At 51.3% G+C, this 115,343-nt stretch carries 94 protein-coding genes, 6 tRNA genes and 3 pseudogenes (1 of these 103 running past the window's edge); 64 read left to right on the top strand and 39 right to left on the bottom strand.

The window, feature by feature from the left end; genetic code table 11:
• Nucleotides 1-209, top strand: partial view of a multidrug ABC transporter permease gene (locus NXS99_RS07235; RefSeq protein WP_259287994.1) — the end only. 556 nt of this gene lie to the left of the window's left edge; only the last 209 of its 765 coding nucleotides appear in the window; the start codon falls outside the window, past its left edge; it ends in the stop codon at nt 207-209.
• 327 nt (nt 210-536) lie between these two features.
• Here the strand turns inward: NXS99_RS07235 and cls are convergent, their stop codons facing one another.
• From cls to NXS99_RS07215, 4 genes are read right to left on the bottom strand one after another with little or no spacing between them, the layout of a single operon-like run.
• Complete coding sequence (cls, locus tag NXS99_RS07230) at nt 537-2,003, bottom strand: cardiolipin synthase (protein WP_259287993.1); 1,467 nt, start codon at nt 2,001-2,003, stop codon at nt 537-539.
• Nucleotides 1,994-2,758: an exodeoxyribonuclease III gene (locus tag NXS99_RS07225; RefSeq protein WP_259287992.1), complete on the bottom strand. Its 765-nt coding sequence runs from the start codon at nt 2,756-2,758 to the stop codon at nt 1,994-1,996. The genes cls and NXS99_RS07225 overlap by 10 nt, the downstream gene beginning before the upstream one ends.
• Nucleotides 2,759-2,763: 5 nt before the next feature.
• Nucleotides 2,764-3,714 carry an N-acetyltransferase gene (locus NXS99_RS07220; RefSeq protein WP_259287991.1) on the bottom strand — a complete coding sequence of 317 codons (951 nt, stop codon included), beginning with the start codon at nt 3,712-3,714 and terminating at the stop codon, nt 2,764-2,766.
• A gap of 3 nt (nt 3,715-3,717) precedes the next feature.
• Nucleotides 3,718-4,308: a peptide deformylase gene (locus NXS99_RS07215; RefSeq protein WP_259287990.1), complete on the bottom strand. Its 591-nt coding sequence runs from the start codon at nt 4,306-4,308 to the stop codon at nt 3,718-3,720.
• A gap of 16 nt (nt 4,309-4,324) precedes the next feature.
• Here NXS99_RS07215 and NXS99_RS07210 point away from each other — a divergent pair, with 16 nt between their 5' ends.
• From NXS99_RS07210 to NXS99_RS07195, 4 genes are read left to right on the top strand one after another with little or no spacing between them, the layout of a single operon-like run.
• A complete protein-coding gene (locus NXS99_RS07210) occupies nt 4,325-4,573 on the top strand; it encodes a DUF3263 domain-containing protein (protein ID WP_259287989.1) in 249 nt (82 codons plus the stop codon).
• A 10-nt stretch (nt 4,574-4,583) separates the two neighbouring features.
• Nucleotides 4,584-5,201: a LytR C-terminal domain-containing protein gene (locus tag NXS99_RS07205; RefSeq protein ID WP_259287988.1), complete on the top strand. Its 618-nt coding sequence runs from the start codon at nt 4,584-4,586 to the stop codon at nt 5,199-5,201.
• A 26-nt stretch (nt 5,202-5,227) separates the two neighbouring features.
• Complete coding sequence (locus tag NXS99_RS07200) at nt 5,228-6,349, top strand: glutamate--cysteine ligase (RefSeq protein WP_259287987.1); 1,122 nt, start codon at nt 5,228-5,230, stop codon at nt 6,347-6,349.
• Entirely contained in the window at nt 6,349-6,738 is a 390-nt protein-coding gene (locus tag NXS99_RS07195; protein ID WP_259287986.1) for a hypothetical protein, read from the top strand. Before NXS99_RS07200 ends, NXS99_RS07195 begins: the two co-directional genes overlap by 1 nt.
• A gap of 201 nt (nt 6,739-6,939) precedes the next feature.
• Here the strand turns inward: NXS99_RS07195 and NXS99_RS07190 are convergent, their stop codons facing one another.
• A complete protein-coding gene (locus NXS99_RS07190; protein ID WP_259287985.1) occupies nt 6,940-8,307 on the bottom strand; it encodes a dipeptidase in 1,368 nt (455 codons plus the stop codon).
• A 301-nt stretch (nt 8,308-8,608) separates the two neighbouring features.
• Between NXS99_RS07190 and groL the strand changes: the two genes are divergently transcribed.
• The 4 genes from groL to ppk2 all read left to right on the top strand — a co-directional run bounded on the left by groL (nt 8,609) and on the right by ppk2 (nt 12,661).
• On the top strand, nt 8,609-10,252 hold the full coding sequence (gene groL, locus NXS99_RS07185; protein WP_259287984.1) for a chaperonin GroEL: 1,644 nt from the start codon (nt 8,609-8,611) through the stop codon (nt 10,250-10,252).
• A 494-nt stretch (nt 10,253-10,746) separates the two neighbouring features.
• Complete coding sequence (locus NXS99_RS07180) at nt 10,747-10,974, top strand: hypothetical protein (protein ID WP_259287983.1); 228 nt, start codon at nt 10,747-10,749, stop codon at nt 10,972-10,974.
• 86 nt (nt 10,975-11,060) lie between these two features.
• Nucleotides 11,061-11,198 (top strand): hypothetical protein, encoded by a 138-nt coding sequence (locus NXS99_RS07175; protein WP_259287982.1) that lies wholly within the window; start codon nt 11,061-11,063, stop codon nt 11,196-11,198.
• A 566-nt stretch (nt 11,199-11,764) separates the two neighbouring features.
• Nucleotides 11,765-12,661 (top strand): polyphosphate kinase 2, encoded by an 897-nt coding sequence (ppk2, locus tag NXS99_RS07170; protein ID WP_259287981.1) that lies wholly within the window; start codon nt 11,765-11,767, stop codon nt 12,659-12,661.
• 99 nt (nt 12,662-12,760) lie between these two features.
• Here the strand turns inward: ppk2 and NXS99_RS07165 are convergent, their stop codons facing one another.
• The 5 genes from NXS99_RS07165 to NXS99_RS07145 all read right to left on the bottom strand — a co-directional run bounded on the left by NXS99_RS07165 (nt 12,761) and on the right by NXS99_RS07145 (nt 21,096).
• A complete protein-coding gene (locus NXS99_RS07165) occupies nt 12,761-16,603 on the bottom strand; it encodes a Pls/PosA family non-ribosomal peptide synthetase (protein ID WP_259287980.1) in 3,843 nt (1,280 codons plus the stop codon).
• 96 nt (nt 16,604-16,699) lie between these two features.
• Nucleotides 16,700-17,164 carry a MarR family winged helix-turn-helix transcriptional regulator gene (locus NXS99_RS07160; protein ID WP_259287979.1) on the bottom strand — a complete coding sequence of 155 codons (465 nt, stop codon included), beginning with the start codon at nt 17,162-17,164 and terminating at the stop codon, nt 16,700-16,702.
• Nucleotides 17,165-17,322: 158 nt separating this feature from the next.
• Nucleotides 17,323-17,463 carry a hypothetical protein gene (locus tag NXS99_RS07155; RefSeq protein WP_259287978.1) on the bottom strand — a complete coding sequence of 47 codons (141 nt, stop codon included), beginning with the start codon at nt 17,461-17,463 and terminating at the stop codon, nt 17,323-17,325.
• A 1,488-nt stretch (nt 17,464-18,951) separates the two neighbouring features.
• Nucleotides 18,952-19,815 (bottom strand): M48 family metallopeptidase, encoded by an 864-nt coding sequence (locus tag NXS99_RS07150; RefSeq protein WP_259287977.1) that lies wholly within the window; start codon nt 19,813-19,815, stop codon nt 18,952-18,954.
• 759 nt (nt 19,816-20,574) lie between these two features.
• Nucleotides 20,575-21,096 (bottom strand): hypothetical protein, encoded by a 522-nt coding sequence (locus NXS99_RS07145; protein ID WP_259287976.1) that lies wholly within the window; start codon nt 21,094-21,096, stop codon nt 20,575-20,577.
• Nucleotides 21,097-21,771: 675 nt separating this feature from the next.
• Here NXS99_RS07145 and NXS99_RS07140 point away from each other — a divergent pair.
• The 3 genes and pseudogenes from NXS99_RS07140 (at nt 21,772) to NXS99_RS07130 (ending at nt 25,799) form a co-directional block, all read left to right on the top strand.
• Nucleotides 21,772-22,041: a hypothetical protein gene (locus NXS99_RS07140; RefSeq protein WP_259287975.1), complete on the top strand. Its 270-nt coding sequence runs from the start codon at nt 21,772-21,774 to the stop codon at nt 22,039-22,041.
• Nucleotides 22,042-24,333: 2,292 nt separating this feature from the next.
• Nucleotides 24,334-24,393: pseudogene (locus tag NXS99_RS09195) on the top strand (hypothetical protein); the annotation flags it as partial.
• 989 nt (nt 24,394-25,382) lie between these two features.
• Nucleotides 25,383-25,799 carry a hypothetical protein gene (locus NXS99_RS07130; protein ID WP_259287973.1) on the top strand — a complete coding sequence of 139 codons (417 nt, stop codon included), beginning with the start codon at nt 25,383-25,385 and terminating at the stop codon, nt 25,797-25,799.
• An 800-nt stretch (nt 25,800-26,599) separates the two neighbouring features.
• On the opposite strand, the gene NXS99_RS07125 is transcribed toward NXS99_RS07130, so the two are convergent.
• From NXS99_RS07125 to NXS99_RS07115, 3 genes are all read right to left on the bottom strand, one after another.
• Complete coding sequence (locus NXS99_RS07125; protein ID WP_259287972.1) at nt 26,600-28,618, bottom strand: HtaA domain-containing protein; 2,019 nt, start codon at nt 28,616-28,618, stop codon at nt 26,600-26,602.
• A gap of 602 nt (nt 28,619-29,220) precedes the next feature.
• Entirely contained in the window at nt 29,221-29,508 is a 288-nt protein-coding gene (locus tag NXS99_RS07120; protein ID WP_259287971.1) for a rhodanese-like domain-containing protein, read from the bottom strand.
• 97 nt (nt 29,509-29,605) lie between these two features.
• Entirely contained in the window at nt 29,606-30,082 is a 477-nt protein-coding gene (locus tag NXS99_RS07115) for an inorganic diphosphatase (protein ID WP_259287970.1), read from the bottom strand.
• A 243-nt stretch (nt 30,083-30,325) separates the two neighbouring features.
• Here NXS99_RS07115 and dacB point away from each other — a divergent pair, with 243 nt between their 5' ends.
• Entirely contained in the window at nt 30,326-31,573 is a 1,248-nt protein-coding gene (dacB, locus tag NXS99_RS07110; RefSeq protein WP_259287969.1) for a D-alanyl-D-alanine carboxypeptidase/D-alanyl-D-alanine-endopeptidase, read from the top strand.
• Nucleotides 31,574-31,733: 160 nt separating this feature from the next.
• Here dacB and NXS99_RS07105 read toward each other — a convergent pair whose 3' ends face one another.
• Nucleotides 31,734-32,660 carry a pirin family protein gene (locus NXS99_RS07105; RefSeq protein WP_259287968.1) on the bottom strand — a complete coding sequence of 309 codons (927 nt, stop codon included), beginning with the start codon at nt 32,658-32,660 and terminating at the stop codon, nt 31,734-31,736.
• 318 nt (nt 32,661-32,978) lie between these two features.
• Here NXS99_RS07105 and tilS point away from each other — a divergent pair, with 318 nt between their 5' ends.
• From tilS to NXS99_RS07040, 13 genes are all read left to right on the top strand, one after another.
• On the top strand, nt 32,979-33,875 hold the full coding sequence (tilS, locus tag NXS99_RS07100; protein ID WP_259288011.1) for a tRNA lysidine(34) synthetase TilS: 897 nt from the start codon (nt 32,979-32,981) through the stop codon (nt 33,873-33,875).
• Between the two features lie 118 nt (nt 33,876-33,993).
• Nucleotides 33,994-34,584 carry a hypoxanthine phosphoribosyltransferase gene (hpt, locus tag NXS99_RS07095; RefSeq protein WP_259287967.1) on the top strand — a complete coding sequence of 197 codons (591 nt, stop codon included), beginning with the start codon at nt 33,994-33,996 and terminating at the stop codon, nt 34,582-34,584.
• A 157-nt stretch (nt 34,585-34,741) separates the two neighbouring features.
• Nucleotides 34,742-37,387, top strand: coding sequence for an ATP-dependent zinc metalloprotease FtsH (gene ftsH / locus NXS99_RS07090; RefSeq protein WP_259287966.1), 2,646 nt, complete (start codon nt 34,742-34,744; stop codon nt 37,385-37,387).
• The gene (gene folE, locus NXS99_RS07085) at nt 37,384-37,968 is read left to right on the top strand and encodes a GTP cyclohydrolase I FolE (RefSeq protein WP_259287965.1); all 585 of its coding nucleotides are present in this window, start codon (nt 37,384-37,386) and stop codon (nt 37,966-37,968) included. The genes ftsH and folE overlap by 4 nt, the downstream gene beginning before the upstream one ends.
• 5 nt (nt 37,969-37,973) lie before the next feature.
• Complete coding sequence (gene folP, locus NXS99_RS07080; protein ID WP_259287964.1) at nt 37,974-38,804, top strand: dihydropteroate synthase; 831 nt, start codon at nt 37,974-37,976, stop codon at nt 38,802-38,804.
• Nucleotides 38,805-38,811: 7 nt separating this feature from the next.
• Nucleotides 38,812-39,183 carry a dihydroneopterin aldolase gene (folB, locus tag NXS99_RS07075; RefSeq protein ID WP_259288010.1) on the top strand — a complete coding sequence of 124 codons (372 nt, stop codon included), beginning with the start codon at nt 38,812-38,814 and terminating at the stop codon, nt 39,181-39,183.
• Nucleotides 39,180-39,677: a 2-amino-4-hydroxy-6-hydroxymethyldihydropteridine diphosphokinase gene (folK, locus tag NXS99_RS07070; protein WP_259287963.1), complete on the top strand. Its 498-nt coding sequence runs from the start codon at nt 39,180-39,182 to the stop codon at nt 39,675-39,677. Before folB ends, folK begins: the two co-directional genes overlap by 4 nt.
• The gene (locus NXS99_RS07065) at nt 39,674-40,138 is read left to right on the top strand and encodes a DUF3180 domain-containing protein (protein WP_259287962.1); all 465 of its coding nucleotides are present in this window, start codon (nt 39,674-39,676) and stop codon (nt 40,136-40,138) included. The genes folK and NXS99_RS07065 overlap by 4 nt, the downstream gene beginning before the upstream one ends.
• 33 nt (nt 40,139-40,171) lie before the next feature.
• Nucleotides 40,172-41,386, top strand: coding sequence for a DUF6779 domain-containing protein (locus NXS99_RS07060; RefSeq protein ID WP_259287961.1), 1,215 nt, complete (start codon nt 40,172-40,174; stop codon nt 41,384-41,386).
• Nucleotides 41,387-41,944 carry a hypothetical protein gene (locus tag NXS99_RS07055; RefSeq protein WP_259287960.1) on the top strand — a complete coding sequence of 186 codons (558 nt, stop codon included), beginning with the start codon at nt 41,387-41,389 and terminating at the stop codon, nt 41,942-41,944.
• Nucleotides 41,945-41,947: 3 nt separating this feature from the next.
• Nucleotides 41,948-42,769, top strand: a complete 822-nt coding sequence (locus tag NXS99_RS07050) for a pantoate--beta-alanine ligase (RefSeq protein ID WP_259287959.1) — start codon at nt 41,948-41,950, stop codon at nt 42,767-42,769.
• A 134-nt stretch (nt 42,770-42,903) separates the two neighbouring features.
• Nucleotides 42,904-44,472 (top strand): lysine--tRNA ligase, encoded by a 1,569-nt coding sequence (lysS, locus tag NXS99_RS07045; protein ID WP_259287958.1) that lies wholly within the window; start codon nt 42,904-42,906, stop codon nt 44,470-44,472.
• Nucleotides 44,469-44,933 carry a DIP1984 family protein gene (locus NXS99_RS07040; protein WP_259287957.1) on the top strand — a complete coding sequence of 155 codons (465 nt, stop codon included), beginning with the start codon at nt 44,469-44,471 and terminating at the stop codon, nt 44,931-44,933. Before lysS ends, NXS99_RS07040 begins: the two co-directional genes overlap by 4 nt.
• A gap of 392 nt (nt 44,934-45,325) precedes the next feature.
• Here NXS99_RS07040 and NXS99_RS07035 read toward each other — a convergent pair whose 3' ends face one another.
• Complete coding sequence (locus NXS99_RS07035; protein WP_259287956.1) at nt 45,326-47,299, bottom strand: hypothetical protein; 1,974 nt, start codon at nt 47,297-47,299, stop codon at nt 45,326-45,328.
• Between the two features lie 405 nt (nt 47,300-47,704).
• On the opposite strand from NXS99_RS07035, the pseudogene NXS99_RS07030 reads away from it, so the two are divergent.
• Nucleotides 47,705-50,272, top strand: a pseudogene (locus NXS99_RS07030) (ATP-dependent Clp protease ATP-binding subunit); the annotation flags it as partial.
• A 254-nt stretch (nt 50,273-50,526) separates the two neighbouring features.
• On the opposite strand, the gene NXS99_RS07025 reads toward NXS99_RS07030, so the two are convergent.
• Complete coding sequence (locus NXS99_RS07025) at nt 50,527-52,116, bottom strand: lipase family protein (RefSeq protein WP_259287954.1); 1,590 nt, start codon at nt 52,114-52,116, stop codon at nt 50,527-50,529.
• Between the two features lie 94 nt (nt 52,117-52,210).
• Nucleotides 52,211-53,119: an A/G-specific adenine glycosylase gene (locus NXS99_RS07020; protein WP_259287953.1), complete on the bottom strand. Its 909-nt coding sequence runs from the start codon at nt 53,117-53,119 to the stop codon at nt 52,211-52,213.
• A 65-nt stretch (nt 53,120-53,184) separates the two neighbouring features.
• Here NXS99_RS07020 and NXS99_RS07015 point away from each other — a divergent pair, with 65 nt between their 5' ends.
• On the top strand, nt 53,185-53,802 hold the full coding sequence (locus NXS99_RS07015; RefSeq protein WP_259287952.1) for a carbonic anhydrase: 618 nt from the start codon (nt 53,185-53,187) through the stop codon (nt 53,800-53,802).
• A gap of 110 nt (nt 53,803-53,912) precedes the next feature.
• On the top strand, nt 53,913-54,674 hold the full coding sequence (locus NXS99_RS07010; protein ID WP_259287951.1) for a hypothetical protein: 762 nt from the start codon (nt 53,913-53,915) through the stop codon (nt 54,672-54,674).
• Nucleotides 54,675-54,845: 171 nt separating this feature from the next.
• Here the strand turns inward: NXS99_RS07010 and radA are convergent, their stop codons facing one another.
• Together radA and NXS99_RS07000 are read right to left on the bottom strand one after the other, a co-directional pair.
• Complete coding sequence (gene radA, locus NXS99_RS07005; RefSeq protein WP_259287950.1) at nt 54,846-56,237, bottom strand: DNA repair protein RadA; 1,392 nt, start codon at nt 56,235-56,237, stop codon at nt 54,846-54,848.
• Nucleotides 56,238-56,628: 391 nt separating this feature from the next.
• Nucleotides 56,629-57,198 (bottom strand): hypothetical protein, encoded by a 570-nt coding sequence (locus NXS99_RS07000; RefSeq protein ID WP_259287949.1) that lies wholly within the window; start codon nt 57,196-57,198, stop codon nt 56,629-56,631.
• Nucleotides 57,199-57,503: 305 nt separating this feature from the next.
• Between NXS99_RS07000 and NXS99_RS06995 the strand changes: the two genes are divergently transcribed.
• From NXS99_RS06995 to NXS99_RS06950, 9 genes and pseudogenes are all read left to right on the top strand, one after another.
• Nucleotides 57,504-58,088, top strand: a complete 585-nt coding sequence (locus tag NXS99_RS06995; protein WP_259287948.1) for a CarD family transcriptional regulator — start codon at nt 57,504-57,506, stop codon at nt 58,086-58,088.
• Nucleotides 58,089-58,124: 36 nt separating this feature from the next.
• On the top strand, nt 58,125-58,883 hold the full coding sequence (gene ispD, locus NXS99_RS06990) for a 2-C-methyl-D-erythritol 4-phosphate cytidylyltransferase (protein ID WP_259287947.1): 759 nt from the start codon (nt 58,125-58,127) through the stop codon (nt 58,881-58,883).
• A complete protein-coding gene (ispF, locus tag NXS99_RS06985) occupies nt 58,876-59,355 on the top strand; it encodes a 2-C-methyl-D-erythritol 2,4-cyclodiphosphate synthase (RefSeq protein WP_259287946.1) in 480 nt (159 codons plus the stop codon). The genes ispD and ispF overlap by 8 nt, the downstream gene beginning before the upstream one ends.
• Before the next feature lie 284 nt (nt 59,356-59,639).
• A complete protein-coding gene (locus tag NXS99_RS06980; RefSeq protein ID WP_259287945.1) occupies nt 59,640-60,524 on the top strand; it encodes a PRD domain-containing protein in 885 nt (294 codons plus the stop codon).
• Nucleotides 60,517-62,594: pseudogene (gene nagE / locus NXS99_RS06975) on the top strand (N-acetylglucosamine-specific PTS transporter subunit IIBC). Before NXS99_RS06980 ends, nagE begins: the two are co-directional and overlap by 8 nt.
• An 89-nt stretch (nt 62,595-62,683) precedes the next feature.
• Nucleotides 62,684-64,072, top strand: coding sequence for a cysteine--tRNA ligase (gene cysS / locus NXS99_RS06965; RefSeq protein WP_259287942.1), 1,389 nt, complete (start codon nt 62,684-62,686; stop codon nt 64,070-64,072).
• Between the two features lie 19 nt (nt 64,073-64,091).
• On the top strand, nt 64,092-65,036 hold the full coding sequence (gene rlmB, locus NXS99_RS06960) for a 23S rRNA (guanosine(2251)-2'-O)-methyltransferase RlmB (protein ID WP_259287941.1): 945 nt from the start codon (nt 64,092-64,094) through the stop codon (nt 65,034-65,036).
• A gap of 144 nt (nt 65,037-65,180) precedes the next feature.
• The gene (locus NXS99_RS06955) at nt 65,181-66,350 is read left to right on the top strand and encodes an HNH endonuclease (protein WP_259287940.1); all 1,170 of its coding nucleotides are present in this window, start codon (nt 65,181-65,183) and stop codon (nt 66,348-66,350) included.
• A 693-nt stretch (nt 66,351-67,043) separates the two neighbouring features.
• Nucleotides 67,044-68,141 (top strand): substrate-binding domain-containing protein, encoded by a 1,098-nt coding sequence (locus NXS99_RS06950; protein WP_259287939.1) that lies wholly within the window; start codon nt 67,044-67,046, stop codon nt 68,139-68,141.
• Here NXS99_RS06950 and otsB read toward each other — a convergent pair.
• The 5 genes from otsB to NXS99_RS06925 form a co-directional block, all read right to left on the bottom strand.
• Entirely contained in the window at nt 68,128-68,871 is a 744-nt protein-coding gene (gene otsB, locus NXS99_RS06945; RefSeq protein WP_259287938.1) for a trehalose-phosphatase, read from the bottom strand. The genes NXS99_RS06950 and otsB overlap by 14 nt on opposite strands.
• Nucleotides 68,868-69,440, bottom strand: a complete 573-nt coding sequence (locus NXS99_RS06940; RefSeq protein ID WP_259287937.1) for a hypothetical protein — start codon at nt 69,438-69,440, stop codon at nt 68,868-68,870. The genes otsB and NXS99_RS06940 overlap by 4 nt, the downstream gene beginning before the upstream one ends.
• Entirely contained in the window at nt 69,437-70,891 is a 1,455-nt protein-coding gene (locus tag NXS99_RS06935; protein WP_259287936.1) for a trehalose-6-phosphate synthase, read from the bottom strand. The genes NXS99_RS06940 and NXS99_RS06935 overlap by 4 nt, the downstream gene beginning before the upstream one ends.
• Nucleotides 70,892-70,952: 61 nt before the next feature.
• Entirely contained in the window at nt 70,953-71,300 is a 348-nt protein-coding gene (locus tag NXS99_RS06930) for a hypothetical protein (RefSeq protein ID WP_259287935.1), read from the bottom strand.
• A 64-nt stretch (nt 71,301-71,364) separates the two neighbouring features.
• On the bottom strand, nt 71,365-72,831 hold the full coding sequence (locus tag NXS99_RS06925; protein ID WP_259287934.1) for a threonine/serine exporter ThrE: 1,467 nt from the start codon (nt 72,829-72,831) through the stop codon (nt 71,365-71,367).
• 181 nt (nt 72,832-73,012) lie between these two features.
• On the opposite strand from NXS99_RS06925, the gene NXS99_RS06920 reads away from it, so the two are divergent.
• Nucleotides 73,013-73,085: transfer RNA gene (locus NXS99_RS06920), tRNA-Thr, on the top strand.
• Between the two features lie 104 nt (nt 73,086-73,189).
• Here the strand turns inward: NXS99_RS06920 and NXS99_RS06915 are convergent.
• The 3 genes from NXS99_RS06915 to NXS99_RS06905 form a co-directional block, all read right to left on the bottom strand.
• Nucleotides 73,190-74,617 (bottom strand): threonine/serine exporter ThrE, encoded by a 1,428-nt coding sequence (locus tag NXS99_RS06915; RefSeq protein ID WP_259287933.1) that lies wholly within the window; start codon nt 74,615-74,617, stop codon nt 73,190-73,192.
• Nucleotides 74,618-74,624: 7 nt separating this feature from the next.
• Nucleotides 74,625-75,965 carry an MFS transporter gene (locus tag NXS99_RS06910; protein ID WP_396124832.1) on the bottom strand — a complete coding sequence of 447 codons (1,341 nt, stop codon included), beginning with the start codon at nt 75,963-75,965 and terminating at the stop codon, nt 74,625-74,627.
• A 111-nt stretch (nt 75,966-76,076) separates the two neighbouring features.
• Nucleotides 76,077-77,549 (bottom strand): MFS transporter, encoded by a 1,473-nt coding sequence (locus NXS99_RS06905; protein WP_259287932.1) that lies wholly within the window; start codon nt 77,547-77,549, stop codon nt 76,077-76,079.
• Nucleotides 77,550-77,837: 288 nt separating this feature from the next.
• Here NXS99_RS06905 and NXS99_RS06900 point away from each other — a divergent pair, with 288 nt between their 5' ends.
• Together NXS99_RS06900 and NXS99_RS06895 are read left to right on the top strand one after the other, a co-directional pair.
• On the top strand, nt 77,838-78,542 hold the full coding sequence (locus NXS99_RS06900) for a response regulator transcription factor (RefSeq protein WP_259287931.1): 705 nt from the start codon (nt 77,838-77,840) through the stop codon (nt 78,540-78,542).
• A gap of 120 nt (nt 78,543-78,662) precedes the next feature.
• Complete coding sequence (locus tag NXS99_RS06895; protein ID WP_259287930.1) at nt 78,663-80,081, top strand: HAMP domain-containing histidine kinase; 1,419 nt, start codon at nt 78,663-78,665, stop codon at nt 80,079-80,081.
• 406 nt (nt 80,082-80,487) lie between these two features.
• On the opposite strand, the gene NXS99_RS06890 is transcribed toward NXS99_RS06895, so the two are convergent.
• The gene (locus NXS99_RS06890) at nt 80,488-80,892 is read right to left on the bottom strand and encodes an HIT family protein (protein ID WP_259287929.1); all 405 of its coding nucleotides are present in this window, start codon (nt 80,890-80,892) and stop codon (nt 80,488-80,490) included.
• Nucleotides 80,893-80,942: 50 nt separating this feature from the next.
• On the opposite strand from NXS99_RS06890, the gene purD reads away from it, so the two are divergent.
• Nucleotides 80,943-82,211 carry a phosphoribosylamine--glycine ligase gene (gene purD, locus NXS99_RS06885; RefSeq protein WP_259287928.1) on the top strand — a complete coding sequence of 423 codons (1,269 nt, stop codon included), beginning with the start codon at nt 80,943-80,945 and terminating at the stop codon, nt 82,209-82,211.
• Nucleotides 82,212-82,309: 98 nt separating this feature from the next.
• On the opposite strand, the gene NXS99_RS06880 is transcribed toward purD, so the two are convergent.
• Nucleotides 82,310-82,996, bottom strand: coding sequence for a hypothetical protein (locus tag NXS99_RS06880; protein ID WP_259287927.1), 687 nt, complete (start codon nt 82,994-82,996; stop codon nt 82,310-82,312).
• Nucleotides 82,997-83,378: 382 nt separating this feature from the next.
• On the opposite strand from NXS99_RS06880, the gene purB reads away from it, so the two are divergent.
• Both purB and NXS99_RS06870 read left to right on the top strand, forming a co-directional pair.
• A complete protein-coding gene (gene purB, locus NXS99_RS06875; RefSeq protein WP_259287926.1) occupies nt 83,379-84,809 on the top strand; it encodes an adenylosuccinate lyase in 1,431 nt (476 codons plus the stop codon).
• A gap of 268 nt (nt 84,810-85,077) precedes the next feature.
• On the top strand, nt 85,078-85,971 hold the full coding sequence (locus NXS99_RS06870) for a phosphoribosylaminoimidazolesuccinocarboxamide synthase (protein ID WP_259287925.1): 894 nt from the start codon (nt 85,078-85,080) through the stop codon (nt 85,969-85,971).
• Nucleotides 85,972-86,201: 230 nt separating this feature from the next.
• Here the strand turns inward: NXS99_RS06870 and NXS99_RS06865 are convergent, their stop codons facing one another.
• Complete coding sequence (locus NXS99_RS06865) at nt 86,202-86,948, bottom strand: DedA family protein (protein ID WP_259287924.1); 747 nt, start codon at nt 86,946-86,948, stop codon at nt 86,202-86,204.
• Nucleotides 86,949-87,292: 344 nt separating this feature from the next.
• Here NXS99_RS06865 and NXS99_RS06860 point away from each other — a divergent pair, with 344 nt between their 5' ends.
• The 5 genes from NXS99_RS06860 to NXS99_RS06840 all read left to right on the top strand — a co-directional run bounded on the left by NXS99_RS06860 (nt 87,293) and on the right by NXS99_RS06840 (nt 94,157).
• The gene (locus NXS99_RS06860; protein ID WP_259287923.1) at nt 87,293-89,407 is read left to right on the top strand and encodes a S9 family peptidase; all 2,115 of its coding nucleotides are present in this window, start codon (nt 87,293-87,295) and stop codon (nt 89,405-89,407) included.
• Nucleotides 89,408-89,859: 452 nt separating this feature from the next.
• Complete coding sequence (gene purS, locus NXS99_RS06855) at nt 89,860-90,102, top strand: phosphoribosylformylglycinamidine synthase subunit PurS (protein ID WP_259287922.1); 243 nt, start codon at nt 89,860-89,862, stop codon at nt 90,100-90,102.
• Entirely contained in the window at nt 90,102-90,773 is a 672-nt protein-coding gene (gene purQ / locus NXS99_RS06850; protein ID WP_259287921.1) for a phosphoribosylformylglycinamidine synthase subunit PurQ, read from the top strand. The genes purS and purQ overlap by 1 nt, the downstream gene beginning before the upstream one ends.
• A 26-nt stretch (nt 90,774-90,799) precedes the next feature.
• The gene (gene purL / locus NXS99_RS06845; protein ID WP_259287920.1) at nt 90,800-93,091 is read left to right on the top strand and encodes a phosphoribosylformylglycinamidine synthase subunit PurL; all 2,292 of its coding nucleotides are present in this window, start codon (nt 90,800-90,802) and stop codon (nt 93,089-93,091) included.
• Between the two features lie 391 nt (nt 93,092-93,482).
• Nucleotides 93,483-94,157, top strand: a complete 675-nt coding sequence (locus tag NXS99_RS06840; protein ID WP_259287919.1) for a hemolysin III family protein — start codon at nt 93,483-93,485, stop codon at nt 94,155-94,157.
• A gap of 94 nt (nt 94,158-94,251) precedes the next feature.
• Here the strand turns inward: NXS99_RS06840 and NXS99_RS06835 are convergent, their stop codons facing one another.
• Nucleotides 94,252-95,238 carry an acyl-CoA thioesterase gene (locus NXS99_RS06835; protein ID WP_259287918.1) on the bottom strand — a complete coding sequence of 329 codons (987 nt, stop codon included), beginning with the start codon at nt 95,236-95,238 and terminating at the stop codon, nt 94,252-94,254.
• 37 nt (nt 95,239-95,275) lie between these two features.
• On the opposite strand from NXS99_RS06835, the gene NXS99_RS06830 reads away from it, so the two are divergent.
• Genes NXS99_RS06830 through purM form a run of 3 tightly spaced genes read left to right on the top strand, consistent with a single transcriptional unit; the run spans nt 95,276 to nt 98,294 of the window.
• On the top strand, nt 95,276-95,650 hold the full coding sequence (locus NXS99_RS06830) for a sterol carrier family protein (RefSeq protein WP_259287917.1): 375 nt from the start codon (nt 95,276-95,278) through the stop codon (nt 95,648-95,650).
• A 28-nt stretch (nt 95,651-95,678) separates the two neighbouring features.
• Nucleotides 95,679-97,190: an amidophosphoribosyltransferase gene (gene purF / locus NXS99_RS06825; RefSeq protein ID WP_259287916.1), complete on the top strand. Its 1,512-nt coding sequence runs from the start codon at nt 95,679-95,681 to the stop codon at nt 97,188-97,190.
• A gap of 42 nt (nt 97,191-97,232) precedes the next feature.
• On the top strand, nt 97,233-98,294 hold the full coding sequence (purM, locus tag NXS99_RS06820) for a phosphoribosylformylglycinamidine cyclo-ligase (protein WP_259287915.1): 1,062 nt from the start codon (nt 97,233-97,235) through the stop codon (nt 98,292-98,294).
• Nucleotides 98,295-98,547: 253 nt separating this feature from the next.
• Here purM and NXS99_RS06815 read toward each other — a convergent pair whose 3' ends face one another.
• Both NXS99_RS06815 and NXS99_RS06810 read right to left on the bottom strand, forming a co-directional pair.
• Complete coding sequence (locus NXS99_RS06815) at nt 98,548-98,730, bottom strand: DUF3073 domain-containing protein (RefSeq protein WP_259287914.1); 183 nt, start codon at nt 98,728-98,730, stop codon at nt 98,548-98,550.
• Between the two features lie 185 nt (nt 98,731-98,915).
• A complete protein-coding gene (locus NXS99_RS06810; RefSeq protein ID WP_259287913.1) occupies nt 98,916-99,926 on the bottom strand; it encodes a folate-binding protein YgfZ in 1,011 nt (336 codons plus the stop codon).
• A gap of 32 nt (nt 99,927-99,958) precedes the next feature.
• On the opposite strand from NXS99_RS06810, the gene NXS99_RS06805 reads away from it, so the two are divergent.
• Nucleotides 99,959-100,855 (top strand): aminodeoxychorismate lyase, encoded by an 897-nt coding sequence (locus tag NXS99_RS06805; RefSeq protein WP_259287912.1) that lies wholly within the window; start codon nt 99,959-99,961, stop codon nt 100,853-100,855.
• A gap of 314 nt (nt 100,856-101,169) precedes the next feature.
• Here NXS99_RS06805 and NXS99_RS06800 read toward each other — a convergent pair whose 3' ends face one another.
• A complete protein-coding gene (locus NXS99_RS06800; RefSeq protein ID WP_259287911.1) occupies nt 101,170-101,802 on the bottom strand; it encodes an FABP family protein in 633 nt (210 codons plus the stop codon).
• Between the two features lie 75 nt (nt 101,803-101,877).
• On the opposite strand from NXS99_RS06800, the gene NXS99_RS06795 reads away from it, so the two are divergent.
• Nucleotides 101,878-102,915, top strand: coding sequence for a diacylglycerol kinase family protein (locus NXS99_RS06795; RefSeq protein WP_259287910.1), 1,038 nt, complete (start codon nt 101,878-101,880; stop codon nt 102,913-102,915).
• A 91-nt stretch (nt 102,916-103,006) separates the two neighbouring features.
• Here NXS99_RS06795 and NXS99_RS06790 read toward each other — a convergent pair whose 3' ends face one another.
• Complete coding sequence (locus NXS99_RS06790; RefSeq protein WP_259287909.1) at nt 103,007-103,750, bottom strand: DUF2993 domain-containing protein; 744 nt, start codon at nt 103,748-103,750, stop codon at nt 103,007-103,009.
• A gap of 64 nt (nt 103,751-103,814) precedes the next feature.
• Here NXS99_RS06790 and mshD point away from each other — a divergent pair, with 64 nt between their 5' ends.
• Nucleotides 103,815-104,654: a mycothiol synthase gene (mshD, locus tag NXS99_RS06785; RefSeq protein ID WP_259287908.1), complete on the top strand. Its 840-nt coding sequence runs from the start codon at nt 103,815-103,817 to the stop codon at nt 104,652-104,654.
• A gap of 145 nt (nt 104,655-104,799) precedes the next feature.
• Here mshD and dusB read toward each other — a convergent pair whose 3' ends face one another.
• A complete protein-coding gene (dusB, locus tag NXS99_RS06780; RefSeq protein ID WP_259287907.1) occupies nt 104,800-105,945 on the bottom strand; it encodes a tRNA dihydrouridine synthase DusB in 1,146 nt (381 codons plus the stop codon).
• A gap of 162 nt (nt 105,946-106,107) precedes the next feature.
• On the opposite strand from dusB, the gene NXS99_RS06775 reads away from it, so the two are divergent.
• From NXS99_RS06775 to NXS99_RS06760, 4 genes are all read left to right on the top strand, one after another.
• The gene (locus tag NXS99_RS06775; RefSeq protein WP_259287906.1) at nt 106,108-107,625 is read left to right on the top strand and encodes an acetyl-CoA hydrolase/transferase family protein; all 1,518 of its coding nucleotides are present in this window, start codon (nt 106,108-106,110) and stop codon (nt 107,623-107,625) included.
• 149 nt (nt 107,626-107,774) lie between these two features.
• Nucleotides 107,775-107,847, top strand: a tRNA-Lys gene (locus NXS99_RS06770).
• A 481-nt stretch (nt 107,848-108,328) separates the two neighbouring features.
• Nucleotides 108,329-108,404, top strand: a tRNA-Glu gene (locus NXS99_RS06765).
• A 23-nt stretch (nt 108,405-108,427) separates the two neighbouring features.
• Nucleotides 108,428-108,501: transfer RNA gene (locus NXS99_RS06760), tRNA-Asp, on the top strand.
• 427 nt (nt 108,502-108,928) lie between these two features.
• Here NXS99_RS06760 and NXS99_RS06755 read toward each other — a convergent pair.
• Nucleotides 108,929-109,321: a hypothetical protein gene (locus NXS99_RS06755; protein ID WP_259287905.1), complete on the bottom strand. Its 393-nt coding sequence runs from the start codon at nt 109,319-109,321 to the stop codon at nt 108,929-108,931.
• Nucleotides 109,322-109,391: 70 nt separating this feature from the next.
• Here NXS99_RS06755 and NXS99_RS06750 point away from each other — a divergent pair.
• The 3 genes from NXS99_RS06750 (at nt 109,392) to NXS99_RS06740 (ending at nt 109,912) form a co-directional block, all read left to right on the top strand.
• Nucleotides 109,392-109,465, top strand: a tRNA-Asp gene (locus tag NXS99_RS06750).
• Nucleotides 109,466-109,487: 22 nt separating this feature from the next.
• A tRNA-Phe gene (locus NXS99_RS06745) sits at nt 109,488-109,563 on the top strand.
• A gap of 61 nt (nt 109,564-109,624) precedes the next feature.
• Nucleotides 109,625-109,912, top strand: coding sequence for a GNAT family N-acetyltransferase (locus NXS99_RS06740; protein WP_259287904.1), 288 nt, complete (start codon nt 109,625-109,627; stop codon nt 109,910-109,912).
• Nucleotides 109,913-110,163: 251 nt separating this feature from the next.
• On the opposite strand, the gene epsC is transcribed toward NXS99_RS06740, so the two are convergent.
• A complete protein-coding gene (gene epsC / locus NXS99_RS06735) occupies nt 110,164-110,751 on the bottom strand; it encodes a serine O-acetyltransferase EpsC (RefSeq protein WP_259287903.1) in 588 nt (195 codons plus the stop codon).
• Between the two features lie 132 nt (nt 110,752-110,883).
• Nucleotides 110,884-111,819 carry a cysteine synthase A gene (gene cysK, locus NXS99_RS06730; protein ID WP_259287902.1) on the bottom strand — a complete coding sequence of 312 codons (936 nt, stop codon included), beginning with the start codon at nt 111,817-111,819 and terminating at the stop codon, nt 110,884-110,886.
• 818 nt (nt 111,820-112,637) lie between these two features.
• Here cysK and ramA point away from each other — a divergent pair.
• Nucleotides 112,638-113,483, top strand: coding sequence for an acetate metabolism transcriptional regulator RamA (ramA, locus tag NXS99_RS06725; RefSeq protein WP_259288008.1), 846 nt, complete (start codon nt 112,638-112,640; stop codon nt 113,481-113,483).
• Between the two features lie 298 nt (nt 113,484-113,781).
• Nucleotides 113,782-115,038, top strand: coding sequence for a UDP-N-acetylglucosamine 1-carboxyvinyltransferase (murA, locus tag NXS99_RS06720; protein ID WP_259287901.1), 1,257 nt, complete (start codon nt 113,782-113,784; stop codon nt 115,036-115,038).
• Nucleotides 115,039-115,343 lie beyond the last annotated feature (305 nt).

The raw sequence follows: 115,343 nt of genomic DNA, 5'->3' as shown, positions 1-115,343 counted from the left end.
TGATGCTGGAGAACATTCTTGGCCTGCTGCCAAAGGTGGGCGAGAAAATTGTGCAGTTCGGCCCATTCTCGAACCTGGTGAAGTTTGAAAATCAGATCACGATGGAAGCCTTCCCATATGGCGGCCAGGGCTCTGGTTGGTATTTCGCCGGCTGGGCGTTCGCGATGCTGGGCATCGGCATTGTCGTGATGATGAAAAAAGACGCATAAGTTCGTAGCGTTACACTTGGTCGAAGGTCTCTTGCCTGTTGGTGAGAGACCTTTCCTATTAAGGAAATTTTGCAATTCCGAAGCGCGTATCGCATGATCGTGCGGTGGGGCATAGTTGCAACAGCACTGCTGCTCTCACGCTTGCTTGACGACGCCGCCCAAGGTCTGCCGCACGCAAGGTTTGCTCGCGCCTCGCGGCCTACGCTGCGCCGCCGCGCCTCGCGGCCCCGCATCCCACGGCCCCGCGCCTCACCGCCCGTTCACGCCACTGCACCCCGCACCCGAGGCGGCCTGTGACACACCTAGCGCCCCGCGACACACCCCTTACTACTGCAAACTAGAGGTCAAGCGCATCACATTGTCAATATAGCGGCGTACCAGCGATCGCTGGTTCCAAACCTCAAGGGTCAACTCGTGTGAGGCATCGAGATATTCGTTGGCAAGCTCAAACAGTTGGCTCACAATATCGCCTTTGGCGGCTAAGAGGGAAATTTCGTAGTTCAAGCCGAAGCTCCGCATATCCATATTGGAAGATCCCAAAACGCCCATTGCTGTTGGGTGCTCTGGATCGGCCAAGAGGAACTTCGAGTGCAACACTGCTGGCGCTGGATATTGGTGAATATGCACACCGGCTTCCAACAAAGCTTGATAATACGACGATTGTGCATGTCCAACCATGAACTGATCAGACTTTTCGTTGACCAGCAGGTCTACTTTCACTCCGCGATAGCAGGCAGAGGTGACAGCTTCGAGCAACGACTCATCTGGCACAAAATATGGGGAACATAAAACCAAGTGGTGTTGGGCATGGTGAATGATCGAGTTGAACATTCGCAAATTCGGTTCGGTGGTATAGCCCGGGCCAGATGGCACTAGTTGCATGATATTTGAAGATTCCGCGTTGGCGTCGTGCGGTTTCTCGTTGTCAATCTTGAGTACTTCGTCTGATTCCAGATACCAGTCAACCGCAAACACGCGCCCCATGGAACTGACAACCGGACCCGAAAGCTCGATCATGATATCCACCCAGCGACGCTTAGTGGCCGCATCGCCTTTTGTCTGGTAGCTCGAGTCGATCATGTTCAACGAACCAATGAACCCCAACACACCGTCGATAATCACCATTTTGCGGTGATTGCGCAGGTCTGGGCGGCGGAAGCGCCATTTCCACGGTTGCAGCGGCAACATCATGTGCCAATCGACGCCAATGGCGTCAAGCCGCTTGCCAAGGCTGAAGTACCCTGCGTATTTCCACGACCCCACATGGTCAAAAAGCAATCGAACTTTCACCCCGCGTGCAACAGCACGTTCCAACGCACGGAAGAACACATCGGTCGTATCGTCCCACACCATGATGTAGATTTCGACGTGCACAAACTCTTGCGCTTCATCAATCGCCGCAGCCATGCGCGCAATAGTTGCCTCATACTCCGAATGCAACCCATGATTCGTGCCAGTCAGTGCTGGCATGCTGGTCAAATGCCGATTCAGGGTAAAAATTGTTTGCAATTCTGGCGTCAAACACTCTTTGGGATAATCAGCAATATTTACTTGACCATTGGTAGTATGCACGCTCGCAGCCTGCTGCACTTTGTGGCGACGGGCATTAATATATGGCGAGCCCATGAGTAGGAACAGCGGCAATCCCACATATGGCAACAGCAAAATCGCTAATAGCCACGCCGTTGAGGAGGATGGCCGCCGACCTTCAGGCACGAAACCAATTGCAATTACCTTAATAACGTAGTCCGCGATCAGGCCGAGGGTAAGAGCATGGTTCCAATCTAAGTACATGGGGTGTACTCCACAATCACCGGTGCGTGATCCGAAGGCTGAACATTATGTCGCTCTTCAACATCAATAAAACTATGCACAACCGATAAATCGCGGGCAAGCTGGAAATCAATCAGCATGCCTTCATTGCGTTCAATGCGATACCCCTTATAGTCCCAATAGGAATAGCCGTCTTGTGGCGAAGCTACCGTCAAACCTGCGTCCAGGAGATGCTCAAAAGCCTGCCGCTCAGGCTCACTGACATGCGTTAATCCAGTAAACGCCGCACGGTCCCACACGTGGGTGTCCTCTGGGGCAATATTGAAATCGCCACCAATGACCATTGGCCCTTCGGTATGCTGCACATGCTGCGATAACGCCCGTAACCAGCGCAATTTATAGTCGTAATGCGGATCGGCAATCGCGCGCCCATTCGGCACATACACACTCCACACACGCACCCCGCCGCAGGTTGCGCCCACTGCCCGGGCTTCTACAGTTTGCGGTTGGGTTGGATCTTTATGAAAGCCTGGTTGTTGCGGAAATTGCTTGTCGACGTCATCAAGGCCAACGCGTGAGAGAATCGCAACACCATTCCACTGGCTGTAGCCAACGTGAGCAATTTCATAATCCGGAAATGCGTCATAGGGGAATTGTGCGTCTTTGCATTTGGTTTCTTGCACCAATAACACATCGATATTTTGGCGTTCTAAAAACTGCACCATGTGAGTCACACGTGTGCGAACCGAGTTTACGTTCCAATTGGCAATGCGCATAGTTATCACTCTACTGAATCATGAAACTTGGCATAGCCGAATCGATGATGTTCGATAAATCCCGATGCTTGCCAAAACGCCACACCGGTGCTGTTTTCGGCACTGATATTCACGATCGCCTCGGTGGCACCATGCTCAATGCCCCAATTGGAAAGTGCCTGCAGCAGTTTGGTTGCTAGCCCACGGCGTCGATAAGCAGGTAAAACTTCAAGGTGGGCAATCCCGAGGTAATGTTCGTGCACGCGCGCGATCGCTGCTGCAAGGATAGTCTGGTTGTCGGTGATGCTGGCACAAATTTGGTTTGGTGCAGGTAGCAGCGCGGCAAGATGCGGCGGCAGGAAATGCGGCGCGGTCGGCCAAGCGTGATCAAGGGTGACGTTGGTAGTTGGGTGAGATTCCAGGGAGGCAGTGAGCATGAGGTAATCGTGGCTGCGCAGCCCAATCCACTGATCAGCAATTTTGCCAATGCGCTCAGGAATCAGCAGCAAGGCAGGGGTGTGATGTGCCGCAAAAAACTCAGTGATTTCGTGAATTGGGACCTCTGCAAACGCGGCACTTGGGCCAAGTGGGGCAGCAGTATTCGACCACGGCCATGGTCCCCCAGCGCGCATAAGCCAATGCCCCTGGCTCGTCCACTGCTCGTGGGTGGAGGAGAACAGCTGCGCGTGGGCTAATTCGAGCTTGCGAATATCAGAATTACGAATTGTGCGCGGCGAAAGTTTCTTAATAATGTGAATTTCGTTCTCGCGCAAGGTAATGCTGTCATGCGAAGAAGGGTATCCGCCGGTTAATTGCGGGCGAATCGAAAGTGAAACCCCAGGCTCAATCGCTGTGATGTGGCCGATAATGTCAGAATGCGCAGCACCAACATCGCGGTGGGCAGTTCCTGGCACTATGCGGCGAACCACCACGCGATCGCCAACTGCTGGGGCATCACTTCGGAAAATATAGGACACGTGTTAGTCTTCGATCTGATCGTGCCCGAATGGGTCTTCGTCCACGCCTGGCATCCAGGTCAAACCAGAAACAGTCCAGCCTTCGCGCTTAATAGCCTTCTTCGCCGCGCGCTTCCAGCGCCCCACCAACATATCGGCATACACATAGCCATCAAGGTGGCCGACCTCATGCTGGAAACACCGCGCTAAAAATCCGGTAGCTTCAGCACTGACTTCTTCACCTTTTTCATTCAAGCCAGTGACCTTTGCCCAAGTCGCGCGACCAGTTGGGAAGCCCAAACCTGGCAAGGAGAGGCAGCCTTCTTCGTCGCTACCGTCAGTTGCTGGCATACCTAATGGCAGCTCAGAGGTCTCGAGCACTGGGTTAATAAAGCAGCCACGGTGGTAGTTGCCTTCATCATCTGGGCAGTCATAGACGAAAATGCGCTTATTCACGCCAATTTGGTTCGCTGCTAAGCCCACGCCACGTGCGACTTCCATGGTTTCAAACATATCTGCAATGAGTTCTTGCAGGTCTTCGATTGGTTCGGTAACAAGCTCGGTCGGCTTGTGCAGCACTTCGGTGCCATAAATAACGATTGGACGTACAGTCATGATCTACAGTGTAAACATGGGAATCAATACAGACCATTCGGCACTACTGGACTTTGAAGAAAAAGCCCCCAAAAGTATGAGTGCCAAACAAGAAGCAATTCGTCAGCAGTTAGGATTAACTCCTATTACCTATTATCAGTGCCTGAATATGGCGCTTGATGATCCTGCCATGTTAGAAAAATATCCGCAGCTCGTTGCCCGTCTTCGTCGAATTCGGGAGTCAAACGATCTGTCTAGTTCTTCAACACCAATCGATACTTATTAGGATAAAACCCGTGACTGAACAAAATTCTCTCCCACTGCGTGGCGTCGCAATGATTTTAATGGCGGTAGCTGCTTTGCTCGTCAGCTGGGGATTATATTCCAGCACCCGTGAAGGTGTGGAAACCCCAGAAGCTGCAGGAATTGCGCCGACTACGTCAGCAGGAGCGATGAATGCAGGCTCACAGCAACAGCCTCCAGCCGATCCAAGCAAAGCCGGCGATCAGCCACCAGCGCCAGCAAGTGATGCGCAACCTGGTCAAGGTGGAGCACAGCCACCAGCGAGCGATCCAGCAACCCCTGCAGCTCCTGCAACACCACCTGCTGATCCAGCGGCACCGGCAGCACCTGCACCAGTGCGCGTGAATGTGCTGAATAACTCCACGATCCAAGGATTAGCAGCACGAGTACAAGATCGTCTTGGCCATGATGGTTATGCTATTCACCACGTTGGCAATCTGCAGGCTTTCAACGTGCCAGAAAATACTGTGTTCTTCACCGATAATGAAGCAGAAGCGCGTCGATTAGCAGAGTCGATTGGAGCAATTGCTGTTCCTCGCCCAGAAGGATTACCTGGAGAGTTTGCTGAACCTGGCATGCTCACGGTGGTACTTGCAGGCGAAACTCAATAACAACCCACTGGATGGAACCTACTGGTATGCAAGAATTTCACGCATCAGCCAAGCCGACGCTCGGCGTTGAATGGGAGCTCGCACTGATCGACCCGATCACGCGCGATTTAACCTCACGTGCCGCAGATGTTATTGCGCTGGCAACGTCTGCACAGCCAGATATTCACTTAGAGCGTGAATTTCTTGCCAACACCGTCGAAATTGTCACCCCAGTATGTGACACCGTGCCGCAAGCAGTGGCAGAACTGCGCAAAGCATTAACGGCGGTGCAACAAGCAGCAGGTTCATTGAATCTGAAATTATGGGGTTCGGGGTCGCACCCATTTTCTGATGTGCGCACCCAACCAACCAGCGCAAAAGGGCATTACGACGAAATCATTGCGCGCACTCGCTATTGGGGAAATCAGATGCTCATTTGGGGCATTCATACCCACGTTGGTATCTCTGATAAACATCGCGTCTGGCCAATTATTAATGCCCTGCTCACCAACTATCCGCATCTGTTAGCCTTAACCGCTTCCAGCCCTGGCTGGGATGGCATTGATACTGGCTATGCGTCCAACCGCACGATGCTGTATCAACAATTACCGACCGCCGGTTTACCATATCAATTTCAAAGCTGGGAAGAATGGGAATCCTTTATGGATGACCAGCAAAAATCGGGCGTGATTAACCACACCGGTTCCATGCACTTTGATATTCGACCAGCTGGCAAGTGGGGCACGATCGAAGTACGCGTGTGCGATTCCACCGCCAATATTCAAGAATTAGCCGCCGCCGTGGCCTTAACCCATTGCCTGGTTGTCTATTACGACCGTCTGCTTGCTGCCGGTCAAGAACTGCCGAGCTTGCAGCCGTGGCACGTTTCGGAAAACAAGTGGCGCGCAGCCCGCTATGGCATGGACGCGATCATTATTGTTGATCGCGAAACCAACGAGCGACTCGTCACCGATGATTTGTTGCTGTGGGTGGAAACATTGCTGCCGATTGCGCAGGAATTAGAATGCACAACCGAGCTGAACTATATTAAGGAAATTATTGCAACTGGCGCTGGATATCAGCGACAGCGCGCACTATTTGAACAGCACGGTTCGTGGTACCCAGCAGTGGACGCCACAATCGCAGAACTTGAACAAGGATGGCAATAATGACCTCTCAACTCGTGGCGATCCCACATATGGGCGAATTCCCCGACGTGTTTGTCGATCTCGTCCAAGAGTTCCGAGGCATGAAAATCTTTCCCGCCAAAGGCACACTCACACAACAAGCCGCAGCCTTCGAGCAGTGGTTAGATAAGCACGAGTTGCGTTCCAATATTGTCATCATTGGCCGCGGCACGGGCGGTTTTATTGGCCAAATTGTGGCCAAGCGCCAGCCACAGCGCATTCAGCACATTCTCGCTGTCTACTATCCCGACGAAGCACTGGAATTACCAGAGGCCATTTTCCCGGAAAAGTCCCTGATCCCGACCGATATTCCAGTCACTCGCATCGATGATGAGGCAGCGCTTGCGCACGAGCTGCTGCAATATCTTTAAGGGCACCTCGCGCACCTCGCTTTGCGACGCAGCCCAGCACCGCACCCCACAAGTTCGCAATGCCGCGCCGGGTCCGCAGCCCACAGACAGCGCCGCGCCGGGTTCGTGTTCCGCAAGCAGCACCCCACAGCGCCTTACCAAAAAGATGAGGTTGGAAGAACACTCTTCCAACCTCATCGTTCTTACACGAACAACGCGTAATTATGCACCGGTGTAGCTGAGCAAGAACGTTGCTTCAGCAATTGCAATATCGCGAATCTCACGTGGATCAACCGACTCATTTGGCGAATGAATGGTGCACTGTGGCTCCTCTACGCCGAATAGGGTCAGCTCGGCATGTGGCGAAATCTCCATCAATTCAGTGCACAGTGGAATCGATCCGCCAGCGCCAACGACCGTCAGCGGCTTATTCTCATATGCCGCACGCAAGCATTGTGAAAACTCCTTTACTGCAGGACCTTCCAAGGAACCTGCGAATGGCTGATTCACATCGTGAATCTCAGCAACAACTTTCACACCCCAAGGTGCATGCGCATGCGCATGTGCGACAACTGCATCTGCAACCTCTTGAGCATCCATTCCCGGTGGCACACGCAAGTTCAAACGCGCTGCAGCAGTCGCCGGAACAGCATTCACAGCATGCGCGACAGGGGTAGAAGTAAAACCTGTTACCGAAAGCGCTGCACGCGCCCACACCATATCGGCTGGATCGTCATCGTCGGTACCCATAATTTGGGTACCTTCTAACATGCCGGCATCTTTTCGGAAGGCCTCGCGATCATAGCTGGCACCTTCCCACTTCACGGTGTTATCAATGCCATCAATAACGGTGCGGCCAAACTCATCGCGGTAAGAATCAATCAGACGAATCAAAGCAGCAGCGGCATCTGGTGCTGCACCACCGAAGGAACCTGAATGTACAGGTGTAGCGAGCGTATCGACGCGCAGATCAATCTGCGCTCCACCACGTAATGTGGTGGTCAGCGTTGGTTCGCCAACAGCGGCATTACCAGTATCTGCAATGAGGATCACGTCGGCGTCGAAAAGCTCAGGTTGCTCTGCTAAGAGGGCAGAAAGTTCGGCACCACCTTGTTCTTCAGAACCTTCAACTAAAACTTTCAACCCTAAATCGGTGCCGCCAAGTTCATTGATGGCGCGCAAGGCAGCAAGGTGCATGACAACATTGCCCTTGCAATCGGCAGCGCCGCGAGCGTACCAGCGGCCGTCACGCTCGGTGAGTGTGGTTGGGTCAGACAGCCACAAAGCTGGATCGCCTGCTGGCACCACATCATAGTGGCAGTAGAGCAACACAGTTTTTGCATCGCCAACTGGTGCCTTCACACCGAGGAACGCAGGAGAGCCGGTTTCTTCCTTGTATGCAGTGACTGTTAAGCCAACCGATTCCAGTGAAGCGCGGATCCACGCTGCTGCACCGGCGTGATCATCGCGCAGCTCAGGGGCGCTATGCACCGAATGGAAGGAGGTAAGTTCTTGTAAATCTTGAAAGATTTGCTTATGTTGCGCCTCAATCAGTGGGCGCACTTTTGCGGTAATTTCGGCAATAGTCATAGGTATCAGCATAAGCGAATGAGAATTACAGCAAAACCCTTGAAGTATCACTTGGTATAACCTGCAGATCTTTGTATTCGGACGATATTTGATGCCTGGCTGCGTCGAAAAGCGATGCTGGCGGGTTTTGAACGCTCACAGCGAATATTTTTGCTAGGAGTCAAGAATTCCTGATAGAACAAAGGTACGTGGGAAACCTTGGGGCTTCATGAGTGCCAAACCCACGAATGATGAAAGAAGTGTGTACATTTTATGGTGCACCAGTCGATGATCGAAGACACGATTTAAAAGGAGAACACTCATGGCAAAGATTATTGCTTTTGATGAGGAAGCACGCCGCGGTCTTGAGCGTGGCCTTAACACTTTGGCAGATGCTGTAAAGGTGACGTTGGGGCCAAAGGGTCGTAACGTTGTTTTAGAGAAGAGCTGGGGTGCGCCTACCATTACTAACGATGGTGTCTCCATTGCTCGTGAGATTGAGCTGGAAGATCCTTATGAGAAGATCGGCGCTGAGCTCGTCAAGGAAGTCGCGAAGAAGACTGACGACGTTGCTGGCGACGGTACTACCACGGCAACTGTGCTGGCACAGGCACTGGTTCGCGAAGGTTTGCGCAATGTTGCTGCAGGCTCGAACCCAATGGGTATCAAGCGCGGTATCGAGCAGGCTGTGGCAGCAGTAACCGCCAAGTTGCTTGAAACTGCCAAGGAAGTTGAAACCGAAGAAGAAATTGCTGCAACCGCTGGTATTTCTGCAGCTGATCCTGCAATCGGTGCACAGATCGCAAAGGCTATGTACGCAGTTGGTGGCGGCAAGCTGAATAAGGAATCTGTTATTACCGTTGAAGAGTCCAACACCTTCGGTGTGGAGCTGGAAGTTACCGAAGGTATGCGCTTTGATAAGGGCTACATTTCGGGTTACTTCGCAACCGATATGGAACGTCTTGAGGCAGTGCTTGAAGACCCATATATTTTGCTGGTTTCCGGCAAGATTTCCAATATTAAAGACGTTCTCCCATTGCTGGAGAAGGTCATGCAGACCGGCAAGCCACTGCTGATCATTGCAGAAGACGTAGAAGGCGAAGCACTGTCCACCCTGGTTGTGAACAAGATTCGCGGTACCTTCAAGTCCGTAGCTGTCAAGGCTCCAGGTTTCGGCGATCGTCGTAAAGCAAATCTGCAGGATATGGCTATCTTGACCGGTGGCCAGGTTATCGCTGAAGAAGTTGGCCTGCGTCTGGAGACCGCTGATCTGCCATTGCTGGGTCGAGCACGCAAGGTAGTTGTGACCAAGGATGACACCACCATCGTGGAAGGCCTCGGCTCTGCAGACCAGATTCAGGGTCGCGTGAACCAGATCCGCACCGAAATGGAAAACTCCGATTCCGAGTACGACCGTGAGAAGCTGCAAGAGCGTCTGGCAAAGCTTGCCGGCGGCGTGGCAGTGATCAAGGTTGGCGCAGCGACCGAGGTTGAGCTCAAGGAGCGCAAGCACCGCATTGAAGACGCTGTGCGTAACGCAAAGGCTGCTGTTGAAGAAGGCATTGTTGCCGGCGGCGGTGTTGCGTTGCTCCAGGCAGCTCACGTGCTTGATGCTGATCTCGACCTGGTTGGCGATGAGGCAACCGGCGTGAAGATCGTTCGCGAGGCATTGTCTGCACCACTGAAGCAAATCGCCTACAACGCAGGCATGGAGCCAGGTGTGGTTGCTGATAAGGTTTCTCACCTGCCAGCTGGCCAGGGCTTAAATGCTGCAACCGGCGAGTACGTTGATTTGATGGCTGCAGGCATTAACGACCCTGTGAAGGTAACCCGCTCTGCACTGCAGAATGCGGCTTCTATTGCGGCTCTGTTCTTGACCACTGAGGCAGTTGTGGCTGATAAGCCAGAACCAGCTGCGCCAGCGGCAATGCCAGGTGCTGACGAGATGGGCGGCATGGGCTTCTAACCCCTTTTCACTCCAAGGCCTTAAGGATGCGTTGCTTTGCGACGCGCCCCTTAAGGCCTTTTTCTTTTGCAAAACTTATGGCGTGTCGCTTGAAAAACTGTGTGAAACTGATGTGAAAAAATTGAAGCATTTGAGACTGCTGTGTCGAAAATTACCCCCGAAATTGGTTAATTTTTCAGAAGTGTTGATATTTTTTTATGCTGCAGAATGAGAAAAATGTCATATCGGATCTGGGAAAAAGTTCGTTACAAAATGGTAGAAATTATTCTCTATTGTCCTGACGTGCGAAAACAAAAGTGCAGGTAAATTGTAGTTTCGAATTTTTCTCGAATTTGGTACGAGTTGCAGTGATGCGTGAAGAATGGCTAGACAAACTGACTTGACGGATCGCGAAGCTGTGGCAGAATAGGTAACCAGAGACGCCCAGAGTTTTGGGGGTCGGCACATATCAATTGTGCCAGCAAACGCTGGCAACCTCTTTCAAGGAGTACACAATGGATCTTTCCGTATTGGTAGAGCAGCTGGACAAGGCTCAAAAGATTTTCAAGGCAGTTCTCGCTATCTTCGGCGACACCCCAAAGCTGTTCGTGAACATTTCTAAGTTCGTAACTGAAGCTCCAGAGAACTGGAAGGCTACCGCTGCTCTGTTCAAGGCTGCAGAGGATGCTAAGCCAGCTGCAGACGCTGCTAAGCAAGCTGCAGACGCTGCAGGCACCAAGTAATTTCTTTTAACTGAAGTACAACTTTAGTTTTGTAATTTTTTTACACAATCTTGTTGATTGTGTGCTCTATTTATAAGGAGAAAATAATGGATAAGTTCAGCAAGGGTTTGGAGACCTGGGACGCACTTTCTTCCAAGGGTCTTTTCGGTGCACTGTTCACCAGCCTGAAGAAGGTCTTCGACTTGGTTAAGCATTTCGTTGAGCTCTACAAGGCAGTTAAGTAATCAACTGTTTTGATTGAAGTTTTATAAAAGCGGCTTCTTCGGAAGCCGCTTTTTCTATGCACAGAAGCCGTTGGTCAATCAAAATAGAAACACTAGGTTTTATCTGCAGTGCATTTCAGATCGTTGCTCACCTAATCGCAAGCAGCGCGATCATTTGAAATATTGATGCCAGTATTGATTTCTAGCACGAAGAACAATCAGCATTCTGCTGCTTTCTTGCTGAGGGTTCATTACCACCCGGCAAGTGAATACGAAACTTTTGCAGTAAGTGAGTCCTACTGTTCGACATCCGGTTTCGTACCATCTCTGGTGAACATGATTCGTCGTCGTATGCTGCAATAAAAGAGCTCTCCGTGGTCTGTTTAAACATGGGATGTGAATAGAATTCGGACAACAATCGACAGTAGAAAGCTGTGTTAGAAATACCACAGTAATGTGGGTTTTCCGTGGTCGTAGCTGAGAGAATCGTTGCGACGTGCGAGTTGGGGGATAATCCTAGGGGGGAAATGGTAAAAATGTCTGGTTCTTCTTCAGCGGAACTTTCACTCGAGGAGTAAGCTAGATATATGGCTGATTCAGACAATGACTTGCCCGTCATCGACCTCGCCGCAACCGAGGGTTATATCGTCGACGATACTGATGAAGATGATCCAGTGTTGCTGGCTCCTGATGGAACGCCGATCAATACGTGGCGTGAAAACTACCCGTATGATGAGCGTTTAACTCGTGATGAATATGAGCATACTAAGCGTGCCCTCCAAATCGAGCTGCTGAAGTGGCAAAACTGGACAAAGGATACCGGCCAACGGCACATCATCTTGTTTGAAGGTCGCGATGCCGCCGGTAAAGGTGGCACCATCAAACGCTTTAATGAGCACCTGAATCCGCGTGGTGCGCGCACTGTAGCCTTGGAAAAGCCTTCCCCAAGAGAATCTACCTCCTGGTATTTCCAGCGTTATATCGAGCATTTTCCAGCCGCCGGCGAGATCGTCTTCTTCGACCGCTCTTGGTACAACCGCTCTGGCGTCGAACGCGTGATGGGTTTCTGCACCGAATCGCAACATGCTGAGTTCCTCCGCGAAGTCCCAATGCTCGAAAACATGATTCTCGGCTCTGGCATTTCGTTAACCAAGTTCTGGTTCTCAGTTAGCCAAAAAGAGCAACGCACCCGTTTCGCCATCCGCCAAGTCGATCCCGTGCGTCAGTGGAAACTTTCCCCAATGGATCTCGCCTCTCTTGATCGTTGGGACGATTACACCCGCGCAAAGGAAGAACAGTTCCGGTATACAGATACGGATGAGTCGCCGTGGATCACAATTCGCTCGAATGACAAAAAGCGTGCTCGTTTGAACGCTATACGTTATATTTTGAGCAAATTCGAATACACCAACAAAGACCATGATGTTGTTGGCGTACCAGATCCATTAATTGTGATGCGCGGTCGCGACCAAATCGGCGACTAGTCAAACACCTCGGCATCTGCGACCATCACGCCGCATGCTACAGAACCACCCAAACCACCCTATGCACCAAGGTTGATGCGCATAGGGTGGTTTGATTAGCTAGCTGACAATCTCAATAGGATTGCCTTGCCACCTCGAGCCAGCCGGCACAGTATCACCACGCATCACAAGTGAACCAGGCTCAATCACACTGCCTGCACCCAGCCGGGCTGCTGGCAAGAGTACTGAATGTGCGCCTAAGGTGGCACCGTCGTCAAGCCAAACATGATCCAAACTCATAATTCGGTCGTGGAATAGATGCGTTTGTACCACCGTGCCAGGCCCGACGCTGGCGCCTGCGCCAATATGGCACAGATCGGTTTCCGGCAGCCAATACGATTCAATCCACGCGCCTTTGCCAATTTCGGCGCCGAGTAGCCGTAAGACGAAGTTGATGCTGCCGGTGCCAAGCGCGTGCTGGAACAACCAGGGTGCAGCGAGGACTTCAATGAAGGTATCTTGTAATTCATTCAGCCATACGAACCAGCTCCACAGCGGGTGTTCAGCGCCGCGATGACGTTGCACGCACAGCCATTTCACCGCGACCGTGATACCTGCAGCAATCCATCCAGCCAGCAGCAACAGCACACCGCTCAGCAGTGCTGTTAGCAAAATACCTACAGTGTGAACAAGAACCGACATGGCAATACACACAACGGTAAGCAACAGTGCTGCGGTCATCGGCGCGAAAAGTCTCAGGCTTTCTATCAACGCGCGGGCAAGTTTGCGCTGCAGAGGTGGCTCATAACGCAATGATGTTGTTGTATCTTCGGCGTGCACAATTCGGCGCATGCGTTCTGGCGGCGATCCCCACCAGTTGCTATGTGGCTTGGTTTTCTTTGGTGTAGCAGACAACACTGCTATTAAGGAATGTTTGGCGAGTTTCCTGGCAGATCCCAATATGCTGGAGTTGCCTAAGAAACTTCGCTTGCCGACGACGCTGTGCTCCACCCGGATCCAACCACCGCCGAGTTCATAGCCGCCAATGAGGGTGTCGTCGGCAAGGAAGGCGCCTTCCTTAATAGTGGTGAGGCATGGAATGAGTAGTGCGGTGGAAATTTCCACGTTGCGCCCAATGGTGGCCCCGAGACTGCGCAGCCACAGTGGGGTAAGCGTTGCGGCATACAGTGGGAATAACCAGGTACGCGCTTCGTCCATTAGGCGGGTGGTACACCAGATTTGCCAGCCGGCGCGACTGCGTACCGGGAAAACACCTGGGCGAAGTTTGAAGCTGCAGATGCGAACCCCACACCAGATTGCAAGCAGCATTACGGCATAGCCAATGAGCGCTCCTAGCGGGCTGAGCCAGACAAGGGCCATTGTATCTGTGCGAAACGCGTATTGTTGGATGGCGATTATGGCACTGCCTCCTGCTGTTATGGCAATCAGTGGCAGAGCGGCGAGCAGCATGGCACTGAGGCCAAAAATTGGCACCCATATTTTTCCATGCGGTGCATGTTCGGATGGGAAGCGATGATGCGCGCGCCCTGTTTTATGGGCAGGAGATCCGGAAAAACGTTTATACGCGGGAACGGTTGTGCCGGCACGAAGGGCAGAACCTGCTTCAATATGGGCTAATTCACCAATTGTGCAGTCTGGACCAATGATGCTGCGCGTCCCAATTCGCGCATCGGCACCAATGCTGATGCTGCCAATAACCAGTTCATCGCCATCGAGCCAGTGCCCACTGAGATCAACTTCAGGTTCAATGGCGGCAAAATCCCCAATATTAAGCAGTCCCGTGACCGGCGGCAAGGTGTGTAAGTGCACATGTTGGCCAATCTGGACACCTAAGATGCGGGCATAATAATTCACCCATACCGATCCGGTTAATCCTCGTACACCTGAAAGATCCGAGAGCCGTTCGGCAGCCCAGAGGCGAAGATGCACACTGCCACCGCGCGGATACCGGCCAGGTGAAATCTTCCACATAATTGTGCGCACGAGCACGCCGCCAAACCATAAGCGCCCTGGTGGAGTTAAGAAGAGCAAACTTAAGATTCCGAGCGTGTACCAGGATGTATGCCATGCGAAATTGACGCCAGCCAGGTTTGCGAGGTTGAGCCCAAGTAAAAGCCATGTCAACCAGATTGTGCCGCGTAGAGCCATGAACACTGGTTGGAGCAGAAATTGGAGGATGCGAGTTCGCAGCGGTACGGGTGCAACCACGCGCGTGTTGGTAGCTGGCGCAGGTTCCGTGGCTTCAAGATGTGCTGCAAGAGTGGCAAGGCGTGGATGATCGTAGAGTTCGCGCACACTCAGATGTGGATAGCGCTGGCGAATATCGCCAACAACCAGTGCTGCAGCTAATGAGGTTCCGCCTAAGGCAAAGAAATCATCATCGGAATTGTTTGGTGGTACACCGAGGTGTTGTGCCCAAATTGTTGCCAGCCAGGCTTCGGTGCTTGTCAAACGTGAGGTATCAAGTTCGTGTGTGGGAAGTGGCCAAGGCAGTGCTCGTTTATTTACTTTGCCAGCGGTGGTCACAGGGAGTGAGTCCATGACATGCAGCTGTGGTATTAAGGCCGCAGGAAGTTGTGTACGAAGCTGTGCCACAATGCTGTGATGATCAAAGATTGCTGATGCTTGCAGCGTAAGATATGCCACGAGGGTAGGGTTGGCGTGCTGATTTTGCACCACCACAGTTGCGGTGGCAATTCCATCGAGTTGCTGTAAATAGCTTTCGACTTCGCCTAACTCAATGCGGCGACCACCGATTTTGACTTGATCGTCGAGTCGGCCTTGAAAATACAAACCATCTGGCTCTAGGCGAACGTGATCGCCGGTGCGGTAGGCGCGCTGCCACCCTAAAGCAGGTAAAGCAGCGTAGCGTTGCTGATCTTTTATTGGATCTAAATATCGCGCTAAGCCTACGCCGCCAATAATGAGCTCACCTGCCTGCCCGTATGCAACAGGTTGGCCGGATGCATCAACGACTGCTAAATCCCATCCGGCAAGTGGTAATCCAATTGAAACTTCTTGGTTTGGGTATAACCGTGCAGCACAGGCGACGACGGTTGCCTCAGTTGGCCCATAGGTGTTCCATACTTCTCGATCCTTGGTTGCAAGTTTGGTAACTAGCTCTGGTGGGCAGGCTTCTCCGCCGAAGATGAGGAGTCGAACCTGATCGAGGGCTTCTGCTGGCCACAAACCAGCCAGCGTTGGGACTGTCGAAATTACAGTAATTGCGCGTCGAATCAGCCACGGGCCAAGATCCATGCCACTGCGTACTAATGCGCGTGGTGCAGGCACTAAACAGCCGCCATGCGCCCAGGCTAGCCACATTTCTTCACAGCTTGCGTCGAATGCAACGGATAATCCTGCTAATACGCGATCATCGGGGCCCAGGGGTTGGGATTGGCAAAATAATTGTGCTTCAGCGGCAACAAACGCCGCTGCGCTGCGATGAGTAACCGCAACACCTTTCGGAAGACCAGTTGAACCAGACGTAAAAATAATCCATGCATCGTCATCAGGTGTAGGTAGCGCGGTATCCCCATCAACTGTTGTGTGTACGAGCGTGATGCCACTGTTGGTAATAATGGCATTCACATCTGCCTGTTCGAATACTATCGTGGCGCGTTCTTCAGGATCATCGGCATCCACAGGCACATACGCTGCACCGGCGTACAAGATTCCTAAGATGGCGGTATACAACTCATTCGAACCAGAGGCAAGGCGGACCCCAATCCGATCGCCCCGGCGAATGCCTAAGGCGTGCAAGTTGGCGGCATAGTCTTGCATGGCCGTCCAGAGCTCTTGATAAGTGATGATGGTGCCATCGTCGAGGGCGGCGGCATCAGGGTAGGCATGCACGGTTGCCTGAAAACACTCTATTAAGGAACTTGGTGGACTGGCTTCGTCGCTACGCAAATATTGCGGGAAAATTGTGGGGATACTCATAGCTTTCGACACACGCGTTGTGAACAGGTAATGAACTTGAGTGTAGCGAAGGTTTGAATATTCCTTGGACGTGAATCACGTGCTGCGCCGAAAGTATTAGGCTTCGGATTCGCGTTGGGCGTCGAGTTCTGCGTCGAAAATTGCGTCTGCTAATTTACGTAGGTGTTTGAGCTGTTTGTGCGTGGATTCGTAGAGCGCGGAATGCTCGGCTTCACTGACTAAGCTGGCAAGCTCAGCCTGAGCCTTGTGGCCTTTTTTCGTGGCGCGCACAATTTGACGACGCCGATCTTTTGGATCTCGTTCGCGTTTGACCCAGTTTTTCTTTTCCAAGGAATCGATGAGTCGGACCATATCAGAGGCATCGACGGCAAGCAGTTCGCATAATGCGGTCTGGCTGGTGGCGTCGGTATTCATCAGGCAAGACAGTACCCAGTATTCACGGAGCGACACTTTTTTCTGGCTCAGCTGTGCTTCAACTGCATCACGGGTGCGTCGGCGCAGTCGTTCGAGCTGGAACGACGGTGACTCCAGCAAAGCCGTCGGGATTTCAAAAAGTGCCATAGTGCCTATCTTAGTGGGGTATGCCCAATGATGGGAAACTATTGTCAAATGAGCCATTGGCCACGGTAGGTGTCACAATTGGCGGAAGTCGGGAGAAAATGGGGAAAAAGAAAACCCTCGCATCAGGTGTCTGATGGAGGGCTACTACGGTGCAGCTATTAGAACATGGTCTGGATAGATGCAGCAGAGGATGCGAATGCAACCTGTGCGTGGTTGTTGGTCTCGTGATCTTCGGAGTCAGTTACGACGAAAGGAAGACCTGCAACCAAGGAAGCGAAGAAGCCGTTGCGGTTGATCATGATCTGTAACTCTTTCTGTTTAATACATTCTGTTCTGTCCGCAGGTTCTTAAAAACATTTTTGAACTTGATCCTGCGGGGCGCTGGTGTGCGCTATGAATACAATGGTGCGCCTGTTCCAACAGAAAAGCAAACCACAATCGGAAGACATCGGACATCAGTTGTGTACACTTGAACCTAGTTTGAATACTATGCTTGATATCGGTTGTGTTTTTAATATATTGCCAGTTCACTTGCATAAAATGTGTATGATATTCCATCGATATGTAGTAAAAAGTGAAGTAGCTATCAAAAAATAGGCACTGTGATACTCGCTGCACCGTATAAAAAGTACAAAAATAACAAACAGAATCGGACATTTTGAAGTGCAATGTGGGTTTATGTGAGTTATTGTGCGGGTTGTTGATGCGAAGGCGTTGCTCTGGTGATTGGAACAGGTGTAGTGCATGAATTGCGACAGTATTTTGATGTTTTCTTTAGCTGTACCGTGCGTCAGGTTTTCGGTGCACGGTGTGATAAAAGGAAAACGCACAAGAAGTTTGATTGGGCGATGTCGTGACGCTCTGACTTGCGAAGTGAATACAGATTGATGCAAGTCGTGGCTGCGAAAGCCTATGCGGTGTTTGCTCGTTAGGAACTATTGTCTGTGCATGACATGAGGCAGCTAGGATCGAGGTGTTTATCGTGTTGACCAGCCATTGTGCCAGCATTACCGACGATTTATTCTCTTTCATTGTTTGTAGGTATGGGAAACCCCAGTTCCCGCGACAGGGATACTGGGGTTAAACTCTGAAGGTTTAGGTAGTTTGTGCTGGCCGAACATTATCTGGAATAAAAACAACGTCGTCGTCATACTCTCCGCACAACGTCGTCTTGTAGGGCAACACTTTCAAGGCCTCAAATATTCTGGCCTGTAGATCATCTTTTCCGGGTATAACGATAAAAGTTTCGTATTCATCCTCACGAAACTTCAAATCGTAAAAAGCTGAATCAAGTCGTCCTCTGCTGTAAGCAAAGACATCTGGGTATGAGATATTTCAAAAACTCGATCCTTTATGAAAGGTTGTACACGTAAGACATCAGCCACTTCAGCAATCCCAGCATCGGTCTCAACGAATCTGTCAACGCTCAACCTAATCCCACCTGTCAACATAAGCAGGTACTTCTTATTTCTACTATGACCGCCATACCGCGCTTGAATGTCCTTCCACTCCCGTTCAGGGGGGGGGCGTTGCGACTGCCGAAGATAGGCATATAGTCGGCATTCATGTACCCCTGACAATCCAAAACTGCTCTCCACTATTCGGTATCTGATTTCTCAGTCCAATGAATGGAGAGCAGTTTATGGTACTAGGGGTAATTTTTAGGAATGGTGCACTTGCATTCGTGATGAGCTCATTTTACAAGCAGTAATCTATCAACGATATATAACGTTAATTCGAGCGAACGATGAGAGCGCTAAGAACGTCATTCCAATTCTCACCAATGCTTAGAGCATTTTACCGTGGATGTCCCACGTTTTTTCATCGATGCAGCGCTTCAGGGTTTGCATGCGACGCCAGCCGACTGCGTGATCGGCAAGGAAGTTGGCTACAACGATCCACCAGCTGTCTTTATGGTTTTCGATTGATGCAAAGTACTCATCGATGTCGACACGGTGCGACATGTTTTTACCAGCATAAAGTCCAATCATTCCCATCGCCTTATGTGGTTCCACATAGTAGCTTGCGCAACGGTCTGCAGTGTATTCGGTGGCGCGGGTCATTGTAGCTTGAAGACGCACCAAGGTCATTACAGGATTGACTGCCAAACGCCAGAGATTGACATGGCCGCACTTCACATGGCCGAGTTCGTGAGCGAACACGAATTCAAGGATGTCGAAGTCGCCGTGTGCGTAGGCTAGATCCATCAAGTCAGATGTGATGACCACATATTTATCCGAAAAATTACACTTCGCAGCGAAAGCGTTCATGCCGCCCATGCCATTTTCGAGGTATAGACGAGGAACAGGTGGGTTACCTTCTCCACCGAAGCCCATGCGAGTGGCTACGTCAAGGTAGATTTTATAAGCTTCAGGAAATTGATGCTCGTTCATCTCTACGCTGTTCGTGATCTTGGTCCAATACATGTGGCGCACTAAAACGACACCAGCGAAAATAGGGATGAGCAATGCCGTCATGATCAGCGCGGCATCTTCGTCAAGCTCAGCACCAACGCTCAAGAGAATGAAAACACTGGCTACGGCAATTGCGGTCAGTATGATTCCAAGCCAAATAAATGGCATCTCGGCCCAGTGACGGAGTTCTTTGATACTTGGTCCTGCTGTAGGAGTTTGTTGTGGAAGATTTGTCATGATAATCTCTTTCAGTAATTGTATGGTGACGATAATAAAACGGCATACGCTCATCAAAGGAGCGATTTAAGAATCGAAAACCATAGCTCCGAAAAATGATTGTCTACAGTCGTGATACACGAGAAGGCGGAGAATGCATTTAAGAGCACATGATGCTGCAATAACTTATTTTGTCGTGTTGATTGTCGTCTAAATGTTAAACGGGTAATCTACGAGTGCTTCTTGATTTTTATCCTTACTGCATTAAAAGTACTATTTTATAAATACTTTATCATGGGAAACATGATTCTTGCAACGTTGGATGGATATGTTTAAGGCAAAACTTCTAGCCGTTTTGTTGCAATCCGGTGCGATCTAGCTGGTCATTGAGTGCTTCTGAGGTATGCCCACCGGGAGAAAGCGTCGATAAGCAAAGTCAATAGGGCCTGTAGTCTCTATAATGGCGGCGGATCATCGTGGGTGTTCTGTGTTTTCACAGTGCAGGTTGAACGCTGACCGCGAGGACGATGTGTGTACCGTAGCAATCAGTCAAGAGCGAAATTTGTTCGAGGAGACAGGTGATTTGCCTGGTTATGACTTGGTTCTCGAAGTTACCTTGTATTTGCTGTGAATGCGTTGTTACCGGGTAGATGGTCACACGTAAGATTGCGTGAAGGGACTTCAAACTAGGCAAGGGTAATCAATGGGTTTCAAACAGGTTAGTTTTGAGTTTTTAAGGTTGAGTTGTTTATGCAAGAGTGAAGGTGGCACGCACACAATTTAGGCACGTTCACTCAAAGGTTGTTTCTGAGTCTGAGACTGTTGATACCAGGTGGCCAGCAGTAATATGCAGAACAAAATTAGGTTGAGGACTCGTGAAACTGAAGACGCGGTGATGAAAGAAGTGGCGATGACAAAGACTATTGTCGGAACAGCGTACAGCAAAGTGATGCGGAAATTTTTTAACACGACCAAATAGATAATTCCGATCAGACCGACGGTTAAAGAGCTGAGCCATATAAATAGGTTTTCAACTGCTAGATAGTCTCCTTGTTGCCTGTACGTCGACAACAAGGTGCATCCGCTGTGGATTGCTAAGTAAGATAGCGTTGCTAGAAATGCTTGCTTTTTTGAGACTGTTTGCATGATAGCTCCTGCCTGAAACAGTGTGTATCTGGAGATTGAGCAGTAGTTGGCGCAGAAAAGGAGGGTGATCTCACCGAGTGCCAGTCGCTGATGCTTGATTTGCGGGACCGCCCATGCCTGTGTCAATGGTGTGATATTTCGTGCTGTAAGTGACATGAGACATGCTTTCAAGAGGTTGTCCGTGAAACATAACAAGGATGGTTGGGCGTGCCGAGGGCTTGGAGCGAGATTGGTTGATCTGCGCAATCGGAGTAATGCAATTGCGGCTAATGAGTTTAGATTGTGGTGTTGGTGTGTCGGTGGCTGCTGCATTGTTGCCGAAATGATGGCAGACACAAGCGTGATTGTCGTTGGTATTGGACATCGGCCTACGGCGTACCGCTTTTAGTACATTGCAGGTTCGTGGTTTCATTTTAGGTTAGAGGATGACGTCGTCAAGCAATGTGCGGTTGTCGTGACGGTGGCTGATTTTATAATTGTGCCTCGCTCAAAAGTGCAAAACTTTTCTAAGGTTTTATCTGTTCGTCACGCGGGCTCTCGTTCTAACTCTGATTGAGGTATCAATACTAGGAACATAACGAACTGTAAAAATACCCGAAAGTGCCTAATGTTGTGGTAGGAAATTTTATAAAAATAGCTGTATGGAAATATTTTTGTCTTTACTGCATTTTGGTAACTGCATGCCTACTATTATGAATGACACAAGGAGTGTTTGTTCAGCTCATGCGGCAAAAGCTCATTACTCAACTATTGTGAGTTACTTTGGTGGTAACAGTATCCGCAACGAATGCTTCGGCTAATCCCGCTGTGCCTACTGAGAATGTGAGAGAAATGATGGAGAAGATACTTATCCGAAGCGGCGGATTCCTATTATTTATTGCGGCTGTATCATTCGGGTTTGCTGGAGAGCTCCTTAATGCCTCAGTGTGTGCACTGGCAGCAACGCTTTTCCTCTGGTTCTGGAAGTATGATGATCCTGCGCCGAAGACGCAGGCGGACAGTGCTGCAGATAATCCCACTCCGCAGGAAGTTCGGCAGTATCGTCTGGATAATCCGAGAACTACCATTTACGAAGCTGTGCAGAATCTCAAAGAACAGTGATACTAGCGATGACGTAATGGAAATCAAGGTACGCGCTTAGGAACGAAACCGAGGATGTTTTAGTTTTGCGTGATCTGTCTGCGTGTATATACACGTCGAAACTGCCCGTCGTGTTCTTTTTGAAACGTGCTCCTGCTCACGTACAACGAAAAGAAGATCGTTTCTCATCCCTCACGTCGTGCGCTTCTCGTTACGGCAGGCATTGCAACGGGCTCTGCAATTGGTGCTTCATGAACCCGACAGGCCCGTCACAACAACGCTAAGCAGATAGTTTTCACCGAGCCTCGGGAAATTTTTCGCGAACTTCTCAAGGTTGATAGCAGCAGATCCGCAAGCATCTTCGAGCGTATATGGTGTGACGTTTGTACGCGGATTGGCAACCGTCTATGCAACATAACGGGTTATGGGATTTGCAAAAGCAAAAGGGAAAGAGAAGTTTCGGAAATGAGCAATTAATGAATTATTGCTTCGCCCGGAGATGTATCTTCACGGTACTGCTCTTTTCAAGAGCGCATAGAGAAGTAAGGAAGTAAAGGTTTCCATCGCACTTGAAAAGATGGCTAAAGATACCATTGCTTCGTTATACGTATGCATAGCGAATAAATTTATTTAATAAAGTATGAGCGAAACTAATGCTCATGAAAACATGGCTCCTTACAGTCCTTTGTTTGCTCTATCATTTTCTCCGCTTCTCATTGCAATCTGTGTTCTAAAGTTTGGGTACTGGCTGTCAGTAAAACACCAGAAAGTTCCTGCAGCTACTCTTCATAACATGCTATACGTCATCAGCCTTTGAAGCGCTGCTTGTAGTACCTAGCCGTTTGTTGTGGTATTCCTAGTTCCTCCGCGTTCTTGTTCCAACTGGATCTCAGAACAAGAAACCATGATGAGTATCTGGTCGCGTGTATCCGTTCCTGATGTTTGCCTACGATTGTTGGTCGCTGTAAACGTGACTTCGGTTTGTTATGTGTAGTCCATGTTGGGAGTACCAGTGTTGAATATTGGATACTTTCGGAGCTCTGCGCCCATAGTGGTTTATGTCCACTCGCTGCTGCTGGCTTTTCTGCTTGTATTGGCTGGCGATGTTCGTGTAAATATGCCACTCATTTTATTCAATGTTTATTGACTGATGTCATGAAATGCGGTTCATGAAAGACGTTTTTGTGTCTTACAGAAAGGCGTAACGTTACGGTGATCGGAATGGATGATCTTGAAGTGAAAGTTTTCTACGCGAAATAGTGAATGGTTATATATCTTTGAATATTGTAAATATTTTCAAATAAAATATAGATTGATCTGAGAGGAAGGTAATGTTAATATTATATTTTGTCCTGTATATTTATTTCTATCCTTGAAAGATTTACTTATGGCTCAACAAAATCAAAACCCTACAGATTTTGAGCTGGTTCCAGGCGAACAAAATGTATATCGTGAGAATTTTCAAACTTCTCTGTTGATTCCGTATGCGCCAACTCAGCTTATGTGCTCATCAACGCGATTTTTGTATAGCACAACGGATACTGTCTTGAGGGTTGTTCCAACCAGTCCAAATCAAGCTGGTATGCCAATTCGTAGTATCGTTGGAGTGAATACCACGAATAAGTTGGAACTCGTGAATGCAGTGCTCGGATTTATTGCCCTTATAATTGCAATGAATCTGGATAGCATTGGGCTTGGAGATTCCATCGTAGTGCCACTTTTCTTCTTCCTGATTGCGGTAGCACTTTTTGCAGCCGGCTACTCATCTGTTCTTTTAGTTCAGAATTCGGAAGGTACAGCACTAGAAATTGCTGTATCAGTGTCTGATCAGAAGAAATTGAAGGATTTTGCTCGCGAACTTCAAAATCGAGTTTTTGATGATCGACCTCAATCGATGCATGGACAGCAGGCGATGCATACACAAACGCCATTGCAGCAGCAAGTGCCAGCAAATCAGCCAGGTGTGCCAAACCAAGGTTTTGCTCAGCCAGGTTTTGCTCAGCCGGGTTTTGCGCAGCCGGGTGTGCCAAACCAGGGCTTCGCGAATCCAGGTCAGGGCTTTGTGAATCCAGGTGTACCTAACCAAGGTTTTGCTCAGCCAGGTTTTGCTCAGCCGGGTGTGCCAAACCAAGGTTTCGCGAATCCAGGTCAGGGCTTTGTGAATCCAGGTGTACCTAACCAAGGTTTTGCTCAGCCAGGTTTTGCGCAGCCGGGTGTGCCTGAACAGAGTTTTGCTCAGCCAGGTTTTGCAGAGCCAGTCGTGCCGGAACAGAGTTTTACTCAGCCAGATTTCGCTCAGCCAGATTTCGCTCAGCCAGATTTCGCTCAGCCAGATTTCGCTCAGCCAGATTTCGCAGAGCCAGTCGTGTCTGAGCCAGGTTTTGTAAGCACAGAGTTTGCAGACTACAAACCGGTAGACCAAGATCCAAATCAAGAACAACAGAATACCGAGAGCTAAGAATATTTAGTTGTTCAAAGTGCTTCTGATATATGTGCAGCATATATCAGAAGCACTTTTTCATATCATCTCTCGATATGAAGGTCTTTGTATCGCCGCAAGGTTACGAACGCAAGAGGTGTAGTCCCGCGAACTTTTGGAGTGCTAGTGATTTCTCACTACCGGCTCAACTTTGGTACAGACCTTTTCAGAATATGATCTCCGCTGATTTCGCGTACTACACGGATCGTGTACCAAGCTTTCGTCCGAGGAGCTGCCACATCTCTACGATGTGGTGAGGTGCAAGTGGTTGTTTGCTCAACACCCTGTGCACTCCAGTTATGGATGTGGAAATTTCTTGTTCCTAACACTGGAGTGTTCCTGAAGGAGATAATCATTCCGAATCCCGATTCACCTCTGTCTAGCTTGAAAGAAAAGCTTTCCAGCAAAGAATATTTGTCTTCGTGGAGAGATGTTTTGTGTATCGAGCTGATAGCAAGCCGTGGCATTTCTTGGTAAGTCAGTAGCCTTTAGTAGGGTTAGACGTGTGAGAGTGCTTTAACGTTGTGCGCAGAAAAGAGCAAACGGTATACGGAGGCCATTTCAGAGAGTACGACGAGGTTCGTGGGGAGCGTGTTGTAAACGGACACGTAGCGTAGTCGTACAAACTCCCTATCATTTCTCTGCTTGCACCGCGCATCAAAAACCTGTCACACAGTGCGAACCGAGGAAACAAGCTTGCTTGAGTATGGGTATGCTACCAGCCGTCGTAGGTTTCTTGAGGCCTGGATAGATCTGATGATGGCGATACAAGCCGAATTATTGAACATGCAGGTAAAAGGATGGGAAAACTCTCGTTTTTCAACATGTCACAGTCGCGCTAAGTGCTATTTTTCCTCTATCTGCAGTATCCACCGTAAGTGCTGTGGAAATTCCTGCTCGGGCAGTAATAAATGCTTTGGCGTTGCAGTCTCATTGCGATGGTTATACGGGATTGTCTGCTGAAGAAGATCAAAAGCATGCTGATGACCTAGAAACTCTTTTTGCAAAGTACATTCAGCTGAATGATGCTGATTTGTTTGAAGCGAATGAAACAAAACTCATTGCTGATGAGTCTCAAGAAACTATAAAAGGTATTCACCTGCGTGCTCATAATTTGAATGAAATCTTGCTTCAATCACAATACACAGCGCATGGTGTCGAAAAAGCATCTGTCTTCATGACACGAGATTCCGGCGAGTTTGTATTATGTGGTGTCATCAATGGACTAGGTGTTCCAACGGCAGACACATCTTCTGGACTTGTGACTGCAATTAAAGAGTGGATTCGTGCTTGGAACTGAGGATTGATTACACAAACAGTCGCTCATTTTTTAGGGTCTAGCATTGTTAAAACCCTCGGTAGCCCGGTTGTCACTGGTGTTGCTTTAGGTTGAACTGCATCCCTTCGCATGGAGTAGTGACGAGCGTACATCAACAATAAACTCAGCGCTCCGGCATTTTTAGATTTGCGGTAACTTTTCCACTACCTCGCGTATTGCCAGATTCGTGATTGACTCAACACTATATGGCGTATCCATCCGTCATGAATCATGGGTCTCTCTTGAGTCGTGAGTAGTACCTGCTGGATTTGCTCTGATTAGTTGTTATACATACTGGTACCAGCACAACTTGCACATCAATACAGGAACAAAAGGTTAGTCGTTGTCTTTGTAACGTTCCTTCGAAAGGTACATACTTCTCCCGGGTATTGTTGCAACTCTAGAGGGCAGTAACTGCGACAGAGTACTAACCACGATGCATCTCGAAACTTCTGATTGAACCATGAACTGCTGCGAGTAAGGGGCGATGACAAAGTTCTGGTGCATCGACATGATGGCAGCAAAAATCCTCTCAACCAGTTACATCAGACAACCGGTTGCATTCACCAACCAGACAACCAAATACAACCAGATTGTTGGGAATAACTTTAGGCGCTCAACCACAATCCACCCGGATGCCACCTATATACCAACGGTTTCCTTAATAGGAAAAGCTGAGATCGCGAGTAAGTTCACGATCTCAGCTTTCACGTGCTCATAAGCCTTAATCACAGGAACACAACAGTGTGAGAGAAATCCTTAAGACTGTTTGTGTCCCAAGATTACAGCCGTGGGAATAATTTCAAAAACGCGCCAGCCTGCTTCCACAGTGGTGCCAAACTTTGAGCGAGGACTCCTAGGATAAACAACACAGCAGAGATGACTGCACTGATAGAGATTGCCTGTGTAGCACGCTGCGAGAGTCCCTCAGGTGCTGGCGGCTCAGCAGTCGTTTCTTCCACAACCGGTGCTGTTGGCAAGTGTACTGGCGTCAGCGTTGCTGGCTCCGAGTACACAGAATCCACTGGATTTCGCACAGCGGCACGGTACTGTACTGGCTCGTCCGTTGCAATGACTTCCAAGGTCGTGTCCTTCGCGTTTGGAATATTGACCCATTCGCCATCTTCCATGCGCTGCCACTGAATTACAGGTTCTGGATTACCCGCAGCAGACACACTGAATTGTGCCTTCGCACCGGCAACAGCACTGGTCGATGCTGGCTGTTCACTGATTGTCGGAGCCGTCTTGGTAGCAGGCTTTTCGACGTCATTCAGTGGCATATCGCCAGTAGCAGGCAAATCACGCAGGATGCTACCGAAGAAATCAAAGTGGCTACGATCGGCAACGCTGTTATGTGAAGCCTTGATCTTTTCAAAGTATCCGCGCGAAACATGGTCAGAGAAACCAGAGAAATCGGAGATGTAGTTATACGAAAGATCAACTTCGCGCAGACCCCGAATCTTTGTCAATGGTGCGATATCAGAAAGCGCGTTGTGGCTCATATCTACTTCTTTGAGGTAGAGATATTTGCTGATATTGCTAATATCTTCGAGCTCGTTGTTGCTGACATTCAGCTCAGTCAAGTTTTCGGTTTCGCGTGGCAAGCCGCGTAAATGGAATAACTTATTGTGGCTTAGGTTCAAAGTTTCCAAGGTGTCAAGAGTTGCCAACTTATCAATATTGACCAAGTTGTTATGCTCTGCATTCAGGTTCAGCAACTTTGGCTGGAAACCAAGGCTGGAAATTTCGTTGAGCCCATTATAAGAAATATCAATTTCGGTAATATTCTTCAGCTCTGCCAGTGGGCTAAGATCTTCGACACGTTGATTTGAAATACGCACACGGCTGAGACGATCAGCATATTCCAAACCTGCCAAGGAACGCAGACGAGGAGCATCTTCTGCATCGCCGCCGCGGCAGAACAACGAAGTCAGGCGGCTCATATGCTTGGTCGTAATAGGCGTGTTTGGATCATCAATATCAAGTTCCCAGCGCACACAACCTGCCAATACTGGATCAATATCAAGTACACGCTCAACGAGGTTTGGATCATCTGGCACGATATTGCGTGGACGCAGGTGATCATATTTTTCAGGGAACAACTTCCACAAAATCGGTGCAGGTGCTTCACCTTCCGTGCCAGCTACCTTAATGGTGGCCACAAAAGGCTGACGAATCTCGCCTTCATAGAAGCCAACAAGATCGGTGGAAAAGTCCGTGATACGTGGCAAGAAGCTGGTGATCAGTAAATAGCCGTCTTTATATTCTGCCTTCAGGTCAGTCAATTCCAACAGCGCTGTTTGGGTCTTGTCTACCGCAACACCTGGACGTGCCATTGTGCCTTTGGTCGAACCGTCGACAAGCAAACGCTTTTTGACGAAGTCGATGGTTGGATTCTTTAAGGTAACATCCAGCTCACCATCGTATTTGCTCCAGTGCACCGCACCTTCGAACTGCAAGGTTTGAAGATTGTTGAGATCAACAGTTTGTCCAGCTTTGAGTGGCCAAATCAAGGAGTTGTTGTATTCATCAACGGTGAGATTCTCGCTGCGCTGCTCATTGGTGAAGCCCACGTAGTCGCGGAATGAGCGCACCCAGTCCCAGTTTGCCGTACCGTTTTCGAAGCTGACGGTGGTGTTTTCAAAATGGTCATCTGCACCTGCGGCAACCATGCCGGTTGCTGCAGTGGAACTGGTCGAACCAGGGAGTTCTTGAGCGGCTAGTGGGATCTGCACTGTGCCAACTGCCAACATGAGTGCTGCGCACGTGCTCACGAGCACTCGACGGGAATGAAGTTTCATAAAGTTTCCTTTTGTATGCAAGGTTTTTCAACGGTGACAACAAAGGTGATACTTAGAACTGCGTCCGAAAAGCATCATGACACACTTTAATCTAAGGCTTGGCTTAGTAGGAGGCGGTAAATTATGAAAACAGCTTTGATGACATACGTTTTCAGATGACATCATTGCGATTTATAGTTCAATGGGCATGAAGTTATATGTGCGAAATAGGCTTTTAGCAGGGGAAGTTTTTATCCAGATATTGTGGTTTCTAGCGGATATAGAATGTAAGGCAATGTGTTTAATTAGTTATTACTATCGGTTGTCTCAATCAAAATGTGGCATATTTAATACAGCTTTGGGTTAGGATTGTCCTCTTGCGCCACTTTTATCGCCCGTGAACGAGCTCATTGTCTCGTTAATGCGGCTCGCCACGGACATACACTGCTGCCTGTCCCGAACACCTTCAACACCTCCCTCGTTGCCACCAGTATCGCTGCCGTGCCTTATCTCCATCGCCGCAGCACCACCTCAACACCACAACCAGCACTTTCCAGAGACAAAAAGCTCTCATTCCACGCTATTACAGCGTCAAATGAGAGCCATCTACTTTCAAAAAACAGTTATGCCATTGGCAAACCAGCAGCATGCCATGCGGTAGTGCCACCAGCAACGTTGATTACTGGGAGCCCTTGCTGGGCTAAGAACATGCCTACTTGAAATGAACGCCCACCGGAATGGCAGATTAGGTAAATATCTGTATCGGCACGTAATTCCTGGATGCGGGCTGAAATCTCGCCCATTGGAATATTGATTGCGGTAGCTGCATGTCCTGCAGCATATTCATCCGGCTCACGAACGTCGATAAGCTGAGCATCGGTTGGGACGTCTTGTACTAATACTTCGCGCATAGTTTCCTAAGTGTAGTCAAAAATAAACGGCATCGCGGTTGATTCCGGATGCCGTTTCATTGCAGTGTGGCGAACGCCTGATCACTGCGCGATGCTATTAGCCCTTGTAACGCTCGATGGCCTCAGCGAAAATCTTTTCTGCCTCAGCCTTGTCGCCCCAGCCAGAGCCGGTTACTTCCTTGTTTGGCTCAAGATCCTTGTAGTGCACGAAGAAGTGCTCGATCTCGTCTTTGAGGAAGGAGCTCACATCGCTGATGTCTTGCAGGTGCTCCCAACGAGGATCGTCGAGTACGCACAGCAGCTTGTCGTCGCCGCCAGCCTCGTCGGTCATCTTGAACACGCCAAGTGGGCGAGCCTTCACAATCACACCTGGGAATACTGGTTCTGGCAGGATTACCAATGCGTCGAGTGGATCGCCGTCTTCACCGAGGGTGTGGTCGATGAAACCGTAGTCAAGTGGGTATGCCATTGGGGTGAACAGGTAACGGTCGAGGTAAACCTTGCCGGACTCATGATCAACTTCGTACTTATTACGAGAGCCTTTTGGAATCTCAATGGTAACTTCGATGCTCATAACAGATCTACTCCTTAATAAAAGCGATGCACTTTCAGCGTCTCAGACAAAAAGCGCGAACATATTTCCCAACCTACTTTAGCCTACCGTTGCCAACTGCGAACATATTGGACCAATTCCAAGCCTGCCACCGCCAAAAACGCCGTAAAGCCACAGATCTACGATGCACAACACAACACACACATTCGTGCATACAGTGCTAAGATTCCAGCACGAACGGGTTGTAGGTTAGGGTAGAAGGCAATGAAATATTTGAACTGGGTTGGTGCCATCGTATGCACCAGTATCGCTGTTGCAGGCACAATAACTGGCCTTTTGTATTACACCTCGCTACCAGGCTTGATTATCGACCCACCACAGCCTGCTGCAGCTGTCACAGTTGGCATTGAGCCAGCAACAGCTGCACAACCCAGCGATTTAACCATGCTCGAATCGCTTATCGACGCCCGCTTTGGTACACCTTCGATTACCATCCGCGATATTTCCACTGGTGTGACAGTGTTTGACTATCAAGGTGAGCGTGGTTTGGTTGCAGCATCCACCGCAAAAGTTTTCACTGCTGCTGCAGCATTACTTCGCCTTGATCCCGATAGCGTGCTGACAACCACCGTGGTTGCCGATGGTCCAACAACAGCAGTGGTGAAAGCATCCGGTGATGTTTCTCTCAACAATACTGCAATTGCAGATCTTGCTGCCCAAATCCGAAAAAATCTTCCGGAAGTCTCAACCGTGCTTGTCGATACAACCGCATGGGAAGCACCGCAATTTCTAGAGTCTTGGGATCGACGCGATATTGATGGTGGCTTTATCACCCCAATGCAACCGATCATGCTCAATGGTGGTCGCATTGGAGGAGAAACTGGCAACCTTGCCAGAAGTCACCAGCCGGCTCGCGACGTCGCAAAAGCCTTAGCCGATGAGCTTGGTGTCCAAACATTTGGCGAAACCTCGGCGCCAGCTGCAAAAGACGCAAAGGTTATTGCAAGCATTACTTCTCCAACACTGTACGAGCGTTTAGAAGTTATGCTGCAAGATTCCGATAATGTGCTGGCAGAAGCTATTGGTAGGGAAGTCAATGCGCAAGATCCTGCTGCAACCACGCTGAGCACTCTTGAGCCGATTTTAGATGGCAACCAGGTGCTTCTATTCGACAATTCAGGATTATCCCTGGAGAACCGGATTAGTGCCAAAGCGTTAGATGCAATTATTTATCACGCTGCTACCGATACTCCAGAACTTCGTCCGCTGCTGCAATTACTGCCGGTTGCCGGCGGATCAGGCACGTTGGAATCGCGTTATGGTGATGCGACATCGCGTGGTTGGGTTCGCGCGAAAACCGGCACACTCGATGCGGTTGCAAGTTTGGCAGGCACAATCCAGGCTCGATCGGGCAGAGTGTATTCGTTTGCCATGATTTGCAACGATACAGATGTGGTCTCTGCCCGCGCCGGGATGGATGAGCTTGCAACTGTTGTGTATGAAAACGGTTAAATAAGCTGCTTGGCTGGTCGCTGAGACAACTTGGCTGCTTGGCTGGGTGCTTAGTTGGCTACTGGGCTGCCCGCTGGTGCTGCTTGGTTGCAAACGTCTAAACGCAGCACTGCCACGCCCAACGCTGCTGCGGCCTTGGTGAGCCTTTGTGGAATCGCGTTTACGAAAGCGGACGCATCCGTGGCGTATTGCCACGCGGCTTTAATTCCACAGGCGGTAATTGCGGTGCTGGAATCCGAGCTTTCCCCACAGGATTGCGTGCAATATAACCACGGGTGGTGCCAAAACGCTCCGAGCCGGCCTCCCACTCAGCACGATATTGCTTGATCTCATCGGAAGAACGCCCAATGAAGTTCCACCACATCACAATTTCTTCTTCAAATGGTGTTCCGCCAATAACAATCAGCCGAGCCGTGTGATCACCACTATTAGTAATTCGCAGCTGGGTTTCCCCAACTGGAGAAAATAACAATTCAGTGCGCGCAACACTTTGTCCATTGATGGTGATCAGGCCGTCGTCGACAAGCACGCCATGTTCAAAGCTAGGATTAAGCGTGAGCGTGACCGTCTGGTGGGCAAATACGCGCAGCTCAGCGCCAAGCAGTGGGCTAAACGTTGGTACAGGTGAGGTTGCCCCAGCAAGAGCGCCGAGAAACACCAATAATTCGCCGCCTGCAATTGGGGTGACCGGTGGTGCGAAGTGGTCAAAACGCCGCGTGGTATGACGAGCTGCATCAGGAAGTGCGGTCCATAATTGCACGCCATGCAAGATTGTGGTGTCGGTGGTGGAAGTTTCCGAATGGCAAATCCCAGCGCCGGCGGTCATGAGATTGACTTCGCCTGGAGCCACCACAACGTGATTATCGGCAGAATCATGATGCATAATTGTGCCCTTAAACAGCCATGATACGGTTTGCAAACCAGTATGTGGGTGCGGCGCAACATCCATGGCTGTTTCTTCAGGCCCATAATGATCCACAAAACACCATGCCCCAATCATGGTTCGTTCGCGATGCGGCAACGTGCGATACACCTTCATCGCGCGCAAACTCCCCAGCGGAACTTCGCGAGCAGTAATAATTTCCATGATTGCATCCTTATTTTCTGACGTCAGCCACTATTGCATCCGTCATGACTGCAACGTTATTGGCTTTAGCCTACCAGCTACAGGTGATGTATCAACAAAATTCCCCACTCTTGTGCGTATGCTTTTCGACGCGCCCAAGGTCCCACCCGTATAGTTTGAACATTGCTGCAGGCCACAAGCCTTGATGCAGCAGTGCACTCCACGCTAGAGCTGCTACTGCGCTGCCTTTTACACGCAATACCTCTGGCAGCAGGTACGCGCTGGAACCACCAAAGAGGTTGCGATGAGTTTTGATTGTGTTCTAGGGTAACCTGCGTGATGACATCACCATTTTGGCCCGACCACAGCCCACATTTTTTGCGATGCCGGCAGGCAGTGCGCCCATTTCGTCACCAAAAAATTGTGATTGGTTATTCTGGCGGGGCCGATAGTCTCGCATTAGTTGCAGCCGCACGCGCCGAAGGTATCGACGCTCATGCCGTGTGTATTGATCATGGCTTGCAAACTGGTTCGACGACACAAGCGCATACGGCCATTGGGCTGGCGGAAAACCTTGGCGTTCCAGCAACGGTTATTCCGGTGGTCGTCGCGCCGGGTAATGTCGAAGCTCAAGCGAGGCAGGCGCGCTACGAGGCGTTATATGCATATGCGACCAAGCATGATCGACGCCTCTGGGTTGCGCACACTGCCAATGACCAGCTCGAAACGCTAGTCCTAACGCTGCTGCGCGGCCATCTGGCCCCAATGGCTCAAGAAGGGCAGATCACCCGGCCATTTTTGCACGTGCAACGCCGCGATACCGAAGGTGCATGCCGCGAGCTTGGGCTTGCATACTGGGAAGATCCAATGAATCAAGATCAGCAGTATCTGCGCGTGAAAATTCGCAGCCATGTTATTCCACTCTTGCAAGATTTAGCGGGCCAAGATGTGATTGCAACAGCCGCACAAGCAGGGCAGTTGCTTGCCGACGAACAACAGGCATTAGCTGCATTGGTAGTACCCACCACTGATATTGCTCAACTGCAAGCAATGCCAAAAGCATTGCGCACCTTAAGTATTCGTCAACAGTTGCTTGCATATAATGCCACGATTAATGCCACCATCTTGCAGGCGATTGAGCAGCAGATTAGCAACTGGCATGGGCAAGGAGAAGTGAATGCTGGCACGGTTGGTGTGCGCAGGAAGGGCGCAAAATTATTGTTTCGACCACTCTAGGTGGCAACTTGGCGATAAACGTGGAAAACTAAACTATTGGTCATGCATGCGTGTAGATCAGTGAAGATTCACTGCTAGACGCGGCACTTCATCTCTCGACGTACAGGAAAAGTCGTTCATGCAAAACACCAAGGATTTCAACGTCCCACCGAATCGTTACGGCAATGATGTTGAAGCAATTCTCATTAATGAAGAACAACTCCAAACTCGAATCAAAGAACTTGCCGAAAATGTTTCGCAAAAATACCGCGATGCAGAAGAAGACGTCATCTTGGTATGCGTCCTGAAAGGAGCAGTGTTCTTTATCACCGACTTCGCGCGAGCACTGACCATTCCATCACAAGTGGAGTTCATGGCTGTCTCGTCCTACGGCAATTCGACTACGTCGTCAGGCGTCGTGCGAATTCTGAAAGACCTTGACCGTGAGATTAAAGGCCGCGACGTTATTATCGTTGAAGACATCATTGATTCTGGTCTAACCCTAAAGTGGCTGATCCGGAACCTGGCGAACCGCCAGCCGAAGTCCTTGGAGATCGTCAGCTTGCTGCGTAAGCCAGAAGCCGTCAAGGTGGATATTGAAATTTTCGATGTTGGTTTTGATATTCCAAATGAGTTCGTGATCGGTTATGGCCTGGATTACGCGGAACGTTATCGCGACCTCCCATATGTTGGAACGTTGCATCCAACGGTTTATAGCGATAATTCTTAACCGTTTCTACCTTCCTCAACGCCCCCTGTGGAACTTACAGTGGGGCGTTGTACGTTAGTATAGAGAGACTAAAGAACAAGTTTCCCCGGAGATGATCGTAAAAGAAAGGGACTAGCCGAAGGTTTCGAAGCTTTGAAACCCACACGCTGGTGTGCGTATGAAGAACAAGAAAATCATTCAGATTGGTGCAATCATTGCGGTTTCATTAATCTCTCTGTACTTGTTGACCCTGCTCGGTAGTACGAGTCGTGGCTATCAAAAGGTCGAAACCTCGGTGGCACTGGTGCAACTTTCGGAAAATAATGCTTCTGAAGTCATCATTGACGATCGTGAACAGCGACTTCGCATTAAGCTGGTAAAGCCAATTACCTATGAAGGTCGCAAAGACGTCAAGCAGATTATGGCGCAATATCCTGCGCGCACCACTCCGGAAATCTTAAAGGTGGTCACACTCAGCGAGCCAAAGAAGTTTACGACAAACGTCAGTAAAGATTCTTTACTCGTCGAGCTGATTAGCTACATGCTGCCAATGCTGATCGTCTTTGGCTTGATCATGTTCATGTTCAGCCGTATGCAAGGCGGCGGCGGTGGCATCTTCGGCTTCGGTGGCAGCCGCGCGAAGCAGTGGAATAAAGACATGCCAACCAATACCTTCGCTGATGTCGCTGGTGCCGAAGAAGCCGTGGATGAGCTCCACGAAATCAAAGACTTCTTAGAGGATCCGGCACAATACGAGGCTCTCGGCGCGAAGATTCCACGTGGTGTGCTGCTGTATGGCCCACCAGGTACCGGTAAAACCTTATTGGCGCGAGCTGTCGCTGGTGAAGCAGGCGTTCCGTTTTATTCGATCTCGGGTTCTGACTTCGTGGAAATGTTCGTTGGCGTGGGTGCCTCACGTGTGCGTGACCTGTTTAAGCAAGCGCGCGAGAACTCCCCATGTATTATCTTCGTCGACGAAATTGATGCGGTTGGTCGCCAACGTGGCTCCGGCATGGGCGGTGGCCATGACGAGCGCGAACAAACCTTGAACCAGCTGTTGGTCGAGATGGATGGCTTTGGTGATCGCGAAGGCGTGATCTTAATGGCTGCCACAAACCGCCCAGATATTCTTGACCCAGCATTGCTGCGTCCTGGACGTTTTGACCGCCAGATCCCAGTGACAAACCCAGACTTAAAAGGCCGCGAGCAGATTCTTGCCGTACACGCTAAAGGTAAGCCATTAGCCAAAGATGCAGATTTGCAGGCATTAGCGCGTCGTACAGCAGGTATGTCAGGTGCCGACTTAGCCAATGTGCTCAATGAAGCCGCATTGCTCACCGCTCGTATTGGCGGCAACGTGATTACCGCCGATGCGCTGGAAGAAGCAACGGATCGTGTGATTGGAGGTCCGCGTCGCTCCACTCGCGTGATTTCTGAAAAAGAAAAGAAGATCACGGCGTACCACGAAGGTGGTCACACCTTGGCAGCCTGGGCTTTGGAGAACTTAGATCGCGTGTACAAGGTAACCATCTTGGCGCGCGGTAATACCGGTGGTCATGCGATGATCGCGCAAGAAGACGACCGCGGCACCGAAAACCGTGATGAACTGTATGCACGTCTGGTCTTTGCAATGGGCGGTCGCGCCGCAGAAGAACTTGTCTTTGGTGAGCCAACCACCGGCGCAAGTGCTGATATTGAAATGGCCACCAAAATTGCAAAAGCCATGATTGTTGAATTCGGCATGAGCCCACGTTTAGGCACCATTAAATATGGCGCTGAACAGGGTGATCCGTTCTCTGGCCGAGGTGGACATGGAACTTTAGAGTATTCGCCAAAGACAGCCGCGCTTATCGACGAAGAAATGCAGTATTTGTTAGATAAGGCTCACGCCGAAGCCTATGCAATTCTTGCTGAGCACCGCGACTACCTTGATGTGTTGGCTGAGAAACTGCTTGAAAAAGAAACGCTGCGCCGCCCAGATCTCGAAGCATTATTCGATGGTTTAACAGCGCGCCCAGTTGGGGAAGTATTCCCGAACCAAGATGCACGTTTCCCACGTCAAGCAGATCGTGAACCGGTGAAAACTCCGACCGAACGCGCGTTGGAGCGTGGTGAAGAACCACCAAAGCCGTTTAGTATTTTGGAAGCGTCGAAGGCCGTTCGAGAAAAGCGTCGCCAAGAACGCGCAGCGAAACAAGCACTCTTAGGTAATGCGTCTGCTCCAAGTGCTGGTAGCAAGCACGCTGAGAATAATGGAGCTGATAGTTCGGCGCAGCTGCAGGCACGTATTACCGGCAACCGGTATGAAGGTACGCCGCCACCTGCAGATTGGCAGGTGCCAGGTGTAAACCCTGGATCACAGATGCAGCAACCTACACCGAATGGACACGCAGTGAACTCGCAGTGGCCAACGAATGAGGTTCATGCAGGTGTGACACCTCCGCTTGTACCTGCAGCGCCTGTGGAAGAAATCGGATTCCGACTCCCAGAGCGAGAGCGTCCAGATCATCCTTGGAATGACACAACCAGTGCGAATACTGCAGCAGGTGTTGCTCAGCATGCTGGTGAGCAACAGATCGGACAACCGGCTGCAGCTCCTGATGCGCAACCTGCTACCGGCGGATACCCTGCTGCCGGCCAACCTGTTATTGGACAGCCTGCCGGCCAACACGCTGCAGCGCCTATCGTGGATCCTACGGTGGAACCTGCTGCTGAGCCTGCAGCAGCACAACCTACGGTGGAACCTGCTGCTGAGCCTGCAGTGCAGGATCAAGCCCAGGATGCCAATACCTCCCACCACGAAGATGGAGAGCACACTCGATGAGTACCGAATCACCACGTATTGATCGCCAAGCAGCAGAGAAAGCCGTGTACGACTTGCTGGTTGCCCTTGGTGAAAATCCAGAACGAGAAGGGTTGAAAGAAACACCAGCTCGAGTGGTACGTGCCTATGAAGAAATCTTCGCGGGCCTGTATACAGCTGATCCGGCCGAAGTACTGGCAAAGACGTTCAGCGAAGATCACCGCGAATTAGTGCTGGTCAAAGACATCCCAATTTATTCCACCTGCGAGCACCACCTGGTGCCGTTCTATGGAAAAGCCCACATCGGCTATATCCCAGGTGAATCAGGAAAAGTCACCGGATTAAGCAAACTTGCTCGCTTGGTTGATATGTTTGCCAAGCGCCCGCAGGTGCAAGAACGATTGACCTCCCAAGTTGCAGATGCGCTCGTCGAACGCCTCGAAGCACATTCTGTCATTGTGGTTATTGAGTGCGAACACCTGTGCATGTCCATGCGTGGTGTGCGTAAACCAGGATCGAAAACCACAACCTCAGCAGTTCGTGGTGGCTTTAAGCGCGATGCCGCATCGCGCGCCGAAGCACTGTCCTTAATCCGAGGATAGCCACAATGATTTATGACGTTCCAGGTACGCAGATTATGGGAATCTTAAATATCACCGAAGATTCCTTCTCTGATGGTGGGCAATACCTCCAGGTAGAAGCCGCATTAGCGCACGCAGAACTGCTGCTTTCCCAAGGGGCTAATATTATCGACGTTGGCGGCGAATCCACCCGACCTGGAGCAACTCGTGTCGCTGAGCAAGTAGAGCTGCAGCGCGTGATCCCAGTGGTGACTGAACTTCATGCCAGAGGTGTGACGGTCTCGGTTGATACCATGCGTTCCAATGTTGCTGCTGCAGCAGTGGCAGCAGGCGCAGACCTCATCAACGACGTTTCTGGTGGCCTCGCGGATCCAAACATGCTCACCGTTGTCGCAGAAACCGGCGTGCCGGTGTGTCTGATGCACTGGGAAACCGAAAAGTTTGGCAATGCTGCCGGTGCTGCGCACACGCGCGAAAGTGTGGTTGCTGATGTCGTCGCAAAGCTACAAAAGCTTGTCGACGCCGCAGTGCATGCCGGTATTGCTCCCGAAGCGATCAGTTTGGATCCAGGTTTAGGATTTGCCAAGACTGCCGAGGATAACTGGGAATTGCTCCGAGCACTCGACACGTTGCAATCATTAGGATTTCCGCTGCTTATTGGGGCATCGCGAAAGCGATTCTTGCAAGCATTAGGCGGCGATGTAGATGCGGCGACAGCGACGTTGAGCGCGTATCTGGCCGATGCTGATACCTGGTGTGTGCGAGTGCATAATGTGGCAGCCACTGCGGCAAGTTTGCAAGTCGCGCGTCAGCTGCACAGGATTCCAAATCGTGACACCTATCGTTGGAAGAAGTGAGGGCAATATGGCGGATCGAATCCTGCTGACGGGACTGCGCGCGAAAGGTTTTCACGGCGTATTCGCTGAGGAACAGCGCCTTGGTCAAGATTTCATTGTGGATATCGCCTGCTGGCTCGATCTAGCACCAGCGGCAATCAGCGATGATCTGGCCGATACCATTAACTATGCTGAACTGGCAGAGATCGCCCATGCAGTTATCACTGGCCCGCCAATGCAATTGATTGAAGCTGTTGCCGGTCGAATTGCCGATACCGTCATGCAAACCTACCCGCAGTTGTACGCGGTAGAAGTCACTGTGCACAAACCACATGCGCCAATTCCGCGCGATTTCGCTGACGTGGCGGTTGTCGCGCGTCGATCCCGAGGACGCGCATGAACGATCAACGCCGAATTGCAGTGCTGTCTCTTGGCTCAAACCTCGATGATCGACGAAGCTATCTAGAACTCGCCTTGGCAGAGTTTCGTGAGGAAATAGTTGCGCAATCCCAGGTATATAGCACCCCAGCCTGGGGGATTACCGAACAACCTGATTTTTATAATGTCACGATCATCATCAGCACCACTTCTCAGCCGTATGAGCTCTTAGCGCGAGCACAGCAAGTAGAACAACTCGCGAATCGACGTCGTGACATTAAATGGGGACCGCGCACCTTGGATGTAGATATTATCGCTATCTATGAAAACGGTTGCGAGTACACTTCCGATGATCCTGTCCTGACATTGCCGCACCCGTTTGCACATCAACGTGCTTTTGTGTTGCTGCCGTGGGCAGAAATTGATCCTGATGCGACAATAGCTGGTCAGCCAATTACGCAGCTTATTGCCGCTTTACCAGAATCAGAGCGAGATGGGATCAAGCAACAAAAATGAAACCGAGTTCGATTCTGTCGCTAGTGGTCACGACGCTGACTTGTGCGGCGGCAACGGTTATTGTGTTGTCGCAGTTTTATGGATTGCTTCCGCCAGTGCCAAGTACACCGGTGCTCATTATGCTTACCTTAGCGGGGATCAATAGCGCTGCAGCTTGGTATATCAAACAGCAAATTTCCAATAATCGTATAGGTTTTGATCGAATTCAATTAGAACCGACCCTGGTGGCGAATTTCTTATTAATCGGGAAAGCATCCACCTGGACAGGGGCGATCTTCGGTGGCGTTTACTTAGGGTTTTGCGCGTATATACTTCCGAAAACAGCCGAGCTTATGGCAGCAAGTCAAGATTTTCCGTATGTCGTTGCTGCAGCTATTAGCGGTGGTCTTCTGACAGCTGCGGGCTTATGGCTAGAGCGCAGTTGTCAGACACCTCCCCCTCAGGAAGGTGAAGCCGCATAACAATGCTAACCACAATGAGGTAGATTTATGAGCATGACTGATGATGCCCAACTTGAGCCAATTCCAACATCTGATCGCGGCCAACTCGTATTACTTGGTCTGATCGCAGTAGCGTTGATTGCGAGCGTAATTATGCTGGTCACTGGCAGCATAGGCGTGCTCAAGCTCGCAATGGTTGTGGCACTCTGGGCGGCAGTGCTGAGTATTTTCCTAGCATCAAAATACCGCGCTGAATTAGTACGTGAACGCGCAGAATTTGCAGAAGAACTTGCCTTTGAACGTCAAGCAAGCCAACAAGCACTTGCACAGCGCGAGGCAGAGGCTGTTGCATTGCAACAATCAGTGCATTCGGAGGCATCAACCGATTCTGCAACTGCTGCGGCGACGGATACGGCAACTGCTGCCGCACTTGCAGAAATTACCGAACAGCTGGCTCAAGTACGTGCGCAATTAGAAAGCCTCACCGGTGCTATTTTCGCTGAACCAAATATGGTGCTGCAAGCAGAGGCGATTCGTATTCAGGCATTAGAAAAAACTGCAACGCGCCAACAACGCGAAGAACTTACGGCGGGGCAAACGCAGCACACTCAGTCAGCTGCCGACGCGGTGCCTGCCGCTGGCGTATCGACGCCGAGTGCGCAACCAGATTCATCTGCAAAGCAGCACCTTGCACAAGAGAGTGCTGCTGATGATGCATCTGCTTCGTCCGCACAACGCGACATTCATGACGCTGAAGTCGAAACCACAGCTGAGGCTACGGCGTCAGAGTCAGTTGCGCGACCAGCGCGACCTGCTGAACCTGCGCGACCTTCGCAACCAGCACAACCAGTGCGACCTGCACAATCAGCGCAACCTGCTGAACCTTTGCGACCAGCGCGACCTATTGACGGCGCGGAAGCTGAAGCTGCCACCGAAACAGAAACAGAAGCCGAAGCTGATGTAACTGTTGTATCAAACCCAGTCTTTGATGCGCAGGCTGTACCTACGCACAAGTGGACGATTCCTGCCACCACTGGTGAAGATGCTGCAGCAACGAATAAGACTTCGCGTGATGCATCTACGTCGCAAGCAAAAGTGGCGCCACAGGAGGCAACCACATCACATACGGCTCCTGCAACGCATGCAACTGACACCAAGCAGCAGTCGCTAGAAGATGCTGCTGCAGCTGCAAAACGACATGGGCGTCGGCGTCGCGAAGAAACTGGAGGCTTGTCGGTAGCAGAATTGCTCAAGAAGCAGGGACGTTAAATGCCGACTCCACCACGCATGCGTGTGGTAACTCTTTCCTCCAGTAGTATCAGTCACGCGCTTGCTGCTGCAGGGCATACGATTATTGGTCACAATTTCGCGGATCTGGCGCACGCAGATCTTGTCGTACTTTCACCAACCGATACTCTTGCCGAGATCCTTCCGAAACTTGGTGCGCAAACAGTCGTGTTGCTCCAAGGCTACGATGTGCAGCTGCCAGCAGCATGCACCCAACACGTGATTGTCACAAGCCCGCTTCCAGCAGGGGAAACCCTTGTTGCGAGCAATACTGAAATCGGGGCAGTAATCGCAGAATTGCTCTTTCAAGAATGTCGTCTCGGGTTCGTGGCATGTTCGCAATCTGAATTTCCGCGTCGTGCAGCACTTGGCATGTGGCAGATTGTCTGTGATGCATTTGCCCAATGTCAGCCAGTTGATGACGCAGAGATCCTTGCAATTATCAGCTCTGTCCAAGCACAGCAAGCAGTTGCGCAATTTGTGCCGCTTCCATATTCTGATCTGTACCGCGACATGGTTTCAGCACTTTTGAAGGGATAATTTGTGGCTTTCGCATTTGGCACTGCGCAGCAATTCGCATCAATCGAGCAGCTTCGCATGGTAAGTTCGGCTTTCAAAAAACAAGGCAAACCTGTCGTACTCATCCCGCTCGGCAGCGACATTCATGCAGGTCATCGCAGCTTATTGCGTGCCGCGAAGCGGATCCCGGGAGCTGTGACACTCGTCGTGGCAACCAGTAGTGCTCTTACTCCAGTCTTGCAGGAAGAAAGCATTGACGCCTTCGCCGTGCTTGACGACGCCACGTTGTTCCCTCATGGGCTTCGCACACAACTGGTGGTTCCTGATCGCGGTATGGAATCACCTGCAACACTTGCTAAAGATCTGACTCGCGTCTTGAGCTTGTGCACAAGTTTAAGCCCAACTGACCTCATTCTTGGCGAAAAAGATTATGAGCTATTAATTCTGGCCCAACATATGATTGTTGATCTGCATCTGCCCGTGAAAATTCATGCAGTTCAAACTGTGCGTCTTGCCGACGGACTGGCACTATCATTGCGCAACGCAAACCTTGATGAAACCGCGCGTGAACGTGCCTATGTGTTATCAGCGGCTTTAGCTGCAGGCGTGCATGCAGGTCAACGTGGTGTTCGCGCTATTAAGGAAACCATTGCAGAGGTTCTTGCTGCCGAAAACGTGCAGCCTACATATGTAAAGATTTTGCAGCCGAATTTAGAACCACTTGGGAAAGACCCCGAAGCACGTATTTTGCTTGCTGCAGACTTCAACGGCGTTCATTTGTTCGATAGCGCCCCTGTATTATTGCCGGAAAGTGCTGCAACCAGCACCGATGCTTCCCGCCAATAGGGATAAGTAGTGAATTAACCAAGCGTTTCAAGCAGTTAAAATGGGTTAGTTTCGCACGTAATCAAAAATCTTGACAGTGCAATCGGTCATGCTTAGTAGCAGGATGTTAGAGGTATCCGCTAGGCTAAATACTTGTGACTGACGTAAAACATACCCCAGTAAATGATGTTCCAGAACAACTCCGTATTCGTCGTGAAAAGCGGAGCAAGTTGCTGGCTGAAGGCAAAGAGGCCTATCCGGTTGTTGTTGACCGTACGATTTCCATTTCTGAGTTGCGTCAGAAATATCAGATTCGTGATGAGCACACTGTAGAACAACCAGGTATCACCTACTTGTCCGCCGGCGATGAAACTCACGACGAAGTTGCTATCGCAGGCCGTGTCCTGTTCGTCCGTAACACCGGTAAATTGTGCTTCGCTGCTCTACAAGAAGGCAATGGCACGCAGATTCAAGCCATGCTGTCACTTGCAGTTGTTGGTGAAGATCTGCTTTCGAGTTGGAAAACTGACGTTGACCTTGGCGATATCGTCTCTGTTCGCGGCCGCGTCATTGCGTCGAAACGCGGAGAGCTCTCGGTGATGGTGGCTTCTTGGCACATGGCTTCGAAGGCGTTGCGCCCACTTCCAGTAGCATTCGCGGAAATGAGCGAAGATACACGTGTGCGTCACCGCTATACCGACTTGATCATGCGTGACAAGGCTCGCGAAAATGCGATGACACGTATCAAAGTGATGCGTGCGCTGCGAAACTATTTGGAGTCTGAAGGCTTCTTGGAAGTCGAAACTCCAATGCTGCAAACCTTGCACGGTGGTGCTGCGGCGCGTCCATTCATGACGCATTCAAATGCGCTGGATATTGATCTGTACTTGCGTATCGCTCCAGAGCTTTACCTCAAACGCTGCGTTGTTGGTGGCATTGAGCGCGTGTTCGAGGTTAACCGCAACTTCCGCAACGAAGGCGTTGACTCCTCCCACTCACCAGAGTTCGCAATGCTTGAAACCTATCAAGCATGGGGTACCTACGATGATGGTGCTCGCATGATTAAGAACCTGATTCAATCTGTTGCAATGGATGTGTTTGGTTCTACCACCGTGACGCTTGCCGACGGTACCGAGTACGATCTCGGCGGGGAGTGGAGAGAAATTGAGATGTACCCATCTCTGAATGAAGCATTGCAGCGGAAGTTCCCAGGCCAGCCAGAAGTGACCATTCATTCCACAGTTGATGAGTTAAAGGCTATTGCTGAGGTCATTGGACTTGCCGTTCCTGCCAAGGGCGGTTGGGGACATGGCAAGCTGGTGGAAGAAATTTGGGAAGTTTTGTGTGAAGATCAGCTGGAAGGCCCAATTTTTGTGCGCAACTTCCCAGTTGAAACCTCACCATTGACTCGCCAGCATCGCGAATTAGAAGGTGTGACTGAAAAGTGGGACTTGTATGTTCGTGGCTTCGAGTTGGCAACTGGCTATTCTGAGCTCATTGACCCTGTGATTCAGCGCGAGCGTTTTGAAGATCAGGCACGCTTGGCAGCCGGCGGCGACGATGAAGCAATGGTGTTGGATGAAGACTTCCTCACTGCAATGGAACAAGGCATGCCACCAACAGCAGGTTGTGGCATGGGTATTGACCGTTTACTGATGGCACTGACCGGCCTTGGTATTCGTGAAACTGTATTATTCCCGATGGTAAAGCCAGAACAGCGATGAAATTAGCACAACTTTTGATTGAGCGTGCAGATGCTCAACGAAAATTAGGTGAATTGCGCACCCGATTGGCAAATGTCGCTCAGATACAAGAAGGTAGCGTACCTGTAGAAAGTCCTGATCAGCTGATTATATTGGCCGATCAGACTTTCAAACGACTTCAGCGATTGATCACAACCATTAATGCTGTCAATGCTCGCACTGAGGCAGCCCATGGTATGACCTTGGCTGATGCCATTGCGCGTCGTGATGTTTTGCGTCAAACTGCAGAGTTCTATAAGTCTGTATTTGAAGCAGCTACAAATACCCACATCCGATATTCTTCGAAAGAACTTCTGATGGTTCCAGGTGTAGACCCAGTAGCGATGCGTACAAAAGCAGATATGGCTTCGTTTGAATATCGCCATCTTGATGCGCTTATTCAGCAGGTCAACTGGGAGACTGAAGTACCAGAATTGTTGTAGTACAAGTAGGTAGCAGTTTGGTAAATCGTCAGTGAACACAATTTCTAACAGACCAATGAAGTCAAAGTTGCTGAGCCAACTGGAAATCTTATCGAGTATGCTCAACCGCTTATAGTTTATTGGTTATTTTTCACAAGTTACTACCACCGTGTTAGGGCATTTACCAACTGTGAGGGATGGATAAGGGGATAGATAAAAAGCTGGAAGTAGAACCATCATTCTACTTCCAGCTTTTTCTATTGTCGTACGTTCAACATTCAACAAAACGAAGGATCGGCATCGTTTGCTATGCGCAAGCACGGATGCCGTCCGCGCTTGCGCATAGCAAATGTTTGCAGCAATGTTTGCTGACTTGCGTGTCAACCACGAGAGCCAGCAAACATGCGCAGCTCTTAAAGCTTCAGCGCTGCGCGAATCTTAAGCAGCCACTGCCCGAATGGCTGATGATGTACGCCACCCGTCACCGAGAGGTTCTGTGAACTACTAATTGGTAACGCTTGTGTGATCGCCGCGATGAGCGTACCCATGAGTCCAAACACCGCAATGCCCGATAACACTAGTGTGACTGTGCTGTCCACGTCCGTTGCCGCAGGCTCCGGTTTCGTTGGAGGAACCACCGGCTTACTTGGTGTATCTGGCTTTGCACTTGCACATTGTTGTTTCAGTTGTTCAACCTTCGCAGTAAGCTCTTGCTGCTGCTTTTGCAAGTCTTCCTTCGCTTTCACCCATTTTTCCAAGGAAGGCAACAATGTTTGTGCTTCAGCACTTTGCACTGCTTGGAGCTTTGCCAATGCTGCGATTGCGGCCGACAAAGTTGGATGCACACTCGCATCCGCCTGGTTTGCAACTAAACTTTCAACAGTCCACGCAGCTCGAGTATCAGCGATCTCTTGAGCAGCCTGCGTAGCACTCTTCTTCGCGTTATAGTCTGGCTCCAGTTGGGATGCTTTTTCTGCTGCAGCAGCTGCAGCCGGCGTTGCAACAGCAACTTGCTCGTCAGCAGTCGTCTTGGCCGCAGTGGCTGCTGCAACTGCAGCAACCAGGTCCTTTTTAGTCCTCAACAGTTCTTCAGTTTGCGTCAGGGTCGCAAGTCGCTCATCAAGTGTTGCAATTGCGGCATCAATGGCAGCAATTTGCTCGCGCACATTATTGACTGCAGCCTCAATTTGTGGAAGATACGCCTCCCACTGCGTTTGTTGCGCTGCGATAGGAGCCAACTGTGCATCAAAACCCTGAATAGCAGTGTTGGCTTCATCGATTGCTTGTTGCGCTTCACTTATTTTTTCTTCAACGGCACGAATTGCACCTTGATGACGTTCCTGAGCGGCGAGTTGAGCATTTTGCCGAAGTTGTTCGAGCTCTTGCTGCAATGTGCCATAGCGTGTTGCGTTGGCTTCCAGCTGAGTACCAAGTTGCGCTTTTTCTGGGCTACCATCTGCGGCAGCTTGAAATTGATTCGCAAGTGCTTGTGTCTCAGCTGTTAGTTGAGCAAGCTCAGCTTCTTTTGCAGTGATTGGTTGTTGCAACTCAGCAACCGGCTGTGCAGGTGTGGCTCTGAGTGCCGTTGCTTGCTCACGCAAACGTTCCAATTCTGCTGTTTTGGCATCGACCACAGCTTGTTTTTCAGCTTTTTGTGTAGTGATTGCCTGAGCTTGGTTGCGGTACGTTTCTACATTTGTTTGTGCTTCCTCAAGCAGAGTTGTACCTTCTGGAAGCTGTGCCTCGAGAGCTGCTTTCCCTTCGACTTGCGCTGCTCGGTTGGTCGTCAGTTCTTTCTTTTCCGTAGAAATTTCACCGAGCTTAGTATCCAAAGCTTGTACGGTTGCCACATCAGCGAGCTCAGCGTGCTCCTGATTAAAAGTTTCGAGAGCACTTGTCGCCGCATTCAACTGCGTTGTTGCAGTCGCCTGTGCAGCGTCTGCTTCATTTTTCTTTGCTTGTGCAGCGGCGTTCTTCGCAGCGGCTGCATCATATTTCCGCTTAGCTTTATTTTCTGCTTGTTGAGCCTTCTCAAGGGCTTGTTGAGCATCGTATTGTACTTTGGCAAGTGCCTGTGCCGCAGCAGCACGCAGCGCAGGTAATGATTCATGATCAGCAGGCTTTTCTTGCGCCGCAGCAATTTGAGCTTGCAGGTCTTTGATTTTCGCGTCAGTAGTTGCAATTGCTTCGTCGACGCCAGCCAGTCGCTTCATTTCACCAGTGAAAGTCGGACGAATATCGTCGCGTTGGCATGTGAATGCGGTAGTTTCTGCACCTGCATACGGTGCTTGGATTGCTGGCACAAACGTTGCACAGAACAAAGATGTAGCAACAGTAATGCCCACGAGGCGTCGACGAGCTGGTTGAGCTAAGTGTGAATGTGTCATCAAAAGGCCTTAGGATCAAAAAACACGACAGTGTAAATGGATAGGTACAAATATAACTGTGTTCCAGTATAGAGAAGTAAACTAGTTCACAATACCATTTCTTTTGTGTTCTAGCTATCATTTTTATCACGATTGTGTTCGTCGCTACTTTCGAGCAGGGTTTAAGAAAATGGATCAGTTGGCGGCGTCGTCAAGCAAAGTGTTGGCACAATTTTGTCGATTTGAGTGCAGATTCTGGTCAATTTTACGCAATTTTGGCGTGTTCGCTAAAGGCGTACATTCCTATTTTTAGGCTTTTACCTGCGGTGATGTTGTCAGTTAGGGGGTCTGACTCGGTATTTGAGGTTCATATATGTGCAGAAATAGCTAAAGTGAAAGCATTAGAGAAATGTTAGGAGTACGCACATGTTTGAACGGTTTACGGATCGCGCACGTCGCGTGATCGTATTAGCGCAAGAAGAAGCACGCAGCTTAAACCATAGTTATATCGGCACTGAGCACATTTTATTAGGCCTGATTCAAGAAGGTGAAGGCGTTGCTGCCAAAGCCTTGGAATCAATGGGTATCGCATTAGATGCTGTCCGCCAAGAGGTTGAAGATATCATTGGCAAAGGCAGCGAGCCTCCAGTTGGGCATATTCCATTTACACCACGCGCGAAGAAAGTATTAGAGCTTTCATTGCGTGAAGGCCTGCAAATGGGGCATAAGTATATTGGCACGGAGTTTCTGTTGCTTGGTTTGATCCGCGAAGGTGAAGGCGTTGCTGCTCAGGTGCTCGTGAAGCTTGGTGCGGACTTGCCGCGTGTTCGCCAGCAAGTTATCCAGCTACTTTCTGGGTATGAAGGCGATCGCACAGAACAACCAGAAAAGGGCGAAGCTGTCGGCGCAGGCACCAGTAGCGGCCCACGTGGAAATCGCGGCAATGCCGCTGATCGCTCCAATTCCTTAGTGCTGGATCAGTTTGGTCGTAACCTCACACAAGCCGCACGTGAGGGCAAGCTCGATCCTGTGGTTGGTCGTGACAAAGAGATCGAACGTATTATGCAAGTTCTCTCGCGTCGCACCAAGAACAATCCAGTGCTTATTGGTGAACCAGGCGTGGGTAAGACTGCGGTGGTAGAAGGCTTAGCGCTGGATATCGTCAATGGTCGCGTGCCAGAGACCTTGAAAGATAAGCAACTGTACTCGTTAGACCTTGGTTCCTTGGTTGCAGGCTCACGCTATCGTGGTGATTTCGAAGAGCGCCTGAAGAAGGTGCTGAAAGAAATTAACCAGCGTGGCGATATTATCTTGTTCATCGACGAGATTCACACCTTAGTTGGTGCAGGTGCTGCAGAAGGCGCCATTGACGCTGCGTCCTTGCTGAAGCCAAAACTTGCTCGCGGAGAATTGCAAACCATTGGTGCAACTACGCTGGATGAGTACCGCAAGCATATTGAAAAAGATGCTGCATTAGAGCGTCGTTTCCAGCCGGTGACAGTGCCAGAACCTTCGGTGGAATTAACCATCGAAATTCTGAAAGGACTGCGTGATCGCTATGAAGCGCACCACCGCGTTTCGATTACCGATGGTGCCTTAGCTGCTGCGGCGAATTTGGCGTCACGCTATATTAACGATCGTTTCTTGCCAGATAAGGCTGTTGATCTTATCGACGAAGCTGGTGCGCGTATGCGTATTCGTCGTATGACCGCTCCGACTTCGCTGCGTGAAGTTGATGATCGTATCGCGAAAGTACGTGCGAAGAAAGAAGCTGCTATTGACGCTCAAGACTTTGAACAAGCAGCAAGTTTGCGTGAACAAGAGCGTGCGTTAAATGAGGAGCGTGCGGAAAAAGAAAAGCAGTGGCGCACTCGTGATCTCGAAGAAATTGCAGAAATTGGTGAAGAACAGATCGCTGAAATTTTGGCGAATTGGACTGGTATTCCAGTGTTTAAGCTCACCGAGGAAGAGTCCTCTCGCTTGCTGCATATGGAAGATGAGCTACATAAGCGCATCATCGGCCAGGAAGATGCGGTCAAGGCCGTCTCGCGTGCGATTCGTCGTACTCGCGCTGGCTTGAAAGATCCACGCCGCCCATCCGGTTCCTTCATTTTTGCTGGTCCATCAGGTGTTGGTAAGACCGAGCTGTCAAAGGCCTTGGCCAACTTCCTATTCGGCGACGATGATTCTCTGATTCAAATCGACATGGGTGAGTTCCACGACCGCTTTACAGCATCGCGTCTGTTTGGTGCTCCTCCAGGCTATGTCGGCTTTGAAGAAGGCGGCCAGCTCACTGAAAAGGTTCGTCGTAAGCCATTTTCCGTTGTGCTTTTCGACGAGATCGAAAAAGCGCATAAGGAAATCTATAACACCTTGTTGCAAGTCTTGGAAGAAGGACGCCTCACCGATGGCCAAGGTCGCGTCGTAGACTTTAAGAACACCGTGATGATCTTTACCTCGAACTTGGGAACCCAGGATATTTCCAAGGCCGTGGGAATGGGCTTTAGTGCAGTTGGTGAACAAGATGCACAAGGTCAGTACGAGCGCATGAAGAACAAGGTCAATGATGAGCTGAAGAAGCACTTCAGGCCAGAGTTCTTAAACCGTATTGATGATATTGTGGTCTTCCATCAGCTCACTCAGGAACAGATTGTTGAGATGGTTGATCTGCTCATCAGTCGCGTTGCTAAGGCCTTGGCCGCTAAGGACATGGATATCGAGCTGACGCAGAAGGCAAAGGATCTGCTGGCAAAGCGTGGCTTCGATCCAGTGCTCGGTGCTCGTCCGTTGCGTCGTACGATTCAGCGTGAAATCGAAGATGCGCTCTCTGAAAAGATCCTGTTCGGAGAACTCGGTGCTGGTGAAATCGTGACCGTTGATGTTACCGGTTGGGACGGCGCATCGAAGGAAATTCAAGATGCACAATTTACCTTCACACCACGACCAAAACCACTGCCAGAAGACCTTGAGTTTGCAGCAGTCACAGCTGAGGTTGCAGCAGAACTCGCTGGTGGTGAGCACACCGATGCTGAAGGCAGCGGTCGTCACGCGATGCCAGAAGCATAACCACCTGGGATAATACCTAGTGAAAGATATGCCGAGTGGGCACGGGGAAACCTGTGTACACTCGGCATTTTCCTTATGAAGGAAATTGGGGTGTGGTTGAAGAAAATGCTGGGCAAGGAATACTCGAGCTGATGCTGGCGTGCACTGTTGCGTCGTCAAGCATGCATGTCAGCGGTGCGGTATTAACGCTGGCAGTAGTTTTGTGGCGGATGATTTTTGAAAAGACTGATCAAATATGGCATTGCAATGGGGAAATCGCCAAAAATATGCAAAGCGTGGTTAATGCCTACGTGATGTTTCGCAAAAAGGCTTGGGAAGATTGCCGAGTATAACGCGACGTCGCTACCATGATCACAATAACGTTTGGCGAGTGCGCGTACCTGCTCGTGAGGAATGAGATCATCGGTAGGGGAACTGCCAAGGAGTAACGGTCCAGTAGTTTTCTGCTGGCCGAGAAGCTGCTGCTCTAAAATTCGATTTGCAACGGGGTCTTCCAAGAAAATCTCATTAAAACGGCGGCCATCTTTTGTGAAACGGCGGCTATCGGCAAAACCGAAGCGGAAAATCGCATCGGTGACGCAACTATTTGCTGTTTTAGCTAAAAATGCCTGACCTTCTGCGTTCACATGCTGAGCAAGTAACTGCTGGATATGCGGATAGCGCGCGGCAAAACCATTTAATGCCATGCCGGTAACACCCGCGATGCTTGAGCCATTGACGGCAGAAAACACAGATACTAAGTCCGCCGGAGGAGCACCAGCATACGTACCCTTGAGATTCAGTTCTGGTGCATAACTTGCGGCATATTCAGCGGCGGCAGCAGCAGCGCCACCGCCTTGACTGTAACCGTAAAACGCCAGAGGTGATTGTCGTGGAACCCCCGCAGCTTGCAGACCAGCACGAGCGGCATCTAAAACAGCATGTGCTTCTTCAATATGGTTGGAATACGTATGAATACCTGGAGTGCCCAGCCCAATATAATCAGTCACAATCACGCGAATGCCTAAGCTTGCAGTGATCTGTTGCATGAGAATCTCATAATTCACACTGACCGTTTTATTGGACAGGGATACATTTCCTTGCAGCCACTTTCCCTTAGAGGGTGCACAATGATCGCCTTGACCGCGCGTACCAGGGGCAAACACGATGGTAGGGGTTGGGCCTGGACCATCCCACTGCTTCGTAGGTTCAATGACATAGCCACTTACTGCGACAGGGTTCCCGAACTCGTCGGTAGACGTATATAAAATCTTTTGCGTATACCCTGGGAACTCAGGGCCGAGCACATTTAAAATATTCGGAATAGGCTTGGTACGAATAAGCGCGCCTGGGGTTGGATCAAACTGCTCTGGCGGTTGATAAAAGGCAGCGTCATAGTCATTTTCGAGCACAGAATCACTGGTAGTCGTCAATGTCCATTGCAGACCACGTGCGAATTTTTGGAGCTCGTCGGATGCTGCAGACGCTGCTGAGCTGGTGTCGTCCCATGCTGTGTCAAGAGCATCAGCGATAGCACTGGTTGAGCTTGTGCCGAGTGCGGGTGCGGCGGGCTGGTGATCAGCGGGTGCGGCGGCCGGATTGCTTGTGCCGGGTGCGGCGGCCGAGATACCAGCGGCAGGCGCAGCGTCGTTAAGCGGAGTGCGAGGAGCAGTACTTCCAAGCGCGGCGATTTCAAATTCACTATGGGCATCACGTGTGACTAAGCCATGAGAAAACAGCGGTGCACTATGTGCTGGTGAGATGCTCGAGCCGAGCAAGATGGTTGTGAACAATATAGAAAGGCTTGGGCGTATACGCATGTCAGCACATATTACTTGGATGCCCGCAAAACTGTGAAGTCTTCGCGATTGACTGAAGATTTCTTGCTCACTCACGCGGCAGATGCAAGAAACCGTCGGTGTGGGCGGCTAGGCCGTCGTCAAGCAAACTCAAAATACAAGCCGCGACCTGCTGTTCGGGGAAACCCAAGGTATAACACTCAGCTGGATCAACCGGTTGCGAACTTGAACGCAATAATGCCATGATTGCGCCGCGAACCTGCCGATTCGTGCCGGCAAATGGTTGGGATCGCTTGGTAGCGCGTTGTTGTTCCAGAGCGGTTGGTTCAGGAGCGCCAAGTGCTTGCCACAAACACACAGGTCGAATGGGGCAGTGCTCACACTGTGGGGAAGACGTGCACACAAGCGCGCCAAGTTCCATAATTGCCACAGAGACCAGGTGAGCATCGGTTGTCGGAAGCAATGCGAGCAGCGACCTGCGATCGGCTTGCGTGGTGTGTTGAGACGCAACGAGTTTCTTGCCTTTGAGCACACGCGTGAGTACTCGCCGAACATTGGTATCGATGACCGGCACACGCTGGTGAAACGCAAACGCTGCAACCGCGCTTGCGGTGTAATCGCCAATGCCAGGTAATGCAAGTAACTGTTCTACGTCATGCGGCACTACACCACCGTGACGGGTGACAATTGCTTCGGCGCATTCTTGCAGTCGCAATGCGCGCCGGGGATATCCCAAATTGGCCCAGGCTTGCAAAATTTCAGCTTTCGGCGCGTTGCTCAGTGCAAGCGGGGTTGGCCATTTATGCATCCAGGCTTGCCATAATGGTTCTACACGATGAACTTGTGTTTGCTGACTCATAACTTCGCTCACGAGTATTCCCCACGCCGAAGTGGCCGAGTGTCGCCAGAGAATGCTGCGCGCGGACGTGCGATACCACGCAAGCAACGGCTCGTGAAACTCGGGGGTCTGCTGGGTGAGAGGAAGTGCAACAGCCATAAGAATTCCCCATTCTAGACTCTAAAATTTCCCACAAGTGAAATGGACATGCCAAGATGGAAAGCATGAATGCGCAACCTCATGATCCAGCAAGCGTATGGAAGGGTTTACTCGAGGGTAATCGCCGTTTCGCAGCGGGAACCCCTGAGCATCCGAACCAGTCGATTACGCGTCGCAAAGAATTGCAAGGCGGCCAAAACCCACGTGCAGCGATTTTGACCTGCGGCGATTCCCGTGTGCCGGTGGAGTTGCTTTTCGACGTCGGGTTGGGCGATATCTTCACCGTTCGCACCGCCGGGCAGGTTGTGGACTCGGCAGTATTAGCGTCGTTGGAATATGCAGTTGCGGTTCTGGGTGTGGAAGTGCTGATTGTATTAGGGCACGAATCGTGTGGTGCGGTTAAGGCTACGAGTGAAGTTGTGTTGCAAGGTCGCGACGTTTTGACCGGTCATCAACGCACTATTATTGAGCAGATTGCGCCATCTATTTTAGAAGCTCAAAGCAAAGGCGGGCACACTGCTGAGCATTTCGAACGGGCACATGCGCAAGCTATTTTGGAAAAGGTTATGCAGCTCTCACTCGTGGTTCATCAACATGTGGATGCTGGCGAAGTTGCTGTGGTTGCGGCGCGGTATCGGTTGAAAGATGGACGGGTGGAAACGATTTCGACTGAAGGACTGTAGGTTGCTGCTGGTGCAGGTGTTGTGGTGCGCGAGCCGCGAGTGCGGAAAAAGCGAGCAACACACCGCACCTATCAGCCGTGTTGGTGCTGGCATGGCATAGGCTGAAAGGCGTGGATCGTCGAACTTCTTATTCCAGCAGCTCCCGTCCTCCTCGTCGGAGTCCCCGCTCAACGCGTGGTGCGGCAGCAAGGACAGCTGCTCCTGGTCGCTTGCCGGAAATCTACTATAAACGGCGGCGAATCACTGCAGTGTTGTTGTTGATTGTTATTGGCATGGGCATTATGCTTGCCAGCTTTTGGCGGAATAATACTGGTACACCGAGCAATGTAGTAGCCACCGCAACAACTGCGGCGCCAACAAGTGCAATGCCTTCTGCCACGAGTAGTCAAGCTCCGATGACTTCTGAAGCGCCGGTTACCAGTGCTGTTCCAACAACATCTGAAGCTGCGCCAACTAGTGAAGCAGTAGCTGTGGATGCGTCAGCCTGTGTATTACAAGATTTAGAGATTGTCGCACAGACCAGCCAACCTTCGTTTGTGGATGGTGCTTCACCAGTGTTTTATATGAGTGTGAAGAACCCAACTGAGCAAGAATGTACGATCGATCTGAATAAAGATGTTTTGCGCTTTGAGGTGTATCACCTTGCAACCAATGAACGCATCTGGTCGGATATCGACTGCAATGCTCCGGAAGGCACTGGCGTACAGAGCTTTAAGCCAGGTGAAGTGATTAATTATAAGGCGACGTGGTCGCGTACAAAGTCCGCACCAAACAGCTGTGATGAACGTCCATCTGTGCCAGCTGGTGACTATTTCTTGCATGCAGTTATTGGTGAAGAACCATCTGTCCCAGTGCCATTCTTCATCGGATAGTATCACCGAAGATCCAAGTTTTTAGTGCTAGAGACCAGCACTTTCGTTACTGTTGTGGCGAAGGTGCTGGTTTTTTATATGGTTGTGAAGGTACGAGAGGAGCAGAGGTGAGGGTTGGAGCTGTTCGTGAGACGAGAGGAGTGGAGAACTGGTTGCGGGCGAGTACTGATATTAGGTGAAGATGGCCAATGCGTCGGCAAGCGTTGCAACTTCGCGTAGCTGCATGCCGGCAACTGTGATTCCTGTGACTGGCACAACAGCATTAGTAAACCCGAGGCGTTGTGCTTCTTGTAATCGTCGCTGCAGATTTGGTACTCGACGAATTTCACCAGCCAGGCCGACTTCGCCAATAATGACAGTTTTAGCAGGCAGCGGCTTGTGCAACATAGTAGAAGCAGTTGCAAGTGCGACGGCAAGATCAGTAGCCGGTTCACCTACTTTCATGCCACCGACTGTTGCCACGTATACCTCTTTATTGTGCGTGCGCTGGCCGGCTCTTGCGGCAAGCACCGCTAAGACCATTGGCACACGAGCCGGATCGAGGCCTGTGACCGCACGTCGAGGATTTTTTGATTCAGTTGGAACAACGAGTGCTTGAATTTCGGCTAAAAGTGGACGGACACCATCCATCGCTACCGTAATAGCAGAGCCATCAGTTGCGGTATCGCGATGAGATAAAAACAGCCCTGAAGGATCGCTGACTTCTTGAATCCCATGTGCGTGTTGTTCAAAACACCCCACTTCATCCGTTGCGCCAAAACGGTTTTTCATTCCGCGTAACATGCGCAAACTTGAATGCCGATCACCTTCAAAATGCACAACAACATCAACTAAATGCTCCAATACACGCGGGCCAGCGACATTGCCATCTTTCGTGACATGGCCAACCAAAATAATTGGAATCCCAGTGGTTTTCGCAAGCGTTGTCAGAGCAGCTGTCACCGCGCGTGATTGCGCGACTCCACCGGCCACACCTTCGATTCCAACAGCTGTCATAGTTTGCACGGAATCAACGATCACCAGACTTGGTTTCAGCTGGTTAATGTGGCCGAATACAATATCAAGATTTGATTCAGCGGTAAGGTACAAAGTCGGCACAAGTGCTCCGGTACGCTTCGCGCGCATCCGCACCTGTCCCGCAGATTCCTCAGCAGTCACATACAGTGCGTGGCGATTCCCGCCTTTGGCAGTTGGTTGCTGCGCCCACCTAGCTGCAACTTCGAGCAAAAGCGTTGATTTACCAACACCTGGTTCACCAGCAAGTAAAATCACCGAACCTGGCACAATGCCACTGCCTAACACGCGGTCGAGTTCGCCAATACCAGTTGGGATACTGACAGCTGCCTGATCAGGGATTTGCGTAATAGCTTGTGCTGGTGTTGTAGGCGTTAAGCCTTGCGGCATCACGCCGAGTTCAGTGGCTTTCACTGCATGCGTCGTATTCGCCACAGAGGATTCCTCCATGGATCCCCATGAACCGCATTCTGGGCAGCGCCCAAGCCATTTTGATGAGCTATATGAGCACTGAGAACAGGTATGAATGGTACGCACTTTTTTCGCCATGCCACAACTTTACAAAATAGCTTTTCCATTGTGTGAAGATGAGTCTGTTTTGGCAGCTCAGTACTGGTGTTGCGTGATACACAGTGCAAATGAAGTAAAACAGTAGGGAAGTTTTGATGGATTGAGAAGCTCAGCGGCGTCGTCAAGCAAGCATGCGCAAGTTGAGATGCGCCGTACCGCGTAGGTTTGCCTAGAACTGGCGTGGTCTCGGTGGCGGGTGGCGGGTGGCTAGAGGTGAAATAGCCGACAGTCGCGGGCGCAAAGGCGCGGGAATCAAAAACTCCGGATGCCAACCAGCGACAATACCTCAAAGGCCGAAAACCAAAACCACCACCTGCATGGCACATATGGTGCATCAGGTGGTGGGGAATAGGTTTTGAAGAGTGCAGAATTAGTGGCTGTGGCTTTCAGCGCCAGTTTCGCGATCAACCATGCCGGACTCCAACACAGGTGCAGAGATTGCGGCGTTAGTGGTAATAGTTGCATTGTCGAACGTGAAGGTTACGTCCTTGCTGCCGCCAAGCGCAAAACCGGAGTTCTTGACGGAGCTAGAGACATAGGAGATGCAACCATTCTTGGACTGAGGCAGCTTTTCAAGTTCAGACTTAATATCTGCAACGATGGTGCAATTGGTCTTCAGTTCGGTCTCGCCAGTGAGCTCGACTTCCTCACCATCGATAGAAACCGACTTCAACGTGTGAACAGTATCGGTATCGTCGAGGTTCATAGCAGTGAACTTCACACCAGTTTCACCCTGATCAGTGACCTGGATGGTGACGTCGCGAACTGCAATGGTTCCGTCTTCGGAGTCAGCAGACGCACCGTCGACAGCAGCAACTTGGTTTGCAGTCTGGGAGATCTGACCTGCGGAACACGATGCCAAGATCAGTGCAGATGCAGCAGCGACGGAAATCATGGCGCCGCGGCGAGCAGCGGTCTTTAGGGCCTTCACAGTGTTCATCCTCCGTTATGGTGGCTGGGACAATCAGGCTGAGCACACAGCCTGAGAAAATTATCGATTCTTACCTTAGCGTTTCGAGGTACATTACGCACATAGATACTCAAGACTTTTTTGCCAAATGGGGGGATACGAAAGGGGGAGTATTTCTCTTTTTGTGACCTATTTAATATTTTATCTGATTCTGCTTTGGGCCAATCGGTGGCATTTACCGTTGGATCAAGCGGTAGCATTTGCCAGGCGTGGTAGAATTATCGAAGTATTTTCAGTGTGTGTGAATCGACACTCGTATAAGGAGAACTAGATCTATGGAGTTCCAGGTCGGCGATACCGTCGTATATCCGCATCATGGTGCGGCAATCGTGGAAGCGATTGAATACCGTGAACTGGGCGGGGAAACCGTAGAGTATCTGGTGCTGCAGATCCATCACTCTGATCTGGTCGTGCGCGTGCCTGCGAAAAATGCAGAGCGCGTGGGTGTTCGCGATGTCGTTGATGATGATGGTCTCCAGCGTGTGTTCGGTTTTCTGCGTGAAATCGATGTCGAAGAAGCCGGTAACTGGTCCCGCCGCTTTAAGGCCAACCAGGAGCGTTTGGCATCCGGTGATGTGAACAAGGTTGCTGAGGTTGTGCGCGACTTGTGGCGTCGTGACCAGGGCAAAGGCTTGTCTGCTGGCGAAAAGCGCATGTTGGCTAAGGCTCGTCAGATTCTTGTTGGTGAGCTGGCATTGGCGCAGATCAAAGATGAGCAGCGCGCAGATGAACTTCTTGCCGAAGTGGCTGCCACAATTGAGCGTCACCGTGCAGAAGGCGTAGAAGAAGAGGAACAAGTCAAGATTATTGAAGGTGATGATCTTGACCTCGACGATTTAAGCTTTGACGACGAAGACTAGTTCCTCAACCTTCTTTTGAACGACAAGGAGTGCCAAATGGCTGGTGTTCCTACGTGTAGCCAGCGTCCAGTTGTAGCATTGATCGCCGCAGCTGGGACAGGTTCGCGCCTGGGCGCAGAAATCCCAAAAGTGTATGTGGCACTACGTGGAATGACCCTGCTCGAACGTAGTATTCGCGCTATGCTCGCTGCTGAAGTGGTCGATGAAATCATCGTGCTAATTTCGCCTGCGATGCAAGATCTCGCAGAGAAGATTTTGCTTGCAAGCGGAGTCTATGAGCAGGCAATTCCAATCCGCTTGGTCCATGGCGGTGGCGAACGTGCCGATTCTGTGTGGGAAGGCCTGAAAACAATCACAACGCCTGATGCCATCGTCATCATTCACGATGCCGCACGCGCGCTGACCCCACCGGATATGATCGCGCGCGTAGTACATGCGGTTGATAGTGCCACGCCTGCCGTCATCCCCGTACTTGAGGTTGTCGATACCGTGAAAGAAATCGCCGATAATCACGTGGTACGCACTCCGCCGCGCACGCATTTACGTGCGGTTCAGACTCCTCAGGGTTTTTCTTTAGCGCAGTTGCGCACCGCGAATGAACAGTACTTTGCCCAGGTGCAGCCAGATTTTATTGCCACCGATGATGCGTCCTTAATGGAGTGGGCCGGTTATCCAGTGCTCTGTGTGCCTGGCGATCCACTGGCGTTGAAGATCACCACGCCGCTCGACTACGCCTTGGCGCAAACACTCACTGATCCCACCGCTACCCCAACTTTTGAGGTTCCCGATGTCTAATCCAATCATTCCACGCGTGGGAATCGCCACCGACGCCCACCAAATTCAACCCGGAAAACCCTGTTGGATTGCCTGTTTGCTCTTTCCTGATGCAGCCGGTTGCGAAGGCCATTCCGATGGCGATGTTGTCGCCCATGCGCTTGTCGACGCTCTCCTATCTGCGGCAAATCTTGGGGATTTAGGTTCCTTTGTGGGAGTTGGCCGGCCGGAATACGACGGGGTGGCAGGTGCTCAGTTATTGGCCGAATGTCGGGATCTGCTGCATGACCATGGATTTACCATTGGTAATGGGGCTGTGCAGTTGGTTGGACAAACTCCTAAAATGGGCCCGCGTCGCAAAGAAGCGGAAGCTGTAATGTCAGAAATTTTAGGGGCACCAGTATCGGTTTCAGCCACAACGACCGACCATATGGGGTTTACCGGTAGGGGAGAAGGGCGCGCGGCGATCGCCACAGCTGTTGTGTGGAAATGAGATCTTCTTCACCCCATGACACAAAAGAACGACCCTTATCATGTAGTTTTTGCCCGTTTCGCACAAAAGTAGGGGTAGGTTGCGGGGGTAATTTTGCTGAAACTTATTGTCATTGAGTAATCAAGGTTCCATAATAAGCGATAGAGAGAACTTCTTGGGTGTTACTGAGTCTTTATTGCAGGCATGACCAGGAGGAGCGCTTGGGAGAACACGCGTATAGCAGTGTTCACCTGAGAAAAACTTGACGTGTCCATTCCTGTGTATACAAAAGGTTTGAGTTCCAAATGACTGGTACATCCACTCCCGCTTTGCAGCCATTGGTTGCCCGAGTGCTGAGCAATAACGCAGTGCTTGTGGGGCAAGGCGCTGAGCAGCATGTACTTGTTGGGCGCGGGATCGGTTTCGGCGTCAAGGCAGGCCAAGCGATCAACATCCAAGAAGACCACCAAAAATACGTCTATCTCACTGACGAGCAAGTCCAGTTTTTCAATTCGGTAAAAACCCTTGATAGCGGACGTATTGAAACATTTTCCACGGCCTTGGACCTCGCCGCCGATTTACTCGGCCCGCTTGATCCAAGCGTGTATGTCATTGTAGTGGAACATCTCTCCTTTGCCGTCGATAGGCTCATGCAAGGCGAAGCCATTATGAACGCCTTAGCCGGCGAGATCCAAGCAGTATTCCCCGAAGAATACGCAGCTGCAGAAGTGATGCTGCAATATATCAACACGCGGCTGACCGAAATAGAACTCCCAAGTTGCGAAGCCGGATTCCTCGCGCTGCACTTAAACGCAGCACTTGGAAACACCAGCGTGAAAACCCCACTTGCTCAAGCGCATCAGCTTGCTGAGCTCGTGGCCCACGCCCGCAGCATCTTAGGGATTGAGCACGCCACAACCACGAATCATGTCGATGGTTTGGAATCGATGATTGCACGGTTAATGCGAAGATTGCGCAGTGGATCCTTGCGCGACAACTACGCTGCGATGGCAATTAGCAGCCAGTTGCATCGGGAAAGCGTGCTCGCCACAGAGATTATTTGTCGTATTTTACATACTCATTCAATGCCATCAGCAGCCAAGGGCGAAGCTGCCTATTTGGCGGTGTATCTCCACGGCTGTTGGCAAGATCACCACATGAGCAAGAAAGGAAACGCACAACATGAATAGTGCATTGTTTGCCGGATTGCAGAAGCTGGCCAAGGCCTTAATGGGCGCGGTCGCTGTGCTGCCGGTCGCAGCGCTGATGACCGGTATTGGTTATTGGCTCGACCCAGAAGGTTGGGGCTCGAATTCGATTTTGGCCTCTGTGCTTATCTCTTCTGGTGTTGCCATCCTCGGTAGCCTCGGCATGATCTTTGCTGTCGCTATTTCCTATGGCATGTCTAAGGATAATAACGGTGCAGCAGCCCTTTCCGGCCTGGTCGGTTTCTTAACCATCACCAAGCTTCTCGACGCAAAAGCGGTGGCTGGCTACCGTGGTATCGACGCTGATAGCCTCGAAGGTCAAGCTGCGATTGAATGGGCAGCTGAAGGCTGGAAGGCAGTCGGCAACAGCAATGTCTTGTTCGGTATCTTAATTGGTTTGCTTGCTGCATGGACCTATAACCGCTTCCATGCAACCAAGTTGCCAGACTTCCTGGCCTTCTTCTCCGGGCGTCGCCTGGTTCCAATTCTGGTTTCCTTCTTCTCGATCATTCTCACCGCCATCTTGTACTTCGTATGGCCAGTGATTTACCATCTGCTGTTCAACTTGGGTGAAACCTTCCAAGGCATGGGTGCGCTCGGTGCTGGTCTGTACGCATTCTTCAACCGCCTGCTCATCCCAACCGGTCTGCACCACGCACTGAACTCGATCTTCTGGTTCGATGTGATCGGTATTAACGATATTGGTAAGTTCCTCAAGGGCGGCGAAACCATTGCCGCTGCAGCTGCAGCAACCGATGCAGCATCTTGCCCAGGTACCTGGACTGGTTCTGCTTGTGAAGTTGTTGGTGTAGTCGGCCGCTACCAGGCTGGCTTCTTCCCAGTGATGATGTTCGGTTTGCCAGGTGCTGCATTGGCGATTTTCCTGCGCTCCAAGCCAGAGCGTAAGAAGGTTGTTGGTTCCCTCATGCTCGCAGGTGCACTGGCATCGTTTGCAACCGGTGTGACCGAGCCTCTGGAGTTCTCCTTCATGTTCGTCGCCCCACTGCTGTACTTGGTTCACGCAATTCTCACCGGTATTTCTGTGGCCATTGCAGCAGCAATGGGCTGGACCGCAGGCTTCGGCTTCTCGGCAGGTGCAGTTGACTTGATTCTCAGCACCCAGAACCCACTGGCAAACCAGTGGTGGATGCTGCTGGCACTCGGTGTTGTGTACTTCGGCCTCTACTTCGGCGCCTTCTACGCCTTAATCGGTGCGCTGAATATGTTCACCCCAGGTCGCGAGCCTGAAGACGAGGAAATCTCCGATAACCTCATGGAAACCGACGCTGATGTTGCAGTCGCAGCACGCCAGATCATCGTAGGTCTCGGTAGTGGTGCAAATATCGCAAGCCTCGACTACTGCGCAACCCGCCTGCGTGTAACGGTGAAAGACTACGTGCAGGTTTCCGAAAAGGAAATTAAGAAGGCTGGTGTTGCAGGTGTGATCCGCCCATCGCAAACCGCTGTTCAGGTTGTCATTGGTCCAAAGGTACAGTTCGTGTATGACGAAGTTGCACGCCAGCTCAAGGGCACCGCTGCAGTGCTCGAAGGAGAAAAAGAATTCTAATGTTCGGATTCGGAAAGAAGAAAGTGCATCTGCAGGCACCATTTGCAGGTACCGTCGTTCCTATTAAGGAAGTTCCCGACGAAGTGTTCGCCGCCGGCATGCTCGGCGACGGCTGCGCCCTTCTCCCTGATAAGAACCTACAGACCCTTGACGTCCACGCACCAGTGGCCGGCACCATCGTCACCATCTTCCCAACCATGCACGCCTTTGCTATTAAGACCGAAGAAGGTCTTGAAGTGCTCGTGCATATCGGCCTTGATACCGTTGAACTCAAAGGCCAAGGATTTGAGAAGTTCGTAGCCAAAGGTGACACCGTCACCGCCGGCCAACTGATCGTGCGCGTTGATGTTGCCAGCGTGACAGAAGCTGGCAAACCACTCGTTACCCCAGTGGTAATGACAAATAAAAAGCAAGTAGCAGCAATTGATGTGAAAGCTACCTCGGCAATGCAAGGCCAAGAATTGATGGTTGTGACACTGGCATAGCGTCGTTTCGCAACCGGGAAGAGCCGTCGCTGGCAATCAGCGGCGGCTTCTTCTATGTATTAAGGAAACCGTGCACTACACTGGGAGGAGTGACATTACGCATTTTTGACACTGCAACTCGTACACTTCGTGAATTCAGCCCACTTCGACCCGGGCACGTCTCAATCTACCTGTGCGGCGCCACTCCGCAAACGCAGCCACATATCGGCCACGTGCGCTCCGGCGTCGCTTTCGATATTGTGCGCCGCTGGTTTATCGCGAAGGGCTACGACGTGGCATTCGTGCGCAACGTTACCGACATCGATGACAAAATCCTCACCAAAGCCGCCGAGCACAATCGCCCGTGGTGGGAATGGGTGGCAACCTACGAACGCGAATTTACCTGGGCATATAATCAGCTCGGCGTATTGCCGCCGAGCGTCGAACCACGCGCAACTGGCCATATGACCCAAATGGTCGATTATATGCAGCGGCTTCTCGACGCCGGATTCGCCTACACTGCCGAAGGATCCGTCTACTTTGATGTTGCAGCTTGGGTACAAGCCGCAGGATCCGATTACGGACACCTCTCTGGCAACCGCGTGACAGAAATGGAACAAGGCGAAACCGACCAGCATGGCAAGCACAATTCCTTGGACTTTGCCCTCTGGAAAGCCGCAAAACCAGGCGAACCATCCTGGCCAACCCCGTGGGGGCCAGGACGTCCCGGCTGGCACCTGGAATGCTCCGCAATGGCAACCTGGTACCTCGGCGGCGCATTCGACATTCACGGCGGCGGACTTGATCTCCAATTCCCGCACCATGAAAACGAAATCGCCCAATCACACGCCGCAGGTGACGACTTTGCCCAATACTGGATGCACAACCACTGGGTGACTATGGCCGGGGAAAAAATGTCCAAATCCCTTGGCAACGTGCTCTCCGTACCAGCCATCCTCGAGCTTGTCCGCCCCGTCGAACTGCGCTACTACCTCGGCTCAGCCCACTACCGCAGCGTCCTCGAATACTCCGAAGCCGCGCTCCTCGAAGCCGCCCAAGGCTATCGCCGCATCGAAGCCTTCCTGGAAAAAATTGGCGAGGTTCCAATTGGTACCTACACTGAAGCCTTCGAAGCAGCGCTTGACGACGACTTCTCCGTGCCTCGAGCACTCGCAGAAATCCACAACACTGTCCGCCTCGGCAACACGGCCCTGGCAGACGGCGACCTCGACACCGCGCGCACTCATGGTGCAAACTTGCGCGCAATGACATCCATCCTTGGAATCGACCCACAATCACCAACCTGGGCGACCCAAACCACCAACAACGACACCGCCCATCACGCACTCGACACCCTTGTGCAAGCCGAACTTAATCGGCGTGCCACCGCCCGAGCGGAAAAGAACTGGGCGCTTGCTGATGAAGTACGCGATCGACTCGCGGAAGCTGGGATTGTTGTGACTGATACGCCTGATGGACCGCACTGGTCCCTCGCATAACTCTATTAAGGAAATTTACATGGCAGGAAATGATCCAAAACGCCCTGGACTGCGCAAAACGAATAAGAAAGGCGCAACCAAGGGTTCTGGCGCAGTGCGTCGTCGCGCACTGAAAGGCAAAGGGCCGACCCCTAAAGCAGAAGATCGCGTGTACCACGCGGCGCACAAGCGCAAACTTGAGCGTGAACGCCGTGCGCGCGGTCGCCATATTAAGGAAGAAACCACCGAACTGGTGGTTGGGCGCAACCCAGTTATCGAATGCCTCAATGCGCGCGTGCCGGCAACCGCGCTGTACGTCGTTGAAGGCACGTCGAAAGATGACCGCCTGACCCAAGCACTCCATATGGCGCACAGCCGCTCGATCCCGCTCATTGAAGTTGCGCGGCACGAGATGGACCGGATGACCGGTAACGGCATGCACCAAGGTATTGGCCTGCAGGTGCCGCCATATAAATATGCAGAGGTATTCGACCTGATTGCCAACGTGCGTGAATCCGGCGAAAAAGGCATGATCGTGGTGCTTGATAACATTACCGATCCGCGTAACCTTGGTGCCGTTATTCGATCCGTGGCAGCTTTTGGTGGCCACGGCGTGGTGATTCCAGAGCGTCGTTCAGCTTCCGTGACGGCAGTTGCCTGGCGGACCTCGGCGGGCACGGCGGCGCGATTGCCGGTGGCGAAGGCGACAAACATTACCCGCACTATTAAGGAATTCCAACAAAACGGATACCAGGTTGTCGGCCTCGATGCCGGCGGCGATGCAACCCTCGACACCTACAATGGCACCGATAACGTTGTTATTGTGGTTGGCTCTGAGGGTAAGGGCATCTCGCGACTGGTGCGTGAGAATTGCGATACCCTCATGTCGGTACCGATGACGCCGTGGGTTGAATCCCTGAACGCGTCGGTTGCTGCAGGCGTTGTGCTCAGCGAATTTGCGCGTCAGCGCCGGGTTGGCAAGTAACTATTAAGAAAAAGCGTCCTTCTATTAGGGCGCTTTTCTTAATAGGGGGCTGTATTAGACACCGTACACCCGATTGTGGCCCCCTTGATTTTTCTTATAACATTTTCAGTTGCGGGCCATGCGTCATACTGGTTTGATGTGCTCATGGGAGTCATTGAGCAAGTAGCACAAACCGCGTCGTTAGGCGCGCAGTTGATCTTGGAACTGCGGTCGTCAGGCATGACAGTGTCTGAAACCGCCGCCATGCTCGACATCTCCCATGCCCGCGCCTCGCTCTACCTCGCGATCGGCAAAGCCCTCAACACGCAGGACCTGCACGTCGCTGCGGCGTGCGGATACAGCGTCGATAGGCTGCATGAACTGTCGTCGTTGGAGAAGCGGCTGAAGAATCCGAATGTGGATGTGCCGAGTTTGCGTCGCCGCCTTATTAAGGAATGTGCGCATATGAACCACCGTGAGCTGCGGCTGTACATCCGTGCGCTTATCGACGAGCTGAACGATGGCTACATCCCGCAACGAGCCTGGTACCTGCGATACTCGACCCAAGCCGACGCCGACGGCATGAAATACCTGATCGCGAAAATGCCGGCCGCCAACATCGAGCGTCTGCACACAACCTTGACTCCGCAAGCCCGCGCACTTGCCGCGCATGGCACCGCGGTGAGCGAAGCCGAGGGGCACGCAATGGCGCTTTACGAACGCTGCACCAGCGGCGTCAAACTGGACCGCTACGAGCATGTCGCCGATGGTGAAACCGTCGACAATCCGAAAGATCTCAGGCACCGGCCGTGCATCTTGGTGCCGTTGCACGACGCGCAGGCGCTCGCTGATGGCACCGTGGTGAACACCGATGGCGAACTTCTTGATATTAAGGAACTCGTCAACACGAAAATCGCGGACCTGGGATTCGCCGTCGCCTGCTACCACGACGTCGAAGGCATACCGCGGCCACAAAAAGTCTTCGAAATAAAAAGGCTTGCCGACGCCGATGATCGTTTCCTTACCATCATCTCGCATCTGGTTTGCCAACACGCAGACTGTGACATACCAGCAGTCAGATGCGAGATTCACCATATCCAGGCCTTCTCTAGAGGTGGGGCCACCACACTCGAGAACCTTTGTCCGCTGTGTCGAAAACACAACCTGGATAACGACGATGATCCGGCGATTCGCAAACACGGTCACGTTATTAAAGACCCGGACACAGGTATGACCTGGTTTAGCGACCACCTGGGGCACAAAAGACGAAACCAGGCCAGGGTGCAGCAATATAATGGCATGGCGTATGCCCAACGCGTATTAGGGAAACGCTAAGCGAATTAAGAGTTGCTGAAAATAGCCGAGCTCAAAAAGGAGACTCGGCTATTAAGGCTGCCTTGATGAGTAAAAAGGAAAAGAACATTCCTTGATCTATTAAGGCCCGTTTCTTAAATTACAATAGTGCAGTTCTACCCCCGCTATATTGAAAAACGATGCCATTTAAGAGTGGATGGTGGATTATATAAAACTGCCTAAAGTGCCAGTTAAAGGCATATTTTAAAATTGGTAAATGTAAAACGATGATTTCCTGATGTTGAATATATGAAATCGATTTTACCTCCGCTCGGCAGTATTTTTTTGAAGTTGCCCTTGTGGGCTTGATTGTTGATTGTCATAATTAAAGCCGTAACCGCAGTTAACATTAGATATCAATAAAAACAAGGTAATTTGATAAAAATTACCAGCGGTTACTGACAATCGAGTTGATTTTATGAGGGGACGAAATTAACTCGAGATGTGTCAGAGGTAGAGGGGGTTTCCTCTGGTACATATCCCGTGGTCATTTCCATAATGAGGGGGAGGAAATGGCCACGGGATCTTTTGCGTTTTCAGACTATTTTTTTGAAGATCGGCTTAATAGAAACGGCTGGCGTCGCAAAGCTGAGCGTGCACGTGTCGAAACGTAAATTATTCATCAAGTTATGCGAGTAGCCGCGGTTTTGAAGTTCCTTAATATACGGTAGTGGTATGGCTTCATTATCCCGCGGACGCAAAAAGCAACGTATCTCCCTGGCCTATTTGGCCGCCGAGCTAGGGGTTTCGCGCACGACTGTTTCGAATGCGTATAACCGTCCGGAGGAATTGTCGCCAGAGTTGCGCGCGAAAATCCTTAATAGGGCGGAGTCGCTTGGCTACGCCGGCCCCGACCCAATGGCCCGCAGCCTGCGCACGAAGCGAGTCGGCAGTTTGGGCATCTTGCTGACCGAGGAATTGACCTACGCGTTCGAGGACCAGGCGTCGGTGGATCTGCTGGCGGGTATGGCCAAGGCGTGCAGTGGTAGTCAGAACACGCTTACCTTAATACCGGTCGGCCCTAATACGTATGACGATCTCGACGCCCTGAAACTCGTGAATCAAGCGGTCGTAGATGGCTTCGTGGTGTATTCGGTGGCCAAGCGCGACCCGTATTTGGAGGCAGTGGCAAAGCGTAACTTGCCGACGATCATCTGCGACCAGCCCAACGACGACCCGCGCTTCCCCTTCATCGGCATCGACGATTATGCCGCGATCGCCCCTGCCGCCCAGTCGCTTGTCGACGCCGGGCATCGCAAGATCGGCATTTTATGCATCCGCTTATCGCCCGAGGCCCATAATGGTCAGGTCACGGCTAGGCGTCTGCAGCACGCGGCGCATCATGTGCAAAAAGCGCGCGTATTAGGGGCGTTGGATGTGTTCCGCGCGGCGGGCATTGATCCGCAATCGGTGCCAATCATCGAACGCCATATTAACGACCGCGCGAATAACTACAGTGCCGCTGAACAGCTGCTTACTATCTATCCCGAGCTCACCGCGGTGCTGTGCACCACCGACACCATGGCCTTTGGTGTGCTCGAATACGCGTGCACGCACGGCATTGTGGTGCCGGAGGACCTTTCCGTCACCGGTTTCGACGGCATCGACCGCGCGCTCACCCGCAACCTGACCACCGTCATCCAGATGAACAAGGACAAAGGTATGGCCGCCGGCCGCGTGCTCACCGCAATGATCCAGGGGCAAGACGTTCCCGTGCGCACCCCGATCGCCACTGAATTCCACCACGGCCAGACCGTCGCTAAGCCTGCATAGCCCTGCGCTTTTCGACGATCTGCGCCAGCACTTCCGATACCGCACGCACATCATCAACCCGCACACGCGCCACGGTATCACCAGCGCCCACCTTAATAGAAAGATCCGCCGGCCCTAAGACCGCAAAACCCTCCTCGTCAGTGGTGTCGTCGCCGATGAAGATTGTGGCAGTCGGATTAAGGGCGTGCTGGGCCTGGGTGATCCAGGTGCCCTTCGTACTATTAAGGACTCCCGCCTCAACAATCGACTTGCCCGCCTTAATAGAGACTCCCGGAATGGCAACCTCCTGCGCCCGTCGATACGTCGCGGCTGCAAGATCTGGATCCTCAATAGCGATCGTATGCAGCACTCGATGAAACGGCTTATGCTCCACCCACGCACCAGGTACCGCTGCAGTGATATGCTCGAACTCGGCAGTGGCAAGCTCTAGTGCTCGCGTCTGTGCGGGGCTCAACTCATACGTGGCAAGCGTGGACTCGGCGCCATGGGAACCGGCCAAAATAAAAGGCTTATTAAGGCCTGATACGCGGCGTAGCGACGCGAGGCTGCGGCCGGATAGAATCGCAACCTCCGTATTGGGGAAATTCACCAACGCTTGAAGTTCCTTAATAGAGGAAGCACAAATCGGCACGTTGTCCGGATCTGTTGAAAACTCCGCCAGTGTCCCATCAAAGTCCGAGACGAGCAGCAGCTTGTGGGTTATCGCCACCTGGTCGAGTATTGCGTTCATGGTCGCACCAGTTTCAATGATTGCACGTCGATGCCGCTTGGGTTTTGTTCCCGGAGCACTAGTTCATGCGGCGGATTGTGCTCGATAATGAGGCTGCCGCTGGTAAGTAGGTTGGTAATGGCTTGATGAATATACTCGGCTTTGCCCGTGCAGCCTGCCACCGCTGTTTCGTCGAGTTCTAAGGTTGTGACGGTTAAGGCGGTGGGCAGCTCAGGGGAGGCCGATTCTTGTGCATCGTTGGCGTATGCGACAACGCCTTGTAACGGTGAGCAGCCGGTGTAACCGGTCAGCGTGTGATCGCCGAGAGTTAAGAAAACCGATCCTGCGATTTCATCAGGGACTGCGGATGGATTCTCTGGGGTGGTGTACACATTGGTGACTTGCCATGCGATATTGGTGAAGTCCGCATCAGCGCCGCCCGCACCCACGCTGCCGCTCGCGCCAGCCCCCACCGCAGCACCACTCACCACAGCGCCGTCCGCGTCACCCGCACCAGCGCCGTCACTCCCACACGCCCCCAATGAAAGCGCAGCACACACCACACTAACGACGAAAAGTTTGCGATTCATAGCGAAGTAGCCTTTCTATGGGAATCCGCGAGCGCGTCAAGGAACGATTGCGCCCACACATTAACGTCGTGATTCATGACCTGAGTGTGTAATGCCTGCATACGGGCGCGAGCGGTGTCTGGATCTTGTTGTAGCGCGCGCAGGGCGTGAAGGATTTGTTTCTTAATAGAGGAAATGTCGAATGGGTTACACAAATACGCTTCCTCCAGCTCCATCGCCGCCCCCGCAAATTCGCTTAATACGAGCGCGCCGTTGCCATCGGCGTGGCAGGCGACGTATTCCTTGGCCACGAGGTTCATGCCGTCTTTGAATGGGGTGACGAGCATGATGTCGGCGGCGCGGTAGAGCTCTATTAAGGAATCTCGCCTTAATGAGGTGTGGTGGTAACTAATCACCGGGTGCCCAATGCTGCCGAATCGCCCGTTGATCCGCCCCACGGCTTGTTCCACCTCGTCGCGAGTTTTCTGGTAGTGGTCGACGCGTTCGCGTGATGGGGTCGCGATCTGCACAAACACCGTGTCGTTGTTGAGTGCACCAATTTCGTGGAGTTCCTCAATGGCACGCAGTCGCTGCAGGATGCCTTTGGTGTAATCGAGCCTATCGACGCCCAAGATCACCGTCTGTGGATTCCCCAATTCTGCTCTGGTGGCAGCAATGTCGGTGACCTGCTGGGTAAATGGTGTCGGGTCGATTGAAATTGGGTAGGCACCAACGCCAATGGTGCGCCCATCGGTGGTGTGCACGTGGGCGGTGATACGCCGGGTGCTGACTTCGCCACTGATCGTGTGTGCCGTGAGCTGGTCAACGGCCTGGAGGAAGTTCGTGGCATTGGATTCGAGGTGGAAGCCAATGAGGTCGGATCCGAGCACACCACGAATGATTTCTTCTCGCCAAGGCAATTGGCGGAAAAGGTCTGGGCCTGGGAACGGGATATGCAGGAAGAATCCGATCGTCAGGTCGGGACGAATTTGTTTTAAGATGCCTGGAACCAGTTGGAGTTGGTAGTCTTGCACCCAAACCGTGGCGTGTTCGGCTGAGATTGCGGCAACTTCCCGCGCGAATTTTTCGTTCACCTCGCGGTATGATTCCCACCACGTTTGGTCGTAGTGCGGATGCACAATGAGGTCGTGGTACAGCGGCCATAATGTGGCGTTGGAAAAGCCCTCGTAGAAATGCTCGAAATCGTGTTCGTCAAGGTTGACTGGATGGAGCAATACGCCTTGTTCAGTGCGAAATGGTTCGGGCGCTTGATTGGTAGTGCCTGTCCATCCGACCCAACAGCCTTGATGCTGCTCGAGCACTGGGGACAGTGCGGTGACGAGTCCACCTGGGCTTGGGCTCCAAATTGCGGTGCCATCAGGTGCAAAGGAGAGGTCTACGGGCAACCGGTTGGCAACGACAACGAAACTATTGGTGCCATAGGTTGGGCCTGTGTGTGGCGTTGGTTCCATAAGGTTCTATAATACGCCAGAAGCCAGACACCTTGGTTGTGGCGGTGTCTGGCTTGAAGACTTAGGCCTTCTTTGTGGTTTTCTTTACAGCCTTTTTTGCGATTTTCTTGGTTGCTTTCTTCGCAGCCTTTTTGGTGGTTTTCTTCGTGGCTTTCTTGGTAGCCTTCTTCGCTGCCTTCTTTGCCCGTTTAGCGGTCTTCTTTGGTGCATTCGCAGCTTCGTGCTCGGCGGCGATCTTGCGGTAAGACAATCCTTCTGGCTCGACACCAAGCATGCACATCATGGTGACCCCATCGAAGAAATCTTCGGCATAGGATGCGACAACTCGGCGCGCGGCCGCTGCGGTTTCTGCTTCAACAGCATGCAGCAGATCTGCTGGGGCGCGGGTGTCGGTAACCTTTGGTGGCAAGGGTGCCTCCTTCGTCGTTAAGAAGAATAAACGGTGCAAATTAAGTATTTTACGCTATGCAGCGCTAGTTTTCTAACCTTGGGGGCAGAAAGTGTGAAGTCGGTGGTGGGTTGGGTGCATGCGCTGGCTTTTGGGAGCGGAAATAGCGGTACAAATGCAAACTTGGTGGCCGCCGTAGTTTCCGCGCTATCCATTCACCCAGCACCACGCCACTAGCCAAGGCCGCCGCAAGTGAGAGCGCTAATGCCATATTGGAAAATCCCACCAGAATCTGTTCGTGCAGTGCTGCATACATGCCCCGATAGATGGCAAGTCCTGGCAGCAGTGGAGTGATACCGGCAATAGCGGTGATCAGCGGTGGAATCAGGTATCTGCGGGCAATCAATCCACCGATAAGTCCAAGCAATGTGGCGGTGATGGACGTGGCAAAAATCGTCGTAAAGCCTGTCAGCGGAATGATCAGATAGTAGACGCTGGCACCGAGCGCTGCGGTGAGCGCGGTTGCGAACACGGCGGAGTTGCGGGCTTGGCATGCAACGGCATAGCTTATCGACGCGGCCACGCCAGCTGCAATCTTCACGGCGGCTGAGCCGAAGCTCAGATCCACGAAGGTATCCAGCGGTGGCAAGGTGATGCCAAGGACAACACTGGCGCGAATGCCCGCACCTACGCCAGCAATAATTGCGCCGGTGAGCAGCAAGGTTTCGAAAAAGCGGGCACTTGCGGTCACGGGCGCGCCGGTGATTCCGTCTTGGAGGGATTGCACCAAGGTGAGACCGGCCAAGAGCACAACGAGTCCAGAGGCAATAATATGCGAAGGGATAATCGTAATGCCCCATAATTGTGCCATTGAGTAGGTGAAAGCCGCTGGCACGGTGGCGATAAAACCACCAATAGCGTTTTGGAAAAACGGTGCAAGTTTGTTTCTTTGCAGCAGCCAGCAGGTAGCCATGATGGTTACCGCGATGCAGAAACTGGCAACGGCTGCCAGCATCCCGCCACCGAGCATTACCGACACAGCTGCTCCCAGCCCGCCCCAACCTGCAAGAGTGGTCAGGTGACTATAGGTTGGTGGTGTGAGGTAGAGGGAACGCAACATGGCGTCGGCACGCTCAACGGGGGTGGCGCCGGCCTGGATGGAGCGAATGAGCTTATCCACGGCACTGAGTTTGGAAAAGTCGGTGGTCATGTGGCCAACAACGCGGAACACGCTCACCGGGACCATTTTTTCTACACCGATATTGGTAAAGACGGTGATGGTGTTTAAGGTGATATCGACGTGCGCATAGTGGAGTCCATAAGCGGAGGTCACGGCATGCACTTGCGCCACGGTATCGCGATTGGACGTGCCAGAAGATAACAGAACGTCGCCAATGCGCGCGGCCACATCCATAACCGCTGCCACTTCGGTCGGATCGGTCAGATCCACAGGGGCCAGTGGCGAAGGCGGTGGTGCGGCTTTGACCACGTCAATCGTGGCGGTATTACCCGTTCCGGCGGAAAAACCTTTCCACCAGTGCATGATGCCCATACTGCCGCCTTTGATTGAAAAAAAATCATCGTGTTATCTGTTTACAGCCACTATACCGAATCGCGTTTCCATTTTTACTTGGCTATGCTGACCTGCATTTTTATATCTTTTGTTGTGGCGTGTTGGAAAGCTGGGCAATTTTTAGTATTATTTCCCGCAGTGCTTCTAATCGCTGCACTGTGCTGGAGTGGCGCAATCGGTAGCGCACCTGTCTTGTAAACAGGTGGTTGTGGGTTCAAGTCCCATCTCCAGCTCAAAAGAAAAAGACCAGATTTTATATCTGGTCTTTTTCGCGTTTCGACGCCTATTAAGGAAAATTACCCACCCGACTGCCAACCGAGTCTTCAAAAAATTTTCCTTAATAGAAGCGGCCGCGTTTGAACCGGCCAATTGCAGTCCACCGCCGCATTTGCTGCATACTCCATGGAGCACGCAAGCGCCGCGCGATCCATTCGCCAAATACCACGCCTGCCGAAAGCGCGGTGGCAGTGGCAAGTGCCAAGGTAAGACCACCAAAACCCACGAGAACTTGTTCGTGGAGGAGTCCGTACATGCCGCGGTAGATCGCCAGTCCAGGAAGCAGCGGTGTGACACCTGCAACTGAAACGATCACTGGTGGAATTTGATAGTGGCGCGCTAACAAACCACCTGCTAAGCCAATAAAAACTGCGGTGGTGGCAACTGCCGTGATATCGCTCATGCCTAGAGGAATCAGCGCGTAATAGAACAGTGCAGAACTTAAAAGACTGCTGAGGCCTGATACAAATACTGAGGGCCAGTCGGCATAGGAGGCTCTGGCGAATGCTGCTGAGGCGCAGGCTCCACCTAAAACGCGAACAAAGGTGGAGGAAAAATTGGGTACTGCCACGGTTTCCATTGGGGGAAGTGGTAGGTGCACGTAGGCGGAAAGCTCAATGCCAATGCCAACACCAGCGACGATGCCGCCGGTAATAATGATGGTGTCGAAAAAGCGGGCGTTTCCGGTCACTGGTGCAAATGTCACACCGTTTTGGATTGCTTGCACCAGGGTAAGACCTGCCAGCATGGCAATAATGCTCGAGGCAATAACCATTGAGGGACGCAGGATCAGATCAAATTCGTTTCCAAGATGATAGGCACCCGCGGCGAGCATAGCTGCGAGGATGCCGCCAAGGACGTTTTGGAAAAAGATGGGCAGTCCAATGCGTCCGAAATAGGCGTAGATGCCCACAATGCTAATACCTGCGATCATGCTGATACCGGCAACCCAAAAGTCACCGCCGATCAGCAGTGCGACTGCTGCACCCATAACCGCCCAGGCAATTGCTACTTGGCCAGTGCTTAACCAAGGAGGTGCACTGGTGATGGCATCAAGGCGGCGCTGTGCTTCGCGTAAACTGGCTGCACCTGTGTGAATATCGCGAATCAGCTTATCCACTTGCCGCAAGGTGTAGAAATCAAAGACGCCGCCGTGAATGACGCGCACGACGGTAATTGGGCTGAGTCGATCGGCAGCAGTATTGGTGTGCAGCCGGATGCGGTTATGGGTCATGTCCACATGGGTATTCCATAAGCCGAATGATTGGGCGATGGCACTGACTTGTTCCGCTGCATCCGAGTTCGTACCACCGCAGACCACCAGGATTTCGCCGATCCTGGCGGCTACCGTCAAAACGTTGGTGACATCAGAAGGATCTGAGGTATCAACTGGCGCAAGTGGGGTCAGCGGTGGAGTAGCTGCCACGTCAATGGTTGCTACTGCGCCGCGGGAACCCACTAAGCGTCGAAAAGCTGCTCCTAGATCCATAGATGACTTAGCTAAGAGTTTCTGGTGCGTGGAATTTCTTTGGGGCGCGGACAAAGGCCAGGACCAATGCGCCAACGGCCAGGATCAGTCCAACGCCGAAAATGCCTGCGCGGTCGGAGTTGAATTGGACGACGAAGGCGGAGAACGCGATTGGTGCAAGCCAGCTTACCGCGCGTCCGGTGGTGGCGTAGAGGCCGAACATTTGGCCTTCGTGGCCAGGAGGTGCCATGCGGGATAAGTAGGTTCGTGAGGAAGATTGTGCGGGTCCGACGAATAGGGTGAGCAGCAGGCCGAAGATCCAGAACATGGTTGGGCCGTCGACGAAGTACAAAACAATTGAGTCGACCACCATAAAGATCAGCGAAAGCATAATCACTGGCTTAGGGCCGATGAGGTCATCAAGGAAGCCGAGAGTTAACGCGCCAATGCCGGAGATGAGGTTTGCGGCGATGCCGAAAATCAGCACGTCACTTGGGCTTAATCCGTAGACCGATACCGCTAAGATGGCGCCGAAAGTAAAGACACCGGCGAGTCCATCGCGGAAAATTGCCGAAGAAATCAGGAAAAATACTGCGGAATGGTCGGTGCGCCAGAGGGTGACAATTGTGCGGCCAAGTTCGCGGTAGCTGCTAATAATGCCGCCGGTTTGAATCGTTGGGTTTGGTGGAACTTCTGGCACGCGGAACATTACAGGTAATGCGCAGATAATGAACCACAGGGCGGCAAATACTGCGACAAGTCGCACGTTGAAGCCGTTTTCAGTGGAGATGTGGAGCATGCCGCCGTCGCCAGCAATAAAGCCGAAGTAACACAAGGTGAGCAAAATGATGCCACCGAAATAGCCAAGTGACCAGCCGAAACCGGAAATGCGGCCAACGTTTTTTTCGGTGGAGATTTGATTCAGCATGGCGAAGTAACTAACTTCGGCAAGCTCGTAGGTCACTGAAGCTACCGCCAAAATGGTGATGCCAAGCCAGAAGTAGATGGGGTCATCGTTGCGGATGAAAAACAGCAGCATCATTAATGCAAAGGTGGCAAAGGACCACACTGTGACACTGCGTCGGCGTGTGCCTTTGGCGTCGCTACGCTGGCCTAATACCGGTGCTAACAGGGCGATGAAAAAACCTGCTGCAGCAATTGCCCAGCCGTACCAGGAGGAGGCTGAGAATTGGGAATTAATACTGGTACCAACGGAATCTGTGAGGTAGACAGAAAATACGAAGGTGATGAGCACTGCGTTAAACGCGGCCGAGCCCATATCCCAGAGTGCCCACGAGATGACGGTGAGTTTGTCAGTTCGAATGGTCGCGGACAGATCCGGTGCTAGCGGGGGCGTACTGGAAGTCATAAGGTCTACTCTAAACGGTCGAATTAGTTTTGTGTAGGCAACTACTTGTGGTGTTGTGGCAGATCGCCCTAAACCACTGCATTTACCGCAATATTTCTTGCCAAAGTCCTGTTATTCGTGTGCAAATTCAGTTTCTTTGGGATTGCCTTGTAATAGTACTGCAGTAATCCCAGCGCCGAGAAGTGCGATACCAATGATAATCCACAAAATCCATTGATAGGAATAATCCATAGCAGTTTTAGCTGCATTCACCAGCGTTGGATGGCTTAAGCCGGTGGTGAAGCTTCCCGCAATTTCTTGCGGTACTTGCAATGAGTAGAACAGGGAAAATAGCGATCCCATAATGGCAACAGATAATAAGGTGCCCCATTCGTAGGCGACTTCTTCGACTGCACTTGCCATGCCAGAGCGTGACGCAGGGGCTGAGCCGATAATCGCCGTTGAGGTCACAGACATTGTCAGACCTGCGCCGATGCCTAAGAATATAAAACCAATTCCAAATCCTATGAGGGAAGTTTGCACGAACACTGAGGCCAAGGCGCCGCCAAGTGCCATTACAATAAACCCGCCAGAGATTAATGGCCTAAAACCAATGCGGTCTAAATACGCCCCGCCGAAAATCGAGGATGGAAATGCGCTAATTGCGGCAAGTGCGGTTAATCCGCCCGCTTCTAAGGGGGTAAATCCAGCAGAAAGTTGGAATCGTTGCGCGGTCATAAGATCATTGCCAGACAAAATAAACATGGCCAGTGCTGCACCGACAACGCCTGCATTAAAGACCTTGTTCGAAAATACATCCATAGTTAATACTGGTTGCGCTAATCGACGCTGGCGAATTGCGAATAACCAGCTTGCAACAACCGCCACAATTGCGGAAATCACCAGTAAGAGCCAGTGGATTGGTGGGTGTGTTGCGGTTTTAATAATCAGCACAAAGCCAGCCATTGCCCACATTGCCCACCAGGAAGAAGCAAAATCCCAATGCCTGGTTGGATCTGGATGGTTCGCAGGGGCAATCAGCCAGGTACCAAGCAAAGCGATGAGCACAATTGGAACGTTGAGTAAGAATACTGATCCCCACCAGAAGTGCTCGAGAAAAAATCCACCAACCAGTGGTCCTGCCGCAGCGCCAAGGGCAGCAACTGATCCCCAAATACCAATAGCCGTATTGCGTTCGCGCACGTCGCGGAAGGTTAAGCGCAAAAGTGCAAGCGTTGCTGGCATCATGGTTGCAGCGCCAGCGCCAAGAAGACCACGAGAAAGAATCAAAACTTCTGGGTTCCAAGAAAAAGCTGCAGCAAATGATGCCGCACCAAATAAGAGCAACCCGATTTCAAACATGCGGCGGTGACCAATTTTATCGCCTAAAGTTCCTGTACCCAGTAATAAGCTGGCGAGAATCAGCGGATAGGCATTAATCACCCACAAGCCTTCAAATTCGGTGGTGTGTAATGCCAGCTCAATTGTGGGTAAGGCAGTAAACAGGATGGAATTGTCGATGCCGATCATCAGTAATCCCATGGAAATCACGATGAGAAACATCCAGCGATATTCGTGCAAGGAATCTGGTTGATCAGTGTTCATAGCTTCTTACTGTAGTGCTTTTTGAAAGTTTGAAAATAACACTACAGAATTTTTCGCACGCCGCTAGTAGCAAATATGCTGCTATCTGACAGGAAATTGGCAGCGTATATTCATATTGGCATAAAGGTTTGTGGAGTAGGCTCAATAACCATATGGTGTATGTGCCTTCACCCAAACAGATGCGTTGTATGTGCAGTGAATGACAATCGGTGCTGACCATACGAAGCCTGCTGCCAGGTTGGAGCTGCCAGGTTGGAATCGAGCTCGAGCGAAGAAAGATAGGTTCACATGAGTGAGACAAGCACAAAGGTTCTCGTTGTTGATGATGAGGCCAATATTGTTGAATTATTATCAGTGAGCCTAAAATTTCAAGGCTTCGAGGTCGCAACAGCCCAATCTGGCACGCAAGCACTTGAAGTCGCAAAAGAATTTCAACCCGATGCTTTCATCCTTGACGTGATGATGCCAGGCATGGACGGCTTTAGTTTATTACCGAAACTGCGTAGCGCCGGGTTGCATGGGCCAGTATTATTCCTCACCGCCAAAGACGCCGTTGAGCACCGCATTCATGGTTTAACAATTGGCGCAGATGATTATGTCACCAAGCCTTTTAGCCTCGAAGAGGTCATTACCAGGCTGCGCGTGATTTTACGTCGTGAGCAGCACACCAAACCACAGCAAAACCAATCGGCAGTGTTGCGATACGAAGATTTAGAGCTTAACGACGACACCCATGAGGTCACTCGGGCGGGAGAAGTCATCGAGTTGTCGCCAACCGAATTCAACCTTTTGCGCTACTTAATGATTAACGCTGAGGTTGTACTTTCCAAGGCGAAAATCCTCGACAACGTGTGGCATTATGATTTCGGTGGTGATGGCAACGTGGTGGAATCCTATATTTCCTATTTGCGTCGCAAAGTCGATACTGGCGAGGTTGCCTTGATTCATACTGTGCGTGGTGTGGGCTATGTACTGCGCAAACCACGATCATAGCGGGAATCAATTGTGCAAAATCCGTTTTCGTTCAAACATGCTCCCGATTTAGCCAGCCAAATTCTCAGCAAGCCTTTAAGCCGGCAGGTTACGCGCACGCCCCGGAATTTTCGCAAAGCGATGCCGCTGCGATTCGGGCTGGTTGTAATTACTATTTTGGTCACCGCGATTGGATTATTATCATCGGGGTTCGCGATTCAACGCTCGATGGAAGCAGAAGCGCTGTGGCGTGCTGATAATGAGCTGCATCAGGGCATGACAACCTGGGCGAGCCAAGACGCCTTATATGAAAATTCCAAGTTCGCTAATTTCGCTTTGCCATCGGAATTCTTCGTGGCACGTCTGTATCCCGATGGGCGCTGGGTTGCGGTTACCCAAGAAGGTGATGAAATCCCAAATGTGCGCCAAATGCGCTTTGATGGTGTACCCCATAATGTGGATTCCCTCGTGGCTGAAAACGATACACTCCAACGAACTGGGCGTTCGGAATGGCGCGTGTTGGTCTCTACACACCGCGACTATTTCGTGGTGGTGGCCAAAAAGTTAGATACCGACAAAGAATTCTTAACTCGCCTTGCTGCTGGGCAAATCTCGATTGGCACAATTGTGCTGATTATGGTTGGGCTGTTTGCCCATGTCAGCATTCAGCGCACCTTGCAGCCGCTGCGCACAGTAGAAGAAACCGCCAAAGCTATTGCCTGGGGTGATCTTGATCGACGCGTTCCTGTGCTGCCGGAAAACACAGAGGTTGGAGCCTTATCGCGCGCGATCAATGTGATGATGGAACAATTGCAAACCTTGATTGTGGAGTTGCAATTAAAAGAGGAGGAGATGCGAAGATTTGTCGGTGACGCTTCCCATGAGCTGCGCACGCCGCTGACCAGTGTGAAAGGCTATGCAGAATTGTATCGCTCGGGTGCCACCGAGGATGCAAAAATGGTGCTGACAAAAATTGAGCAAGAAGCCAGCCGCATGAGTCTTTTGGTTGAAGACCTCCTTAGCCTCACCCGCGCAGAAGACGCCGGTTTAGAGCAGCAGGAAGTTGATATGCTGGAGCTTTCCTTATCGGTGGTTAGCTCAGTGCAGGCAGCCTATCCGGATCGACGAGTACATGTTCGCAATGAGGCCGAGCAGCTGCCGGTGGTCACTGGGGATGCGCCGAAACTCCGTCAAGTGATTACAAACTTACTGGTCAATGCGGTTAAACATGGTGGGGAAGATGCCGCTATCACCCTTGCTTTACGACGCACACCAGCGCATATCATTCTGGCGGTTGAAGATACCGGTGTCGGAATTGCGCCGGAAGATCTGGAACATATCTTTGAGCGGTTCTATCGGGCGGATTCATCGCGAACCAGAGCAACTGGTGGATCTGGCTTAGGCCTGGCCATTGTGAAAACAATCGTGGAAGCCCATCATGGCACCATCCAGGTGACCAGTACACCAGGTGAAGGTACGACCTTTGAAGTGCGCTTGCCAACTGAAGAGCAATATGCGCAGGTAGTGGAAGAACAATACACACCAGATGAGATCGTCTAAGCGTTTCCGCCATCTGGCGTGAAGGTAGGCGACACGCTTGGTGCAGGCGTATGCGGCATATAGCTTGAGGGTAGGAGACACGCTTGGTGCGGGCGTGCGCGACATACAGCCACACATCACCGGTTGCGTGTGCCGGCTCAGCCACCTTTCTGCCACACACGTGCGGCTAGCAGCCACGCACCCAGTACGAATGTCGCTACAGCCTCACGCCACCAGCATCGTTCACAGCTGCCTGACACACCCAGAAAACCTCACGTGCCGTGAGCCTGGGTGCGTCGTCAAGCAATGCTGAAAGAGTATGGAAAAGATTCAACTGCCAGCGCACGAGAACCTTGGGCCGGGGAACTCACATAAGCAGCTAGCAGCACTCGCGTAGCACTCACGCAGGCAGCCAACCACCTAGAGATTAGTCCTGCAGTGCTGCGATGATTTTAGCTGCGGCTTCGTCCATAAGCGCTGGGTCGGTTGCATCCATTGCCATGGCATTTGAGAACACGAATTGGCCAATATTTGTGGTTGGGAAGACGTGAATATGGGTGTGTGGCACGTCGAAACCTGCAATGATCATGCCTGCGCGAGGCGCATCAAATGCTTTGGTAATCGCATTGCCAATTTTGTGTGCAACCGCGGTGAGCGCTGCCCACTCATCGGCGGAAAGGTCTGTCCACTTATCAACTTCCTTAATAGGGACAACCAAGGTGTGGCCGTAAGTTAACGGTTCAATTGTCAAAAATGCCACGACGGATTCATCGCGGTAGACGATGCGACCAGGGAGTTCGTTATTGATAATTTTCGTGAATACGCTTGTCATACATATAAGAGTAGTTCATTTTGGCCGCTTTGCGACTAGAATGCATAATCATGCGCATTCTTGTTATCGGATCGGGCGCCCGTGAGCACGCCCTTGTACTTGGCCTAGCAAAAGACCCAGCTGTTTCTGAGATTCATGTTGCTCCAGGCAATGTGGGTATGCAGAATGTAGCGACTGTTCATCTGGAGGCAACAGATGTTGCAAATCCTGAATTGATGCTGCAGATCGCCAAAGAAGTCGCAGCTGAACTTGTGGTGATCGGACCAGAAATTCCACTGGTTGCAGGTGTGGCAGATGTCTTGCGTGACCATGGCTTTGCCGTGTTTGGTCCTAATCAAGCAGCAGCGCAAATCGAAGGTTCAAAGGCATTTGCAAAAGATGTCATGGAAAAAGCTGGTGTGAAAACCGCTCGTGCACAGCAGTTGCTGCCAGGTGCTGATGACGCAGAAATTGAAGCCGCGTTGGATAATTTCGGCCCACAATTCGTAGTCAAAGATGATGGTCTTGCCGCTGGTAAAGGCGTGGTTGTCACCCCTGATCGCCAGGCTGCTCGCGATCACGTTGATGCCGTGCTTGCCGCTGGCAACCCAGTGTTGTTGGAATCATTCTTAGATGGTCCAGAAGTTTCGCTGTTCTGCCTAGTCGATGGTGAAACAGTAGTCCCATTATTGCCAGCGCAGGATCACAAGCGTGTCCGTGATAATGATGAAGGCCCAAATACTGGCGGCATGGGCGCGTATTGCCCATTGCCATGGTTGCCAGAAAACGGCGTGCAGCGCATCGTTGATGAAGTATGCGTGCCAGTTGCCCGCGAAATGGTGGCACGCGGTTGTGCCTATTCTGGTCTGCTTTATGCTGGTTTAGCGTGGGGACAAGACGGCCCATCGGTAGTGGAGTTCAACTGCCGCTTTGGTGATCCTGAAACCCAAGCTGTGTTGGCACTGCTGCAAACTCCGTTGGCAACCTTGCTGCATGCTGTGGCAACCGGAACTCTTGCCGAGCATCCTGCGTTGGAATGGGAAGATGGCTATGCGCTGACAGTTGTGCTAGCAGCCTATAACTACCCTGATACCCCACGTAAAGGTGACGTTATTACTGGTGCCGACCACGAGGCTGTGCGTCACGCAGGTACTGCCGTTGACGCAGAAGGCCAGTTGATTTCCGCTGGTGGTCGTGTTTTGAATGTTGTGGGAACAGGTGCAACGCTTGCAGCTGCCCGCGAGCAAGCCTATGAAGTTCTAGCTGGAATTGAGCTCGAAGGTGGTCACTACCGCAGTGATATCGCACTTCCTGCCGTAGAAGGCAAGATTCATATCTAACGTATAAAAACATTCAGCCGGTTTCCGCACCTACCATGTGCACAGGAAACCGGCTGATTTTTATAGAATGCCTATATTATTGAGCGTCTGCGTACTGCTTAGCGACGGACCAAGCTCAGCAGTTGCTTTTGGAAAACCGCAGCCAAGATGCCTACAGCAGCCACGATCACAGCAATGATGGAACCAATAAACGAAGCAGTGGAGTGACCAGCAGTTTTATCTGGGGTTACGCCAGTGGTTGGCTTTGGTGCTTGTGGAGTGGTGGTAGCAGCGCTGGTCTGCTTTGGCTTAGGCTCACTGGTTGCTGTTGCCTTGGTAGTAGGGGTGCTCGTAGCCTTTGAGCTGGTGGTCTTGGTTGGAGTTGGCGTGGTGGTCTTGGTTGGAGTTGGCGTTGTGGTCTTTGTAGCCGTTGGCGTGGTAGTCGTTGGCTTCGGTGGTGCAGCGACAACATCAATCGTGGCCGTTGTGCTGGTGCCTTTTGGATCAAGGGCATAGAGTTTGGTACCAACTGGTTGCTCTGCATACGTGACTTTTTGCCATTCACCGGTTGCAGACGCAATGATAGCGATACTTTGGAACGTTATTTGATTGTTAATCAAGACGTTGGTACCAGCAGGTGCCTTGATTTCAATGCTGGTTGGATACGCATTGCGTGCCTGAATTACCGACTGGCGTGAATCAACCTGGGTTGCAGGACCAGAAACCGTGTCGTTTTGCTGCGCATATGCAGGCAGCAGCGAGAAGGTCAATGACGCCGCAACGATTGCTCCAATAATTTTTCGCATATTGTAAACTCCCTTCAACGGTGCGCGCTTATGCCGCACACAATTTCTCATGACACTGGCAACAAATATCAACAACAATATCCATACGATGCGCTACCTACCGCGTACTTATAGCTGGTAGAACACCAAAAACCATGAATATTTAGGTCAACAGTGTCGTTGGCTGCCTAGTTACCTTAGCAGTTTCATAAGAAGAAAACTATCTTCAGATACCGGTCTGCAACGTGATTCTTTCAACACTTTTTCGCCCATATGAATCCTGTCAAACATTGATACGCAAGCCTGCTGGTCAGCGTCGTCAAGCATGCTTATCGACGCACACCGCGACCACTTTTAGCCAATAAGCAGACAAAACCGCGCAATCATGGAATAATTATCCATCGTGGCTGAAAAGAAGAAGATCTCAAATGTCCTGTCCAATCGCTATGCCTCAGCAGAAATGTCGAATCTGTGGAGCCCTGAAGCAAAGATCATCATGGAGCGCCAGCTCTGGATCGCAGTAATGAAAGCTCAGAAGGATCTCGGAGTTGAGATTCCTGCCGAAGCAATTAGCGCCTACGAAAATGTGATTGACCAAGTCGATCTTGAATCCATCGCAGCGCGGGAAAAAATTACCCGCCACGATGTCAAAGCTCGTATTGAAGAATTCAACGATCTTGCCGGGTACGAACATATCCACAAGGGTATGACCTCGCGTGATCTGACCGAAAACGTCGAACAGCTCCAAATTTACCGCTCACTCGAGCTGGTACATGGCAAAGCCGTTGCTGTAGTCGCACGCATTGCCAAGCGCGCAGCAGAATACTCCAGCCTGGTCATGGCTGGTCGCTCCCACAACGTTGCAGCACAAGCAACCACCTTGGGCAAGCGTTTTGCCTCTGCGGCAGAAGAAATGCTCATTGCAATTGAGCACACTGAAAACCTGCTCAGCCGCTACCCACTGCGGGGTATTAAAGGCCCAATGGGTACGGCTCAAGACATGCTCGATCTCATGGGCGGCGATGAAGTGAAGCTCGCAGGCCTGGAAACCCAGATTGCCGATCACCTTGGCTTTGCTCGCGTATTCGATTCCGTTGGCCAAGTCTATCCACGCTCACTGGACTTTGATGCAGTTTCCGCACTGGTCCATTTAGGTGCGGCACCTTCTTCCTTGGCGCACACCATTCGCCTGATGGCCGGTAATGAAATTGTCACCGAAGGCTTTAAAGAAGGCCAGGTAGGCTCGTCCGCAATGCCACATAAGATGAACGCACGCTCGTGTGAACGCGTTGGTGGCATGCAAGTCATTCTGCGCGGCTATCTGACCATGGTTGCTGATTTAGCTGGTCAGCAATGGAACGAAGGCGATGTATTCTGCTCGGTTATTCGCCGCGTAGCGTTGCCAGATGCCTTCTTCACACTCGACGGCATGTTTGAAACCTTCCTGACCGTTCTCGACGAATTTGGTGCATTCCCAGCCATGATCGAACGTGAACTCGAACGCTACCTGCCATTCTTGGCAACCACGCGTATTTTGATGGCTGCGGTGCGCGCCGGGGTTGGCCGCGAAACTGCGCATGAAGTTATTAAGGAAAATGCTGTGGCCGTAGCGCTGAATATGCGTGAAAATGGTGGCGAGCAGGATCTGATTCAGCGTTTGGCGCGCGATGAACGCCTGCCAATGAGCGAAGCTGATCTCCAAGCAGCGCTTGCCGATCGCCATGCGTTTATTGGTGCAGCGGAATCTCAAACCGCCCGCGTGATTGCGCGCGTCGATCTGCTGGTCTCGCGCTTCCCAGAGGTTGCACAGTACACCCCTGGTGAAATCCTGTAACCATCACGTACCTACCGCACAACGCTCCTGCTCATCACCCATGATGCACGCAGGAGCGTTGTTTTGCTTTTCGACGTTAGGGTGCTTCGTGTTCTCGCAAAAATCCGTACAACCTTGAGCAATGACGCACCAATGCTTGAACCACAACTACCTGTTCGATACCAATGTGCGCGATAAAGAAGATAGCGCAGAAACACTGCAGCATTATTGAAAATGGTTTTTAGAGGGACTTTTCTAATTGAGCTCTATAGGACTAGACTTTTTGTCTATGCGTCCTGAACTTTCCCAGTACAAGCACATTTCCGCAGGAAAAGTGCGCGAAATCTATGAGATCGACGACCATAATCTTTTGATGGTGGTTTCTGACCGTATCTCAGCTTACGACCACATTTTGGAAACCGAAATTCCAGACAAAGGTCGCATTCTTACTGCAATGAGCATGTACTTCTTCGAGCACATCAATTTCCCGAACCATCTGGCAGGCCCAATTGATGATCCTCGTATTCCACAAGAAGTACTTGGCCGAGCAATTGTTGTGAAAAAACTCAAGATGCTTCCATTCGAGTGCGTTGTACGCGGATACTTAACTGGCTCGGGCTTAAAAGAATATCAAGAGTCTGGCACGGTCTGCTCAATCGAGCTACCAGAAGGTTTGGTGGAATCCTCCAAGCTGCCAACCCCAATTTTTACTCCAGCAACCAAGGCTGAAATTGGCGATCATGACGAAAACGTTGCCTTTAGCCGTGTGGTCACCAAACTTGGTCAGCAGCGTGCTGAAGAACTGCGCGACGCAAGCATTCAGATCTATACCCAAGCTGCAGAAATGGCATTAGAACGCGGCATTATTCTGGCCGATACCAAGTTTGAGTTTGGCTTGGACGAAGATGGCCAACTGGTTTTGGCTGATGAAGTACTCACCCCTGATTCTTCCCGCTATTGGCCAGCTGATGGCTATAAGGAAGGCCAAGTTCAGCCAAGCTTCGATAAGCAATATGTGCGCAACTGGCTCACGAGTCCAAAATCTGGTTGGGAGTTGGATTCCCCAATGGCACCACCTGCACTGCCAGGTTCCGTGGTGGAAGTCACCCGCGAGCGCTATGTTGAAGCATTTGAGCGCATTACTGGTGAAAAATTCCATGAGTGGATTGGCGACTGCGTCTAACACTTACCCTGCGTGTTTATAACTAAAGGTGAGTAAGCAGGCACATAATACACGTATAAGAGGATGTAGCGTAGATGATTACACTACGTCCTCTTTTTGTATGTCATGCTTGAGTGCAACGGACGGTGGCAGCAGCACGCGCAAGCGGCAACGCAAGCGGCAACATTTCCAGCATCGTTGGAGAACAAAAAAGAAGGGCACAACGTGTGCGCCCTCCTGGAAGTACCTGATTAAACGGTTTTGTTTTTACGATTCTTTAACGTCACCGAAATAAAGAAATAGCCGATCAAGGCGAGTGTTACCCAGTTTAAATACTTATTCACCACTTCCAAAGTATCTTGTACCTGCGGGCCAAAGGTGATGCCCAGATATGCGTAGAAGCATTTCAGCAGGAAAGTAAAACCAAGCACCCAGATACTGACGACCCAGCCTTTTGCCCGTTGAATACCAGCAATGGCAACGATGACGGTTGCTGGGACTGGGGAAAACGGCAGCGTCGCTAAGAAAAAACAAAAGCCTAGGTTTTTGTAGATAAATTCTTCAGTTTTGAGAAACCAGCGCGGCGGATGATTGGCGAACATTGCGTCGATAAACTTTTTGCCCCAACGCTTGCCAATAAAAAAGTATAAAAGAAGAAATTTCACTGCACTGAGCGTTGCGACGATCAACACCAACGCCAAAAACGCATAATTTTTGCTGTGGTAGGCAGCAAGCGTTAAGACCGATAAATTCGAGCCGGTTAAGAACGTGTAGAGGAAGGTGTAATTCACCAACAGCACAGCGCGGAATGGAATCAGCGCCAGTGAATAAATACCTGCGGCAACTAATCCTCCCCAAAGCAACCAGTCAGTGCGAGTAGCACCTTGTAAATAATCTGGCAGCTCACTTTGCCAATCATCACTGTCAGGTGCAGCTGGTTGGGACGTAGCTGCTACAGGTTCTTGCTGTGATTCGTGTGCGGAGGATTCCGAACTCATACTGCTCCTTGAAAACTATTGCGAAGATTTAAGTCTAATGGAAAATCGTGAGAGACGACGATTACTGGTGGCTCGTGCGAGAGCGGGAGAAGGACATAGGCGGCAGGACACCTCGGATATCTCGGGCAGGGGCACAGGGACACAGGACACAGGGCAACCAGCGCGATTGAAGTTGCGAACTGCAATGCCGGCCACAAGGATGCGTCGTCAAGCATGCTCCAGGTTGGGGGAGAAGCAAGCATGCGTGCGCATTCGGAAATACTGGTACCGCGCCTGCATAAGGATGCACGTGGGATTGGGTGTCAAGCGACGCGTAATGGCAAAGACCGCTAGTATCGTCAAGTATGACTCTTGAAGCACCAATTGCAGCGAAAAAGCCAATGACCCGAAGCTTTCACGGGCACGATTTTGTTGATAACTATGAATGGCTGCGTGAGAAAGAATCACCAGAAACCATTGCGTATTTGGAAGCCGAAAACGCGTTTACCGATGCAGAAACCAAGCACCTGGAACCTCTGCGTGAAACGATTTACCAGGAACTCAAAGGTCGCATTAAAGAAACTGACATGTCAGTGCCGCAGCGCGCCGAGGATTACTGGTACTACTCGCGAACCGTTGAGGGACAAAGCTACGGAATTTCTTGCCGCATTCCAGTGCAACCTGGCCAAGATGCGTGGGTGCCGCCAGTAATTCCTGAAGAAGGCGAAGTTGCAGGCGAAGAGATCTTGCTTGATCTTAATGAACTTGCCGCAGGTCATGACTTCTTTTCCATGGGAGCTTCGGCTGTCACGCGAAGTGGTCGCTATTTGGCGTATTCCACCGATGTTGCAGGTGACGAGCGCTACACCCTTTATATTAAGGACTTGACCACAGGTGAGCTGCTTGATGATGTCATTGAAAATGTCTTCTACGGTGCCACCTGGATTGGCGAAGAATATGTGTTCTACACCCGCGTCGATGATGCATGGCGCCCGGATTCCATTTGGCGTCACAAGGTAGGCACGCCTGCCAGCGAAGACGTCCTGGTCTACCGCGAAGACGACATCCGCTTCGGCGTTGGCATTGGCGCAACCCGTTCCTTGAAGTACCTGTTCTTAAGCATTTCCTCGCGTACTACCTCTGAGGTTTGGGCTTTGGACACCGAGAACCCAGAAGGTGCGTTTGAGCTGGTGCTCGCGCGCGAAGAAGGCGTTGAATACGATCTCGATCATGCAGTCGTCGCTGGTCAAGACGTGTGGGTGATTAGCCACAACGTCGCTGGTCCGAATTTTGAACTCGGCTGGCAGCCAATCGATCAGCCAGTTGACCTGCGAAATCTCACAGTCTTGATGCCACATGATGACCAAATTCGCATCGATGGTGTCGACTGCTACCGTGATTTCATTTTCGTCGGCTATCGCAAGGGCGCAATTGGACGTGCTGCAGTGATGAAGCTTGACGACGCAGGGTTCCATGCCTTTGAAGAACTCACTTTCGACGAGGAACTTTATTCTGTAGGCGTCGGTGGTAATCCAGCCTGGGATGCCCCAGTTGTGAGAGTATCCTATACCTCCTTTATTACCCCAGCGAAACTGTATGACTACCACGTTGCCTCGAATACCTACACACTGTTAAAAGAGCAGGTTGTAGTCGGTGGCTATGACTCCAGCGAGTACACCTCCTATCGAGCATGGGCAGAAGCTGCCGATGGTGCGAAAATTCCAGTTTCCATTATTCATCGCGCCGATTTGGATACTTCTCAGCCGCAACCAACCATGCTCTATGCATATGGTTCCTATGAGCACAGCCTTGAACCAGGCTTTAGTGTCTTGCGCCTGTCGATGCTTGACCGTGGCATGATTCTTGCGATTGCACATATTCGTGGTGGCGGCGAGATGGGTCGAGCATGGTACGACAATGGCAAGATGCTGCAGAAGAAAAATACCTTTACCGATTTCATCGCAGTTGCCGATTACTTAATCGCACAAAACCTGACTGCTCCGCGCATGCTGGTTGCCAATGGTGGTTCTGCAGGTGGATTGCTGATGGGCGCGGTGGCAAATATGGCACCGGATCGTTTCTGTGCAATTGAGGCAGATGTACCATTTGTTGATGCGCTAACCACCATGCTCAAGCCAGAGCTGCCACTGACCGCTGGTGAGTGGGAAGAGTGGGGAAATCCGCTGGAAGATAAGGAAGTGTATGAATACATGGCTTCCTATAGTCCATATGAAAACGTCACTGCCCAGAACTATCCAAATATTTTGGCTACCACCAGCTTGAATGATACTCGCGTGTTCTATGTTGAACCGGCGAAATGGATTGCGAAGCTGCGAGATACTGCAACAGGCGGAAAGTTCTTGCTGAAAACAGAAATGGTTGCAGGACATGGCGGTGTGTCTGGTCGCTATGAATCTTGGCGTCAAGCAGCCTATGAATATGCATGGTTGATTCATCAAGCAACTGGGCTAGAGGCATAATCGGCCAATAGTTATGGTGCATTCGGCTGCTGGTGCTTAGGCCGCTGGCAGCGTGGCTGCTGGTGCTTAGGCCACTGGCCGCTGCAACCATTGATGGTCAACTGCACATACTCGTGCATGATCTTTTCGTGGCATCTCATTATGGTGGGGTGCCACGAACTGGTTTGTAGCCTTGGCGTCGTCAAGCTCAAACGATGCAGGCGCAAGAGTAGCTGTCTGCCTTGCATAAGCCGCCGAAAAGCACAGCGAATAGCTGGCAGGAAATGCGTGAAACATGCCGATTGCAGTGCTGTTTTGTGTGATCGAAGAGCACTTGAGCACAGCAGTGATCTGAAGTCGAAATCTTCGATAGACAAAATGTTAGGTTCACCATGTAAGCTGTGGGGGGACGTCCAGAAATCTGGATGCCAGCTAACAAAACCGCCCACATGTTGATTTGAGGAGCTTCCAACGTGGCCCGTGTAGTTGTCAATGTCATGCCAAAGACCGAAATCCTAGACCCACAAGGTCAGGCTGTTGTTCGCGCGCTTGGTCGTATCGGTGTTGAAGGTATCGCCGATGTTCGTCAAGGTAAGCGTTTCGAAATTGAAGTCGATGAGACAGTCACCAAAGAGCAGCTTGAAAAGGTTGCTGAAACCTTGCTCGCCAACACTGTCATTGAAGATTTCGAGGTATTGTTCGAGGCAGCGAAGTAATGAGTGCAAAAATTGGTGTAATTACCTTCCCTGGCACCCTTGATGATGTCGATGCAGCACGCGCGGCGCGTTTAGCTGGTGCGGAAGTTGTGAGCCTCTGGCACGCTGATGCTGATTTGCACGGCGTCGATGGTGTTGTTGTTCCAGGTGGATTCTCCTATGGTGACTACCTGCGTACGGGCGCAATCTCTGCCCTTGCTCCTGTGATGCGTTCAGTGATTGACGCAGCCGGTAAAGGCATGCCAGTGCTGGGCATTTGTAATGGTTTCCAAATTCTGACCGAAGCAAAACTTCTCCCAGGTGCCTTGACTCGTAATCAGGGTCTGCACTTCCATTGTGTTGATACGCATTTAGTGGTGGAAAATAACTCCACCGCGTGGACGAATACGCTTTCTGCAGGCCAAAAGATTCTGGTTCCTGCAAAGCACGGTGAGGGTCGTTTCCAGGCTTCGAAAGAAACCGTCGAAATGCTCGAAGGCGAAGGTCGCGTAGTGTTCCGCTACACCGACAATTTCAATGGTTCTGTCAACGGCATTGCTGGTGTGACCAATGAGACCGGCCGCGTGGTTGGTTTGATGCCACACCCAGAGCACGCCGTTGAAGATCTGACCGGCCCATCGGTGGACGGTCTGCAGCTATTCTTGTCCGCTATTGGCACCATTGCTGCTTAAGCAGTACAAATAAGGAACTTTATTCCATGACTACGTTTAACGACACTGTTGAAGCAGCAACAGCAAACCCTGATCTTGAGCAGCCATATGCTTCCCTTGGCCTAAAAGACGACGAGTACCAGCGCATTAAGGACATCCTCGGACGCCGTCCAACCGATGCCGAACTTGGCATGTACTCCGTAATGTGGTCTGAGCACTGCTCCTATAAATCTTCCAAGACCCACCTGCGCTACTTCGGTGAAACCACCACCGAAGAAATGGGTTCCAAGATCCTCGCTGGTATCGGCGAAAACGCAGGTGTTGTTGATATCGGAGATGGCAACGCTGTTACCTTCCGCGTTGAGTCCCACAACCATCCTTCCTATGTTGAGCCACACCAAGGTGCAGCAACCGGTGTTGGCGGTATCGTTCGTGACATCATGGCAATGGGTGCTCGCCCAATTGCTGTGATGGACCAGCTGCGTTTCGGCCCAGCTGATGCTCCAGATACCCGCCGCGTGCTGCCAGGTGTCGTCGATGGTATTTCCCATTACGGCAACTGCCTTGGCCTGCCAAATATCGGCGGTGAAACCGTTTTCGACGAAACCTATGCCGGTAACCCACTGGTCAACGCATTGTGCGTGGGTACGTTGAAGGTTGATGATCTCAAACTCGCATTCGCCTCTGGTCTGGGCAACAAAGTTATGCTCTTTGGTTCCCGCACTGGTCTAGACGGCATTGGTGGCGTTTCGGTGTTGGCATCGGACACCTTCGAAGAAGGCGCTGAGCGCAAGTTGCCTGCTGTTCAGGTTGGCGACCCATTCGCAGAAAAAGTTTTGATTGAGTGCTGTTTGGACCTCTACAAAGCTGGTGTGGTTGTAGGTATCCAAGACTTAGGTGGCGCTGGTCTTGCCTGCGCAACCTCTGAGCTGGCTGCGTCTGGCGACGGCGGTATGGAAATCAACCTGGATGCCGTTCCACTGCGCGCTGAAAACATGCTGGCTGCCGAAATCCTTTGCTCGGAGTCGCAGGAACGCATGTGCGCAATCGTGCGCCCAGAAGACGTCGAACGCTTCAAGGAAATCTGTGCGCACTGGGATGTCCCAGTCGCTGAAATCGGTGAAGTTACCGACGGCGACCGTCTGATTATTCGTCACCGCGGCGAAACTGTCGTGACAGCTCCAGCACACACCATCGCAAACGAAGGCCCTGTCTACGAGCGCCCTTGGGCACGTCCTGACTGGCAAGATGAGCTCCAGGTATTCCAAGGCGTTGAAAAGCCAACCGAGGCTGCTGATATCCGCCAGGCACTGCTGGATATGATTGCATCTCCTGCATTGTGCTCTCGTGCGTTTATCACCGAGCAGTATGACCGCTATGTTCGTGGCAATACCGTACAGGCAAAGAACGCCGACGCAGGTGTGCTGCGCATTGACGAAGAAACCAACCGTGGCGTTGCTGTTTCCGCAGATGCTTCTGGCCGTTACACCAAGCTGTGCCCAAATACCGGCGCACGTTTGGCATTGGCTGAGGCATACCGCAACGTTGCTGTCACCGGCGCTCGTCCAGTGGCTGTCACCAACTGCTTGAACTATGGTTCCCCAGAAGATCCAGCAGTAATGTGGCAATTCCGCGAATCAGTTCACGGCTTGGCTGATGGCTGTCAGGAACTTGGCATTCCAGTTTCCGGCGGCAACGTTTCCTTCTACAACCAAACCGGTACGGAAGCAATTTTGCCAACTCCAGTTGTCGGCGTGCTCGGCGTGCTTGACGACGTCCGCAACTCGATCGGCAACCAGCTTGGCAAAGTTGACGGTGTGGAAGAACTCTACCTGCTTGGCGAAACCTTCGACGAGTTCGGCGGTTCCATCTGGCAGCAAGTCTCTGGTGCTGGTCTCAACGGCCTGCCACCAAAGGTTGATCTTGCGAATGAAGAAAAGCTGGTGGAATTCTTCCAGGCACACGAAATCGTTTCGGCTGCTCATGACCTTTCTGAAGGTGGCTTGGGTTCTGCTTTGGCAGAGATGGCACTGCAAGCAGGTGTTGGTATGGATCTGGATCTTTCTGAGGTCTTTGCCGATACCTTCACGGCATTGTTCTCTGAGTCTGCATCTCGTGCAGTTGTTGCAACCCAAGATGGCGCAGCTGTCGTGGCTCGTGCACAAGAACTCGGCATTCCAGTGATCAAGCTTGGTACCACCACCGAGACAGATATTTTCGCTGTCAAGGGCAATGGTGTGGAGTTTGAGGTTCCAGTTGCTGAGCTGCACGCAGCTTGGTCTGACACCTTGCCACGTTTGTTCGGCCATGCAGTAGGCGCGAACTCTGTGGTTGATTAATCACATCTTTTCGACACTGACACCTCGTGAACGCACAAACAGCGGACACGAGGTGTTGTGCTATCTGCAGGCGATTTGCAGCGCACGGTGCGCTGGGCGAGACAGGTGGTTCGCAGCGCAGGCTCTTAGAAAATGCAGGTGGTTCGCAGCGCAGCGCAAGGACTGCACACAGCCTCGCCCCCTCAACACTCTCGCGCGCCGCGTAGACCCTAAGCCCCGGCAGCGTGCAGGCGTCGTCAAGTCTGGTATGCCGCCTACACTCCTCTGGCATGCATGCTCACTTCAGACGTACCAGGCATAAGCGCTTTCCCTGTGCTCTCGCGTGGTATGCAGCAGCAAAATTCAGGTACAATCTACGCCAACGTAAGTTTGTGAATTTTGGAGTGATGCAGTGTCGCAAGAAAAGTTAGTCACGCGAATCATTACGCGCGTTGATCGAGGACAACGCCCTGCGGCCCGAGGAATCTTTCATATGGTCGCCGCGGTGCTCGCAGTCATCGCCGGAGCTGTGTTCATTACCTTTACCTGGATGCAGCATAGTTGGCCGGTAGGAGTTGCCGTGACCATTTACTCCGTGGGAGTCGTGGCGTTATTTGGTACCTCTGCGGCCTATCATCGTGGACCGTGGCAAACGCAACGCGCTGTTGATGCATGGGGCAATGCCGACCACGCAATGATCGCGTTATTTATCGCAGCCACCTACACCCCAATTGCCGTGATGACGCTGTCCACCCCGTGGTTGCTCATTGGCATCTGGATTGCGGCAATCGCCAGCATTGGTCTGAATTTCGTTTCACACCCACGAGTCCTCGACGTCATAACGTTTTTAGTACTCGGCTGGGCGGTTGTCCCAATGATTCCATCCATCCTGGAAGTCGCAGGCGCCACCGTGGTTTGGCTTCTCGCGGCAGGTGGTGTCGTCTATAGCGTCGGCGCACTGTTTTACGCCACAAAATGGCCAGGCCGCAATGCCAGCGTGATCGGCTATCACGAGTACTTCCACGCGGCTACAATCATTGCCGCTATTTTGCACATGATTGGTATTTGGATATTAGTCGTCGACTAGCTTTTCGACGTCTTCGAGCAAACAGCCGGTGCGACCTCCTTTCAAAAGGTGTCACACCGGCTGTTGTTATCCGTGCACTGCCAACAAGATTTCCTTAATAGATGATTTGGTGAGTCACCTGAGGAAACAGCGGCTTTGGCGCATATTCCGCACGCAAATCACGTAGGGTTGTGGCATGCTCATGCAAGCGCAGGTCTTCATCAGTCACTGGCTGGAATTGACGCGCTGGCAGCGGACGACCATCAATATCAACACCAACATAGGTAATGGTGGCATGAATTGCGGTTTCTAGGTTCTTCCGGCCACCGCGCGGTGAACCAGAACGCAGATGCACAGACAATTGCATGCTATGAGCGTCAGTGCGCATGAGACGAGCATCAACTTCCACTAAATCGCCAATCTGAATTGGGCGGTAGAAGCGAATACCACCGGCGTATACCGCTACTGTACGCTCGCCAGACCATTCCATTGTGCAGGCAGTACCTACTTGATCAATCCATTCCATCGCAGTACCGCCATGCACCTTGCCGCCCCAGTTCACATCGGTTGGCTTGGCTAAGAAGCGGTGGACTAAGCGTGGTGCATCGGATGGGCCATCGTAGGTTTGCTTTTCCATTTCCAATTCAATGGCTTTGCGAAGACTAATTCGCGAAGTTGCTGATTCTTGTACCAGGCGTTCTTCATCATTACGTGGCTCAAATGGTGGCACTTCAACCGATTTATTCGTAGTGGTATCTTTTGCCACGAAAATCACCAAGCAATCGCATGCTCGGGTAAAAATGCCTTCACGCGGATCAGCGGATAACACTTCGTTAATGATGTGCATCGAGCTGCGTCCGGTTAATGCAATACGTGAACGCACTTCAACCATGTGACCGGAAGGGATCGGACGGGTAAAGTGAATATGTCCGACATATGCAGTTACACAGTATGTGCCTGACCAACCTGCAGCACACGCGTATGCGGCCTTGTCGATCCACTCTAAGACGCGTCCACCGCTGACACCTTGCGCGCCAGCCATGGTGATATCAGTAGGAGCGGCCATGAATCGTAACGTAACTTCTGGGGAACGATGAGTCATACCCTTAACAGTAGCCTAAAACGGATAAGATCAAGACATGACATCTTCACTTCCAGACCCCCGCTCGGCAATATTACCCCTGTGCGCTTGGCTTGACGACGCTTCGGTACCCCCGCCATCGCGTCAAGTGTTAGCAACAGCGGTACGCGCGAGTCTTTATGAATTAGCGCGAATTGCGCCCGGAAGTAGCGTGGAAGTACGCGTCCCACCGTTTGCCGCTATTCAATGTGTGGCGGGAATTACACATCGGCGTGGAACTCCACCGAATGTTGTAGAAATGGATCCGCGAACATGGCTGCGAATTGTTACAGGACGAGAATTATTGGGTGATAACCCACAAATTTCCATCTCTGGCACGCGTGCCAGCGAAATTGCGCGTTGGCTCCCAATTGTTCGCATACCTGTCCAATAGGATTATTTTGACATGATGCGCTACCATTGTGGTCGTGGCACATAATGAACAGCCTGTAAATGTATTTGATGATCATGGTGAGCAAGCTCCTCGTGAAGAATGTGGTGTGTTCGGCGTGTGGGCGCCGGGCGAAGAAGTATCCAAACTGACATTCTTCGGTCTTTTTGCCCTGCAGCATCGCGGCCAAGAAGCCGCTGGCATTGCAGTCGGTGATGGGGATCAAGTCGTGGTATTTAAGGATTTAGGCCTTGTATCACAGATTTTCGATGAGCAAACCCTCGACTCCTTAAAAGGTGATGTGGCAATTGGCCATACCCGCTATTCAACCGCCGGCGGTGTGACGTGGGAAAACTCCCAGCCAATGTTCCGCGTTGCACCAGATGGCACCGATGTTGCGTTGGCCCACAACGGCAATCTCGTCAATTATTTGGAGCTTCTCGACGAAGCCCACGAACTCCAGCTGGTAGATAAAACCAAGCATCCTTCCGATTCTGCTGTTCTCACAGCGCTGCTGTCGCACGGCATCACCGAAGGCAAAACCTTACTGGATTCCGCCCGTGAATTACTTCCACGCGTCAAAGGCGCATTCTGCCTGACGATTACTGATGGTCACACAATTTATGCAGCACGTGACCCAGAAGGTGTGCGTCCATTATGCCTTGGCCGATTGGACAAGGGATGGGTTGTCGCCTCTGAAACCTGTGCGCTTGATATTGTTGGCGCTTCGTATGTCCGTGAAATTGAGCCAGGCGAAATTGTGGCAATCGATGCCGCTGGCGTGCATTCGGAGCACTTTGCGAAGGCTGATCGCAAGAGTTGCGTATTTGAATATGTCTATTTGGCACGCCCTGACTCCACAATTCGGAATCGTAATGTCAATGAATCCCGCCTGGAGATTGGACGTCGTTTAGCTCGCGAATATCCAGCTGATTGTGATCTGGTGATTCCAGTGCCAGAATCTGGTGTTCCAGCAGCGGTGGGCTATTCTCAAGAATCCGGTATTCCATTTGGTCAAGGCCTGGTCAAAAATGCCTATGTTGGCCGCACCTTCATTCAACCTTCCCAAACCCTGCGTCAATTAGGTATCCGGTTGAAGCTGAATCCTTTGCGCGAGGTGTTAAAAGGCAAGCGCATTGTTGTCGTGGATGACTCCATTGTGCGCGGCAATACCCAGCGTGCGTTGATCCGTATGCTGCGTGAAGCTGGCGCGGCAGAAGTCCACGTTCGTATCGCGTCGCCACCAGTGAAATGGCCATGCTTCTACGGCATCGATTTCGCCTCACCAGGTGAGTTGATTGCCAATGCGGTGACCACTGATAATGAAGCAGAAATGGTCAGCAGCGTCTGTACCGCAATTGGTGCCGACTCTTTGGGCTTTGTGTCTTTGGACGCAATGGTTGAGGCAACTGAACAACCTCAGACAGAATTGTGCTGTGCGTGTTTCGATGGCATTTATCCGCTGGGACTACCAAAGGGCAACGAAAATGCGGAACTGGTTTCTGCATTGCAACGTGGCTCCTGCGGTGGCGTAGACTATTAGTCACAATCCAACATTCAACAACGAAGGAAACCGAAACATATAATGTCGGACAACGTAGATAACTCCGTGTCCTATGCCGCTGCAGGTGTAGATATCGAAGCTGGCGATAAGGCAGTCGAGCTGTTCGCGCCACTGGCAAAGAAAGCGACTCGCCCAGAAGTTCGCGGCGGTCTTGGTGGATTTGCTGGTTTGTTTGCACTTGGTAAATATCGTGAGCCACTGCTTGCAGCTGGCTCCGATGGTGTTGGTACCAAGCTGGCTGTTGCACAAGCAATGGATAAGCACGACACGATCGGTATTGACTTAGTTGCAATGTGCGTAGACGACTTGGTTGTCTGCGGTGCAGAGCCACTGTTCCTGCAAGACTATATTGCCATTGGCAAGGTCGTCCCAGAACATGTTGCCCAAATTGTTGCTGGCATTGCAGAAGGCTGCATCCAAGCAGGTTGTGCCTTGCTTGGTGGCGAAACCGCCGAGCACCCAGGTGTGATGGAACCAGGCGACTATGATGTTTCGGCAACCGCCGTTGGTGTCGTGGAAGCTGATGAATTGCTTGGACCAGATCGCGTGCGTGCCGGTGACGTCGTCATTGCAATGGCATCGAGTGGTTTGCACTCCAACGGCTATTCCTTGGCGCGCCACGTCTTGTTGGAAAAAGCTGGGTTGCCGCTTGATGGTTTCCACGAGGAACTTGGTCGTACCTTGGGTGAGGAATTGCTTGAGCCAACCAAGATTTACACCAAGGATTGCTTAGCGCTTGCCGACGAGTGCGAAGTCCATACGTTCTGCCATGTCACTGGTGGCGGTTTGGCGGGTAACCTCGCACGCGTGATTCCAGCAGGTTTAGTTGCTGAACTGAATCGTGCAACGTGGACGCCAGGCCCAATTTTCCGTCTGATTCAATCGGTGGGCAAGGTCCCAACCGTTGAGATGGAAAAGACCTTCAATATGGGTGTTGGTATGGTGGCAGTGGTTGCTCCACAAGATCGTGACCGCGCACTTGCAATGCTCACCGCACGTCATATTGATGCTTGGGAGCTTGGCACGGTTCGAGCTGCCGGCGATGATGATACCGAGCGTGTCATCATGCGTGGTGAGCAGTAACACACAACCATTAAAGCTGTAGGCATATAACGGCTGAACGTACAAAAGATCCCTTTGCACCGGTGCAAAGGGATCTTTTGTATGTGCATGGAAGCTGGCCGGCTTTAGCAATCGCTATGAGTCGTCGTTGCTATACGACGGTACAACGAAAACCCCGTCTCGTACTGTTTATATATCGCATCAGTATGAGGCGGGGTCAGCCAAAGAATAGGTACGTTAGATCGAGCTTAGAAACGTACGAGTTTTGAGAAGATTAATCCTCTTCTGACCATTCTTGGTAGTCCGCATAAAGCTCGTCGTAGTTGTTTTCCTGACTGCTGGTGGACTTTTCGCCGGCCAGCTCGCGCTGCAGCGAGTCCAGATCCATATTTGGCGTATTGTACTTCAGCTGGCGTGCAACCTTGGTCTGCTTTGCCTTCGCGCGTCCTCGACCCATGGTATGACCCCCTTGGTACTTAGCGGAACAATAATCCCCCGGGGATGGGGGTCGTCCCATTGGCTTTCAAAATAATTTATCCTGTAGAACAGAATAGCGGGTTTTGCTACAGTTTGTCGCACTGAGTGTCTGACCTTGATAAATTCGCGGCAAAACACGGCAGTATCTGATCTTGCGTACCCCTTTTAGGGGTTTAGACCTTTGAAACGTTGAATCGCAGCCTTCCCCGCCTGAGTCGTGTTCTCAACTGGAAGGGATTCTGGATCAATGGCTAAGGATACATTGCCAACGTGCAATTGCGTAGTTAACGCACTGCGTTTGACACAACCAAGTGCAATTGGACCATAATCCATATCGTGCACAACAGTCCCAAGCCGGCCTACAACTCGGCTCCCGGCAGTAATCTCGGCACCATATGCAGGCTGTTCCGGAGCGGATCCATCAAGGTGAAATAACACCTGTACTCTGGGCGAACGCCCGAGATTTTCAACTCGCGCCACAGTTTCCTGGCCGCGATAGCAGCCCTTATTCAAATGCACGGCTTGTGTGATCATTCGAGCAGATTCATGCGGAAGTGATTTTGCATCAAAATCGTAAATTTCTGGCTGCAGATTCCCAACTCGCCAGGCTTCGTATGCCATTAAGCCAACTGGTTGATAGCCGGCGTCGAGAAGCTTCCGCGCAACTTCTAAGAGGGAATCGGTTGGAACGAATACATCCACCCGCCCATGGAATGCTTCCCGGGCGAGCAGTGGGCCATCATAACCACCAAAAACGCTGAGGATCCGAAGTTCAGGTTCTTCGATGGTCACCTCAGACCAGAAAATCATTTTGGTGAGATATTCCAGCAAACTTTCCGAAGTATCTGCAGTCGTATCCAAGTAAATCGCATCCTCAGTGACGGTGAGATCCACCAGATGCAAAATATGGCCTTGCATATCTAAATTCAGGGCTTGGCTAAAGGTTATGGGTTCGTGAATCTTTTGACTCAGCAAATTATTTAAGAACGAACGCGCATCTGGGCCTGAGACTTTGATCACTTTTCGATGGGAGCGATCGACGAACGCACGCGTGGCTAAATGTCGCTGTTCCCCTAATGGATTGCCATAATGCCACGCTACGCCACGGTAAAAGGGATCAGCATCTGGAGCTTCTGCGGCGCCGGGGAGAGAAAGAAGTACGGAAGAAAGCATCATAAAACACCATCGTAGCGATTATTGTTAAAACTATGGCGCTAAAACCTACTCCCATTGTTATTGGCATTGAGCCTTTTGGTGGCTCTATCCGCAATCACAACCCAAGCTTACCGCTGCTTTTTGCTGACGACGCGGCTGTGACTCGCGGCGATGGAGTATTTGAAACTTTATTGCTGCGAAATGGGAGCGTGGCGAATTTTGCACGTCATTTCCAACGCTTTGCCGCATCTGCGGAAATGTTGGAATTACTAAGCCCGATTGAAAAAGACTGGCAACGTGCCACACAAGAAGCAGTCCAAATGTGGCATGAGCAGATGAAATCTTTGCCAGAAATACCAGATGCCATGGTGGTATGGACATTAAGTCGAGGGCGCGAATCAACCGGAATCCCAAGTGCCTGGCTCACTGTGAAAGCGGTAGGGGAGCACATCTTCGCCCAACGCGAACATGGGGTGGCAGTGATGACAAGTCCACGCGGCTATCATGTGGATGCGCAAGCGGATGTTCCGTGGCTGACGATGGGTGCAAAAACATTAAGTTATGCAGCCACAATGGCGGCACTGCGCTGGGCGAAACGGCACGGCTTTGACGATGTTTTGTATGTTGAAGGCGAGCGGGTGTTAGAAGGTGCTACGTCAACCGTTATCAGTATTAAGGGAAATAAGATCCGCACACCAATTTCTGGCAAAGGAATTTTGGCAGGAACAACCCAAGCCGCGATTTTTGAGTATGCAACAGCACAAGGCTGGCGGTGTAAGCAAAAAGATCTCACTCTGGACGACCTGAGCAAAGCAGATAGCGTATGGCTGGTGTCATCGGTGCGTATGGCAGCACGTATTACCGCCATAGATGGCAAGAAGCTACCGAAACCAGAAAATGAAGCAGAGATTCATGCCTTGATCGCTCGTGCACTTGGGCATGAAGAATAGGTTTGCTGTAGCGCTGGAATAGAGTGTGAAGCCGCACTTGGCAAATATGGCACGCATTGCTGTGCGAGCAGGTTGTGCCGTTGCGGCCTGCGTTTGGCAGGCTCTGTTGCTCTGTGCATTGCTTGCCGACGCCGGGTGTGTCGTCGTCTCTCGCGTAGCTGCCATGCCGCCATCCTCGTGCCGTCACTCACCTAAGCTCGCCATTAGCGCCGCTGTTCGCGCACTGCCAGCCATCCCCGCATCCACTCAACACCACAGATACAAATATGCCTCAACCAAATCGCAATTCGGTTGAGGCATATTGAATGAAATTCTTAGCCAATCACACGTGTGAGTTCAGCAGACATCCGTGGGGTGAGTTCGCCATTGATCAGACGCTCATCAACCCAGCCTAAGTTATTATTCGGCATTAAGCCGTAGAGGCGCTTGCCAGCGCCGAGTGCAGCAGGGCCGGTAGCGGTCACCATTGTAGAAGCGGATTCCAGTTGCCATGCGCGCTCGTTCATCGGATTGCCGTAGAAAATCTCTACCGCACCAGAAGAAAGCGCTGCAACAACTTCAATTTCATCTTGCAGATTAATGCGCCAGAAACCAGTTTCACGCTCACCTAACTCGGCAACCTCACCATTATCCGCAATGCGCCACGTGCGTGACTCATAGGTGAGATAATTCTCGCCGTCGTGCGCAAAAATGAGTTGTTGGCCAAAGGAATATGCATCGCCGTTATCGTCGATTGCTTGACCAGTACCGCGCCATACGCCAACTAATGGCAATAATGCGAGCAGACCATCATGCAGATTTGGGCCTTCGCGTAGATTAGCGGTGTCATCGACAACTGGCAGATCGCCCAGACCCGGAATATTCCGGTGTGCGCTTTCTTTCCATTGTTCAGCGGCACGATCGACAGCTTCTGATCCAGACAGCGAAATAGGTTGTTGTTCAGTCATAGCTATTCAGACTACCAAAGAAGTTTTCTGCCAGTATTCCTAGAAAATAGAAATCTCCCACTAAGCTTAGTCAATGTGAAAGCGCTCTTGATCTCAAATCCGAACTCTACGACTCAAACCCCTGAGTTGTTCAGCGCTATTATTCCAAAATTGCGCAGTGTGCCAGGACTTCACCTGCGCGCCCAATTTACCCATTATGCAGGCCATGCCCGGAACATGTGCCAGGGCTTAACCCGTGCTGATTACGATATTGTGATCGTCGTTGGTGGCGATGGCACGATTAACGAAGTCATCAATGGCTTACTTGGCAACCACGACACCGTGCCGCACTATGCAGATATTCCAGCATTGGCATTAATTCCCACTGGTTCTGCCAATGTGTGTGCTCGCGCGTTAGGTTTCCCCTCTGAACCACAACAAGCTGTTGACGTCCTTGTCGAGACTCTTGTGGCAAATCTCCGCCGCCGAATTGATCTTGGACGTTGGAATGAAGGCTGGTTCGCCGTGAACGCTGGATTCGGGTTAGATGCAGAGGTCATCGCGCGTATGGAGCGTGTGCGACGTCAAGGGTTCGCAGCGACTCCCTTGCGCTATATGCGCTTAAGTTTGCAGGCTTTGAAAACCATAGATGCGCATCCACCACGAATTGCTGTTACTGCAACCGATGCACAGGGCAGAGTTTCCAAGCATCGTCGCATGCCATTATTGATGGTCTCGAATACGAATCCGTGGACCTTCTTCGGGCCATTGCCGATGGTCACCAACCCACGAAACTCCTTTGACGTTGGCTTGAGTTTGTTTGGCATTGAAACCTTTGATGGTGTGGTGGGATTGTTTGCCGCGTTGCAAATGTTTGGTATGAACTTACCTAGCTGGTTGGCAAACTGGGTGTCAAGCTCAACGTATGCGTTCGATGATGCCTTTGAAATCAAGATCCATTGCGATCGTGCGCATCAGTTCCAAATCGATGGCGAATATGCCGGCGAATACCAAGATGTCCACATGCGGGCCGTTGCTGATGCCATTGAAGTTTTTAGCCCAACGAAACCAGTTGCGACCACGCCACGATCCATACTTCGCTTATTGTTCAGCTTCTTTTCGCTGCGTCTGTAGCTAGTAGCAAGCATGGCGCGGGATGAACTGTAAGTTCGATCGACACACTTGAGCACAGGTTGCACGATTGTGGCTGAAGCGTAGCGGCGGCTTACGTCTGCTCCTGCTGCATGTGAAGTGGGGCGAAAAGTTGCGATATGTGTACTGTCACATTGCGTTCTTTGACCTGGAAATACAAACTTCCACCGCCTACGCTTACCAATGACACTTGGCCTGGCAAACCCAATTCTTGGGTTGGGAAATCGAGCGAGAACGCTGTGAAGATGGCAGCGTCGTCAAGCTCTTGTGCGCCGCGATTGGCAATACTGATTGGGCGCAGATAAAAATGATCATTGACCAGTCGCAATTCTGCGATCACGCTGATTGGCTTGCTCGTGTTCGCAGGTGTACCGGTCAAGCGCACTTCACTCGCAGCACCGCCTTTCGGAGAAATATCATAGGGATGCGCAATATCAAGATCCGTCATTCCCAGCTGCTTGCCGACGCTCACCGCATCCAAGGACACACCAGTTGTCAGTAAGGCAGCCCTGGTGCGATCGATATCGCCTGTAAATAAGCCATCACGAGAAATCGCGACGTCTTGTAAAGACGCGTGCATGCGTACTAGTCCCCAGCGTGGAAGCTCGACATCAGTGACTGAAACATACATATCAGGGATGTTGTGGGAGAAAAAGTTTTCGGCAAAAGGGAAACCGCCGATATATGTTTCTGGTACGACTGGGAGATCGTAAGCGGCGGCGACGCGATTCGCGAGTAACGATTCACTGCGCGCGGCAAGGGCCGTATCGCCAACCCAGCCAAGGCCGAGTAGAGTCACCAGCGATCCGATCGCCACCTGTATTCCTCGTTGTCGTACGCGCACATGTCTATCATTGCAGAAAATCATTAGGCTGGGAATTATGAACATGAATGCAAACGTCGCTCAAGTGCTGAAAGCATGTCTGAACCACGATCAGATTGCGGCGATTTCGGAAGGATATGAGCACATTTTATCTGGCAAGGCCCCTGGCACAGTGCAGCATATTCTGCACGAGCACCAGCTCATCGGGGTATTGGTGCAAGATCCGGACGGGGTAGCAGAGCTCGCCATTGATCCGCAATATCGAAATCTTGGCTATGGACAAGCCGCACTTGCCAACGTACCGGCGTGTTGGGCACATGGTAATTTGCCGGCAGCTGCGCATATTGCTCAGAAACAGCATTGGAGCATTACCCGAGAATTACTGGTTATGTGTTTGGCAGGCCAGCAATTGGCGCAACTTTCGCAACACGCGTTGCCGCAACCGTATCGCATCACCACCATGCCGGATATTCCTCAGCCAGAAATAGACGCCGCGCTGCTGCGCGTGAATCAAGAGGCCTTTGGCTGGCACCCAGAGCAGGGTAAATGGGATCAAGCAGGGCTTGATCTCACACGCAGCAATCCGTGGTATCGGCCAGAAGATGTCTTACTGCTTTGGGAACACGACACCTTGGTTGGCTTCCACTGGCTGAAACGATACGGCGACGCAGAAACCTTCCACCAAGGCGAGGTGTATATCGTCGGCCTGGGCAACGCCGCCCGTGGCAAGGGACTCGGCGCAGCGCTCCTGACAGCTGGAATTACGCATCTGCGCGAACAAGGCGCTACAGAAATCATTTTGTATGTTGAACGCGACAACGTCCCTGCGGTGAAGCTTTACACCAGCATGGGCTTTAGTATCGCAGAACAGCATATTCTCTACCGCGCGTCTGAATAGCAGCTTTTTCCTCCTGCTTGCCGGCGCGGCGTTCGTTGGGGTGCTGCAGGTGGTGCTGTACCCCAAGCTACGTGCGCCGCAGCACGAGCCTTTGCCCAGACCGCGCTATTTTCGAGCGCGGCCTACGGCTTCGTTACCTTTGAGCCTAGCCGCCTGAATGCATGATATCGGCACCATCTGGCACCGTGGCATCTTCCGGATCATCGAGCCAGCCCTCAGGCAAAATAACCTTTGCCGGTGAGCCTTTTCGACCACGTGGGCCTTCCGCATCATCGGCAACAGCCTGAGAATCCGCATAAGGCGCTAATGCCTCACGCAAATCAGCCAAGGAGGTAATCGTCGATAAGCGTGCCCGCAATTCGCCACCAACTGGGAATCCTCGTAAATACCAGCCCATATGCTTGCGGATATCCTGACATCCCTTGCGCTCGCCATCGTGCGCGATCAACAACTCAGTGTGGCGCAACATAATCTTGGTGACTTCGCCCAACGTTGGCTCAGGTGGAATCTCCAAGCCACGCAACTGGGCAGATAGCGCTGCAAATAACCACGGACGACCCAAACAACCACGGCCGACAACCACACCATCACAACCGGTGGCATCCATCATGGCCTGCGCGTCACTGGCCTTAAACACATCACCATTGCCTAATACCGGAATGCCGGTGTGCGCCAAGTGCTGTTTCAACCGAGCGATCTCATCCCAATTCGCCTGACCTGAATAACGCTGTGCGGCAGTGCGAGCATGCAGTGCAACAGCAGCCGCGCCTTCCTCAACCGCGATGCGTCCAGCATCAAGATGCGTGTGATGTTCATCATCAATTCCAACGCGGAACTTCACCGTCACAGGAATATCTGTACCTTCGGTCGCCTTTACTGCAGCAGCCACAATATTGCCGAACAACCTGCGCTTATACGGCAATGCCGAACCGCCACCGCGCCGGGTGACCTTGGGAACCGGACAACCAAAATTCATATCAATATGATCGGCAAGATTCTCATCGACAATCATCTTTGCCGCCTTGTAGGTGTACTCTGGATCGGTAGTGTACAACTGCATAGATCGCGGAGTCTCATTTTCCCCAAAGGTAGTCATATGCAGGGTTTTTTCATTGCGTTCGACCAGTGCGCGAGCGGTAATCATTTCGCACACGTACAAGCCAGAAACGGTGCCGATTTTCTCTTGCTCAAGCTCACGACACAGCGTGCGAAAGGCCACATTAGTCACGCCAGCCATTGGGGCCAAGACAACGGGCGACTGCAAAGCGATGGTTCCGATATTGAGAGTCACAGCAACATCTTTGCATAGTTTGTTGGATTTTGCGTAGTAAGGACAACCAGTGAACACATCAAACCGATCGCGTTTCCTGCGCTTGTCGACGCCACGGTGCAACCCCGTGTAACCCAGTGCAACCCCAACACGAATGTTCAAGGACAGCGAAAGAGTAGATTCATGAATGACCGTATTGCCAATGCCAAACTTTTCAGCAAGGTGATGACCGCTGCTGAAGCAGCCGAGTTTATTCATCATGGCGACAAAGTTGGCATTTCTGGCTTTACCGGCGCCGGCTACCCGAAAGAGCTGCCAACCGCAATCGCGAATCGTGCTCGCGCAGCACACGAACGTGGTGATGAGTTCCAGATTGATCTTTTCAGTGGTGCTTCCACCGCGCCTGACTGTGATGGTGTACTCGCCGAGGCGAAGGCCTTGCGATTCCGCGCACCATATCAATCCGATCCAACGTTGCGGGCAAGTATTAACCGTGGCGAGACGCTGTATGCCGATTATCATCTTTCCGAATCTGGCATGTTCGTGGAACAAGGATTCTTCGGCAAGCTGACAGTTGCGATCGTTGAGGCAGTACGTATTACCGAAGAGGGATATATCGTGCCGTCGTCGTCGATTGGCAATAGCGTGGAATATCTCGATAACGCCGAAAAGATCATTATCGAAGTCAATCAATGGCAATCATTAGAGCTTGAGGGAATGGCCGATATCTATCGCATTGCGCCTTTGCCGCAGCGCCAACCAATTCCGCTGACTGCTCCTGAACAACGCATTGGCCAGCCATATATTTCAATTGATCCGGATAAAGTAGTAGCGGTTGTGCTGACACACCATGCAGACCGCAACGCACCATTTAAGGCGATTGATGCTGCTTCGCAGCGTATGGCTGGACACTTTTTAGAATTCCTCGAAGGCGAAGTTACCGCAGGTCGGTTGCGCTATGACAGCTACATTATGCAATCGGGTGTTGGTAATGTGCCGAATGCGGTGACAGCAGGGTTGTTGCACTCGAAGTTTGAAAATATTAAAGCCTATACCGAAGTGATCCAAGACGGCATGTTGGATCTTATCGACGCCGGAAAAATGACAGTTGCTTCGGCAACGGCGTTTTCGCTCTCGCCTGAATATGCCGAGAAGATGAACCGTGAAGCAGCACGCTATCGACGCTCGATTGTGCTGCGCCCACAACAAATTTCGAACCATCCTGAGGTTGTTCGGAGGATGGGGATTATTGCCTCGAATGGCCTGATCGAAGCCGATATTTACGGCAATGTGAACTCCACGCATGTTACCGGCTCACGCATGATGAATGGCATCGGTGGCTCTGGTGATTTCACGCGGAATAGCTATATTTCCACCTTCATTTCGCCATCTGAGGCCAAAGGTGGAGCAATTTCTGCGATCGTTCCATTTGTCTCTCATGTGGACCACACCGAGCAAGACGTGAAAGTGCTCATCACCGAGTACGGTTACGCTGATCTGCGCGGACTTGCCCCCACCCAGCGCGTGCCAAAAATCATCGCGATTGCCCATCCTGATTACCGCCCACTGCTTGAGGAGTACTACCAGCGTGCCCTCGCAGCTGCCCAACGCGCTGGAACCTTGCATACTCCGCATGATCTTGCCACCGCGTTTGCTTTCCACCAGCGATTGCAAGAAACTGGCACGATGCAACGTCCTTAACTTCGGTTTATGCAGGCTGTCGCGTACGTGTTGAACGAGCCATATGTGCGGCAAAAGTACAGATATGTTCGAGATTTTCTAGCCTTTTTGCTTTGTGTATGGCCTGTGTGCTACGCTGCTTTCTTGTCTTACTGATTACAAGTAAGTATGGGCCTTTAGCTCAGTTGGTAGAGCTACGGACTTTTAATCCGCAGGTCCCGGGTTCGAGCCCCGGAGGGCCCACAATATTTCACCCGACTACATCATGTAGTCGGGTTTTTGTCTTTGCATCACCGTTTTGCAGCTTTTCGACGCTCTCCAGTTTCCGCAACACCACCAGACCTGCTCTATGACTGTCGGCGTGATGCCACGATTGGTATTGGATGCATTGGGTCTATGGTTCGGCGCGTAGCAGTGAGTCGTGACGCTCGGTTGTGTCGGTCGGTTGTGTCGCCGGGGTAGCGGTAGGGCGTCGCCGTGGTGACTGGTGGTGTATCGGTAGGGCGGCATCGTGGAATCCAGCTGTGAGGGTGAGTCGGTATCGGCAGTGTCCGTCAGTCGTTGCGATGAGTGATGTAAGCAGAACCGTGAATGTGTATGCATAATAGCCATGCATAACAATGCGATTTTTAGCCCCTGACCTTTGATTTTGCATATCTTGAAAAATCAAGTATAGTTTTCCCCAGCTACAACGCACTGGTTGTTTCCAGTGTAGTGTCAGTTTGCTCCCATCGTCTAGGGGCCTAGGACACCGCCCTTTCACGGCGGCGACACGGGTTCGAATCCCGTTGGGAGTACCAGGGCAAACGTAGCTTTGCTCTACGGCCCTGTGGCGCAGTTGGTTAGCGCGCCGCCCTGTCACGGCGGAGGTCGCGGGTTCGAGCCCCGTCAGGGTCGCAATTTTACGAGGATTTTTATCCTCGTTTTTTGCGTTTTATGGGCCTTTTGCCAAATATCCGGGTTAAGGGACAAAAAGTGTGTCTGCTCAGCTTGTTCGGTACTGGCTTTGATTGCGTTGTTAGCGGGATTGTTTTCTGAGTTTCCGCATTTTAAGAGGGACAATCGTTATTGCTCGGTGGTTTTAGAGACTCCAACATCAAGCATGAGTGTAGTGATTTTAAAGTTAGCAGCTGTGTTTCCGTTGCAGTTGATGCGATGCCAGTGCTGCCGTTTATTCTGGTTTTCCCTGTACAGACAGAACATATTTGGCGATTTTTAGACATAGAAAGATTTAACTAAACCGCCATACCATATTCTTCGTGAGATCTTGGTATTTCTATGTAACTTCCGTTATATCTGGTCGCGGATCAAATATAACGGCGATTTAGCTACTTTCAGCTGGGTTTATGTTCAGAAACAGACACACTTTTTGTCCCTTAACCCAAATATCCAGCCCCAACATGCGCGTTGCACGTGTGCATATCTTTACGTTTTCAATACCCGCATTCTTTTCCTTTACTGTGTCTGATTTTCTGACACTCTGTTCATTGAGTTCGGTCTCTTCAGTTGTAACAAGAACTGCGTGGAATCCTTTTTGCCGATGCATGCCCATCGAGTCTTGCTGGCATGAATCTGCAAATACGGCAAGCGGGTAGGCGTTGGGAAGCATGCTGCAGATGCAAGCGTGAACTGGTGAATGGCAGGTGGCAAAGAGTGTTTGTAAAAATGGTTGAAATATTGAGAAAAGTAGCAATTGACCTGCAGATTTGTGCGTCACAGCAATTACTGTGTAAAGTATCTACACGTTGCATACGATGTTCCACAACATCGAATGCGACGCCTTAAAAGGCCCTGTGGCGCAGTTGGTTAGCGCGCCGCCCTGTCACGGCGGAGGTCGCGGGTTCGAGCCCCGTCAGGGTCGCTTCCGATGTAAATCGGAAAGTGGCGCGGTAGCTCAGTCGGTAGAGCGTCCGCCTGAAAAGTGGAAGGTCACCAGTTCGATCCTGGTCCGAGCCACCAAATAAAGAAAGCCTCTTGTATCTTCGGATGCGAGAGGCTTTCTTTTGCTATTCTGAGGCGTATGAATACTCGTGTCGAACATGAAGTAGGGAACAAGCGCTTTGTTCTCTACGTAGATGGTAAGCCAGTCGGACTCATTGATTACGCTCAACGAGACGGGAAGCGCAACTTGTATCACACTGAAATCTTCCCAGAGTTTCAAGGCGCCGGATTGTCGAAGCCGTTGATGAAGGGGGCTTTGGATCAAACTCTTGCAGAGGGCCTCGCAGTAGCCCCAGGATGCCCCGCAGTCGCCGCCTATGGCGCGAAGAATCCTGAATATGGTGAACACTTCGTCGAGTGGCAGTAACGCGAAATATAGCCCTTCGTAGCTGCTATGAAGAACAGCTTGTATGAATGTATCGAGAATGTGACGAAAATGCTCCGGAAAGTTCATCTAAGCTATTCAGTCGGTGCCACTTTGGCCAGCAAGAAGTCGAAGCATTCACGCCCCACTTCGTTGCGTACAATTCGACCACATGCGCTTAAACACAAAACGCTCGGAGCTTGCTATGTGCAAGAATCTCCGAGCGTTGTTCTGTGGTGGTTGTGAGGGGAAATCTAGATTGAAAAATCTGCACCTTTGACATAGCAGTCAGGATCAACCAGCTTCAGGTTTTCACTGTCTTTGCGAGGACGGGCTTTTGCAGGGATACCAACAGCGATATGGCATGGCGGCACATCCTTGGTGACAACAGCGTTTGCACCAATCGAAGATCCGCGTCCGATGGTGATCGGACCAAGCACTTTTGCACCTGCACCGATGGTTACATCATCTTCAACGGTTGGGTGACGTTTCGTTTGAGTCAAAACTTGACCTCCCAATGTCACACCGTGATAGAGCATGACGCCATCACCGATGATGGTGGTTTCGCCGATGACAATCCCCATGCCGTGATCGATAAAAAAGCGCTTGCCAATTGTTGCGCCAGGATGAATCTCGATGCCGGTGAGGAAACGCGTAAACTGTGCCAGGATTCTGGCTGGGCCTTTGAAATTTCTCACCCATAGCCAATGCGCGACGCGATGCGACCAGATTGCATGGAGCCCAGAGTAGACAAGTGCGTTTTCCAAATCGCCTCGTGCAGCGGGATCGTGTTCACGGGCATTGGCAAGATCGTCACGGATCGCGTGTATGAAAGAAAACATAATAGTTATGAGCGTAGCAAAAACCGCAGGCTAGTGAGTCTTTGGCCACAGGCTCGCGAGTCGTCGATAAGAAATGGCCAAGTCACGCCCCAGAGAGGTGAAACTTGGCCATTATTTATGTTGTCAGAAATATTAATCGCGGATGTCGTCGTAAAGCACGGTGGAAACGTAGCGTTCGCCGAAATCTGGTACGACAGTGACGATTGTCTTGCCGGCGTTTTCAGGGCGCGCCGCCAGCTCCAGGGCAGCCTTGACGTTTGCTCCAGCGGAAATGCCACCTAAAATGCCTTCTTGTGCACCCAATGCGCGTGAGGTTGCAACGGCGTCTTCGTTCGAAACCGTCAGGACTTCTTCGTAAATCTTTTGATTCAGTACCTCTGGGATGAAGTTTGCGCCCAAGCCCTGGATCTTATGTGGGCCGGCCTTGCCAGTGGTCAACAGCGGCGATGCAGCTGGTTCTACAGCATAGATTTCGATCTCAGGCTTCTTGGCCTTCAAAGTTTCACCAGTGCCGGTAATGGTGCCGCCAGTGCCGATACCAGCGACGAAGATGTCGATCTCACCATCAGTATCCGCCCAAATTTCCTCACCGGTAGTACGGCGGTGCACCTCTGGGTTTGCAGCGTTGGCAAACTGGCGGGCCTTAATAGCGCCTGGGGTATTGGCGATGATCTCGTCAGCCTTGTCCACAGCACCTTGCATACCTGCAGAACCAGGGGTGAGGATAATTTCTGCCCCGAAGGCACGCAGCATGACGCGACGCTCAGCCGACATGGTTTCTGGCATGGTCAGGATAACTTTGTAGCCACGAGCTGCGCCTACCATTGCTAACGCAATGCCGGTATTACCAGAGGTAGCCTCGACAATGGTGCCGCCTGGCTGCAATTCTCCAGAAGCCTCGGCCGCATCCACGATAGCCTTACCGATGCGATCTTTCACGGAGTTTGCAGGGTTAAAGAACTCCAGCTTCACCAGAACGTTGCCTGGGAGATCTTTATCGAGATGGTTTAGACGTACCAAAGGTGTCTTGCCGATGGTGTCGAGAATGGAATTGTAGATATTTGCCATGATGGGCTCCTAAGACTTGAGGTTGTTGGATGGTTAGCAGAGGTTGCGTTGGGCTACTTGTGGTGCCGGTGAAAGCGAATCACGGGCGGATATGTGAAGTAGCTTCACTTATATAGACAACCATGTCTAGAAAAATATTCCCAATCACTGAGTAGTGATGGCTGTGTCTATGGGTTATTTTTATTCATACGGTAAAACAAGATAATAAACGTCAAGGCCAGTCGGGAGTGGTGCTTGATTAAACAGTCGTGTGAGATAAATTGAATTTAAGTGGGATTGATTTCCAATAAGGATAGACGATTTTAATAGTATTTACCTTTTTGGAATATTATTTGCCCGTTCGGACAGGGGTAACACCTCTGAATTACCCCCTTTTGGATAATGTGCTGTAGTTTACAATCCAAAAATTTTGAATTCTTTGATGAGGGGGGAGATTTTGGAGCGTGTGGAGATGTTCAATATGTACGGGCACAGTCAAAAGTGCACGATTTTTGGCTCATTTATTAGCGTATTCTCAGTTTGTTTCCTGAATAATTTGCATAGGGCATGTGTGTTATGACCGCGTAAAAATTGAAAAGTACAGGGAAAATATCTGGTGTTTTGCACCCCCGTATGGTGAATTGCCACAGTTGGCACTGCGCAAAGCAAAAAAGGCCTGACTTTTATTACCCCCTATGAGGTGGTTATAATTCTGGCAAAGAAACTTTTAACTCCGCTCGTTTGTGACGGGGGTAGATATTTCTTCGTTACTCATGACGGAGATTGATCATGATAGTGATGGCATCTTCGCTTGGAAGCGAGGATCCTGGAGGTATGCAGTGGAAATTCAACGCGTGCGCGACGACGAAGATGCGGTCCGCTCAGCTTTAGCCTCGCTAAAGACTGCGACTGGCATTCCAGTCACCATGTATGCAACCGTGCTTTCAGACAATCGACTACAAATTAGTCACTGGATTGGTCTGCGAACACCGGCCTTGCATAAGTTGGTGATTGATGAAGGCGTTGGTGTTGGTGGGCGCGTGCTGCAATTACGACGTCCAGTAGGCGTATCTGACTATATGCGTGCCACTGTTATTAGTCATGATCTCGACGCGCTCATCCAAGACGAAGGTCTGCATTCGGTTGTTGCAGTGCCAGTCTTTGTGCAGCGTGAAATTCGTGGCGTGCTCTACGTTGGTGTTCACTCGCCAGTTCGTCTGGGTGACAAAGTTATTGAAGAAGTCACCATGACCGCTCGCGTACTCGAACAAGATCTTGCTGTTAATGCTGCTTCTCGACGCTCCGAAGGTGTCCGAGGAGGTGCTGCTGCCAAACAAGGCCGTATGATGAATGGTGCTGAGTGGGAGCAAATCCGTTCCACGCACTCGAAGCTGCGAATGTTGGCAAATCGTATTGAGCAAGACGATATTCGTGCAGAACTCGAAGAATTGTGCGATCAAATGGTGGCGCCAGTTCGGGTTAAGCAAACTACTAAACTTTCTGCCCGCGAGCTTGATGTGCTCTCATGTGTCGCACTTGGACACACGAATGTGGAAGCTGCCGAAGAAATGGGCATCGGTGCTGAAACAGTGAAAAGCTACTTGCGCTCTGTCATGCGTAAGCTTGGTGCGCACACACGGTATGAAGCTGTGAATGCAGCTCGACGTATTGGTGCATTGCCATAACCAAGCAGCGCCATTTTCAGTCTTTGCCATGAAAAAGAATAATGACCGCCTTGAAAATCTTTTCTGGGCGGTCATTACTCTACCTGGACTGCAGCTGACCTACGTCGCAGTGGTCGTGTGAACAGTATTGCGAGAAGATTGGTAATGCTGAAGCAGAAGAGAGCCCAGCCGATGAACGTCGCAAAGCTATATGCAAAGCAGCGGCAGTGAAGCATTGCTGAAGAGCAATGACGGTTTCATCCATATTCGGATGGCAGTTCCTGACAAAAATCTGTGAAAACAAGTAAGATCTTCGAGTATGAAGCAACAGTTTTTGGTCAAAGGTGGCGCACGACTGGCCGGTACGGTTCAAGTAAGCGGCGCAAAGAACAGCGTGTTGAAGTTGATGGCCGCTGCATTGTTGGCCGAAGGTACCACTGTTTTGCAAAATTGTCCTGAGATTCTCGACGTTCCGTTAATGGCGGAAGTTTTGGTCGGGCTGGGCTGTGAAGTCGAGGTTGAACGCGATGTCGTGAAAATTACGACTCCTGCTGAAATTTCCTCCGATGCTTCCTTTGAAGCTGTGCGTCAGTTCCGTGCATCAGTGTGCGTGCTTGGTCCATTAACTGCACGTTGCGGTAAAGCCGTGGTGGCGTTGCCTGGCGGTGATGCCATTGGTTCGCGTCCGCTTGATATGCATCAATCAGGCTTGGAGAAACTGGGTGCTACCACCAGGATTAGTCACGGTGCGGTCGTAGCTGAGGGAACACAACTGCGAGGTGCGAACATTTACTTAGATTTTCCATCTGTTGGTGCGACCGAAAATATTTTAACTGCAGCTGTGCTTGCCGACGGCGTCACTGTGTTGGAAAATGCAGCACGCGAGCCAGAGATTGTGGACTTATGCGAAATGTTGCGGGAAATGGGAGCACGAATCGAAGGCGAAGGCACCCCAACGATCACGATTACAGGTGTAGAGAAGCTGCATCCAACGACGCACGAGGTGATCGGCGACCGTATCGTTGCTGGTACGTGGGCGTATGCGGCAGCGATGACCCGCGGCGATATTACGGTTACCGGTATTAATCCTAAGTACTTGCACCTCGCATTAGAAAAGCTCAAGTTAGCTGGAGCGCAAGTTGAGAGATACCAGAATGGTTTCCGTGTCAATATGCAGCAGCGCCCAAAGGCGATCGACTATCAAACCTTGCCGTATCCGGGATATCCAACCGATCTGCAGCCAATGGCCATTGGTATTGCCACAATTGCAGAAGGCACCTCGGTGATTACGGAAAACATTTTTGAGGCACGATTTAGATTTGTCGATGAACTCATGCGTTTAGGCGCGGATGCCACAATTGAAGGGCATCATGTGTTTTTGCGAGGCGTGGAACAACTGTCCTCAACAGACGTCTGGGCTTCGGACATTCGTGCCGGTGCAGGTCTGGTTCTCGTCGCCCTCTGCGCGGATGGTGACACCACAGTCCACGATGTCTACCACATTGACCGTGGATATCCGGGATTCGTCGAAAGTCTGCAAGCACTTGGTGCAGATATACAAAGAATCGAACCATAACAATCAAGAAGGCTTACCGACGCTTACGGTAGGCCTTTTCTACTACTTAAACTGCAATGCTTAACGACGCCGTTGCGTAGGAATACAACGCAACGAACACAACCACATGGCAGATGTGTGCGCCATCGGTAAACAAGTGGATATGTATGACTCAAGATTTACCGAAAACAGCGCAATGACCTGCAGGTTTGTGTTGTGTGTGGTGACTGTGTAAATTAGTTCGAGTCGCCGCGGCCAACGGTTGTGAGTGACAATGATGAAACAGTGTTGATTTGACATGTTGTTCATGTTCGGTTAATGTTTCA

The organism is Corynebacterium sp. HS2168-gen11 (assembly GCF_024834075.1).
In the GTDB taxonomy this organism is placed as follows: domain Bacteria; phylum Actinomycetota; class Actinomycetes; order Mycobacteriales; family Mycobacteriaceae; genus Corynebacterium.
This window is presented reverse-complemented; position numbering and strand designations above follow the sequence as displayed.

Bases quoted from the DNA above. Each gene is read 5' to 3' on its own strand.
- NXS99_RS07000 (WP_259287949.1), bottom strand. From the start codon at position 57,198: ATGAACACTGTGAAGGCCCTAAAGACCGCTGCTCGCCGCGGCGCCATG.
- ppk2 (WP_259287981.1), top strand. From the start codon at position 11,765: ATGGCTGATTCAGACAATGACTTGCCCGTCATCGACCTCGCCGCAACC.
- radA (WP_259287950.1), bottom strand. From the start codon at position 56,237: ATGGCGAAAAAAGTGCGTACCATTCATACCTGTTCTCAGTGCTCATAT.
- NXS99_RS07210 (WP_259287989.1), top strand. From the start codon at position 4,325: ATGGGAATCAATACAGACCATTCGGCACTACTGGACTTTGAAGAAAAA.
- NXS99_RS06835 (WP_259287918.1), bottom strand. From the start codon at position 95,238: ATGACTCATCGTTCCCCAGAAGTTACGTTACGATTCATGGCCGCTCCT.
- NXS99_RS07065 (WP_259287962.1), top strand. From the start codon at position 39,674: ATGAAACCGAGTTCGATTCTGTCGCTAGTGGTCACGACGCTGACTTGT.
- NXS99_RS06915 (WP_259287933.1), bottom strand. From the start codon at position 74,617: ATGGATCTAGGAGCAGCTTTTCGACGCTTAGTGGGTTCCCGCGGCGCA.
- purM (WP_259287915.1), top strand. From the start codon at position 97,233: ATGTCGGACAACGTAGATAACTCCGTGTCCTATGCCGCTGCAGGTGTA.
- NXS99_RS06880 (WP_259287927.1), bottom strand. From the start codon at position 82,996: ATGCGAAAAATTATTGGAGCAATCGTTGCGGCGTCATTGACCTTCTCG.
- NXS99_RS07150 (WP_259287977.1), bottom strand. From the start codon at position 19,815: ATGACAAATCTTCCACAACAAACTCCTACAGCAGGACCAAGTATCAAA.
- NXS99_RS07195 (WP_259287986.1), top strand. From the start codon at position 6,349: ATGACCTCTCAACTCGTGGCGATCCCACATATGGGCGAATTCCCCGAC.
- cls (WP_259287993.1), bottom strand. From the start codon at position 2,003: ATGTACTTAGATTGGAACCATGCTCTTACCCTCGGCCTGATCGCGGAC.
- NXS99_RS07140 (WP_259287975.1), top strand. From the start codon at position 21,772: ATGATGGAGAAGATACTTATCCGAAGCGGCGGATTCCTATTATTTATT.
- purL (WP_259287920.1), top strand. From the start codon at position 90,800: ATGACTACGTTTAACGACACTGTTGAAGCAGCAACAGCAAACCCTGAT.
- epsC (WP_259287903.1), bottom strand. From the start codon at position 110,751: ATGTTTTCTTTCATACACGCGATCCGTGACGATCTTGCCAATGCCCGT.
- NXS99_RS07190 (WP_259287985.1), bottom strand. From the start codon at position 8,307: ATGACTATTGCCGAAATTACCGCAAAAGTGCGCCCACTGATTGAGGCG.
- NXS99_RS06900 (WP_259287931.1), top strand. From the start codon at position 77,838: ATGAGTGAGACAAGCACAAAGGTTCTCGTTGTTGATGATGAGGCCAAT.
- NXS99_RS06955 (WP_259287940.1), top strand. From the start codon at position 65,181: ATGGGAGTCATTGAGCAAGTAGCACAAACCGCGTCGTTAGGCGCGCAG.
- otsB (WP_259287938.1), bottom strand. From the start codon at position 68,871: ATGAACGCAATACTCGACCAGGTGGCGATAACCCACAAGCTGCTGCTC.
- ispD (WP_259287947.1), top strand. From the start codon at position 58,125: ATGGCTGGTGTTCCTACGTGTAGCCAGCGTCCAGTTGTAGCATTGATC.
- tilS (WP_259288011.1), top strand. From the start codon at position 32,979: ATGACATCACCATTTTGGCCCGACCACAGCCCACATTTTTTGCGATGC.
- mshD (WP_259287908.1), top strand. From the start codon at position 103,815: ATGAACATGAATGCAAACGTCGCTCAAGTGCTGAAAGCATGTCTGAAC.
- NXS99_RS06980 (WP_259287945.1), top strand. From the start codon at position 59,640: ATGACTGGTACATCCACTCCCGCTTTGCAGCCATTGGTTGCCCGAGTG.
- folP (WP_259287964.1), top strand. From the start codon at position 37,974: ATGATTTATGACGTTCCAGGTACGCAGATTATGGGAATCTTAAATATC.
- NXS99_RS06860 (WP_259287923.1), top strand. From the start codon at position 87,293: ATGACTCTTGAAGCACCAATTGCAGCGAAAAAGCCAATGACCCGAAGC.
- NXS99_RS06925 (WP_259287934.1), bottom strand. From the start codon at position 72,831: ATGGGCATCATGCACTGGTGGAAAGGTTTTTCCGCCGGAACGGGTAAT.
- purD (WP_259287928.1), top strand. From the start codon at position 80,943: ATGCGCATTCTTGTTATCGGATCGGGCGCCCGTGAGCACGCCCTTGTA.
- NXS99_RS06865 (WP_259287924.1), bottom strand. From the start codon at position 86,948: ATGAGTTCGGAATCCTCCGCACACGAATCACAGCAAGAACCTGTAGCA.
- NXS99_RS07215 (WP_259287990.1), bottom strand. From the start codon at position 4,308: ATGACTGTACGTCCAATCGTTATTTATGGCACCGAAGTGCTGCACAAG.
- NXS99_RS06830 (WP_259287917.1), top strand. From the start codon at position 95,276: ATGACATCTTCACTTCCAGACCCCCGCTCGGCAATATTACCCCTGTGC.
- NXS99_RS06895 (WP_259287930.1), top strand. From the start codon at position 78,663: ATGCCGCTGCGATTCGGGCTGGTTGTAATTACTATTTTGGTCACCGCG.
- folE (WP_259287965.1), top strand. From the start codon at position 37,384: ATGAGTACCGAATCACCACGTATTGATCGCCAAGCAGCAGAGAAAGCC.
- purQ (WP_259287921.1), top strand. From the start codon at position 90,102: ATGAGTGCAAAAATTGGTGTAATTACCTTCCCTGGCACCCTTGATGAT.
- NXS99_RS06810 (WP_259287913.1), bottom strand. From the start codon at position 99,926: ATGATGCTTTCTTCCGTACTTCTTTCTCTCCCCGGCGCCGCAGAAGCT.
- NXS99_RS06905 (WP_259287932.1), bottom strand. From the start codon at position 77,549: ATGAACACTGATCAACCAGATTCCTTGCACGAATATCGCTGGATGTTT.
- ftsH (WP_259287966.1), top strand. From the start codon at position 34,742: ATGAAGAACAAGAAAATCATTCAGATTGGTGCAATCATTGCGGTTTCA.
- NXS99_RS06940 (WP_259287937.1), bottom strand. From the start codon at position 69,440: ATGAATCGCAAACTTTTCGTCGTTAGTGTGGTGTGTGCTGCGCTTTCA.
- NXS99_RS07165 (WP_259287980.1), bottom strand. From the start codon at position 16,603: ATGAGTATCCCCACAATTTTCCCGCAATATTTGCGTAGCGACGAAGCC.
- NXS99_RS07125 (WP_259287972.1), bottom strand. From the start codon at position 28,618: ATGAAACTTCATTCCCGTCGAGTGCTCGTGAGCACGTGCGCAGCACTC.
- cysK (WP_259287902.1), bottom strand. From the start codon at position 111,819: ATGGCAAATATCTACAATTCCATTCTCGACACCATCGGCAAGACACCT.
- rlmB (WP_259287941.1), top strand. From the start codon at position 64,092: ATGGCAGGAAATGATCCAAAACGCCCTGGACTGCGCAAAACGAATAAG.
- NXS99_RS07200 (WP_259287987.1), top strand. From the start codon at position 5,228: ATGCAAGAATTTCACGCATCAGCCAAGCCGACGCTCGGCGTTGAATGG.
- NXS99_RS07105 (WP_259287968.1), bottom strand. From the start codon at position 32,660: ATGGAAATTATTACTGCTCGCGAAGTTCCGCTGGGGAGTTTGCGCGCG.
- NXS99_RS07155 (WP_259287978.1), bottom strand. From the start codon at position 17,463: ATGATCAACCGCAACGGCTTCTTCGCTTCCTTGGTTGCAGGTCTTCCT.
- ispF (WP_259287946.1), top strand. From the start codon at position 58,876: ATGTCTAATCCAATCATTCCACGCGTGGGAATCGCCACCGACGCCCAC.
- NXS99_RS06935 (WP_259287936.1), bottom strand. From the start codon at position 70,891: ATGGAACCAACGCCACACACAGGCCCAACCTATGGCACCAATAGTTTC.
- NXS99_RS06800 (WP_259287911.1), bottom strand. From the start codon at position 101,802: ATGACTGAACAACAACCTATTTCGCTGTCTGGATCAGAAGCTGTCGAT.
- NXS99_RS07055 (WP_259287960.1), top strand. From the start codon at position 41,387: ATGCCGACTCCACCACGCATGCGTGTGGTAACTCTTTCCTCCAGTAGT.
- NXS99_RS06870 (WP_259287925.1), top strand. From the start codon at position 85,078: ATGCGTCCTGAACTTTCCCAGTACAAGCACATTTCCGCAGGAAAAGTG.
- NXS99_RS07035 (WP_259287956.1), bottom strand. From the start codon at position 47,299: ATGACACATTCACACTTAGCTCAACCAGCTCGTCGACGCCTCGTGGGC.
- NXS99_RS07180 (WP_259287983.1), top strand. From the start codon at position 10,747: ATGGATCTTTCCGTATTGGTAGAGCAGCTGGACAAGGCTCAAAAGATT.
- NXS99_RS07225 (WP_259287992.1), bottom strand. From the start codon at position 2,758: ATGCGCATTGCCAATTGGAACGTAAACTCGGTTCGCACACGTGTGACT.
- NXS99_RS06950 (WP_259287939.1), top strand. From the start codon at position 67,044: ATGGCTTCATTATCCCGCGGACGCAAAAAGCAACGTATCTCCCTGGCC.
- NXS99_RS07175 (WP_259287982.1), top strand. From the start codon at position 11,061: ATGGATAAGTTCAGCAAGGGTTTGGAGACCTGGGACGCACTTTCTTCC.
- hpt (WP_259287967.1), top strand. From the start codon at position 33,994: ATGCAAAACACCAAGGATTTCAACGTCCCACCGAATCGTTACGGCAAT.
- NXS99_RS07160 (WP_259287979.1), bottom strand. From the start codon at position 17,164: ATGGCACTTTTTGAAATCCCGACGGCTTTGCTGGAGTCACCGTCGTTC.
- NXS99_RS06995 (WP_259287948.1), top strand. From the start codon at position 57,504: ATGGAGTTCCAGGTCGGCGATACCGTCGTATATCCGCATCATGGTGCG.
- NXS99_RS06805 (WP_259287912.1), top strand. From the start codon at position 99,959: ATGGCGCTAAAACCTACTCCCATTGTTATTGGCATTGAGCCTTTTGGT.
- NXS99_RS07060 (WP_259287961.1), top strand. From the start codon at position 40,172: ATGACTGATGATGCCCAACTTGAGCCAATTCCAACATCTGATCGCGGC.
- NXS99_RS06890 (WP_259287929.1), bottom strand. From the start codon at position 80,892: ATGACAAGCGTATTCACGAAAATTATCAATAACGAACTCCCTGGTCGC.
- NXS99_RS06740 (WP_259287904.1), top strand. From the start codon at position 109,625: ATGAATACTCGTGTCGAACATGAAGTAGGGAACAAGCGCTTTGTTCTC.
- NXS99_RS07120 (WP_259287971.1), bottom strand. From the start codon at position 29,508: ATGCGCGAAGTATTAGTACAAGACGTCCCAACCGATGCTCAGCTTATC.
- groL (WP_259287984.1), top strand. From the start codon at position 8,609: ATGGCAAAGATTATTGCTTTTGATGAGGAAGCACGCCGCGGTCTTGAG.
- murA (WP_259287901.1), top strand. From the start codon at position 113,782: ATGAAGCAACAGTTTTTGGTCAAAGGTGGCGCACGACTGGCCGGTACG.
- NXS99_RS07145 (WP_259287976.1), bottom strand. From the start codon at position 21,096: ATGTCACTTACAGCACGAAATATCACACCATTGACACAGGCATGGGCG.
- folB (WP_259288010.1), top strand. From the start codon at position 38,812: ATGGCGGATCGAATCCTGCTGACGGGACTGCGCGCGAAAGGTTTTCAC.
- NXS99_RS07040 (WP_259287957.1), top strand. From the start codon at position 44,469: ATGAAATTAGCACAACTTTTGATTGAGCGTGCAGATGCTCAACGAAAA.
- NXS99_RS06910 (WP_396124832.1), bottom strand. From the start codon at position 75,965: ATGACTTCCAGTACGCCCCCGCTAGCACCGGATCTGTCCGCGACCATT.
- NXS99_RS07015 (WP_259287952.1), top strand. From the start codon at position 53,185: ATGAATGCGCAACCTCATGATCCAGCAAGCGTATGGAAGGGTTTACTC.
- folK (WP_259287963.1), top strand. From the start codon at position 39,180: ATGAACGATCAACGCCGAATTGCAGTGCTGTCTCTTGGCTCAAACCTC.
- NXS99_RS06775 (WP_259287906.1), top strand. From the start codon at position 106,108: ATGAATGACCGTATTGCCAATGCCAAACTTTTCAGCAAGGTGATGACC.
- NXS99_RS06815 (WP_259287914.1), bottom strand. From the start codon at position 98,730: ATGGGTCGAGGACGCGCGAAGGCAAAGCAGACCAAGGTTGCACGCCAG.
- NXS99_RS07020 (WP_259287953.1), bottom strand. From the start codon at position 53,119: ATGGCTGTTGCACTTCCTCTCACCCAGCAGACCCCCGAGTTTCACGAG.
- dacB (WP_259287969.1), top strand. From the start codon at position 30,326: ATGAAATATTTGAACTGGGTTGGTGCCATCGTATGCACCAGTATCGCT.
- NXS99_RS07115 (WP_259287970.1), bottom strand. From the start codon at position 30,082: ATGAGCATCGAAGTTACCATTGAGATTCCAAAAGGCTCTCGTAATAAG.